The 115,343-nt window shown below is 60.9% G+C and carries 87 protein-coding genes and 6 pseudogenes; 23 read left to right on the top strand and 70 right to left on the bottom strand.

Going from position 1 to position 115,343, the window contains the following annotated elements; all coding sequences use genetic code 11:
- Positions 1 to 853: pseudogene (locus IPK65_00005) on the top strand (homoserine O-succinyltransferase).
- Here the strand turns inward: IPK65_00005 and IPK65_00010 are convergent.
- From IPK65_00010 to aceE, 19 genes and pseudogenes are all read right to left on the bottom strand, one after another.
- The gene (locus tag IPK65_00010; GenBank protein ID MBK8161574.1) at positions 829 to 1,350 is read right to left on the bottom strand and encodes a hypothetical protein; all 522 of its coding nucleotides are present in this window, start codon (positions 1,348 to 1,350) and stop codon (positions 829 to 831) included. The pseudogene IPK65_00005 and the gene IPK65_00010 sit on opposite strands and share 25 nt — an antisense overlap.
- Before the next feature lie 132 nt (positions 1,351 to 1,482).
- Entirely contained in the window at positions 1,483 to 1,632 is a 150-nt protein-coding gene (locus IPK65_00015; protein MBK8161575.1) for a hypothetical protein, read from the bottom strand.
- An 87-nt stretch (positions 1,633 to 1,719) separates the two neighbouring features.
- A pseudogene (locus IPK65_00020) lies at positions 1,720 to 2,309 on the bottom strand (flavin reductase family protein).
- Positions 2,310 to 2,596: 287 nt separating this feature from the next.
- Positions 2,597 to 3,985, bottom strand: a complete 1,389-nt coding sequence (locus tag IPK65_00025; protein MBK8161576.1) for a hypothetical protein — start codon at positions 3,983 to 3,985, stop codon at positions 2,597 to 2,599.
- Between the two features lie 713 nt (positions 3,986 to 4,698).
- Positions 4,699 to 5,082 (bottom strand): hypothetical protein, encoded by a 384-nt coding sequence (locus IPK65_00030; GenBank protein MBK8161577.1) that lies wholly within the window; start codon positions 5,080 to 5,082, stop codon positions 4,699 to 4,701.
- A gap of 8 nt (positions 5,083 to 5,090) precedes the next feature.
- On the bottom strand, positions 5,091 to 5,957 hold the full coding sequence (locus IPK65_00035) for a DUF91 domain-containing protein (GenBank protein MBK8161578.1): 867 nt from the start codon (positions 5,955 to 5,957) through the stop codon (positions 5,091 to 5,093).
- Positions 5,958 to 6,083: 126 nt separating this feature from the next.
- Positions 6,084 to 6,722, bottom strand: coding sequence for a hypothetical protein (locus IPK65_00040; GenBank protein ID MBK8161579.1), 639 nt, complete (start codon positions 6,720 to 6,722; stop codon positions 6,084 to 6,086).
- A gap of 408 nt (positions 6,723 to 7,130) precedes the next feature.
- A complete protein-coding gene (locus IPK65_00045) occupies positions 7,131 to 7,601 on the bottom strand; it encodes a hypothetical protein (protein ID MBK8161580.1) in 471 nt (156 codons plus the stop codon).
- 271 nt (positions 7,602 to 7,872) lie between these two features.
- Positions 7,873 to 10,554, bottom strand: coding sequence for a GNAT family N-acetyltransferase (locus IPK65_00050; GenBank protein ID MBK8161581.1), 2,682 nt, complete (start codon positions 10,552 to 10,554; stop codon positions 7,873 to 7,875).
- 97 nt (positions 10,555 to 10,651) lie between these two features.
- Positions 10,652 to 11,047 (bottom strand): FixH family protein, encoded by a 396-nt coding sequence (locus tag IPK65_00055; protein ID MBK8161582.1) that lies wholly within the window; start codon positions 11,045 to 11,047, stop codon positions 10,652 to 10,654.
- A gap of 7 nt (positions 11,048 to 11,054) precedes the next feature.
- On the bottom strand, positions 11,055 to 11,444 hold the full coding sequence (gloA, locus tag IPK65_00060; GenBank protein MBK8161583.1) for a lactoylglutathione lyase: 390 nt from the start codon (positions 11,442 to 11,444) through the stop codon (positions 11,055 to 11,057).
- Between the two features lie 54 nt (positions 11,445 to 11,498).
- Positions 11,499 to 12,707, bottom strand: a complete 1,209-nt coding sequence (locus IPK65_00065; GenBank protein MBK8161584.1) for an ABC transporter permease — start codon at positions 12,705 to 12,707, stop codon at positions 11,499 to 11,501.
- Positions 12,707 to 13,465: an ABC transporter ATP-binding protein gene (locus IPK65_00070; GenBank protein MBK8161585.1), complete on the bottom strand. Its 759-nt coding sequence runs from the start codon at positions 13,463 to 13,465 to the stop codon at positions 12,707 to 12,709. Before IPK65_00070 ends, IPK65_00065 begins: the two co-directional genes overlap by 1 nt.
- Positions 13,462 to 14,781 carry an efflux RND transporter periplasmic adaptor subunit gene (locus IPK65_00075; protein ID MBK8161586.1) on the bottom strand — a complete coding sequence of 440 codons (1,320 nt, stop codon included), beginning with the start codon at positions 14,779 to 14,781 and terminating at the stop codon, positions 13,462 to 13,464. The genes IPK65_00070 and IPK65_00075 overlap by 4 nt, the downstream gene beginning before the upstream one ends.
- A complete protein-coding gene (locus tag IPK65_00080) occupies positions 14,781 to 16,265 on the bottom strand; it encodes an efflux transporter outer membrane subunit (protein MBK8161587.1) in 1,485 nt (494 codons plus the stop codon). Before IPK65_00080 ends, IPK65_00075 begins: the two co-directional genes overlap by 1 nt.
- A gap of 109 nt (positions 16,266 to 16,374) precedes the next feature.
- On the bottom strand, positions 16,375 to 17,598 hold the full coding sequence (locus tag IPK65_00085; GenBank protein ID MBK8161588.1) for an argininosuccinate synthase: 1,224 nt from the start codon (positions 17,596 to 17,598) through the stop codon (positions 16,375 to 16,377).
- A 279-nt stretch (positions 17,599 to 17,877) separates the two neighbouring features.
- Positions 17,878 to 19,641: a dihydrolipoyl dehydrogenase gene (gene lpdA / locus IPK65_00090; GenBank protein MBK8161589.1), complete on the bottom strand. Its 1,764-nt coding sequence runs from the start codon at positions 19,639 to 19,641 to the stop codon at positions 17,878 to 17,880.
- 5 nt (positions 19,642 to 19,646) lie between these two features.
- The gene (gene aceF / locus IPK65_00095; protein ID MBK8161590.1) at positions 19,647 to 20,963 is read right to left on the bottom strand and encodes a dihydrolipoyllysine-residue acetyltransferase; all 1,317 of its coding nucleotides are present in this window, start codon (positions 20,961 to 20,963) and stop codon (positions 19,647 to 19,649) included.
- Between the two features lie 18 nt (positions 20,964 to 20,981).
- A complete protein-coding gene (gene aceE, locus IPK65_00100) occupies positions 20,982 to 23,645 on the bottom strand; it encodes a pyruvate dehydrogenase (acetyl-transferring), homodimeric type (GenBank protein ID MBK8161591.1) in 2,664 nt (887 codons plus the stop codon).
- A gap of 312 nt (positions 23,646 to 23,957) precedes the next feature.
- On the opposite strand from aceE, the gene IPK65_00105 reads away from it, so the two are divergent.
- From IPK65_00105 to pyrC, 3 genes are all read left to right on the top strand, one after another.
- On the top strand, positions 23,958 to 25,442 hold the full coding sequence (locus tag IPK65_00105; GenBank protein MBK8161592.1) for a leucyl aminopeptidase family protein: 1,485 nt from the start codon (positions 23,958 to 23,960) through the stop codon (positions 25,440 to 25,442).
- Positions 25,443 to 25,706: 264 nt separating this feature from the next.
- Positions 25,707 to 26,708, top strand: coding sequence for a molybdopterin molybdotransferase MoeA (locus tag IPK65_00110; protein MBK8161593.1), 1,002 nt, complete (start codon positions 25,707 to 25,709; stop codon positions 26,706 to 26,708).
- A gap of 123 nt (positions 26,709 to 26,831) precedes the next feature.
- Entirely contained in the window at positions 26,832 to 27,863 is a 1,032-nt protein-coding gene (pyrC, locus tag IPK65_00115; GenBank protein MBK8161594.1) for a dihydroorotase, read from the top strand.
- Between the two features lie 34 nt (positions 27,864 to 27,897).
- On the opposite strand, the pseudogene IPK65_00120 reads toward pyrC, so the two are convergent.
- The 7 genes and pseudogenes from IPK65_00120 to IPK65_00150 form a co-directional block, all read right to left on the bottom strand.
- A pseudogene (locus IPK65_00120) lies at positions 27,898 to 28,961 on the bottom strand (sulfate ABC transporter ATP-binding protein).
- An 18-nt stretch (positions 28,962 to 28,979) separates the two neighbouring features.
- Positions 28,980 to 29,856 (bottom strand): annotated as a pseudogene (gene cysW / locus IPK65_00125) (sulfate ABC transporter permease subunit CysW).
- A gap of 7 nt (positions 29,857 to 29,863) precedes the next feature.
- A pseudogene (gene cysT / locus IPK65_00130) lies at positions 29,864 to 30,695 on the bottom strand (sulfate ABC transporter permease subunit CysT).
- Positions 30,696 to 30,700: 5 nt separating this feature from the next.
- Entirely contained in the window at positions 30,701 to 30,961 is a 261-nt protein-coding gene (locus IPK65_00135) for a TOBE domain-containing protein (GenBank protein ID MBK8161595.1), read from the bottom strand.
- 26 nt (positions 30,962 to 30,987) lie between these two features.
- The gene (locus IPK65_00140) at positions 30,988 to 31,998 is read right to left on the bottom strand and encodes a sulfate ABC transporter substrate-binding protein (protein MBK8161596.1); all 1,011 of its coding nucleotides are present in this window, start codon (positions 31,996 to 31,998) and stop codon (positions 30,988 to 30,990) included.
- A gap of 80 nt (positions 31,999 to 32,078) precedes the next feature.
- A complete protein-coding gene (locus tag IPK65_00145) occupies positions 32,079 to 33,134 on the bottom strand; it encodes a porin (protein ID MBK8161597.1) in 1,056 nt (351 codons plus the stop codon).
- A 146-nt stretch (positions 33,135 to 33,280) separates the two neighbouring features.
- Positions 33,281 to 33,487: a YezD family protein gene (locus IPK65_00150; protein ID MBK8161598.1), complete on the bottom strand. Its 207-nt coding sequence runs from the start codon at positions 33,485 to 33,487 to the stop codon at positions 33,281 to 33,283.
- 305 nt (positions 33,488 to 33,792) lie between these two features.
- Between IPK65_00150 and IPK65_00155 the strand changes: the two genes are divergently transcribed.
- Together IPK65_00155 and rnt are read left to right on the top strand one after the other, a co-directional pair.
- Positions 33,793 to 35,349 (top strand): sigma 54-interacting transcriptional regulator, encoded by a 1,557-nt coding sequence (locus IPK65_00155; protein MBK8161599.1) that lies wholly within the window; start codon positions 33,793 to 33,795, stop codon positions 35,347 to 35,349.
- A 106-nt stretch (positions 35,350 to 35,455) separates the two neighbouring features.
- Positions 35,456 to 36,061: a ribonuclease T gene (gene rnt / locus IPK65_00160; GenBank protein ID MBK8161600.1), complete on the top strand. Its 606-nt coding sequence runs from the start codon at positions 35,456 to 35,458 to the stop codon at positions 36,059 to 36,061.
- A 141-nt stretch (positions 36,062 to 36,202) separates the two neighbouring features.
- Here the strand turns inward: rnt and grxD are convergent, their stop codons facing one another.
- Both grxD and IPK65_00170 read right to left on the bottom strand, forming a co-directional pair.
- Positions 36,203 to 36,514: a Grx4 family monothiol glutaredoxin gene (gene grxD / locus IPK65_00165; protein ID MBK8161601.1), complete on the bottom strand. Its 312-nt coding sequence runs from the start codon at positions 36,512 to 36,514 to the stop codon at positions 36,203 to 36,205.
- A gap of 133 nt (positions 36,515 to 36,647) precedes the next feature.
- Positions 36,648 to 38,246 carry a hydantoinase B/oxoprolinase family protein gene (locus IPK65_00170; GenBank protein ID MBK8161602.1) on the bottom strand — a complete coding sequence of 533 codons (1,599 nt, stop codon included), beginning with the start codon at positions 38,244 to 38,246 and terminating at the stop codon, positions 36,648 to 36,650.
- A gap of 304 nt (positions 38,247 to 38,550) precedes the next feature.
- On the opposite strand from IPK65_00170, the gene sodB reads away from it, so the two are divergent.
- The 6 genes from sodB to IPK65_00200 all read left to right on the top strand — a co-directional run bounded on the left by sodB (position 38,551) and on the right by IPK65_00200 (position 44,425).
- On the top strand, positions 38,551 to 39,129 hold the full coding sequence (gene sodB, locus IPK65_00175; GenBank protein ID MBK8161603.1) for a superoxide dismutase [Fe]: 579 nt from the start codon (positions 38,551 to 38,553) through the stop codon (positions 39,127 to 39,129).
- 93 nt (positions 39,130 to 39,222) lie between these two features.
- Complete coding sequence (locus tag IPK65_00180) at positions 39,223 to 40,464, top strand: HDOD domain-containing protein (protein MBK8161604.1); 1,242 nt, start codon at positions 39,223 to 39,225, stop codon at positions 40,462 to 40,464.
- Positions 40,465 to 40,480: 16 nt separating this feature from the next.
- Entirely contained in the window at positions 40,481 to 41,026 is a 546-nt protein-coding gene (locus tag IPK65_00185) for an NUDIX hydrolase (protein MBK8161605.1), read from the top strand.
- Positions 41,027 to 41,166: 140 nt separating this feature from the next.
- Positions 41,167 to 42,333 (top strand): aspartate aminotransferase family protein, encoded by a 1,167-nt coding sequence (locus IPK65_00190; protein ID MBK8161606.1) that lies wholly within the window; start codon positions 41,167 to 41,169, stop codon positions 42,331 to 42,333.
- 23 nt (positions 42,334 to 42,356) lie between these two features.
- Positions 42,357 to 43,271: an ornithine carbamoyltransferase gene (gene argF, locus IPK65_00195; protein ID MBK8161607.1), complete on the top strand. Its 915-nt coding sequence runs from the start codon at positions 42,357 to 42,359 to the stop codon at positions 43,269 to 43,271.
- Positions 43,272 to 43,372: 101 nt separating this feature from the next.
- The gene (locus IPK65_00200) at positions 43,373 to 44,425 is read left to right on the top strand and encodes an ABC transporter ATP-binding protein (GenBank protein MBK8161608.1); all 1,053 of its coding nucleotides are present in this window, start codon (positions 43,373 to 43,375) and stop codon (positions 44,423 to 44,425) included.
- Between the two features lie 201 nt (positions 44,426 to 44,626).
- On the opposite strand, the gene IPK65_00205 is transcribed toward IPK65_00200, so the two are convergent.
- The 5 genes from IPK65_00205 to IPK65_00225 all read right to left on the bottom strand — a co-directional run bounded on the left by IPK65_00205 (position 44,627) and on the right by IPK65_00225 (position 50,584).
- A complete protein-coding gene (locus tag IPK65_00205; protein MBK8161609.1) occupies positions 44,627 to 45,232 on the bottom strand; it encodes a cytochrome c4 in 606 nt (201 codons plus the stop codon).
- 362 nt (positions 45,233 to 45,594) lie between these two features.
- A complete protein-coding gene (locus IPK65_00210; protein MBK8161610.1) occupies positions 45,595 to 46,494 on the bottom strand; it encodes a hypothetical protein in 900 nt (299 codons plus the stop codon).
- A 60-nt stretch (positions 46,495 to 46,554) separates the two neighbouring features.
- On the bottom strand, positions 46,555 to 49,185 hold the full coding sequence (locus IPK65_00215; GenBank protein ID MBK8161611.1) for an SLBB domain-containing protein: 2,631 nt from the start codon (positions 49,183 to 49,185) through the stop codon (positions 46,555 to 46,557).
- 245 nt (positions 49,186 to 49,430) lie between these two features.
- A complete protein-coding gene (locus IPK65_00220) occupies positions 49,431 to 50,258 on the bottom strand; it encodes a hypothetical protein (protein MBK8161612.1) in 828 nt (275 codons plus the stop codon).
- Between the two features lie 65 nt (positions 50,259 to 50,323).
- A complete protein-coding gene (locus IPK65_00225) occupies positions 50,324 to 50,584 on the bottom strand; it encodes a PqqD family protein (GenBank protein ID MBK8161613.1) in 261 nt (86 codons plus the stop codon).
- Positions 50,585 to 50,810: 226 nt separating this feature from the next.
- Between IPK65_00225 and IPK65_00230 the strand changes: the two genes are divergently transcribed.
- On the top strand, positions 50,811 to 52,064 hold the full coding sequence (locus IPK65_00230; protein ID MBK8161614.1) for a nucleotidyltransferase family protein: 1,254 nt from the start codon (positions 50,811 to 50,813) through the stop codon (positions 52,062 to 52,064).
- Here IPK65_00230 and IPK65_00235 read toward each other — a convergent pair.
- From IPK65_00235 to IPK65_00265, 7 genes are all read right to left on the bottom strand, one after another.
- A complete protein-coding gene (locus tag IPK65_00235) occupies positions 52,061 to 52,633 on the bottom strand; it encodes a hypothetical protein (GenBank protein MBK8161615.1) in 573 nt (190 codons plus the stop codon). The two genes, IPK65_00230 and IPK65_00235, sit on opposite strands and share 4 nt — an antisense overlap.
- Positions 52,634 to 53,909: 1,276 nt before the next feature.
- Positions 53,910 to 54,818: a prephenate dehydrogenase gene (locus IPK65_00240; protein ID MBK8161616.1), complete on the bottom strand. Its 909-nt coding sequence runs from the start codon at positions 54,816 to 54,818 to the stop codon at positions 53,910 to 53,912.
- Positions 54,819 to 54,867: 49 nt separating this feature from the next.
- Positions 54,868 to 55,149, bottom strand: coding sequence for a chorismate mutase (locus IPK65_00245; GenBank protein ID MBK8161617.1), 282 nt, complete (start codon positions 55,147 to 55,149; stop codon positions 54,868 to 54,870).
- Positions 55,150 to 55,323: 174 nt separating this feature from the next.
- A complete protein-coding gene (pabB, locus tag IPK65_00250; protein ID MBK8161618.1) occupies positions 55,324 to 57,474 on the bottom strand; it encodes an aminodeoxychorismate synthase component I in 2,151 nt (716 codons plus the stop codon).
- Positions 57,475 to 57,632: 158 nt separating this feature from the next.
- Positions 57,633 to 59,627, bottom strand: coding sequence for a YjbH domain-containing protein (locus IPK65_00255; GenBank protein MBK8161619.1), 1,995 nt, complete (start codon positions 59,625 to 59,627; stop codon positions 57,633 to 57,635).
- A 338-nt stretch (positions 59,628 to 59,965) separates the two neighbouring features.
- Positions 59,966 to 60,385 carry a hypothetical protein gene (locus IPK65_00260; protein ID MBK8161620.1) on the bottom strand — a complete coding sequence of 140 codons (420 nt, stop codon included), beginning with the start codon at positions 60,383 to 60,385 and terminating at the stop codon, positions 59,966 to 59,968.
- 133 nt (positions 60,386 to 60,518) lie between these two features.
- On the bottom strand, positions 60,519 to 62,588 hold the full coding sequence (locus IPK65_00265; protein MBK8161621.1) for a DnaJ domain-containing protein: 2,070 nt from the start codon (positions 62,586 to 62,588) through the stop codon (positions 60,519 to 60,521).
- 283 nt (positions 62,589 to 62,871) lie between these two features.
- On the opposite strand from IPK65_00265, the gene IPK65_00270 reads away from it, so the two are divergent.
- The 3 genes from IPK65_00270 to IPK65_00280 all read left to right on the top strand — a co-directional run bounded on the left by IPK65_00270 (position 62,872) and on the right by IPK65_00280 (position 67,347).
- Positions 62,872 to 63,348 carry a fibronectin type III domain-containing protein gene (locus tag IPK65_00270; protein ID MBK8161622.1) on the top strand — a complete coding sequence of 159 codons (477 nt, stop codon included), beginning with the start codon at positions 62,872 to 62,874 and terminating at the stop codon, positions 63,346 to 63,348.
- Between the two features lie 400 nt (positions 63,349 to 63,748).
- A complete protein-coding gene (locus tag IPK65_00275) occupies positions 63,749 to 66,115 on the top strand; it encodes a discoidin domain-containing protein (protein MBK8161623.1) in 2,367 nt (788 codons plus the stop codon).
- 2 nt (positions 66,116 to 66,117) lie between these two features.
- Complete coding sequence (locus IPK65_00280; protein ID MBK8161624.1) at positions 66,118 to 67,347, top strand: hypothetical protein; 1,230 nt, start codon at positions 66,118 to 66,120, stop codon at positions 67,345 to 67,347.
- On the opposite strand, the gene IPK65_00285 is transcribed toward IPK65_00280, so the two are convergent.
- The 24 genes and pseudogenes from IPK65_00285 to IPK65_00400 all read right to left on the bottom strand — a co-directional run bounded on the left by IPK65_00285 (position 67,313) and on the right by IPK65_00400 (position 97,766).
- Positions 67,313 to 68,446, bottom strand: coding sequence for a glycosyltransferase family 4 protein (locus IPK65_00285; protein ID MBK8161625.1), 1,134 nt, complete (start codon positions 68,444 to 68,446; stop codon positions 67,313 to 67,315). The genes IPK65_00280 and IPK65_00285 overlap by 35 nt on opposite strands.
- Before the next feature lie 50 nt (positions 68,447 to 68,496).
- Complete coding sequence (locus tag IPK65_00290) at positions 68,497 to 69,723, bottom strand: glycosyltransferase family 4 protein (GenBank protein ID MBK8161626.1); 1,227 nt, start codon at positions 69,721 to 69,723, stop codon at positions 68,497 to 68,499.
- A 35-nt stretch (positions 69,724 to 69,758) separates the two neighbouring features.
- On the bottom strand, positions 69,759 to 70,880 hold the full coding sequence (locus IPK65_00295; protein MBK8161627.1) for a glycosyltransferase family 4 protein: 1,122 nt from the start codon (positions 70,878 to 70,880) through the stop codon (positions 69,759 to 69,761).
- A gap of 34 nt (positions 70,881 to 70,914) precedes the next feature.
- Positions 70,915 to 72,267: a hypothetical protein gene (locus IPK65_00300; protein MBK8161628.1), complete on the bottom strand. Its 1,353-nt coding sequence runs from the start codon at positions 72,265 to 72,267 to the stop codon at positions 70,915 to 70,917.
- Entirely contained in the window at positions 72,264 to 73,436 is a 1,173-nt protein-coding gene (locus IPK65_00305; protein ID MBK8161629.1) for a glycosyltransferase family 4 protein, read from the bottom strand. Before IPK65_00305 ends, IPK65_00300 begins: the two co-directional genes overlap by 4 nt.
- On the bottom strand, positions 73,430 to 74,635 hold the full coding sequence (locus tag IPK65_00310) for a glycosyltransferase family 4 protein (GenBank protein ID MBK8161630.1): 1,206 nt from the start codon (positions 74,633 to 74,635) through the stop codon (positions 73,430 to 73,432). The genes IPK65_00305 and IPK65_00310 overlap by 7 nt, the downstream gene beginning before the upstream one ends.
- A gap of 33 nt (positions 74,636 to 74,668) precedes the next feature.
- The gene (locus IPK65_00315; protein ID MBK8161631.1) at positions 74,669 to 75,469 is read right to left on the bottom strand and encodes a sulfotransferase; all 801 of its coding nucleotides are present in this window, start codon (positions 75,467 to 75,469) and stop codon (positions 74,669 to 74,671) included.
- A gap of 357 nt (positions 75,470 to 75,826) precedes the next feature.
- Positions 75,827 to 76,933 (bottom strand): hypothetical protein, encoded by a 1,107-nt coding sequence (locus tag IPK65_00320; GenBank protein MBK8161632.1) that lies wholly within the window; start codon positions 76,931 to 76,933, stop codon positions 75,827 to 75,829.
- Positions 76,934 to 77,512: 579 nt separating this feature from the next.
- Entirely contained in the window at positions 77,513 to 78,376 is an 864-nt protein-coding gene (locus IPK65_00325) for an alpha-1,2-fucosyltransferase (GenBank protein MBK8161633.1), read from the bottom strand.
- A gap of 500 nt (positions 78,377 to 78,876) precedes the next feature.
- The gene (locus IPK65_00330) at positions 78,877 to 79,938 is read right to left on the bottom strand and encodes a hypothetical protein (protein MBK8161634.1); all 1,062 of its coding nucleotides are present in this window, start codon (positions 79,936 to 79,938) and stop codon (positions 78,877 to 78,879) included.
- A gap of 25 nt (positions 79,939 to 79,963) precedes the next feature.
- On the bottom strand, positions 79,964 to 80,728 hold the full coding sequence (locus IPK65_00335) for a hypothetical protein (protein ID MBK8161635.1): 765 nt from the start codon (positions 80,726 to 80,728) through the stop codon (positions 79,964 to 79,966).
- An 11-nt stretch (positions 80,729 to 80,739) separates the two neighbouring features.
- Positions 80,740 to 81,447 (bottom strand): hypothetical protein, encoded by a 708-nt coding sequence (locus IPK65_00340; GenBank protein ID MBK8161636.1) that lies wholly within the window; start codon positions 81,445 to 81,447, stop codon positions 80,740 to 80,742.
- Between the two features lie 122 nt (positions 81,448 to 81,569).
- Entirely contained in the window at positions 81,570 to 82,247 is a 678-nt protein-coding gene (locus IPK65_00345; protein ID MBK8161637.1) for a hypothetical protein, read from the bottom strand.
- 115 nt (positions 82,248 to 82,362) lie between these two features.
- Positions 82,363 to 83,439 carry a sulfotransferase gene (locus IPK65_00350; GenBank protein ID MBK8161638.1) on the bottom strand — a complete coding sequence of 359 codons (1,077 nt, stop codon included), beginning with the start codon at positions 83,437 to 83,439 and terminating at the stop codon, positions 82,363 to 82,365.
- A 369-nt stretch (positions 83,440 to 83,808) separates the two neighbouring features.
- Positions 83,809 to 85,536 (bottom strand): hypothetical protein, encoded by a 1,728-nt coding sequence (locus tag IPK65_00355; GenBank protein MBK8161639.1) that lies wholly within the window; start codon positions 85,534 to 85,536, stop codon positions 83,809 to 83,811.
- A gap of 158 nt (positions 85,537 to 85,694) precedes the next feature.
- A complete protein-coding gene (locus IPK65_00360) occupies positions 85,695 to 87,158 on the bottom strand; it encodes a hypothetical protein (GenBank protein MBK8161640.1) in 1,464 nt (487 codons plus the stop codon).
- Positions 87,152 to 87,295: a hypothetical protein gene (locus IPK65_00365; protein ID MBK8161641.1), complete on the bottom strand. Its 144-nt coding sequence runs from the start codon at positions 87,293 to 87,295 to the stop codon at positions 87,152 to 87,154. Before IPK65_00365 ends, IPK65_00360 begins: the two co-directional genes overlap by 7 nt.
- Positions 87,296 to 87,319: 24 nt before the next feature.
- Entirely contained in the window at positions 87,320 to 88,921 is a 1,602-nt protein-coding gene (locus IPK65_00370) for a hypothetical protein (GenBank protein ID MBK8161642.1), read from the bottom strand.
- Positions 88,922 to 89,213: 292 nt separating this feature from the next.
- Positions 89,214 to 90,419, bottom strand: coding sequence for a glycosyltransferase family 4 protein (locus IPK65_00375; protein MBK8161643.1), 1,206 nt, complete (start codon positions 90,417 to 90,419; stop codon positions 89,214 to 89,216).
- Complete coding sequence (locus tag IPK65_00380) at positions 90,416 to 91,486, bottom strand: glycosyltransferase family 4 protein (GenBank protein ID MBK8161644.1); 1,071 nt, start codon at positions 91,484 to 91,486, stop codon at positions 90,416 to 90,418. The genes IPK65_00375 and IPK65_00380 overlap by 4 nt, the downstream gene beginning before the upstream one ends.
- 87 nt (positions 91,487 to 91,573) lie before the next feature.
- Positions 91,574 to 95,047, bottom strand: coding sequence for a glycoside hydrolase family 127 protein (locus tag IPK65_00385; protein ID MBK8161645.1), 3,474 nt, complete (start codon positions 95,045 to 95,047; stop codon positions 91,574 to 91,576).
- 37 nt (positions 95,048 to 95,084) lie between these two features.
- Positions 95,085 to 96,259, bottom strand: a pseudogene (gene wecB, locus IPK65_00390) (UDP-N-acetylglucosamine 2-epimerase (non-hydrolyzing)).
- Positions 96,260 to 96,312: 53 nt separating this feature from the next.
- A complete protein-coding gene (locus tag IPK65_00395) occupies positions 96,313 to 97,464 on the bottom strand; it encodes a glycosyltransferase family 4 protein (protein MBK8161646.1) in 1,152 nt (383 codons plus the stop codon).
- A gap of 101 nt (positions 97,465 to 97,565) precedes the next feature.
- Positions 97,566 to 97,766, bottom strand: coding sequence for a hypothetical protein (locus IPK65_00400; GenBank protein ID MBK8161647.1), 201 nt, complete (start codon positions 97,764 to 97,766; stop codon positions 97,566 to 97,568).
- 180 nt (positions 97,767 to 97,946) lie between these two features.
- Between IPK65_00400 and IPK65_00405 the strand changes: the two genes are divergently transcribed.
- Both IPK65_00405 and IPK65_00410 read left to right on the top strand, forming a co-directional pair.
- A complete protein-coding gene (locus IPK65_00405; GenBank protein ID MBK8161648.1) occupies positions 97,947 to 99,647 on the top strand; it encodes a DUF4038 domain-containing protein in 1,701 nt (566 codons plus the stop codon).
- Positions 99,614 to 100,024, top strand: a complete 411-nt coding sequence (locus IPK65_00410) for a hypothetical protein (GenBank protein MBK8161649.1) — start codon at positions 99,614 to 99,616, stop codon at positions 100,022 to 100,024. The genes IPK65_00405 and IPK65_00410 overlap by 34 nt, the downstream gene beginning before the upstream one ends.
- Positions 100,025 to 100,054: 30 nt before the next feature.
- Here the strand turns inward: IPK65_00410 and IPK65_00415 are convergent, their stop codons facing one another.
- From IPK65_00415 to IPK65_00435, 5 genes are all read right to left on the bottom strand, one after another.
- The gene (locus IPK65_00415) at positions 100,055 to 100,903 is read right to left on the bottom strand and encodes a sulfotransferase domain-containing protein (GenBank protein ID MBK8161650.1); all 849 of its coding nucleotides are present in this window, start codon (positions 100,901 to 100,903) and stop codon (positions 100,055 to 100,057) included.
- Positions 100,904 to 101,003: 100 nt separating this feature from the next.
- The gene (locus tag IPK65_00420) at positions 101,004 to 102,188 is read right to left on the bottom strand and encodes a glycosyltransferase family 4 protein (protein ID MBK8161651.1); all 1,185 of its coding nucleotides are present in this window, start codon (positions 102,186 to 102,188) and stop codon (positions 101,004 to 101,006) included.
- Positions 102,189 to 102,466: 278 nt separating this feature from the next.
- Positions 102,467 to 103,807: an ABC transporter ATP-binding protein gene (locus IPK65_00425; GenBank protein MBK8161652.1), complete on the bottom strand. Its 1,341-nt coding sequence runs from the start codon at positions 103,805 to 103,807 to the stop codon at positions 102,467 to 102,469.
- Between the two features lie 145 nt (positions 103,808 to 103,952).
- Positions 103,953 to 104,789, bottom strand: coding sequence for an ABC transporter permease (locus tag IPK65_00430; protein MBK8161653.1), 837 nt, complete (start codon positions 104,787 to 104,789; stop codon positions 103,953 to 103,955).
- 278 nt (positions 104,790 to 105,067) lie between these two features.
- Positions 105,068 to 106,315 (bottom strand): glycosyltransferase family 4 protein, encoded by a 1,248-nt coding sequence (locus tag IPK65_00435; GenBank protein ID MBK8161654.1) that lies wholly within the window; start codon positions 106,313 to 106,315, stop codon positions 105,068 to 105,070.
- Positions 106,316 to 106,677: 362 nt separating this feature from the next.
- Between IPK65_00435 and IPK65_00440 the strand changes: the two genes are divergently transcribed.
- Complete coding sequence (locus IPK65_00440) at positions 106,678 to 107,655, top strand: glycosyltransferase family 2 protein (GenBank protein MBK8161655.1); 978 nt, start codon at positions 106,678 to 106,680, stop codon at positions 107,653 to 107,655.
- 43 nt (positions 107,656 to 107,698) lie between these two features.
- Here IPK65_00440 and IPK65_00445 read toward each other — a convergent pair whose 3' ends face one another.
- Positions 107,699 to 108,640 (bottom strand): NAD-dependent epimerase/dehydratase family protein, encoded by a 942-nt coding sequence (locus IPK65_00445; GenBank protein MBK8161656.1) that lies wholly within the window; start codon positions 108,638 to 108,640, stop codon positions 107,699 to 107,701.
- 395 nt (positions 108,641 to 109,035) lie between these two features.
- On the opposite strand from IPK65_00445, the gene IPK65_00450 reads away from it, so the two are divergent.
- The 4 genes from IPK65_00450 to IPK65_00465 all read left to right on the top strand — a co-directional run bounded on the left by IPK65_00450 (position 109,036) and on the right by IPK65_00465 (position 115,297).
- Positions 109,036 to 109,188: a hypothetical protein gene (locus tag IPK65_00450; GenBank protein MBK8161657.1), complete on the top strand. Its 153-nt coding sequence runs from the start codon at positions 109,036 to 109,038 to the stop codon at positions 109,186 to 109,188.
- A gap of 52 nt (positions 109,189 to 109,240) precedes the next feature.
- The gene (locus IPK65_00455; GenBank protein ID MBK8161658.1) at positions 109,241 to 110,686 is read left to right on the top strand and encodes an SUMF1/EgtB/PvdO family nonheme iron enzyme; all 1,446 of its coding nucleotides are present in this window, start codon (positions 109,241 to 109,243) and stop codon (positions 110,684 to 110,686) included.
- Between the two features lie 104 nt (positions 110,687 to 110,790).
- Entirely contained in the window at positions 110,791 to 114,549 is a 3,759-nt protein-coding gene (locus IPK65_00460) for a tandem-95 repeat protein (protein MBK8161659.1), read from the top strand.
- Positions 114,550 to 114,739: 190 nt separating this feature from the next.
- Entirely contained in the window at positions 114,740 to 115,297 is a 558-nt protein-coding gene (locus tag IPK65_00465) for a hypothetical protein (protein MBK8161660.1), read from the top strand.
- The last annotated feature ends 46 nt before the right edge of the window (positions 115,298 to 115,343 follow it).

Below are 115,343 nucleotides of genomic sequence, written 5' to 3' on the forward strand. Positions count from 1 at the left end.
TGCGGACGGGCTGGACGCGCTCATCATCACCGGCGCTAACGTGACCCAGCCCGACCTCGCCGCCGAGCCGTTCTGGGAGCCGCTCATCGAGGTGATCGACTGGGCCGCCGAGCATGTCACGTCGATCTTATGCTCCTGCCTCGCGACGCACGCCGTGCTGCAGTTCCTGCCACGGCCAGCACTGGCGGCGCTGCCTGGCGAAGCGGGGCGTGTATCCGCACCGCGTGGTGAACGCGCGCCACACGCTGGTCGCCGACGTGAACAGCCTGTTCGACGTGCACCATTCGCGCTTCAACGAGATCGGGCGCGACCAGTTCGAGGCGGCCGGCCTGCAGGCTCTGGTGGAGAGCGACGTCGCCGGCGTACACCTCGCGGTGAGCGATGACCTGTTCCGCTTCGTCTACTTCCAGGGCACCCGGAATACGACACCATCAGCCTGCTCAAGGAATACAAGCGCGAGGTGAAGCTGTACGCCCAGGGCCTGCGCGCGGACTACCCGCCGTTTCCGGATCATTACTTCACCGACAAGTCACAGGCGATCCTCGAGGAATACCAGGACCGCCTCGCCGCCGCGCAGGCCCGCGGCGGGCCGGTGCCGGAATTCCCCGAGGACCACGTCCGCCCGGCGCTGCACAACACCTGGCACGACACCGCCGAGGCGGTCATCGACAACTGGATCGGCAAGGTCTACGAGGTCACCCACCACGCGACCGCAAGCTGCCGTTCAAAGGCCGGCATCGACCCGGCGGACCCGCTGGGGTTGCGCGAAAGCGCTAGACACCGTCAGGATGAAACCCGGCGTTATCCGGGATTCCCCTGCGCTGCCGCTCAAGAAATCAGTCCTGAAGACTGATGATCGTCACCGGGCCGGTTGCGCCGTCCGAAACCCCGCAGCGCCGACCACCTCAGCGATACGAACAGCGCAAACACGAGCGCCTGCGTCGCCGCGAAGGGCGCCTCCTGCTGTGTCGGCGCCAATTGCACGAGCATGGGTGTCCTGGCGAAGAGCTGCACGACCAGCACGAAGACATTGAGATAGAGCGCCGCCACGGCGGTAATGACGTACGTCGCCCGCCAACCGCCCGCCAGTTCTTTCCAGTAGTAGGCCATGAGACTGACGGCCAGGACCGCGAGCGATATTGTCCCCACGACATGCGCCGGCGTGACTGCCGCGGACGGGAAACCGAATCCGCTCACGCTGGTGAGGATCGTGGTCGCGAGGAAGAGTGCGGCCCAGCCCTCCAGCCGCGCTCCGCCCATGAGTCCGCCCACGACGACGAGTCCCGCGATGATACCCAGGACGCTGATGACGACATGGAGCAAGGTGAACATCGGCAGATCGAACAGCATGGCATCCTCCCGTGATGGCCGTGAGCGCAATCCCCGGCGCGAACCTCCCTGTGAAGCAACAGGGAGGAATCCTCCCCTCATCGCCAGTTTATACCGCGCACGCCATGTCCTGGCCGCAGCACATCGGCGATTTCACCTTGCCGTGTCCGCCCGGACATTCCGAGACGGTACCGACTTGCTGTCGGCCGTGGTGATCGTGCCATGCTTGAGTTCCTTGCCGCATTTGCCGCACGTCATGCTGCCGATCGACATCCCGCACTTCTTGCACGTGTACCCCGCCATGATCGCACCTCCCGTTCAGTCGTGGAAAGAACCGCCGCCCGCAGGATGAAACAGGGATACTGTACTGCTTTTCCGCTCCGACCCCAACTATCCCGGCATTGCGCCGGAATAAGGCTGACGGAACGATCTGCCGGACCAGGCGCCCGGCGGAATCTTCGCGCGCATCGCCTTTCTGCGATCCAGCCGGTGCCCGTCGACGATAAAGGTGCCGTCGCCGACGGCATGCGGGGTTCGCTTTCCTTACGGTCAATGTCGAAATACGGCATCATGCCCTCGAGGACGACGATATTGTGTTTCCTGACGATATCGATGACCTTGCATTCGATGTTAGCCAGGCACTCCCGGATCAGCGGCGCCCGGACGTATTTACCCTTCACCGGGGTCAACCCGAACCGCGCGAACTTGTCGGTATCGGCGCCGGAACAGGTCCCCACGCCGACGACCGTATCGATCAGGTCCACCGTCGGGATCGCGATGACGCACTCACGCGTCTTCTTCAGCGCGGCATAGGAGTGATTCCAGGGACCCGTGGTGATGGCGAACAGCGGCGTGAAGTCCATCACCATGGTCCAGGAGATGGTCATGATGTTCGCCTTCTTCCCGTCGCGGGTCGTAATGAAAACGACCGGGCCGGCTTCCATCAGGGTGAAGGCCTTGCCGATCGGAATCTTCTTCATCACCTCACCCTCCCGTTCATCAATGTAGCCCGGATGAAGCGCAGCGAAATCCGGGAAGCTTATAAGCTATCTCGCGAAATTAGGGGCTCCGACCCCTTAATGTTACAGTTTCGGATTGGGCTTCCTTCAGACCCCGCCTCGCGGCGACGCCCTTGCCCTTCTCCTTGCCTTCGGCTCTGCGAATACCTGGCCATAGGACTTGCACCTATGAAGTAACGCGCCATGCCCGGCGCACACGCTCGCGCTCACCCGCGCGGCCGCAGGCCGCGTCGTGGTGAAGCGGATGGTTAGGTAGTGCCATTGTCGGTCTGTTCCTTGGTTTGCTGCGCCGCGGCAGCGCCCGATTCTTCGGATGAACTCTTGGTGACCAATGCAAGTTGTGCATCAAGCCCGGGATAGAGTTTAGATAAGTCACCAAACATAGCGTTGACAAGCAACACTGCGTCCGGAAGCACGCTGTTTTGAGTCCGTTGCATTGGCATAGGAATCCTGTGCAATCGATGCAACGGATTGAAGCAATGCGTCATGCACGAGTTTCGAACAGCACCCCATTGCGAATGGGCAAACGCAGAAGTCCACCCATAGTAAAGATCGTAATGGTCCTTTGTGCCGCAATCGTCTGACATCCTGCGCAGATCCGAATCGCACCAATGTCCGAGCTCTATATCAACGAACTCTTGGAAAAAGTCCTCATTCGAAAGTGTCTCTAATGTCTCGAGTCCTACAAAGGAAGGCGGAACTCCGGACGCTTCGTCGAGCTTTAGTAGAGACAGTTTTGCTTGGCCCGCGCCATATGCTCGATAGCGATTCCACAACTTGTGATCGTCGCTCTTGGCGAGGTAGGCAAGGTTAATGCGTGCCTCTACGAGTGCGCGCAGTAGCAGACGACCGGATATTCCTTGATCGTTGCGAGCGAAGAGCATCTCAGATGCCAGGGCCAAGCCATACGAAACGAGCCCGAACGCGCCGTCATGTCGTGCATCGACCCCCGTCGTTGTGACGGTGGACACCCAATGATCAACCAATGCGTTGTCTGTCGCGACAAGTTTGTCGAAGGTCGCGCGATAGTCGTAGACAGCCTTATTCGTACGGTCTAGGGGTCGCGGAGTGCAATTTGTTCTCGCGAGGCACTCCGACCAGAAGAGACGGCTCCAATCTGTCGCTTGCTCACATGACACAGAGCAGAAGGCAAGTTCAGTCGATCGAATAGTCGGTCGTACCTTTCGCATGTCACCACGGTTCGGATACTCGATGAGCTCAGCTACTGTTTCTCGGCCCTCTGGGCCGAAGTAGATCAATCCCAGAGCCATCTTGAAGATTACTGTGAGCCAACGAACATCGGTGGACTCTTGGGACTGATGATCTAGCGTGAGGAGCACTCCTTGGGCGAGAGTCTGCAAATCCGCGTCCTGCAGTTCGGAGGCGATGTACTTCCTCCAGGTCTCTCTCCGGGGCAATCCTTCAAGAATTAGCAGGGGGCGCAGCGCAGCATATCCGAGAGGATGCTTCGATACCTCCTTCACAATTGTTTCAATGAAAATCTCGGGCATCTTCCCGAGAGCTGAGTGTGCAAGCGACCAATCTTTGATATCGGGAGTCTCGCGATGGGAGAACCCGCTTTCTGCGATCTTGCGAAAGATAGAGATTACCTCAAGCCTTGGAATCACAGCAATCACGAGGCACGCCCAAAGCATCTCTGGCAGGCGATCATTTACCCACGACTGGGGTGACAGAGCCGAGAGTTGATTAAAGGGCGGTACGAGTCGCTTTCCTACGCGCTTATGTTGATCAAGCGAGCTTGTATTCCGACTGCGACGATGCCGAGACTTTCGTTTCTTAGACATTGGACTGGGCAGTGGTGCTTTTGGCACTACCTAACTGCCACAATAAGGCGCGCCGCGGAGCGGCGTCGCAGTGAGCGAAGCGAACGACTTGATTGCGTTGTTAGGCGCTAGTTTATGGCGCATCTCTAGTTTTCCATACTCGGATTCTCGCCAATTTATCTTTATCATCAAACTCCCAGAATGCCGTCACTGAAGTTTCAAGCGGTACACCTTGATATTTGCCCAACTCTCCCCGAATGTACTTACCTGTAGTGTGTTCATTGCTACCTTGTAAACGGGCGTCATACCACCCATTCTGTGACGCGATATGTCTCACATCCAGGAAACTGCTGCCAAGTGGCGTAGTATTCTCTAACCAGCTCCTAACCAGTGGCTCAGGCCGTCGTAACGGATTCAACCATGACAATGCGACAAATGATATTGCGACAGCAATAACTGCTATGCCGAGTTTTCGTACCATGTAGCTTAGCGCCTAACGAATTAACTAACGGGCGCGCCGTCTTTCGGCGCGTCCGTGTTGAGTGAATGGTTGGGCGGCAGCGTCCTCATGGCGCAAACCCTTTCACGCTCCATACAAGAAAGGCGAACGTCCACAGTAGAGGCTGAGCAAATGATATCGGGATTAACGTCATGAGCAGCCACCGCTTGCGCGACTGTTTAAGGAACAACCATGCACCAACAACGCAGAAACCGAAGACGGCATAGCTCAGTCTAGATACACCTTCAATCACGACCATGGATAAGCCGCTGTCATACAGAATTTGTTCAATATTTGGAAGCGCTGATGAGGCCAAAGCCGAAACGATTAGTGCAGGCACAACCCCTCGACCACCGACGCGGTGCTCCCCAAGGCGAGAAAACGCGACGTATGCGATGAAGCCGCCCACTACGGCCGCAATTACAGGAAGAAAAAGGGGATACAGAAACATCTACGGGCTTACTCCCTCTGCCGCCCAACGCCGCTGTTCAGCGGCGAATTTGTTGTGGCGCAGCTTTTGCGCCTTTTGCAAAAGGTGTGACACGGCAAATTCGTCCGTTTGGAACGCCTTGTTAGCGGCTTGCAGTACTCTGCTCCATCGGAGAAGAGAAATCTTACGCTGTACTTCCTTAAAGCGAGGTTGGGAACCACTCTAGCAGCTGCTTTCGCTCGCGAGTCAAAGTCCGAGGCCACTAAAATTCCTCTGACGCCAGCACCATCTTGCTCCGCGATGATGTCCCCCATATAGCTCAATATCTGCGCCACGGCCCGCGGCCCTGCAACTCCGGTTTTCAGTTCAATGACGACGGTGACACCCGATTGATCGCGCGCTGTGATGTCTATGAAGCCTGACTCCACCGACCGCTCCGCCCCATCGTCGATGATGGTCAATCCGGATTCCAATTGGTCAATCCTTGAGCGAAGAGCCGCCTGCATATCTCTCTCGAGACCAATCCTTTGGGTAACTTCCTCGTCTGGCACTACCGCACGTGCAATTGGTGTCGGTTCATCAATGACATCCGCAGGCGCCATTAGGGGGTCGTTTCGGAATAGTCGATATCTTCGTACGGCATCACGGTACGACGCCAAATTCGAATACAGGTCACCGTTGATCGGAATATTCGTGGGATTCGGCCGGCCAACTTGCTTATCGTTTGCCGAGTACTGCAAAGCCGCAATAACACTTTCAAGTCTATCGGTCTCGTAGTGTGTGTCGAGATCACCAAAATATTCTTCGACCCTTCCTGCGCGATGCAGTTGAGCAGTAATTGTCCCTGGTTGATATCTCTGCTGATCGAGCCACTGCTCGTACTGTTCCTTTCTCATGCTGCTTACTCTGGTTTGTGCTCTGGGCCGCTAACGTCGCAATTCACCGGAGGCAAAAAGCATAGCTACGATCGAGCGACGCTTTTTGACGTCCGCGTGAAATTGCCTTGTTAGCTGTTGTTGCTATCATTTAACCAAAAACTCCCCATCAGCTTTTCCAATAACAATCTTTGGTTTTTCTCCATTAAATGGAACTTCAACAACCCAAACTCCTGTAAATATTGGAGTTGACACCTTTGTGAAGTGCCACGAAAGTAATGACTTTACAGAATTGATAATTACAGGAATGTCCTGAAGAATATTATTGATACCTTTATCGTTTCCCCAAGGGTTATCAGCATGTAGAAATTTACCTAATCGATCATAAAACGATGAAAACTGTTTTTTGGTTAGTGCTCCATCCTCTCTTTTATCAAAATGCCATCTCCCTGGGCCTTTGCTAATAGGTGAAGAAACTGGCTTTGGATAAAAGTCCTTATTTATTTTCGAGAGCATCTCTAAAATTTTACCTGCGTGATAGTCCCTCGTGTAATCTGACTGTCGATCTGCTTTAGCACGGTACTCTTTATATTCTTTTTTATTTGGGGCAATTGCAGCATACGCAACGCACTCAAGAGATTTGCGCATTTGCAATATAGCGGACTCAAGAAAATATACGTTTCCTGATTCTTTATGGAATTCCAAAAACACCTCACATGCCCTGAGCCGATCAAGACATTCTTCCACTTTTCCAAGATAAATCTTCTGTAATTGAATTTCACTCATAACTTATACAGCTAACGTTTGAGTTGAGGGGCCGCACGGCAGCGCAGCTGGCGGGCAGACCCAGTGAGCAAAGCGAACGACTCGAACGATTTGTTAGGCCACGGTTGGTTCATGCTGTAAATACCACCAAAGTACCCACAAGGCGACGAGAATAGGAAAAAGTAGTTTTCCATAAAACAATTTTTTCTGTGCAGTGGGCAAGTAACGATCGCTATAGTATGGCCACCAAGGATCCATCCATAACAGTAGGCTGAAGAACTTCCCTTTTTCCTCAGGCTTGGCCTGAGCATATGCAACAAAGCCAAAACGCCGTAAACTACACTGAGAACGCACGCTACTAGTAATGTAATTGTCAAATAAGGCATTGGGTAGTGGCCTAACGTCTGACATAACCGGCGCTGCGCGGCTTCATCGCGCAGCGTCCGTGTTGATGGATGGGTTGGGCATCACATTGGATACCACGCGAAGTGAGCCACGCAGCGGCAAGAAACTAAGGAGGTTGCTCCATGTGCCAATAGTTTTCCAGCAACCGTTACTTGGGGCTTGAAGCTCCGCCTTCACGTAACGCTTGCCACGATAGTGCTCTAGAACACGAAATTGGCCCGATAGGAAGCCAACGACGGCTGCAATGTATTCGTCTACGCGCGATGGCTTTGTGCAAGGGAACCACTCCAGCCAGAAATGGCTGACTGAGAAATGCAGTTCATCGTTGTTTTGAAGCGCGAGCCACACTTCGTGGTTTAGCTCAGGCTGCACGGGCAAGCGAAAGCTCAGTTCGACGGGTGCCTCAGGTTCCTCAATCATTCGGAGGGAAGGAAAACGAGCGGCTATTTCAGCAATAGCTTTACGTGCAATAGCCATCTCGGCGGTCGGATTCATGATGCCCAACAGTTAATTAGACGGAATCGTTGATATTGGTGATAGGCCGATTCCGTATAGCACACCTCACCCATTCCCAACCCCTTGCTCCCCAAGATATCAACTCCATCAAACACAGCGTCGCGATACGTTAGTACATCACACCCGGCTTCCTGATTCGCGTACCCGGTCGCCCGCTGCAAGCCAGATATTTGACGACTACTTTATATAGGTGACCGCCCCATCACAAGGATGACGGACATAACCCGACGCGGGTAATAACTTCGTATTATTACAACGCCAGCGTCACCCGCTTGACGCCGTCGTCGGCGGCCACCCCGCTGATGCGGAACCCCAGCGCCTCCGCCAGCGCGAGCATCTCGGTGTTCTGCGCCAGCACCTCGCCCTCCATGGTGTCGAGGCCGCGCACGCGCGCGATCTCGATCAGGCGCTGCATCAGGCGGTGGCCGATGCCCTTGCGGTGCCAGGCGTCGGCGACGACGATGGCGAATTCGCAGGAGCGGCGGTCGGGGTTGACGACGTAGCGCGCCACGGCGACTTCGCGCTCCTGGTCGCCATGGCTGACGACGGCGATCAGCGCCATCTCGAGGTCGTAATCGATCTGCGTGAAGCGCACCAGCATCTCCGGGGTCAGCTCCTGCAGGCTCTGCATGAAGCGCAGGTATTTTGCCTCGGGTGACAGTCCGCGCACGAACGCCTGCTCGATGCGCGCATCCTCGGGGCGGATCGGCCGCAGCGTGACGTCGGTGCCGTCGGGGAGCTGGTAGGAGAGGGCGAGGTCGGCCGGATAGGGGTGGATCGCCATGTGGGCGTAGGGCCGCGTGGCCGGCGCGGGAAAGGCGACGCGCACGCGCGCATCGAGCGCCAGCACACCGCGGTCGTCGACCATCAGCGGGTTGATGTCGAGCTCGCGCAGTTGCGGCAGCTCGCACACCAGATCCGACACGCGCCGCAGCAGCGTGACCAGCGCGGCGATGTCCGCCGGCTTCATGCCGCGGAAGGCCTGCAGCAGCCCATACACGCGCGCGCCGGCGATCATCTCGCTGGCGATGAAATCGTTGAGCGGCGGCAGCGAGACGACGCGGTCGCGCAGGATCTCCACCATGGTGCCGCCGGCGCCGCAACTGATCGCGGGCCCGAACACGGGATCAGACACCACGCCCACCAGCAGCTCGCGCGCGTTCGGATTGCGGTACATCGGCTCGATGGTCACGCCGCGGATCACCGCCTCGGGCCGCTGCCGCCCGACCGACTCGACCAGGTCCTTGAAGGCGTGACGCACCTCCGCCGCACCGGCGACGTCGAGGCGCACGCCGCCGACGTCGGACTTGTGCGAGATCTCCGGTGAATCGATCTTGAGCGCGACCGGGAAACCGAGGTTCTCCGCCACCACCAGCGCCTCGTCGGCGTCGCGCGCCGCGACGGTGGGCACCACCGGGATGCGGAACGCGCGCAGCAGCGCCTTGGCCTCCAGCGGCGTCAGCACCTCGCGCCCCTGCGCCAGCGCACCCTCCACGATCAGGCGTGCGCCCTCGACGTCCGGCGCCTCATGATAGGAAAGCGGTCCCGGCACCTGCAGCAGCAACTGCTGGTTGCGGTGATAGGCGGCGAGATAGGAGAACGCCTCGACCGCCTCCTCCGGCGTGTCGAAGTGCGGGATCCTGTGGCGCGCGAACAGCGCCCGCGCATCCTCCACCTGGGTGTCGCCCATCCAGCAGGTCAGCACCGGTTTCGCGCTGTCCGCCGCGGCATCGACCACCGCCTGCGCGGCCTCGAGCGGATGCGTCATCGCCTGCGGCGTCAGCATGGCGAGTACGCCGTCGACCCCGGCATCGGCGAGGCAGACTCCGACCGCCTGGCGATAGAGTCCCGGTCCCGCGTCGCCGAGCAGGTCGATCGGGTTGCCGCCCGACCAGCGCGCGCCGAGCGCCGCACCGAGGTCACGCGCGGTCGCCTCGCCCGGCGCCGCCAGCGCGACATCCTTCTCCGCGGCGCGGTCCGCCGCCATGACGCCGGGGCCGCCGCCGTTGGTGACGATCGCCAGCCGGTTGCCATACGCGTGGAACCGTCCGCTGGCGAGGATCTCCGCGGCGGCGAACATCTGCTTGACGGTATAGGCGCGCACCGCGCCGGCGCGGCGCAGGGCCGCGTCGAACACGTCGTCGCCGCCGACCAGCGCGCCGGTGTGCGACAGCGCCGCGTGCGCGCCCTCGCCGTGGCGCCCGGCCTTGATCACCACCACCGGCTTGAGTCGCGCGGCCGCGCGCAGGCCGCTGAGGAAATTGCGCGCGTCGTGCACGCTCTCGATGTAGAGCAGGATGCCGCGGGTGGACGCGTCGAGCGCGAGGAATCCGAGCAGGTCGCCGAAATCTACGTCGACGGCATTGCCGAGCGAGACCACGGCGGAGAAGCCGACCTCGCGCGCCTGCGCCCAGTCGAGGATGGCGGTGCACAGCGCGCCCGACTGCGAGACCAGCGCGAGCTGCCCGGCCGGCACCTGGTTGTTGCTGAAGGTGGCGTTCAGGCCGTGGCGCGGGACCATGATGCCGAGGCAGTTCGGCCCGACCAGGCGCACGCCGTGCGCGCGCGCGGCGTCGCGCACCTGTTCCTCCAGCGAGCGCCCGTCCCCGCCGATCTCGCCGAAACCGGCCGACAGCACCACCGCGGCGCGCACCCCGGCCTCGCCGCACTGGCCAATGATACCGGGCACGGTGGCCGCGGGTGTCGCGATCACCGCCATATCGACCGGCGCGCCGACGGCGCCCAGCGCGGGATAGCAGCGGAGGCCCTGCACGGTCTCGTACTTGGGATTGACCGGATAGAGGCCGCCGGCGTAGCCACCCTGCCGCAGGTTGCGCAGCACGATCTCGCCGACCGCCTCCGCCCGCTCGGTGGCGCCGAACACGGCGACCGACTGCGGATCGAACAGGCGGTCGAGGTAGTGGGGACCCATATAAAAGACGGAGAGGTGTGTGGCGTTAGGTGTGAGGAGTCAAGAATGAATCACGTCCAGACGTTCGCCTAACGCCTCACACCTCACCCCTCACGTTTCACTCCGGCCACTCCAGCGTGTAGTCGAATGCGGCCGTGCGCGCCTGGCCGGCGCAGGTGAACGTCACCTCGATGCGCCAGTCGCCGCCCATGGTGTATTCGGACGAGGCGCCGGTGTAGACTCCGCCGCCTGTGTCTCCCATGGTCACGACGGTATTGTCGCTCGACATCTCCATACCAGGCATGTGTTGCCGGAATGTGACGACGCAACCTTCCGCGGGCTCGCCATCCTGCACCAGGCTGAGCCTGAGTTCACCCGGCGCGCCCACCTGCAGCGGCGCGGGTTTCGTCTGCAGCGCGGCCGTGTAGCCGTCGACCGTCGTCGTCTGCGCGCCGCCCCAGCCGGAACACGCCGTCAGCCATAATGCTCCCGATAATATCCCGGTTCGTCTCATAGCGTCCTCAATGCGGTTTAGCCTGGATCAGTTCGATGCGGTACCCGTCGGGATCCTCGACGAAGGCGATCACGGTGGTGCTGTGTTTCATCGGGCCCGCCTCGCGCACCACCCTGCCTCCGCGGCGCTTGATCTCGGCGCAGGCGGCGTAGGCATCGTCCACCTCGACGGCGATGTGGCCGAAGCCGGTGCCGGGCTCGTAACGCTCGGTGCCCCAGTTGTATGTCAGTTCGATGACAGCCCCGTCGGATTCGGGACCGAAACCGACGAAGGCGAGGGTGAACTTGCCGTCGGGGTACTCCTGCAGGCGCAGCAGGCGCATGCCGAGCACCTCGGTGTAGAACTTGAGCGAGCGGTCGAGATCACCGACGCGGATCATGGTATGGAGAATGCGCATGCGGCCAGTGTACGGGCAAACGCCGCCCGAGAAAAGTGCGGCGCGGGGACGCCGTTACTCGTGGCGCAGCGCCTCGATCGGGTCCAGCCGCGCCGCGCGGCGCGCGGGGAAATAGCCGAACAGCACGCCGATACCGGCCGAGAACAGGAAGGACAGCAGGTTGATGCCGGGCTGGAACAGATACGGCACCTGCATCACCTGGGCCAGCACGAAGGAGGCGGCGGTGGCGAGCAGCACGCCGATCAGTCCGCCCAGCGCGGCGAGCACCACGGCCTCGATCAGGAACTGCAGCAGCACCTCGTATTCGAGCGCGCCGATCGCGAGGCGCAGGCCGATCTCGCGCGTGCGCTCGGTGACGCTCACCAGCATGATATTCATGATGCCGATGCCGCCCACCAGCAGGCTGACCGCGGCGACCGCGCCGAGCAGCGTGGTCATCACCCGGGTGGTGCTCGACATGGTATCGGCGATCTGGCGCGTGTCGAGTACGTTGAAATTGTCGATATCGGCGGCGGACAGTTTCCGGCGCTCGCGCAGCAGCGCGGTGACGGCCGCCTGCACCTGCGCGCTGTCGGCCCCTTCCTCCATCGACACCAGCAGGGTGCGGACATTGAGGTTGCCGGTCACGCGGCGCTGCACGGTGCGCAGCGGCAGCACGACGATGTCGTCCTGATCCATGCCCATGGCGCCCTGCCCCTTCGCTGCCAGCAGGCCGATCACGACGCAGGAGAACTGCTTGACGCGGATGCTCTGCCCCAGCGGGTCGGCGCCGCCGAACAGCTCGCGCCGCACCGTGGCGCCGATGACGCACACCGCCGCGCCGGCGCGCTCCTCCGCCGCGTCGTAGATGCGGCCGCCGGCCAGCTTCCAGTTACTGATGTCGAAGTAATTGGCGCTGGAGCCGCTGGCGCTGGTGGACCAGTTGTTGGCGCCGTAGACCACCGTGACGGTGGACGTCACCTGCGGCGCCACCGCCCGGACGCCGCCGATCTGGGTCGCGATCGCCGTTGCGTCGGCCTCCTTGAACGGCGGCGCGCCGAAACCGCCGCCGCCCGGCCCCAGGCGCTGGCCCGGACGGACCATGAGCAGGTTGCTGCCCAGGCTGGAGATCTGGTCCGACACCGCCTGCGTCGCGCCGCGCCCGAGCGTCACCATGGTGATCACCGCGCTGACGCCGATGACGATGCCGAGGGTGGTGAGGAACGAACGCAGCAGATTGCGGCGGATCGCCCGCAGCGCCAGCAGCAGCGCGTTCCACCACATCAGACGGCCCCCGCACGTTCGCCCGCGGCCGCAGCGGCGGGCTGCGCGCCATCGTGATCGATGCGGCCGTCGACGAAACGCACGATGCGGCGCGCATAGGCGGCCATCTCGGCCTCGTGCGTCACCATCAGCACGGTGATGCCACGCTCCGCGTTGAGCGCGCGCACCAGTTCCATGATTTCGTGGCTGCGCCGGGTGTCGAGATTGCCGGTCGGCTCATCCGCCAGCAGCACCGCGGGCCGGGTGACGATAGCGCGCGCGATCGCGACGCGCTGCTGCTGTCCGCCCGACAACTCGGCCGGGGTGTGGTGCTCCCAGCCCGCCAGCCCCACCGAGGCCAGCGCCTCGCGCGCGGCGGCACGGCGCGCGGCCGCGCCCTCTCCGCGATAGAGCAGCGGCAGCTCGACGTTCTCCTGCGCGGTGGTGCGCGCCAGCAGGTTGAAGCCCTGGAACACGAAGCCGAAGTAGCGTCGGCGCAGGCGTGCGCGCTGGTCGCGCGTGAGGCGCTCGACGTGGGCGCCGCGGAACAGGTAGTCGCCGCCGGTCGGCGAGTCCAGGCAGCCGAGGATGTTCATCATCGTCGACTTTCCCGAGCCGCTCGGCCCCATGATCGCGACGAAGCTCCCGGCCGCGATGTCGAGATCCACCCCGCGCAGGGCCTGGAAGGCGGCGATGCCCTGGCCATACACCTTGGTGACACCGCGCAGCCGGATCAGCGGCGCGGCGGCATCCTGCCCGTTCGCCGGCGCGGCATTCACGATGCCCCCGCCGCCCGCCGCCCGGTGATAACCTCCATGCCGGGCTGCAGTTGCTCACTTCTGACCTCGGTCAGGAAGCCGTTGCTCACGCCGGTCTCCACCGGAACGGCGACAGCCGTGCCGTCGCGCAGCACCCACACCTGCCGCCCCACCACGACCCTGTCGTTGACGGTCCTGCTCTTGACACCGGTACGCGGCGGACGCGGCATCAGGCTCGACACCAGCCCGCCGCCGTCCTGCTGCGGCGCCGAGTCGGTATCCGCGCCGTCCGCCGGCGTGAAGCGCAACGCCGCATTGGGCACCAGCAGTACACCCTGGCGCTCGGTGGCCGTGATCTGCGCCGTCGCCGTCATGCCCGGACGCAGGCTGAGATCGGCGTTGTCCACCGCCAGCACGGTGACGTAGGTCACCACGTTGTCCTGGGTCGTCGAGCCGTAATCGACCCGGGTCACGGCGGCGGGATAATCGCGATTGGGATAGGCGCTCACGGTGAAGGTGGCGCGCTGCCCTTCGCTGACCTGTCCGACGTCGGCCTCGTCGACATTGACCTCGAGTTTCATCTGGGCCAGGTCCTCGGCCAGGGTGAACAGTATCACCGCCTGCAGCGAGGCGGCGACGGCATTGCCGGGATCGACCGAGCGCGCCAGCACCACGCCGTTGATGGGCGAGCGGATGGCCGCCTTGGAGAGGTTCGTATCGGCGGAGCTGAGCGCGGCGCGCGCCTCGGCCACACCGGCGCCGGCACTGGCCTCGTCCGCCAGCGCGCGCTGCAGGGCGGCCTGGGCGGCGGCCAGCTCGGATTGCGAGGGAACCTGGCCGCCGGACAGGCGCGACACCTCTTCCAGACGCGCGAGGTTGTCGCGCGCCTCGCTCGCCGTGGCGGCGGCCTGCCGCACCGTGGCCTCGGCCGCGGTCAGCGCCGCGCGCGCCTGTGTGACCTGATCGTTCAGTTTGGCGGTATCAAGCTCGACCAGGACCTGTCCCTTCTTCACGCGATCGTTCACATCCACCAGCACGCGCGCAACCGTACCGGACAGCTCGCTGCCGATGTCCACCTGATTGGTCGGCTGCAGGATGCCGTTGGCGGTGACCTGCACGGTGAGATCTCCGCGCGTCACGGCTGAAGTCATGTAACCCGGCAGCGCGTCGGCGCGCCGATGTCCCTGCCACAACAGGATGCCGATGATCACCGCGACGATCAGCGCGCCCGCGCTCCAGGGCCCGGGCCGGCGCCACCATGGTCGCGCGTCGCTATCGCCGATCAGTTGGTCGATGTCCCCGCTGGAATCGGGGGTCGTGGAATTCTGCGTCACCATCAGGTACTCCCTTGCGCCGCCACCGGCGGTGCGTCATCGAGATCATCGTCGGCGGCGGCGGGCGTCCAGCCGCCGCCCAGCGCCTTGTACAGGCGGACGTAATCGGCGCCGAGTTCCGCCTCGGTGCCGGCCACGCCGTCCTGCGCGCTGAGCAGCGTGCGCTGCGTCTCGAGCACCGTCTGGAAATCTATCAGTCCGCTCGCGTAGCGGTTGTCGGCCAGCAGCGCGGCATTGCGCGCCGCCTCCGCCGCACGCCGCTGCGCCGCCAGTTGCTCGCGCGCCTTGCGCAGCGCGACCAGCGCATCCTCGACATCCCGCAGCGCGGTCAGCACGACGGCGCGGTAATCCTCCTGCGCCTCGTCGAGCACCGCCTGGCGCACGCGCACCTGGGCGCGGCGGCCGCCGTTGTCGAACACGGGCAGGCTCACGCTCGCGAGCAGCGAACGCAGCACCGCTCCGCCCTCGGACAGGCCCGCGACGGTGAGCGCGCTGAGACCGAGTGAACCGCCGAGCGAGAACGAGGGCAGCCGGTCCGCCGTCGCCTGGTCCACGCGCGCGGCGGCTGCGACCACCTGCGCCTCGGCGGCGCGGACATCGGGGCGCTGGCGCAGGGTCTCGGCCGGGATGACGAGCGCCAGATCCTCCGGCGCCGCGGGCAGCGGAGCCGTCGCCGACAGGGCGGCCGGCGAAGTGCCCGGCGACTGCCCGGCGAGCACGGCGAGGCTGTTCAGGGTCTGGGCGATGCCCGTCTCGAGCACCGGCAGTTGCGCCCGCGTCTGTTCGACGGCGGCGCGCGCCTGCTCCACCTCCAGCGAGGTCACCAGGCCGGCCTGGGCGCGCCACTGCGTCAGGCGCAGTGTCTGCTCCTGGCTGGCGAGGTTTTCACGCGCGATGTCGAGCCGCGCCTGCAGGCCGCGCAATTGCAGGTAGGCCACCGCCACTTCGGCGGCCACCGATACGCGCGTGTCGGCCAGGCTGCCGACGCTGGCCTCGACGTCGGCATCGGCCGCGACCACGCCGGAACGCGTGGCGCCAAAGATGTCGGGCTCCCAGCTCGCGTCGAATCCGGCGCGATACTGGCTGACCGCGCTGTCGCCACCCGACTTGCTGCGCTGCGCCGAGGCGGACGCGGTGACGGCAGGCCCCAGTCCCGCCGCGGTCACATCGCGCTGCGCGCGGGCCTGGCGCAGACGCGCGCGCGCAGCCCGCACGTCTGTGCTGGCCACCAGGGAGCGCGTGACGAGATCAGTCAGCACGGGATCATTGAAGCGCATCCACCATTGCGCGAGCGTGGCGGAGGCCGCATCGGCGGCGGCCGGCACCCCGTCGCTCCAGGCGGCGGGCACAGTGACGCCGTGGTCCGGTGTCAGGCGCGCGGAGGGCGCGGCGGCACATCCCGGCAGGGCGATGATGATCGCCGCGAACCAGCCCGCCCAGGTGGCATGACATATGAGGATGCGAGGGAATGCGAACGGGTGTTTCATCGGATCTGCGCGGATAACCGTCCTGCCTTGTTCAGAAAAACCGTCCCGGTTGCGGCGCGATCCGCGGACGCCCGGCGCGGCCGGGCCGCGCTCGGGCGCCTTCTCACCCTCAGGTGAGCGGGCGTCGCTTGCGCGCCGCGATGCGCATGCGCAGGGCGTTCAGCTTGATGAAGCCGCCCGCGTCCTTCTGGTCATAGGCGCCGGCGTCGTCCTCGAAGGTGGCGATGGTCGCGTCGAACAGCGAGTCGGTCTTTGAATCGCGGCCGGTGACGATGACGTTGCCCTTGTACAGCTTGACGCGCACCCAGCCGTTGACGTGCTGCTGCGTGTGGTCGATCAGCGTCTGCAGCGTGACCCGCTCGGGACTCCACCAGTAACCGTTGTAGATCAGGCTGGCGTAGCGCGGCATCAGGTCGTCCTTCAGATGGGCGACCTCGCGGTCGAGCGTGATCGATTCGATGGCGCGGTGCGCCTTGAGCAGGATGGCGCCGCCCGGGGTTTCGTAGCAGCCGCGCGACTTCATGCCGACGTAGCGGTTTTCCACCAGGTCGAGGCGGCCGATGCCGTGCTTGCCGCCGAGCCGGTTGAGTTCGGCAAGCAGCGCGTGCGCGGGCATGCGCTTGCCGTTGAGCGCGACGAGGTCGCCGCGCTCGAATTCGAGGTCGAGGTATTCGGCGGCATCGGGCGCCGCCTCCGGCGACACCGTCCAGCGCCACATCGACTCCTCGGCCTCGGCGGCCGGATTCTCGAGGTGACGGCCCTCGTAGCTGATGTGCAGCAGGTTGGCGTCCATCGAATAGGGCGAGCCGCCCTGCTTGTGCTTCATATCGACCGGGATGCCGTGCCGCTCGGCGTAGGCCAGCAGCTTCTCGCGCGACAGCAGGTCCCACTCGCGCCACGGCGCGATGATCCTGACGCCGGGCTTGAGCGCATAGGCGCCGAGCTCGAAGCGCACCTGGTCGTTGCCCTTGCCGGTGGCGCCGTGCGAGATCGCGTCCGCGCCGGTGATGTCGGCGATCTCCACCAGCCGCTTGGCGATCAGCGGGCGCGCGATCGAGGTGCCGAGCAGGTATTCGCCTTCATATACGGTGTTGGCGCGGAACATCGGGAACACGAAGTCGCGCACGAATTCCTCACGCAGGTCGTTGATGTAGATCTCGCGCACGCCCATCGCCTCCGCCTTGCGCCGCGCCGGATCGAGTTCCTCGCCCTGGCCGATGTCGGCGGTGAAGGTGACGACCTCGCAGCCGTAGGTGTCCTGCAGCCAGCGCAGGATGACGGAGGTATCGAGTCCGCCGGAATAGGCGAGGACGACTTTCTTTATATCTGCCATTGTCTTATCCGTAAGGAGTAAAGGGTTAGCGGTGAGGTGTAGTTTACCGCAACCCAAAAACATTGGGGACAGCTTTCATGGGCGATCGGGGACAGATTTGAAATCTGTCCCCGGGGCTTCGGTTTCCAGCGAACCTCGGTCATGCCTGCAGGATAGTCGGGCGCGACGCAAGCGTGGGTCAGCGGAAGGTAAAAATGTGTAAATCCGATTAAGAATCTGGGGACAGATTTCAAATCTGTCCCCCGTAGGGGGGCCGCTGCCTGGTTACGCCTTCGCGGCCTATTTGCGCTTCGGTGCGTAGATGTCGGTGCAACTGCCTTCGGCGACCTCGGCGGCGAAACTGAAGGTCTCGGACAGCGTCGGGTGCGGGTGCACCGTCAGCGCAATGTCCGCGATATCCGCCCCCATCTCCAGCGCCAGGACCGCCTCCGCAATCAGCTCGCCGGCGTTCGGGCCGACCATCGCGGCACCGATGATCCGGTGCTGCGCATCGAACAGCACCTTGGTCATGCCCTCGTCGCGCCCCAGCGACAGCGAGCGACCGCTCGCGGCCCACGGGAACACGCCTTTTTCGTAGGCGATGCCCTCGGCCTTGCACTGGTCCTCGGTCTTGCCCATCCACGCGACCTCGGGATCGGTGTACGCCACCGCCGGGATCGTCCGGGCATCGAAGTAGGACTTCAGGCCGGCGATCACCTCGGCCGCGACCTTGCCCTCGTGGGACGCCTTGTGCGCCAGCATCGGCTGGCCGATGACATCGCCGATCGCGAAGATGTGCGGCACATTGGTCCGTTGCTGTTTGTCGGCCGCGATGAACCCGCGTTCGTCGACACGGACGCCGGCCTTGTCGGCTGCAATCAACAAACCGTTCGGGCTGCGGCCGATCGCGACCAGCACCTGATCGAAGGTATCGCTGGCCGGTGCGTCCTTGCCCTCGAAACGGCACACCAGCCCGTCGGCGGCCGGTTCGATCGCAGTGACCCTGGTATTCGTGAAAATGGCCTCGTAGCGCTTCTTGATCCGCCGCTCCAGCGGCCGCACCACATCGCGGTCGGCACCGGGGATCAGACCGGGCGACAACTCGACGATCGTGACCTTGGCGCCCAGCGCGTCAAAGACCGTCGCCATCTCGAGGCCGATGATGCCGCCGCCGACGACCAGCAGCCGGCCCGGCACCTGCCGGATCTCCAGCGCGTCGGTCGAATCCATGACCCGGGGGTCATGCCACGGGATGAACGGCAGCTTCGTGACCCGCGAGCCGACCGCGATGACGCAATACTGAAAACCGATCACGGTCCTGCCGCCGTCGGCAGCCTCGACCTCGATCGTATGCGGCGACGTGAACCTGCCGTAGCCCTGCACGATCCGGACCTTGCGCTGGCGCGCCAGCCCTTTCAGACCGCCGGTCAGCTTGCCGACCACGGCATTTTTGTGGGCGCGCAGCTTGTCGAGGTCGATCTCGGGCGTGTTGAATCCGACGCCGATGTCGTGGAACTCCGCGGCCTCGTTGATCACCTGCGCGGTATGCAGCAGCGCCTTGGACGGGATGCAGCCGACATTCAGGCACACGCCGCCGATGTCCGGATAGCGCTCGATCAGCACCACCTGTTTGCCGAGGTCGGCGGCGCGGAACGCCGCCGTGTAGCCACCCGGTCCGGACCCGAGCACGACGACCTCGGCCTCGATGTCGACCTTGCCGTGGTGGGTTGCGGCGGCCGGCGCCGGTGTCACGACAGGCGCCTGATCCGGCCGGGCCGGCTGCGCCGCCGCCTTGCCCGGCGGTGCGGCCGACGGGGCCGCGGCGGCGGTCTCCAGCGTCAGTATCGAACTGCCTTCCGCGACCTTGTCACCGAGCGCCACCAGCACCTGCCTGACGACGCCGGCCTGCGGCGACGGGATCTCCATCGAGGCCTTGTCGGACTCGACCGAGATCAGCGAATCCTCGGCGCCGACCGTATCGCCGGGCTTGACCAGGATTTCGATCACCTCGACACCGGAAAAGTCGCCGATGTTGGGCACCTTGATTTCGATGACAGTGCTCACGGTGATTACGCCAGGGTCTTCGGGTCGGCCAGCACGCCGCACAGAAAGGTCGTGAACCGCGCGCCGTCCGCACCGTCGATGACCCGGTGGTCATAGGACAGCGCCAGCGGCAACATCAGCCGCGGCACGAATTCCTTGCCGTTCCACACCGGCTGCATCTTCGAGCGCGACACGCCGAGGATCGCCACTTCCGGCGCATTGACGATCGGCGTGAACTTGGTGCCGCCGATGCCGCCGAGACTGGAGATCGTGATGGAGCCGCCCTGCATGTCCGCGGGTTTCAGCTTCTTGTCGCGCGCCCTGGCACTGATCTCGCCGAGTTCGACCGCGAGGTCGACCAGGCTTTTCCGGTCGACGTTCTGCACCACCGGCACGACCAGCCCGTCCGGCGTGTCGACCGCGATCCCGACATTGAAATATTTCTTGAACACCAGGTTCTCACCGCCGGCATCCAGCGACGAATTGAAGCGCGGGTATTCCTGCAGCGCCTTGACGATTGCCTTCATCAGGAACACCAGCGGCGTGATCCGGATGTCCCTGGCCTTGTGCTCGGCCGCCATCGCCTTGCGCAGCGCCTCCATGTCGGTGATATCGGCCTCGTCGAACTGTGTCACGTGCGGGATCGTGACCCAGTTGCGGTGCAGGAACTGGCCGGTCAGTTTGTTGATCTTGGTCAGCGGCCGGGTCTCGACCTCACCCCATTTGGCAAAATCGATCGCGGGCAGCGGCGCGACCTGCAGACCGCCGGCCGCCGGCAGGCCCTGGGTCATGACCTGTTTGACGAAGGCCTTGACGTCGTCCTGGGTGATCCGGCCCTTGCGTCCGGAACCGCCGACCCGGCCGAGATCGACACCGAGCTCGCGGGCGAACTTGCGTACGCCGGGGCTGGCATAGGCCCGGGCGAATCCGGCCTCGTCGAACCGGCCCGGCGTCGCCACCGGCGCTGCCGGTGATGGCGCGGCCCGTACCGGCGCCGCGGCGGGCGCGGCCGGCTTTGTCGTGACGGGCGGTGACGATGGAGCGGGCGCGGCGGCCGGGGCCTCTTTCACTGTCTTGGCCGGGGCCGCCGCGGCGGTGGCGCCACCGGCGCCGGGCTCGAGCAGCAGGATCAGACTGCCTTCCGAGACCTTGTCACCGACCTTGATCTTGAGCTCCTTGACGGTGCCGGTCTCCGGTGACGGGATCTCCATCGATGCCTTGTCGGACTCGACCGAGATCAGCGAATCCTCGGCCTTGACCGTATCACCCGGGGCGACCAGGATCTCGATGACCTCGACATCGGAGAAATCACCGATATTCGGAACCAGAATCTGCTTGCTCATGACCGGATTCCCCTGTGGCTACGCATACAGGGGGTAGCTCTTTTCGGTGTCGATGCGGTACTTCGCGATCGCCTCGCCGACCTTCGCCAGCGGGAACCTGCCCTCATCGGCCAGCGCCTTCAGCGCCGCGATGACGATATGGTGGCTGTTGACCTCGAAATGCTTGCGCAACTGGGCGCGGGTGTCGCTGCGGCCGAAGCCGTCGGTGCCAAGCACCTCGTAACGTCCCGGCACCCAGCGCCGGATCTGTTCGGCATAGTTGCGGATATAGTCGGTCGCCGCGATGAACGGGCCGCCGCGTCCGGCAAGACACTCGCTGACATACGGTGTCCGCGCCGGCGCGGCCGGATGCAGCCGGTTCCAGCGCTCGACCGCCTGCGCCTCGCGGGCCAGCTCGTTGAAACTGGTCGCGCTCCAGACGTCGGCCTGAACGCCCCACTCGGCGGCCAGAAGCTCGGCGGCGGCGATGACCTCGCGCAGGATCGTGCCGGAGCCGAGCAGCTGCACCTGTGCGGCCGCGCCCTTTGCGGCATTGAACAGATACAGTCCCTTGATAATGCCCTGCTCGACCCCGGCCGGCATCGACGGGTGGAAGTAGTTTTCGTTCATCGCCGTGACATAGTAGTAGACGTTCTGCTGCTCGACATACATCCGGCGCAATCCGTCGTGGATGATCACGGCCAGTTCGTAACTGAAGGTCGGGTCGTAGCTGATGCAGTTCGGAATCGTCCCGGCCAGCACCAGACCGTGGCCGTCCTGGTGTTGCAGGCCTTCGCCGGCCAGCGTGGTACGGCCGGCGGTGCCGCCGATCAGGAAACCGCGCGCCTGCATGTCGCCGGCGGCCCATGCCAGGTCTCCGATGCGCTGGAAACCGAACATCGAATAATAGATGTAGAACGGGATCGTGCTGACACCGTGCGAGCTGTAGGCGGTCGCGGCCGCGATCCACGACGACATCGCGCCGGCCTCGTTGATCCCTTCCTCAATGATCTGGCCGCTCTTGTCCTCCTTGTAGAACATGATCTCGTCCTTGTCCTGCGGCGTGTACAGCTGACCGACGGACGAATAGATCCCGAGCTGGCGGAACATGCCCTCCATGCCGAAGGTGCGCGCCTCGTCGGGCACGATCGGCACGATGTACTGGCCGATCTTCTTGTCGCGGCACAGCAGCGTCAGCAAGCGGACATAGGCCATCGTCGTCGACATCTCGCGGTCACCGCTGCCCTCCAGCAACGGCGCGAACACCGACAGGTCCGGGATCTCGAGCGGTGGCGCCAGGGTGCGGCGCACCGGCAGGTAGCCGCCCAGCGCCTGGCGGCGCTGATGCAGATACTGCATCTCCGGGCTGTCCGCCGGCGGCATGAAGTACTTGCCTTCGGCCGCATCCTCGTCGGACAGCGGGATGTTGAAGCGATCGCGGAATGCGATCATGTCCTCGGCATGCAGTTTCTTCTGCGAATGGGTGCGCATCTGGCCTTCGCCGGCCGCCCCCATGCCATAACCCTTGACCGTGTGCGCCAGGATCACGGTCGGCTGGCCGACATGATTGACCGCGGCATGATAGGCCGCGTACACCTTGTGCGGATCGTGGCCGCCGCGGTTCAGCGACCAGATGTCGGCGTCGGTCATCTTCGCGACCATTGCCTTGAGTTCCGGATATTTTCCAAAGAAGTGCTCGCGCACATAGGCGCCGTCCTTGGCCTTGTAGTTCTGGAAATCGCCGTCGACGGCCTCCATCATCCGCTGCTTCAGCAGACCGTCCTTGTCGCGGGCCAGCAGTGCATCCCAGTAGCTGCCCCACAGCACCTTGATCACGTTCCAGCCGGCGCCGCGGAAGATCGCCTCGAGTTCCTGGACGATCTTGCCATTGCCGCGCACCGGGCCGTCGAGCCGCTGCAGATTGCAGTTGACGACCCAGATCAGATTGTCGAGCTTTTCGCGCGACGCCAGCGAGATCGCGCCGAGGCTCTCCGGTTCATCGCATTCGCCGTCGCCGAGGAACGACCACACCTTGCGGCCGTCGGTATCGGCCAGCTTGCGGTCCCGCAGGTATTTCATATAGCGGGCCTGGTAGATCGACATGATCGGCCCCAGTCCCATCGACACGGTCGGAAACTGCCAGAAGTCCGGCATCAGCCACGGATGCGGATACGATGACAGCCCGTTGCCGTCGACCTCCTGGCGAAAATGATCAAGCTGCTCTTCGGTCAGCCGGCCTTCGAGAAACGCGCGGGCATAGGTGCCCGGTGAGGCATGTCCCTGTGAGAAGATCAGGTCGCCGCCGAAACCTGCGCCCGGCGCACGCCAGAAATGGTTGTAACCGACGTCGTACAGGGTCGCCGCCGAGGCAAAGGTTGCGATATGGCCGCCGAGTTCCGCGGCCTTGCGGTTGGCCTTGACGACCATCGCCATTGCATTCCAGCGGATATAGGAGCGGATCCGGTCCTCGAGCGCCGGGTCGCCCGGCATCGGGACCTCAAGCTGGGTCGGGATCGTATTGACGTACGCGGTGTTGGCCGAAAACGGCAGGTGCGTACCGGTACGGCGCGCCATGTCGATCATCTGCTCCAGCAGGTAATGGGCACGCTCGACGCCTTCGTTCGCGATCACGGCATCCAGCGCATCGATCCATTCCTGGGTTTCGATCGCATCGATATCTAGGTATTCTGCTTGCTGAGACATGGTTCCAACCTCGCTATACTCGATCAGCCCGGCACTGCTGAGGTCAATCGTCAGCGGTGGAACGTAAACAGAGTGTTCCGTTTGCACAGGCCGATGCAGGCTGACCCTCGAACCGCTGCGTGGACCCGCAGGTCCGGTCCCGCCACGGCCCGCCAGTCCGCTTGTAGGAAATCGTAGTTGTTTTTGCTACGCTTTTTCTCGCCACCGGATCCGATTCGGCGACCGTGCCAAACCATCAAAATCGGGCAGACATGATCGTGTTTTTCCCCGGTAAGGTCAAGTTGACGCCCGAACTGCCCGGACCTGACAAAAATGAAAGTCACCCTGAAACAACATAATAAAATCCCGGGCGCCGCACCGCTGGCCGCGCTGGAACACCTCGTCGTGCTGCTGCCGGCCTCCCGGCGCCACCGGCCGCCACCGGGGTTCACCGACGCCGGTCTGTTGCTGCAACGACTGCATCAGGCGCAGGGCGACGATGCGACCGGCCCGTTTGCGACCGATCTGCCGAACCGCCGCGCCACGCATGTGGTGCTGGCGCTGGCCGACGACGCGGCCAGTCCGTTCACGCTGCTGACGCTGGCCCGCAAGTTGCTGGCCCCGGTGCTGCAACGCAACCCGCGCCGGATCGGGCTGCTGGTCGCCGGCTTCGCCCCGGAACCGGCACGGCGCGCCGCCGAGGCGCTGGTCGCCGCGGCGCTGGCCGGCCATTTCACACTGCCGACGATCAAGAGCACGCCGGCCAGGGCGCGCCGCCTGAACACGATCGACATCTACGGTGTCGCGGCAGCCCTCGATACCGGACGGCTGACTGCCGAGGCCGCGGGCAATCACCTGGCCCGTTCGCTGACCACACTGCCGCCCAATCTGCTGACGCCCGGTGAATACCGGCGACGGATCGCGTTGCTGGCGCGCCAGCAACGCTGGCAGATGTCGACACTGGACAGCCGGGCATTGCGCCGACTGAAGGCCGGCGCCTTCCTCGCCGTCGCCCAGGGCAGCGCGCGTGACGATGCCTGCATCGTGCACCTGCGCTACACCCCGCCGCGCTCCCGCCGTACGCCGAAGCTGGCCCTGGTCGGCAAGGGCATCTGCTTCGACACCGGCGGGATGAATCTCAAATCAGCCAAACATATGCACGGCATGCACGAGGACATGGCGGGCAGCGCGGTGGCGCTCGGTACGCTGCTTGCCCTGACCCGCCTCAAGGCGCCGTTCCCGATCGACTGCTGGCTGGCGCTGGCGCAGAACCACATCGGCCCGCACGCCTACAAGCAGAACGACGTCGTCACCGCCTGCAACGGCACCACCATCGAGGTCATCCACACCGACGCCGAGGGCCGCATGGTGCTCGCCGACACGCTCGCCCTCGCAAGCCGGGAGAAGCCGCGCCTGATCATCGACTATGCGACGCTCACCGGCGCCTGCGTCTATGCCCTCGGCACCTGCTACAGCGGGGCCTTCACCAACCGCGACGCGCTCATCCCCGAGATCATCGCGGCGGGCCGCGACAGCGGCGAGCGCGTCTGGCCCTTCCCCCTCGACGAGGATTACGACCAGGCGCTGGAGAGCGTCATCGCGGATATCAAGCAATGCACGCTGGAGGGCGAGGCCGACCACATCCTCGCCGCACGCTTCCTGAAGCGCTTCGTCGCCGACCGGCCGTGGCTGCACATCGACCTCTCCGCCGGCAACAGCAAGGGCGGCCTGGCGCACATCCCGACCGACGTCACCGGCTTCGGCGTGCGCTTCACGCTCAATCTGCTGCTGGATCGGAAGATCCTGGAGAGGTCCTAGGAAAAAGACGCGGCGAAGCTGGGGCCACTAATTTGGGGTCAGAGTAAAAACCCAGGGGAGACCGGTATTCACCAGGGGCAATGAATTGTTTTTACTCTGACCCCAAATTCGCAAATTCGCGGCCCCAAATCCGGGATTGCAGACGCGGAAACACGTCGCGGGGGCATGTAACCCCGGATTTCGTAATCTTTCATCTTCGTAAACAGTCCGCGTATACTGCGAGGATTCCCGATCATCCCGATACCAGCACAGAAAGGGCCTACCATGAGCGAGCCATCCCCACTCACCGAGGCGCAGCAGAGGTTCAGCGAGGCCATTCCGTTCCGCAGCCTTGGCAGCGAGGCGTGCCCGCTCGAGCAGGCCTGCGGCCGCGTCCTGGCCGCGGATATCAAGGCCCCCACCGACCTGCCGCCCTATAACCGCGCCATCGTCGAGGGCTTCCTCATTCATACCGCCGACGGCGCCGGAGCCTCCGAGGACAAGCCGGTCTCGTTCAGGATCGTCGGCGCCGTCCTGCCCGGCGACAAACAATGCCCGCCGTTCAAGCCCGGCCAGGCGATACGCATCGCAACGGGCAGCCTGGTGCCCGACGGCCCGTATTCCAGCGTGCGCGCCTGGGAGGCGAAGGAAGACGGTGACAGCTTCACCATCACGCGGCCCTTCCCGCCGCGCTTCTTCATCGAGGAGAAAGGCTGCGACCTGAAACAGGGCGCGGTGGCGCTGCCGGCCGGCGCCCTGCTCGACGCCGCCGCGGTCGGCACCGTCGCCTCGCTCGGGATATCCTCCGTCACCGTCGCGGCACGGCCGAAGGTCACGATCTTCGCCTCGGGCGATGAGGTCATCCCGTACACCCAGACGCCGGCCCCCGGCGCGATCCGCGACAGCAACTCGCTGATGCTGGCGGCGGCGGTGACCGGCGCCGGCGCCGTGCCGGTCATCGGCGGCATCATGCGCGACGACTTCGACAGGTTCGTCGCGTCCATCAAGACCGCGCTCGCCGCCACCGACATGATCCTGGTCTCGGGCGGCACCGCGGTCGGCGGCCGCGACTTTATCTCCGACCTGGTCAAGGCCGTCGGCGAACTGGTCGTGGACGGCGTGCCGATGCGCTCCGGCCGCCCGCTCATCATGGGCCACGCCAGGAGCAAGCCGATCGTCTGCGTCGCCGGTCATCCGCCCGAGGCGCTGCGCGGCTTCCGCCTGTTCGGCGTCGCGGCACTCAACCGTTTGACGGGGTGCACGGCGGAACTGCCTAAGGACGAGTGAGGTGTGAGGAGTCAGGAGTGAGGCGAATAAGACTTTCATCTCTGGATAATTAATATGAGCCACGTTTTTTTACACTTCACGCCTAACGCTTAACGCCTCACCTATCAGTTAGTCACGCGCACCATGAATACACTGACTCTCCTCCGCCCCGACGACTGGCACATCCACCTGCGCGACGGCGCTGCGCTGAAGACGACGGTGGCGCACGCGGCGGCGCAGTTTGCGCGCGCGATCGTCATGCCGAATCTGGCCCCGCCGGTGGTCTCGGCGGATCAGGCGCTGGCCTACCGCGCGCGCATCCTGCAGCACGTGCCGGCCGGGCTGACATTCGACCCGCTGATGACGCTGTACCTCACCGACAGCACCCCGGCGGAGGAGATCCGGCGCGCGAAGGCGGCGGGTGTCGCGGCGCTGAAACTGTATCCGGCCGGCGTGACGACCAACTCGGAATCCGGCGTCACGGCGATCGAGAAAGTCTATCCGGCGCTCGAAGCCATGCAGACCCACGACCTGCCGCTGCTGGTTCACGGCGAGGTGACCGATGCCGAGATCGACATCTTCGACCGCGAGGCGGTGTTCATCGAGCGGGTGCTGGCACCGCTGACACGACGCTTTCCTGCGCTGCGCATCGTCTTCGAGCACATCACCACCCGCACCGCCGTCGACTTCGTCACCACCGCGCCTGCGACGATCGCCGCGACCATCACGGCGCATCACCTGCTGTACAACCGCAATGCCCTGCTCGCCGGCGGCGTGCGTCCGCACTATTACTGCCTGCCGGTGCTGAAGCGCGAGACCGACCGCCAGGCGCTGCTGCGTGCGGCCACCTCAGGCAGCACGAAATTCTTCCTCGGCACCGACAGTGCGCCGCACGAGCGGTCGCGCAAGGAGACCGCCTGCGGGTGTGCCGGCTCGTACACGGCGCACGCGGCGATCGAGCTGTACGCCGAGGCCTTCGAACAGGCCGGCGCGCTCGACAGGCTGGAAGGATTCGCCAGCCGCTTCGGCCCCGATTTCTACCGCCTGCCGCGCAACACCGGTCGCATCACCCTGATTCGGCAGGCGTGGGATGCGCCGGAGAGTTATCCGCTGGCCGACGGCACGCTGGTGCCACTGCGGGCGGGCAGCAAGATTGAATGGCGGATTCGCCCCTGAAGGGGACGGATTTGAAATCCGTCCCCGACCCAGATTAAGTTCCCACAAACACCCGCAGGTTGCGCGGCTTGATATACACCCGCGCACCGAGCGTAAGCGGCGCCTGCAGATAACGCTCGCGCGTCAGCTCCACCTCGACCAGGCCGTCCTCCCCCCTTCGCGCTCAAGCTCAATGCGCACCATCGGTCCGATGGTGAAGATACTGCTCACCAGGGCCGCGCCAATTGACCCCTCCGCAGCCGGAGACAGTTCTATCTCGTGCGGGCGCAGATGCACAACCGCGGTGGAACCGGGCGTGAAGGTTGCACCCTCCGGCGCCGGCGCCTTCAGGTCGCCGATGTGCGCCCACCCGTTGTGGACGCGGCCGTGGAACAGGTTCACGCCGCCGAGGAAGCGCGATACGAAGGCCGTTTCCGGCTGTTCATACACCTCGTCCGGCGTTCCGACCTGTTCGATCCGCCCCTTGTTCATCACCACGACCCGGCTCGACACCTCCATTGCCTCCTCCTGATCGTGGGTCACGAAGACACTGGTGACGTGGATCTCGTCGTGCAGGCGGCGCAGCCAGCGGCGCAGCTCCTTGCGCACGTTGGCGTCAAGCGCCCCGAACGGCTCGTCGAGCAGCAGCACCTTGGGCTCGACCGCCAGCGCGCGCGCAAGCGCAATGCGCTGGCGCTGCCCGCCGGAGAGCTGGTTCGGGTAGCGGTCGGCGACGAATCCGAGCTGCACCAGCTTCAGCAATTCATTGACCCGTTCCCGGATCGCCTCCTTGTCCGGGCGCTCGGCCTTTGGACGCACCGACAGGCCAAAGGCGACGTTGTCGAATACGGTCATGTGATGGAACAGCGCGTAATGCTGGAACACGAAACCGACGCCGCGTTCGCGCACGTGGCGCCGGGTGGTGTCCTCGCCGTTGAAGCGGATGCTGCCGCTGTCCGGCTGCTCCAGCCCGGCGATGATACGCAGCAGGCTGGTCTTGCCGCAGCCGCTTGGCCCGAGCAATGCCACCAGCTCGCCGGTCGGGATGGTAAGGTTCACGTCCTGCAAGGCATGGAAGCTGCCGAAGTACTTGTTGACGTTTTCGATGATGATGCTCATGGTCAGGTCTCCTGTCTGTCAGGTGGACGGTACGGCCACCGGCGCAGCAAGCTGCACCGTTTCACGCTGCGCCTGGCCGCGCCACTCGACGAAGCTCTTGGCGGCCAGTGTCACCAGCGCCAGCAGCGCCAGCAGCGAGGCGCACGGCGAAGGCGGCGACGAAGTTGTACTCGTTGTAGAGGATCTCGACGTGCAGCGGCAGGGTGTTGGTCTCGCCGCGGATGTGGCCGCTCACCACCGACACCGCGCCGAACTCGCCCATCGCGCGCGCGTTGCACAGGATCACGCCGTACAGCAGCGCCCACTTGATGTTGGGCAGCGTGACGCGCCAGAAGGTCTGCCAGCCGCTCGCGCCCAGCGTCAGCGCCGCCTCCTCCTCCGCCGTGCCCTGTTCCTCCATCACCGGGATCAGCTCGCGCGCCACGAACGGGAAGGTGACGAAGATCGTCGCCAGCACGATGCCGGGCACCGCAAAGATGATCTTGATGTCGTGCTCGAACAGCCACTGGCCGAACCAGCCCTGTGCGCCGAAGATCAGCACGTATACCAGGCCCGCGATCACCGGCGACACCGAGAACGGCAGGTCAATCAGTGTGATCAGCACACTCTTGCCGCGGAACTCGAACTTCGCGATCGCCCAGGCGGCGGTCACGCCGAACACGAGGTTGAGCGGCACGGCGATGAAGGCCGCGATGAGCGTGAGCTTGATCGCGGCCAGCGCCACCGGCTCCTGCAAGGCGGTCAGGTAGGCCGGAAATCCCTGCCGCAGCGCCTCGGTCAGGACCGCCGCGAGTGGCAGCACGAGGAACAGGCCGAGGAAAGCCAGGCTGACGCCGATCAGCAGGCGGCGGAACCAGACGGGTTCGTTCAGTGTCGGTGATGTGGTCGGGTTCATGGAATCCTCACTGGTGCCTGCGACGGCCCCACCACTGGAGCAGGTTGATGATCAGCAGCAGCAGGAACGAGATCACCAGCATCACCACGGCGATGGCGGTGGCGCCGGCGTAGTCGTACTGCTCCAGCTTGGTGATGATCAGCAGCGGCGTGATCTCGGACAACATCGGCATGTTGCCGGCGATGAAAATGACCGAGCCGTATTCGCCCAGCGCGCGCGAAGGCGAGCGCGAAGCCCGTCAGCAGCGCGGGCCACAGGCTCGGCAGCAGCACGCGGAAGAATGTCTGCCGGCGCGAGGCGCCCAGGCTCGCCGCCGCCTCCTCCAGTTCCGGCTTCAATTCCTGCAGCACAGGCTGCACCGTGCGCACCACGAACGGCAGGCCGATGAAGATGAGCGCGACCAGCACGCCGGTGGGCGTGAAGGCCACCTTGATGCCCAGCGGCTCCAGATATTGTCCGAGCCAGCCGTTCGGCGCGTACAGAGCGGTGAGCGAGATGCCGGCCACCGCCGTCGGCAGCGCGAACGGCAGATCGACAAGCGCATCGATCAGCCGCCGGCCGGGGAAGCGGTAACGCACCAGCACCCATGCGACGAGCAGGCCGAAAACCAGGTTGACGAGCGCGGCAAGGAAGGACGCGCCGAAGCTCAGTCGGTAGGAGGCCATCACCCGCGGCGCGGTCACCGTCGCCCAGAAACTCTCCCAGCCGAGCTGGGTGGACTTGAGGAAGGTGGCCGAGAGCGGGATCAGGATGATCAGGCTCAGGTACAGCAGGGTGAACCCGATGGTGATGCCAAAGCCCGGAATCACGCTGGGCCGGCGCAGGATGAATGCGGTCATGGCGCTCAACCCCTCTTCAGTCCGGCAGACGGCGCATCAGCCGCGACCGGCTGGAACTTCGCGAGCAACACCTCGGTCGCCTTGAACACCGCCATGGCCTCATGGCCTTCGCGCAGTCCCAGCTCCTCCAGCGAGCTGGAAGTCACCACCGACGAGATCGTGCCGGCCGGCGTCTCGAGCTGGACCTCGGACACCACGGGGCCGCGGATGATGCGTACGACGCGGCCGCGGAACTGGTTGCGTGAATTGAGGGCGATGATGGCCATGGCGTATTCTCCGGATACTGTATGACTTAATTCGACGGCACGTAGATTCGGTCGAAGACCCCGCCGTCGCTGAAGTGCGCCTTCTGCGCCTTCTGCCAGCCGCCGAACACCTCGTCGATGGTGATCAGTTTCACCTGGGGGAATCGCTTGATATCCTCGGGGTCGGCGTGCTCCGGCTTAATGGGGCGGTAATAATGCTTGGCCGCGATGCGCTGTCCTTCCGGAGAGTACAGGTACTCCAGATAAGCCTGGGCGACCTCCGTGGTGCCGTGCTTCTTCGCCACGCTGTCCACCAGCGTCACCGGGGGCTCGGCCAGAATGCTCAGCGACGGCAGTACGATCTCGAACTTGTCGGGACCCAGTTCGTTCAGGGCCAGAAACGTTTCGTTTTCCCAGGACAGGAACACGTCGCCGATACCGCGCTGAACGAAGGTATTCGTCGAACCCCGCGCGCCGGAATCCAGCACCGGCACATTCCTGAAGAGCTTGGTGACAAAGTCCGTGGCGGCCTGTTCGGAACCGTACTTATCCAGGGCGTAGGCCCACGCGGCGAGGTAGTTCCAGCGCGCGCCGCCCGAGGTCTTCGGGTTCGGCGTGATCACGCCTACGCCGGGTTTTACCAGATCGTCCCAGTCCTTAATGCTCTTGGGATTGCCCTTGCGCACCAGGAACACGATGGTGGACGTATAGGGCGCGCTGTTATTGGGGAGACGCGTCTGCCAGTCCCTGGGGAACCAGCCTGTCTTCTCGCTGATCTGGTCGATGTCGTAGGCCAGCGCCAGCGTCACCACGTCCGCCTCCAGGCCGTCGATCACGGCGCGCGCCTGCTTGCCCGCGCCTCCGTGCGACTGGTTGATGATGACGTTGTCGCCGGTCTTTTCTTTCCAGTATTTGCTGAACTCCTTGTTGAAGTCCTGATACAGCTCCCGGGTCGGGTCATAGGACACATTGAGCAGCTTGATGTCCTTGGCCGGTGCACCGGCGGCGACACCCGCGAACAACGCGAGCCCAGCAATGAGTTTAATAGCGCGCTTCATGATTCATACTCCTCAGTTGAGCGGGGACGGATTTGAAATCCGTCCCCTGCAGTTTTCGTGTAAAGGGTTGCAATCGGTACCTAGAACTTGATGATGGTGCCGAGCGAGATCGCCTTGGCCGAATCACCGTTGGCGGCCACGGCCAGGTTGTCGCTGCGACCTTCGCTGTATGGGGTGACCGACCGGCCGTCGTCGTTGTCGCTGCCGGCATAGGCGGCGTACAGAGTGATGCCCTTCTGCAGCGCGTATTCCGTGCCGATCGCCACCAGGCTCGTATCCCGCTCGTCGGCGTCCGCCGACAACTGATAGGCCTGGCCCTTGAAGACCCAGGCGCCGCTCTTGTAGCGCACGCCGAGGCCGAACACGTCTTCGTCCTGGCTGCCGTCGGTGGCCGCCCCGGAGATCGACTGCCACAGACCGTTGAAACGCCAGGCGTCAAGATCGTAATAGGCGCCCAGGCGCACGATGTTCGGGTCATCCTGCCCGGCCGCGGGGACGATGCCGGCCGACTCGTAACCGACACCGACGAAGAGCGGACCCTGCGCGTAGTTCACGCCGAGACTCAGCAGGTCGTTGTCGTTAGTGCCGGTGACCGCCGTGTCCGTGTTGGTGGAATACTGCAGCGTGCCCTTGAAACCGGACTTTTCCGGCGAGGTGTAATCGATACTGTTGTTGGGCCGCTCGTCGAAGCGGTTCGGGGCGGACCCGGCGCGGGTCACGTTGCGCGCATCGCCGGCCTGGTCGCCGAACAGGTCGACCTGACGGCCGATGACCTTTACCGGCGTATCAAAGCGGCCGATACGCGCGGTACCGAAATTGCCTTGCAGCCCGACGAAGGTGTTGCGGCTGGCCAGTATGCTGTTGCGATTGTTATTGCTCGACTCGGAAGTATCGGCACGCACTTCAGACTCGATCTGGTAGATACCGGCGACGTCGCCGCCGACCTGGATATCGCCCTTGAAACCGATGCGGCTCGAGTTGCTGGAGATGTTGAGCGCGCTGTCGGTGCCGTTGTCGAGACTGTCCAGCGATACGTTGAGCTGGCCGTAGATGGACGCCGCGGCCAGCGCGTCCTGCGCCGCGACACCGCCCGCCAGTCCGACCGCCAGCGCCAGGATGTGATTTCTGCCTTTCATGTCTGTTCCCTCGCTTGAATAGTGATGCGAACCTCCGGTGGACCGGTCAGCGCGTCTGGATTGTTGGTGAATGACGTTCAAAAAATGGACCTCCGGTCGTCCGGTCGGCGAACAGGGAGAGTGCTAGGGTTTACAGAGCTGGCGACTCATTTGCCGTGGCTGCCGTGACTGCGCAGGTCCGCGGTCGCGGGATGTACCCGCAATTTTTCCTTGCGATCGATCTGCACCACGCGGCCGTCGTGAATCACGAACTCCACGGAACCAAAACGCAGCGTGCGCAGGCTCTCGCGCAGCACGGCGATGATCTCTTCCGCCGGCTCATTGCCCAGGTTCGATGAATTCATGATTCGCATCCCGACTCAAACGTGTTGCACCCAATCCCGATTAACTGCACCCAACGGGTCCTTCCACGCGTCCCGTGCTGGGGTCTTTACCAGCACCGCTGAGCGATATCCCTTACCCGGGATTGCTTCCTGCCGTATCGCTGCGGTCTGACCTGACATTTCAGCTTTCGTGCCAAGGCCGGAAAATTTACTTATCTATATGTTTTTATGGATAAAGTTTATTCGGATCGGCTTTTATGAGGATTACGCAATCTGTTTTATTAAACGGTTTTCTGTTAATAATGCAGTAATTCCGTGAAATAGCCTGAGTAGAAATGGATAAATTCGAGCACCTGCTGCTGGACATATGGCGAGAGGTCGGACGCCATATGGAACTGATCGACGCGATGGACAACATAACCGCCCTGCTGGCCCCCGCCTTGCCGCTCAGCGCCCTGGAGATTCTCCATCTCGATCCGCGGCGTGACGACATCGAGACCATCGCCGTCAGCCGGCACGATGGCAGGCCGCCCGCGCACGGTCGCCGTGTTGGCATGACAACGGCACGCTACGAGGGTCTGCTGGATTGGATGCGCCAGGAACGCATGGCGGCGCTGTCCGCCGCCGCGGACTGGCCGCCCGCCCTGACACCGTTGCAGGATTTCTACTCCGGGAATGACGTGCTGATAGGAGTGCTGAAGGACCGCGCGTCCCGACCTGAAGGTCTGGTGGTGATCCTGGCCGAACCCGGCCAGATCAAGCTGCGCCACCACCGCCTGCTGGAAGGCCTGCTCGAACCGCTGACCGTGGCGCTGGAAAACGACAACCGGTTGCGCGAACTGGGCCAGCTCCGCGCCAGCGCGGAGGCGGACAAGCAATCATTGCTGACGCGGCTCGGCCGCGAGAAGGTGAGCGGCGACACCATCGTCGGCGCCGACATGGGGCTGCGACCGGTACTGGAGCGCGTCGATCAGGTCGCCCGCTCCGACACCTCGGTGCTGCTGCTCGGCGAGACCGGGTCCGGCAAGGAGGTGGTCGCGCGCGCGATCCACGATCGCTCGCTGCGCGCGCAGGGGCCGTTCATCCGCGTCAACTGCGGCGCGATCGCGCCCGAACTGATCGATTCCGAACTGTTCGGTCACGAGAAGGGCAGCTTCACCGGCGCTCTGGCGCAGCGCAAGGGCTGGTTCGAGCGCGCAGACGGCGGCACCCTGTTCCTGGACGAGATCGGCGAACTCCCCGCCTCGGTGCAGGTGCGCCTGCTGCGCGTGCTGCAGGACGGCAGCCTGTATCGCGTCGGCGGCGAGCAGCCGCTCCAGGTCGACATCCGCGTCATCGCCGCGACCCACCGCGACCTCGCCGCCATGGTGCAGCAGGGCGGCTTCCGCGAGGACCTGTGGTACCGCATCGCGATCTTCCCGATCCTGATCCCGCCCGTGCGCGAACGGCTGGAGGACATCCCCGAGCTGGCGCGCCACTTTGCGCGCCGTGCGGCGGTGAAGCTCGGCCTGCATCTGCAGCTTCCGACCGCCGCCGACATCGAGCAGTTGCGCAGTTACACCTGGCCCGGCAACGTGCGCGAGATGGCGGCGGTGATCGAACGCGCGGCGATCCTGGGCCAGGGGGAACGGCTGGCAATCGGCACAGCACTCGGTCTCGCCCCCGTGCCGGGAAGGACGCCGGATGTATCGCGCCAGGACGCCAGACCTGTGTTCTCCACCCTCGAACAGACGATGGCGGACCACATCCGCATTGCCCTCAAACGCACCCTCGGCCGCGTCGAAGGACCGCAGGGCGCGGCACGTCTGCTCGGGATCAATCCGCACACACTGCGCTCGCGCATGCGCAAGCTCGACATTGATCCGGCACCGTTCCGGCAGCTCCCGGATTGATATTTTTCCGCCCTGGCGGACGATAGCGCTTTACTCATCACCCGCCGATGATTACCCTGCCATAAGCCTTCGACAGGATCACACCGCCGTGTCAGTTCCGATAACCATGCGCATCGCCGGCCGCTTCCGCGGCTTTCTCCCCGTGGTCGTGGACGTCGAAACGGGCGGGATCAATCCCGCCACCGATGCCCTGCTGGAGATCGCGGTCGTGCTGCTCGGTTACGACGAGAGTCAGCGCCTGGCGCCGCTCTCGACGCACAGCCACCACGTGCAGCCGTTCCCCGGGGCCGTGCTCAACCCGGAGGCCCTCGCGTTCAACGGCATCGATCCCTATCATCCCTTCCGCGCGGCCATCGACGAGAAGGAGGCCCTGCAGGCGCTGTTCCGCGTGGTGCGCCAGGCGGTACGCGACAGCGGCTGCACCCGCGCGATCCTCGTCGGACACAACCCGATCCTCGACCTTGGTTTTCTCAACGCCGCAGTGGAGCGCACCGGGATCAAGCGCAACCCGTTCCATCCGTTCAGCAGCTTCGACACCGCCTCGCTGGCCGGACTCGCCTTTGGCCAGACCGTGCTGGCGCGCGCCGTGCAATGCGCGGGATTTACCTGGGACCAGAGCCAGGCGCACTCGGCGATCTACGACGCCGAACGCACGGCGGACCTGTTTTGCGCGATCGTGAATGAATGGGATAACGTGAGGCGTGAGGCGTGAGGCGTGAGGCGTGAGGCGTGAGGCGTGAGGCGTGAGGCGTGAGGCGACAAGAGCATGAACGCTTCAGTTCTCTGTCAAGTACTTTGTTATTGATGTTTTGTCTTACACCTAACTCCTCACCCCTCACGCATCACCGATTCCTTACGCCGCTTTATCCACCAGCTGCTGCAATTCGCCGCTCTGGTAGAGCTCCATCATGATGTCGCAGCCGCCGATCAGTTCACCCTTGATGAAGAGCTGGGGAAACGTGGGCCAGTTGGCGTAGCGGGGGAGGTTCTGGCGGACCTCCGGGTCCTGCAGGACGTCCACAGACTGGAACTGGGCGCCGCAGCTGCGCAGCGCCTGCACGGCGCGCTGTGAAAATCCGCATTGGGGGAAATCGGGGGAACCCTTCATGTAAAGCACGATCGGGTTGCCTTCGACCTGCTGCCTGATCCTTTCCATCACATCCATAACCACCCTCACCTCGTTTAGCCCGCGTCCGCCGGGATCGGCGGATCCTCGCATGTCATTATGATAGAGAGAATACCCGACTGTTTCAATCAGGTATTCTTGCGCTGTATGGGGTCCGGTATGGGGACAGATCTTAAATCTGTCCCCGAAACACCCCATCAACGCTGTGTGTCCCCGTCCCCGCCTCGGCCTCGCCCCAGCCGCCACCGCCCGCGGATTCCACCCGGACCCTGTCCCCGGTGACGGCCTCGAAACATACCTTGGGCGGCAGGGGCTGATCATTATGCCGGTTCTCCCCGCAAGCCCCGGCCGAGCCTCCCGCGAGCCCCCACGGCGCATGGGTGCGGCGCTCCGTGATCAGGGTGACCGTGGCGGGCGCGAGCAGCTCGTACTCGCGCACCAGGCCGTCGCCGCCGCGCCTCCGGCCGGCCCCGCCCGAACCGGTGCGAATCTCGTAGCGGCGGATGCGCAGGGGGTAGTGCAGTTCCAGGCTTTCGATCGGGGTATTCAAGGTGTTCGTCATATGCGTCTGCACGCCGCTCAGCCCTCCGCCGGCGGGTCCGGCGCCCATGCCGCCGCCCAGGGTTTCATAGTAATCCCAGGCGAGCCCGCCCGACTGCCCGCCCATCGCGATATTGTTCATGCTGCCGTGGCTGGCCGCCGGGATGCGGCCCGGCAGGGCCTGCGCCAGTGCGCCGAGCACCACGTCGACGACGCGCGTGCTGGTCTCGACGTTGCCGGCCGCGACGGCAGCGGGGCGACGTGCGTTCAGCAGCGTGCCCTCCGGCGCCGTCAGGCGCAACGGCCGGAAACTCCCCGCACAGTCCGGGACCTCCGGCGGCATCAGGCAGCGGAAGGCGTAGTACACGGCGGCAGCCGTCACTGCGAGCGGGCAGTTGACGTTGCCGGCGACCTGCGGCGCGGTGCCGGTGAAATCGGCCTCAATGTCCGATCCGGAGATGCGCAGCGTCAGGACCAGCGGGATATCGCGCGTACCCTGCCCGTCGTCGTCGAGGACATCGCGAAACCGGTATTCACCGTCAGGGATGGCTGCCAGCCCGGCACGTGCGAGCCGTTCCGCATAGTCGTTGAGCTGTCGCAGCGACTCGCGGTATTCCCCGAGCCCCAGTCCCGACACCAGGGTCTCGAGGCGCGCCAGGCCACAGCGGTTGGCGCTGATCTGGGCGGCATAATCGCCGCGGTTCTGCAGGGAGTTTCGCGTCTCACCCGCGATCCGTTCCATGACGGCGGCGTCGATCTGTCCGTCACGCAGGATAAAGGTCGGCGGGAGCACCATGCCCTCCTCCTCCAGCCGGCGCGAGATCGGCATCGAGCCCGGCGTCACCGCGCCGATGTCGGCGTGGTGCGCGCGGTTGGCCACGAATCCCGCGAGTCGCGCCTGCCCTTCATTTCCTGCAAACACGGGCGCGATCAGCGTCACATCGGGCAGGTGCGTGCCGCCCAGGAACGGGTCGTTCAGGATGACCATATCGCCCGGCCGCCATTCCAGCCGGCCGACGATGTCGCGCATGGCAAAGGCCATGCTGCCCAGATGTACCGGTATATGCGCCGCCTGGGCGCACAGCTCGCCCGCGGCATCGAATACGGCGCAGGAGAAATCGAGGCGGTCCTTGATATTGGGGGACAGCGCCGTGCGCCTCAGCACCGCGCCCATCTCCTCACAGACGGCGGCCATACGGCTGGCAAACAAGCTGAGTTCAATAGAGTTCATATTGGGGACAGATTTATTTTTTGCATGCTCCTGTAAATACTAGGTGTTTTCAATAAATAAATCTGTCCCCGTTTCCTTGAACTGGCCTTCCGGCTGCTCTACACTTTTCCGGGCGTACCACCAAACCTTTCCCGCCAGTCTGTTTCGATGTGAATCACTTGCCCGGCGGAAAGCGGGCGCAGCGGCGACAGCCGGTCCGGCACACCGATACCGCCGGACTTCTTGCTGTCTGACTGAACATTCCACGGGGCGGCCCTGCACGACAACAACCAGGGGTCGCCTTTAATGTCATGAGGAGCGAAAGATGGTACACGAACTGCCCAAACTGCCCTATGCGATGAATGCCCTGCAACCGCACATCTCCGCGGAAACGCTCGAATACCACTACGGCAAACATCACCAGACCTATGTCACCAACCTCAATAACCTGATCAAGGGCACCGAATTCGAGGCCCTCTCGCTGGAAGACATAATCAGGAAATCCTCGGGCGGCCTGTTCAACAACGCGGCGCAGGTGTGGAACCACACCTTCTACTGGAACTGCCTCGGACCGAACGGCAGCGGCAAACCCGCCGGCGCGCTGGCCAAGGCCATCGATACGGCATTCGGTTCGTTCGACGAATTCAAGGCCAAGTTCAGCCAGACCGCGATCACGACCTTCGGCTCCGGCTGGGCGTGGCTGGTGAAGAATGCGGACGGCTCGCTCGCCATCAGCAGCACCTCAAATGCGGGCACGCCGATGACCGAAGGCAAAAAGGCACTGTTGACCTGCGACGTCTGGGAGCACGCCTATTACATCGATTACCGCAACGCACGCCCCAAGTATGTGGAGAAATTCTGGGAAATCGTCAACTGGGATTTTGTCTCCCGGAATCTCGCTTAAGGTCGTTGGGCCGCATCGCATACAGCCCGGCCTGCAAGCTGCACGCAGGCCGGGCTGGGCGAGCGAAGCCCGGTATGACATGACGGTTCATCCGTGACTGACACGCAACTCCCTCCCCCCACCGCCGCCGACCTGCGCCACTTCGCGCCATTCGAAGCCCTGCAGGACGAACAGCTGATCCTGCTCACGGGGATGACCTGTCTCGTACAGCACAAGGAGGGTGCAGGCATCCTCGCCTTCGACGACACCAGCGCGCAGCAGTACTTCCTGCTCTCCGGCTCGGTCGAACTCGAGGCGCGCGACGGCATGCGCCAGGTCATCGAGAGCGGCAGTGATAAGGCGCGCGCCGCGCTGGCGGCCGCGCGACCCTCCGCCTTCAGCGTGATCGCGCTGTCACCGGTCCGGCTGCTGGCGGTCGAAACGGGCGTGCTGGCGAAACTGGGCCAGGCCGCCGAGACTGGCGATGGGAATGATTCCGAGCGCGCGATCGCGCTGCGGGCAAATCCCGTCTACCAGGCCATCCGCGCCGAACTGGACGCCGACCGGCTGGTCGTTCCCAGCCTGCCTGAGATCGCGCTGCGGATCAAAAGGGCGGTGGAGAGCGAGACCGCGAACATCAGCAAGATCGCCCGGATCGTGAGCGCGGATCCGGCCATCACCGCCAAGCTGATCAAGGCCGCGAATGGACCGCTCTACCGCGGCAACGTGAAGATCGACAACTGCCAGTCCGCCATCGTGCGCCTCGGCATGAACACCACCAAGCAACTCGTCATCAGCTTCACCCTGCGCGAACTCTTCCGGCTGAACAATCCCGAACTGAAGCGTCGCATGCTCGATACGTGGCGCCACAGCACCGAGGTGGGCGCCATCAGCATGGTGCTGGCGAAGCTCACCGGGCATCTGGAACCGGAGCAGGCGCTGCTCGCCGGGCTGTTGCACGACATCGGCGTGGTGCCGATCCTGTGCCATGTGCAGGGCGACGGCGCACTTCCCGTCGACGCCGCCGCGCTGGACCAGGCGATCGCCGAGCTGCGCGGCGAAGTCGGCGCGATGATCCTGCGGCGCTGGGGTTTTCACGAACCGCTGGCGCAGGCCGCGCTGATGGCGGACGAATGGAACTACGACTCGGGCGCCAGGGCCGATTACGCAGACCTCGTGATCCTCGCCCAGCTGCACAGCTACATGAAGGCCGGCAAGGGCGCGGACTACCCGCAGATGGAACAGGTGCCCGCCTTCGCCAAGCTCGCTCCGGATTCGCTCACCCCTCAGGCCAGCCTCAAGGTCATCGACCAGGCCAAGGGCGAGGTCGCCGAAGTGATCCGGCTGCTGACCTGAGCGGGACCGCTCTTCCATGGATCAGTCCGCTGTCCTCCACCTGCTCGACGCGCACATACCGTACGACTCCGCCGAGCGCGGCTTCCTCGAGCGGATCCTCCGCTTCGTGCGGGAAACCCCCGGCTTCCACCGGCGCGACACGATGCAGGGACATCTCACCGCATCGGCCTGGATCGTCGATGCGGAACGGCGGCGCGCGCTGCTGCTGCATCACGGCAAACTGGCGCGCTGGCTGCAGCCGGGCGGCCATGTCGAGGACGACGCCACGCTGCTCGACTCGGCGCTGCGCGAGGCGCGCGAGGAGACCGGCCTGCGCTGCCGCGCGGTGGATGCCGCGATCTTCGACCTCGACATCCATCCCATCCCGGCGCGTGCGCAGGAACCGACCCACCTGCACTATGACGTGCGCTTCCTGCTCGAGGCCGATCCGGGCGCGCAGCCCGAAGTCTCCCCCGAGTCGAACGCCGTGCGCTGGTTCGGGCTGGACGAGATCGACGCACTGGGCGGCGGGCCGTCGATCGCGCGCATGGTGGCAAAGACACATCGCTTGACCCAGCCCTGACCCGATCCGGCCGCGCGGTTTGCGCGCGGTGAAAAATCAGTATAATTGGCGGTTTGTTCTCGCGTTTCGGGCCGCGGCCGCGAAACGGGCGATTCTTTGATGAACGAACCAGACATGGGCGGATCCAGGTGGATCATCTGATGAGTACCTACTCCCGTCTCCCGGTCACCTTCGAACGCGGCGAAGGCGCCTGGTTGTGGGACACCCGGGGCAACAAGTATCTCGACGCACTGAGCGGCATCGCCGTGTGCGGGCTGGGCCACGCGCACCCCGCGGTGAGCGCGGCGCTGTGCGCGCAGGCGAAACGCCTGATCCATACCTCCAACCTGTACGGCGTCGCGCTGCAGGAACAGCTCGCGGACGAACTGACCGGGGTGGCCGGCATGGACCGGGTGTTCTTCTGCAACTCCGGCGCGGAATCCGTCGAGGCCGCCATCAAGCTCGCGCGACTCTACGGCCACCAGCGCCATATCGCCCAGCCCGCCATCATCGTCGCGGAAAAGAGCTTCCACGGCCGCACGCTCGCCACGCTCTCCGCCACCGGGAATCGCAAGGTGCAGGCCGGTTTCGAGCCGCTGGTGCAGGGATTCGTCCGCGTCCCCTATAACGACGTCGAGGCGCTGCATGCGGTCGCGCGCAATTCGCCGCAGGTGGTCGCCGTCCTGGTCGAACCCATCCAGGGCGAGGGCGGCATCATCGTCCCGGACGACCACTACCTGAAGCAGGTGCGCGAATTGTGCGACCGGCACGGCTGGCTCATGATGCTCGACGAGATCCAGACCGGCATGGGACGCACGGGGCGCTGGTTCGCCTATCAGCATCATGATCTGTATCCGGACGTCATCGCGGTCGCAAAAGGCCTGGCCAACGGCGTCCCGATCGGCGCCTGCCTGGCGCGCGGGGCCGCGGCCGGGGTCTACCAGCCGGGCAACCACGGCTCCACCTTCGGCGGCAACCCGCTCGCCTGCAGCGCGGCGCTCGCCGTGCTCGCCACCATCAAGGCCGGGAAACTGACCGAACGCGCGGCCGTGCTCGGTCAGCGCATGCTCGCCGGGCTGAAAGCCGCCCTCGCCGGATGCGGGCTCGTCGCGGAGATCCGCGGACGCGGCCTGATGATCGGCATCGAGCTCACGCGGCCGTCGGCCCATCTGCCCGCGATCGGACTGGAACGCGGCATACTGTTCAGCATTCAGTCGGAGAAGGTGATCCGCCTGCTGCCGCCGCTGATCATCAGCGACGCCGAGGCGGACGAGATTGTCACCCGCATCGGCGCGCTCGTCAGGGAAGAGGCGGCGCGCGCCGCCTGAATTCCGCTACCAGACGACACCCCATGGCCACGCCCAGGCATTTCCTCACGCTGCTCGACCTCGATACCGCGCAATTGCTGCGCCTGATCCGGCGCGCCGACGAGCTGAAGGCGATGCAGCACCGCGGCGAGATCTACGAGCCGCTGAAGAACCGTGTGCTCGGCATGGTGTTCGAGAAATCCTCGACGCGCACCCGCGTCTCGTTCGAGACCGCGATGATCCAGTTCGGCGGCGGCGCCATCTTCCTCTCCCCGCGCGACACCCAGCTCGGGCGCGGCGAACCGGTGGAAGATACGGCCCGCGTGCTGTCGCGCATGGTGGATGCCATCATGCTGCGCACCTACACCCACGAGATGCAGGAGCGCTTCGCCGCGCAGTCGCGCGTCCCGGTCATCAACGGACTGTCCGACCTGCATCACCCCTGCCAGCTGCTGGCGGACATGCAGACATATTTCGAGCTGCGCGGCGACATCCGCGGCAGGACCGTGGCGTGGATCGGGGACGGCAACAATATGTGCAACTCCTACATCCACGCCGCGCGCCGCCTCGGTTTCCAGTTGCGCGTGGCCTGCCCGCCGGATTACGCCCCCGCCATCGTGAACGACCCGGACAACGCCGCGGCGGTCCAGATCGGCAGCGATCCCATGGCGGCGGCGGACGGCGCCGACCTTGTGGTCACGGACGTGTGGGCCAGCATGGGGCAGGAAGACGAGGCCGGACACCGCCAGCAGGCGTTCCAGGCGTTCCAGGTGAACGGCGCCGTCATGCAGCGCGCGCGGCCGGATGCGCTGTTCATGCACTGCCTGCCGGCGCACCGCGGCGAGGAGGTCAGCGCCGAGGTGATGGACGGACCTTGCAGCGTGGTCTGGGAAGAGGCGGAGAACCGCCTCCATGCACAGAAGGCGCTGCTCGAGCTGCTGCTCGTAAAGACGGACTGACCTCCGTCGGTGTGTCCTCCGGGTGCGCGGGCGCGCGCCGAGACAAAACCCCGTCCCCCCTTGTTATACTGCGTGCTCCATCTCCGAAACCCGACAGCAAAGTGTTGAAGCCGCGGCAACTGGAAATCAGGGACATCGAGTGCCGGTATGACGGCCATCCCGTCGTCGACGGCCTCACCCTCGGCATCGATGAGGGTGGAATCGCCTGCCTGCTCGGACCGAGCGGCTGCGGCAAGACGACCGCGCTGCGCGCCATCGCCGGATTCGAGCCGGTCTGGCGGGGCGAGATCGCGCTGAAGGGAGCCGTCGTATCGCGCCCGGGCTTTCAGCTGGCGCCTGAGCGACGGCGGCTCGGCATGGTGTTCCAGGACTACGCCCTGTTTCCCCACCTGAACGTCCACGACAACGTGGTATTCGGCCTGCGCGGCCTCGACAAGGCACAACGGCACAGGATCGCCGGCGAACTGCTCGAGGTCATCGGCCTGTCCGGCATCGAACGGCGCTACCCGCACGAGCTGTCGGGCGGTCAGCAGCAGCGCGTCGCGCTGGCGCGCGCACTGGCCGTCAATCCCGATCTCATCCTGCTGGACGAACCGTTCTCCAACCTCGACGTCGAGCTGCGCGAGCGGCTTGGCAAGGAGATCGGGGATCTGCTCAGATCCCGCCGCATCACCACCCTGATGGTGACGCATGACCAGCAGGAGGCGTTCGCACTGGGCGACTGGATCGGCATCATGAAAGACGGCCGCCTCATCCAGTGGGATACCCCGTTCAACCTGTATCACCAGCCGGCGAACCGCTTCGTTGCGGGATTCATCGGCAGCGGAGTCTTCGTCAAGGGCACCCTGACGGCATCGAATGCCGTCCAGACCGCCTTCGGCACGCTGCGCGGCCTGCATGCCTACCCCTGGCCCGCCGGTACGGCGGTCGATGTCCTGCTGCGCCCGGACGACATCGTCCCGGACCCCGCCGGCGAGTTGCAGGCCGAGGTGGTGCAGAAGGTTTTCAAGGGGGCCGAGATCCTCTACACCTTGAGGCTCGCAACGGGCATCGACGTGCTGTCGCTGTTTCCGAGCCACCGCGATCATGCGCTCGGCGAACAGGTGCGTCTGCGGGTGTGCGCCGAACACGTGGTCGCGTTCGCCGCCGAGTGATCGCTGGACGTATGAATCCGGTCTGAGAGATTACGCACGGGCACGCACCACGTGCCCGCGCTGCATGGCAGCCCGGATGAAGCGCAGCGGAATCCGGGAATCAATCGGAACATCCCCGGAATCCGGCGCCATGCGCCTTCATCCGGGCTGCAAGCTCTGCCGGGCCGGCGTGATGTCGCCGGCCCGGGAATAATTCCAATCTCAGGGCAACTGTGCGGACAGATACTCCGACACCGCCTTGACCTCGTCGTCGGACAGCTTCTTGGCGATGTCGGCCATCATGCTGCCGGGATCGTTCTTGCGGGTGCCCGCTCGAAAGTCGTTCAGCTGCTTGATGATGTAATCGCGGTGCTGGCCGCCGATGCGCGGGAATTGCGTGATATTGGCCGCCTTGCCCTTGCCGCGCTCGCCATGACAATTGACGCAGCCGTAGACGCCGGACTTCATATTGCCTTCGTTGAACAACTTCTCACCCTTCTTGGCCAGATCGGCGTTGACCGGGACCAGGGGGTCCTTCGCCATCTTCTTGCTGGCGAAGTACGCCGCGATGTCCTTGGCGTCTTCCACGCTGGCCACCGTCGCCGCCATGCCGGCCATGATGTCGTTATTGGCGCGCACGCCGTTCTGGAAATCCTTGACCTGCTTTACGATGTACCCTGCATACTGGCCCGCCAGACGCGGAAAATCGGCGGCCGGACTGTTGCCGTCCCCGCCGTGACAGCCCGCGCACAGGGCAGACTTCGCTTCACCCGCGGCGGCATCACCGCCCTCGAACGCGGCGAAAGCACTCCCCGCGCCCAGCGACATTACCGCACCCGCCAACACCCCACCGAACACCACGCGCATCTTGGCCATGAAATCCAATCCCATAGTTGTACCCGCCTAATTTTTATAGATTATTGGACCGGTATCCTCTGTCGGGACACTTCTGGCATAGCCCTTGACGAGAATAGGACCCTCCGAGAGCCTCCAAGGATAACACAATCATTTCCCATGAAAAAACGTTGCCGGGCCAAAGGTGATTCTCCCGCATGGGCGACATGCGGGCTCGCCCCGCAGCGGGCCATATTGATAGTCAAATATTTAAAAGTCAGCAAGTTGCGACGACACGGCGGCACACACTGACAGCGATGCGCCCCGAATCAGGCAGCGGCAGTGACAGGGTCCGTTCAGCCGCGGGAGGCCCCGGCGAACCTCGCCCGGACGAGGACGACGACCGCCGAAACGATCAGGCCGAACACGAGCCCGAGGATGATGATCGGTACACGCCTGGGCGAGGAGTACTCCTGCGGGGGGACGGCGGGATCGATCACCCTGAAGGCATACTCGTCGAGCGATTTCGCCACCATGATCTTCCTGATCTTCGACTCGATGAGCTGGTAGATCGCCTGCTGCATCTCGACGAGGCTCGTCTCGGCCAGCTGCTCCTTCAGGTAGGAGATACTCGTCTCCGCCTCGCGGATCGCCTCTGCACGCCGTTCCGCGTTGATGCGCTGCACCAGTCGGTTGGCCCACAGCGCCGCGGAGTCAGGATCCCGCCATTCGATTGCCAGCGTCACCAGACCCGTCTTGACGTCCTTGTTCACGAACCGCACATTGCGGTCGAACAGCCGGTAGGCATCCCACGCCGTGGGCGGCTCTTCACCCTCCTTCCACCCCTTGCGCGCGGCATCCCAGCGATCGGCGTACAGGACGGGCATGAGTTTCTCTTCCCTGATGAAGGCATCGGTAAAGACGCGCGAAGTGAGCGTGGCCAGCGCCTCGGCCGAATCGCCGCCGCTGCCGCCGCCCAGGCCGATACCGGCAAAACCCTCCAGCGCGCCGAACTGCAGGATGGGACTGGCCGACTTGTCGGAGCTTTCGACGGGGGCGAGCAGGGTCTCGGCCCGATACACAGGGGCCATCAGGAACGCGACAGCCACCGCAGCGGCGATGCACACCGACGTGATGGCGCCGATCACCGCACGGCCGGCGGCGAGGGCGCGCCAGATATCGGCGAGGTCGATCTCCTCGTCATCGTTGCGGTAGAGGCCGGGCGGCGGAAAGCGTTGGGAGGTTTTGTCGTCCATCAAGCCGCGTCCAGAGTATGTCGCCGCGCGCCGGAGCCTGCGACCAGGGCGGACCGGGGATCAGAATACGCCGACGACGTCCAGGCTGGCCGCGGTGAGTGCGAGCTGGTACAGGATCTGACTGACGCTCGTGATCAGCTTGAGCCTGCTGAGACGCTCAAGCTTCATGGGCACCACGACCGTGTCGCCCGGTCCCATGACGATGCGTCCGTCGAACCAGCCGCCGTCGGGACTCACCGATCCATCGGCATGGACCACATAGATCGCCTTCTTGTTTCCGCTTTCGGTGACGTTGCCACTGAGGCGGATATAGTCGTCGCGATCGAGCTTCGGATTATAAAGGTGCGACGTCGGGTTGTATACTTCGCCGATCACGGTCACTTCTTCGGGCTTCTGCGGGATATACAGCCGGTCGCCCGTGTTGACGACGATGTCGTAGCCATCATCGCGCAACAACTGCTCCAGATCGATCACCATGCGGCCCGTCGCCTGCGCGGCGTGGATCTGCCTGAGCAGAAGCTCGCCTTCGACGGTGGATTTCTCGTCCTCCTCCGGCACGACCTTCGCCAGTTCGTGCTCGAGCCTGACCGCAAGCTGGTCGATGGATTCCTGTTCACGCAGGCGCACAGATTCGCGCAGGAACACCGCGGCGCGGGGATAGGCCTCCGGCGTCAATCCGCCCGCGCGGCGGATGAGCTCGGACAGCCGGTCTCCGCGCGCCACCGGGTAGTTGCCCGGAAAGCGCACCTCGCCCTTGAGCTCGATCATCCCCGCCTCGTCCCAGCTCGGAATGCGCCGTACGACCACCTGGTCGTAGGCGGCCAGGGCCATGTCCTCCGAGACGGCGCCGTCCAGCACCGCGGCGAGATCGATGTCATGGCGCGACATTTCGCGGCGCTCGCCCTCGACGACGCTGTGACGGGTCAACTCCAGCGCGAGCGTATAGGCGCGATCCGTCAGCCCGCCCGCCGCGCGCAGCAGATCGCTCACCTTCATCCCCGGGGTAAGGGGATACTGTCCCGGGTGATGCACCGTGCCGTCGATCTTGACGATGTGCAGCGGTCTTCCCGGCGAAGATTGTCCCTCGGTCATCACCAGCAGCGGCCGGATCGCCGCGCTGCGGTCCTCGTCAAGCGCGAAGACGCGGATCTCGTCCTCCGACTGCAGCTCGGGGTCGTCCGCCGGATCCGCACCCTGCAGCGCCGCCGCGAGATCGGCGTCGATGAACCGGATGTCGCGGCTGGCCGGATCCCGGCGCACGATGAGCTGATACTGCGCGTCCGCCCTGGGCTGCAGTTCCGCCATTGACGGCAGGAGATCCGTCAGGCGCATGCCGGGGAACCATTGATATTCGCCCGGCCGGTTGACGTGCCCCGTCAGGGACACGGCGTGCGCGACCCGGTCCAGGACGGAGACAATCCTGACCACGTCCCCGTCCTGCAGCGCGGTCAGCCTTCCTGCCGGCTGCATCAGATCGATGTCGAGCAGCACCCTCCGGTGATCGGAGCCGATACGCTCGATCCGGGCCTTTCTCGGATACGCCTCCGGCAGGAGTCCTCCTGCCAGATCGATCAGGTCCCCCACGGTCTTCTCATCCTTCAGCTCATAGATGGCGGGGCGGCGTACCTGGCCGGCGATCCCGGCCTGCCTCCCGGCCGGCGCCACGAAAATCACGTCGCCCGGCAGCAGCCGGGCGTCGCCGCTCGTATCGCCGCGCAGCAGCAGATCGTAGAGATCGAGCCTGGAGACGAGCCTGCCGTTCCGTTTGAGCTGGATGTCGCGCAGGCTGCCGATCGGCTTGACGCCGCCGCTCACGAACAGGGCGTTGGTGAGCGTGGACATCCCGCTCACCAGGTACGATCCGGGGGTCTCCGCGTCGCCCAGCACGAAGACGCGGATGGAACGGATGCGGCCCAGCGTCACGGAGGCTGTCACGCCGCTGAGCTGGCGCTGCACGCGACCCTGTACCTCGTCCTGCATCCTGGAAAAGCTGAGCCCCGCGACCGACAGCGGGCCGATGCCGGGAAACAGCAGCGCGCCGTCGCGGGTGACAGTCAATTCATGCAGGCTGTTATCCTTGCCGAAGAGCTGGACGATCACGCTGTCGCCCGGACCGATGACATAATCGGCGGGCACCGGGATATTGCCGGCGGGGGCGAAGGTGCTGGGGGCGCTGCGGAACAGATCCAGACCGAACTGTCTCAGCTCGGGTTCGACCGGCAGCAATTGCAGGGAAACCACACGCCCCGCGAGCGCGGGCTCGACCGACAGGCGCTCGACCGCTTCCCGCTCGCTCAACCCCGCGAGCACGATGCGCCCTGCGTCCGGCAGCACGATCGCCCCCGCATGATCCAGCAGGTAGAGTCGCTTCTCCGTGGCAGGCAGTCGATCGGGTGCGGCCGGCGGCGTTTGCAGGCCCAGCAGGAGCGTATCGCCGGCGCGAAGGCGCAAGGCGCCGGTATCGGCGCGCTCGCCGGGCGCGGGCGGCACACTTTCGGTCTGTAACGGCGCGGGCATCTCCACCGCCGCCGCAGGCTCGGGTTGCGCCCCGAGGGCGCGCACCGCCGCCTGGCGCTGCTCCGGGGACATAAGCTGGAACTGCTGCTTCAGCTGCTCCGCACCGGGAAAGCCTTCGGCGGCCTGCCCCAGCGCTGCGCACAGACTCAGAACGGCAATCACAAGTATGCGCATGCAAGACCGTCGATCGATCATTTCACCCTCACTACATCCCTTGCGGCTCGCCCGCGCCCCGGCACCAGGCGATCCGCGGCGCGAACAGGGGGTCCAAGCGGTTAATCACCGCGAAACAATAGCAGATCCGCCTGTTTAAGGCCCAGCATCCGCCACACGGCGCATTCCACCGCGAAGCTTCGAAGCAGGAAGCTCTGCAAAACGGGTTTCAGGTCATTCCCGCGCGTACGGGGATGAGGAATTACTCAGGCCTGCCCTTGATTCCGCAGCGTGGATTTTATCAGGTCGCAGGTCTTCTGCAGGTCGCTGGTGACGAGTTCCAGGCAGCGGCTGTGACCCGCCACCTTGACCGCCGCATCCAGTCCGTAGCGGTCGTGGGCCAGCAGGTTCAGCGCGTTGCTGTAGATCCTCGCGCCAGCCTCGCCCCTGGAGATCGGACTCACCCGCGGCGTGCCGATCTCCGGGTCGTAACGCAGGAAGAAGATCGCCTCGAGCGGCGCCGGTTCCCGGCACAACTCGCCCGGAAACGACTCCACCGGGACATGCAGCGTGTATGAAGTCTGCAGGGTCGCCGCGGGCAGGCCGAAGGGCTCGGGCGGAGCCGACTTCAGGCACAGCGCGTGGGGATACGGATGCACCCGCAGGGTTTCAGTATGGATCGGGGCGAGCTCGTCGCTCAGATAACGGAAGCCGTTGTTGATCAGCGCCCAGGTGGTGGTCGACTTGCCGCTGCCCGAGGGGGCCACCAGGATCAGTACGCGCCCGCCGTACTCGAGCGCCGCCGCGTGCATGAAGAGCAGATCCTGGCGCCGCTTCTGCACCTCCATGGTCATGTGCTTCTCGAAGAAGTAGAGCAGCTCGTATTCGTCCTCCGCCGCCTCGGCTGGCTGGCCGCTGAAGCGGAGTTCGAAGCGCGGGGCATCCAGGGGATGGATGGTGTACTCGAGATCCGGCTCGACGTCCGAGTCGGTGACAAAGGCGCTGTAACCCTTCAGCAGCAGCCCATAAGAATAAGGGTCCGCGCAGCGGACCCTTATCTCAACCCCCAGGATGTGAAACCGGAGTGTGTTCAAATGTCAGAAACAGATGCGCAGAGTGCGTTCCGCACGCAGTATCGGAAAACCCGTACCCAATTCGCTCACGCCGCCTCTAGCAGGCCCATGTCACACAATTGTTCGGTCACCTGTTTCACGTCGGCCATGGCAGTATCTGACCCGATCTCATAATGCGCGGCATATTTCTCCGCCAACTGATCCGCCGTGATACCGCCCTCGCACAACTCCCAGATGAAACTCGCGGAAGAATTGAGTTGATGTATCTGGTTGCTCTCCAGATCCAGGATCAGAATCTCATCATCAACCGCTTGAACCGTCAGGCTCTCACGCTGCTTGTACCGCATCAAACAGCCACTTCCTTCCCCGCTACATGATGGTCACGATACTAGCTTAAGTTCTTGAACCTTAGCAATATATGTATAATCACCCGTGTTCCTGATGATTTAGCCACGTCGAAGCCTGCCGAAATGTATCCGGGTTCCCTGCACGGGAAGTCGTTGTGCAGTCAGCGCGCCGGAAACGCCACGATTCAAGATTAAGATATTACATATCATCAGGTTATACACAGGCATGGCGATGCACACTCCGCCCGCTCCATTTACCGCATCCGACCGGGATACCCCCCGCCTGTCCCTTCCACCGGAAGAGGCATTGCTGCTGATCTGCGCCCGGCGTGAGCTGACGGAACCCTTGTTGAAGGAGGCGCATGCCCTGACGCAGGACGTTGACTGGGATCGCGTGGTCGAACTCTCCCTGGCTCATCGGGTCGCGCCGATAGTTTTCGCATCAATGAAGCGCCATCTGTCCGCTGTAATCCCGGATAGATGTCTGGTTCGCCTCAAACAGCACGTCATCGCCAGCACGCACGGCAATCTGGCGCTGCTGAGCGAGTTGCTGCGCACCGCCCGTGAGCTGACCGCCGGCAAAATTCGCTTTGCCGTTTTCAAGGGACTGGTCATCAATCAATCGGTATATCAGGATCTGGCAATCAGGCAGTGCGGAGACATCGACATCCTGGTCGATCAGGACAATTTCACGCGGGCCAGGTCGCTGCTGATCTCCGCAGGCTTGGAGCCGACGCTGACCGCCGCGGAAGAGTTGCAATGCCAGCAGTCTGGCCTGTGGCACGATCAACGCCGCGTCACGATTGACCTGCATTGGGGGATATCACCTCGCGAACTGGGGATCCGGGCAGACAGGATGCTGAAGAGCCTGACGACAATCTCGATCAGCGGGCAGTCGTTGCCGAGCTTCAATCCGGTGGATCAACTGATAATCCTGTGCGTCAATGCTACCAAGGAGTACTGGAACCAGCTGTTGTATCCCTACTGCGATATCCATGAGCATCTCCGCAGCCAATCCATGCCGGACTGGGAGGCCGTGTTCCGGCGCGCGCGGGAATTGAGATGCGAACGCATGGTCAGGACCGCTTTGCTGATTACGGCAAGGTTGTACGAGATGGCGCCGATCTTCCCGCCCGCCATGCATCACGGAGATTCGCAGGCCGAACGTGCGTCAAAGGAGCTGCTACATCAGATGTTCGATCAGAACCCGGGTGACAGCAGGCCGATCAGTCACACCCGTCATCTGTATGTCTTCCAGTCGACCGATGACTATTTCACCGCGCTGATGGACACTCTGCAGCAGAGACTGGCTTACCGCCTGATCCAACTGCCGCTTCGACGGCACATACCGGAGGCGCTGGGAGTGGATGACACCCGGCTGCCGCCCGGGCTTTCGTTTCTGCGTCCCGTCGTCAGGGTGGGCCGCATCCTCGGATTGATCCTGCGCAGGGCGTACGGGAGGCTGGTCAAGCGCGCCTAGGGATCGATGCTCCGGGATGATGATGTCCGGGCATCCGCCTTCATGCGGCGATCCATCGCAACGATCAGACTGGCACGCAGGGCAAGCAGGTTGACATCCAGATCCCTGGGTCTGGACACTCTGTTCCTGAACATGCGCATGCGCTCCGGCACCAGTTGTTTGATGTATTTCGGCACGATGCTGCGGCGCGGGACGGGCCGCCCCGGAGAGGTGGCGATCTTCTGCAGCACCACATCGATCAGATCCTTCGACAGCAGCTCCCTTGCCTCCGCCGAGTCCAGCGACGCGCGCAGATAATGCACTACCGCCGGCGACGCGAGGATGCCTGATGCTGGCTCGATTGCGTTGTGCTCGGCGAAGCCGATGGGCGGGCTCAGGCCGGCAATGATCTCCCGGTACATCGAGCGGCCATCCCGCAGGTGATCCGGGAGGGCAACGATCGCATCGAGCACGCGGCGGGACAGCAGCGGACTCATCACCTCGACATAGGAGCTCTTGATCTCGTTGAGGGCCGCCCAGATCACCGGGCAGCGGTATTCGTAGGTCAGGCGATCGCGCCAGGTCGACAATGACTCGCCTGCCCGCCGGTGCAGGTACTCCGGCCAGTACTGCTCCGTGGGGAAATTGCCGCAGAATCGCGCAAGATTCGCGTAATCCTTCAGGAAAACGGTGCCGTTGATGCGGCGGACATCTCCTCGGAATACGCCCGATACGGACTGAATACGACATCCCCCGGATCACGCCGGCGATACCGGCGGAAAACAACCTGCTCCAGATCTGACATCCATCCATGTAGGCGGATACGGTATCCGTGCGCCCCTCGCCCGCCGTCAACAGGCGTTCGAACACCGTCCCGATGCTTTCTGCTGCGATATCCGTGGCGTAATATTCATGGGCGATTCCGAAATGATCGGCCAGCGTCTGCGCCACCACCGCATCGCTCTTCGGTTCATCGCGCGCGGATGCCAGGCCCCAGGTGATGCTGTGCAACCCCGCCCTGCGCTCCAGCATCAGCAGGATGCAGCGGCTGTCGAAGCCGCCGGATAGCATGAGATGCCAGGTGGTGTAATCGATGCGCAGCCTGCCGAACACGTCGCGCAGCGCCTGGATGAATGCCTCCCGGTGAACGCGGTCAGGCTCCTTGCGAGGCGCGAATTCGACATGCCCCCCGGACTCCTGCACAGTCCAGGCCTCGCGATCCAGCACTACGGAGGTGTTTCCCGCCACGCACCTGATCCGGCGGTCCCAGGACAGCCCCGGTCCGATATTTCCGGCCGAGAGCATCCAGGCGTGTGCGTCGGGATTCGGCTGGTAGCTGCCCAGTACAGTCACGATGGCGCGCTGGGAGGTCGACGCCACGAACAGATCATCCGTCTGCACATACCAGAGGGTGCGCGAGGCGCAGGCATCGCTGACCAGCTCAACGCGACGGTCATCCGAACGGAACAGCGCATACGATCCGTCCGGTCGCGGTGCCAGCGTCCGCCCCCACTCACCGCCAGTGTCGACGAGAAAACCCAGGCAGACGCTGGAATTCTGCACGAGCACTGCGCTGTTCGGGTTGAACACCCCGATATCGAGCCCTGGCTCATGCATGACGAGCGGCGGGTGCGGTTCGATATTGTCCGGAATCAGCGCGCGCGACAGGCGATGGAACAGCGCGGGGTCCATGTGCCTGGCGCGATCCCGGTGACAGACCAGGAGCAATTTAGCCATGGCTCACCCGACGGCACACCGTGCAAGGGGTATGTCCAATACGCGATACCGCGGGTCTGCGTACCGGAAACCCGATCTGATTCTCCGGCATCCCGACAGCGCCCCTGGCGGCTTTACCGGCGACCGCGATCATTTGTCACCACAGCGGAACATACGCGTGCTGTACTCGTTGAGCTCTGCCAGTCGCTCCTTTCCCAGCATGGCCTGCAGATCGGCCAGCAGGCGCCGGAACCGGTCCTGGTCACCGCCCTCGATCGCCGCCGTCAGCTCGCGCAGCCCTTCCGCGAGCGACTGCCTGGCGTCCGCTGCAAAGGTGTTGTGCGTCTGGATGTCCCAGTACACCTCCGGGCTGGCGCTCAGGATGCGCGCCAGCAGGGACAGGAGCGCCCGATGGGGCGGCGTCATGACCGGCAGCATGGCCTCTACGTCGTAATCAAGCCGGCGCATCGCCAGGCCGAAGGCAAGGATCGCGGCATGGGTCGCAGTCTGGAGAGCGGCTGCGCAGCGGTCGTGCTGCTCCGCGCTCAACATGTGCAGGGTGGCGCCCCATTGCTGCATCAGCCGGAGGAAACGGTCCGCATGTACACCGCGGCTCGCCTCGACCACCGCAACGCTCTGGTTCACGAAATCCAGCGATGGGGCAAACATCGGATTGATGCTGAGCTGCTCGATGGTTCGCGGCATCCGGCCGGCCATGGCAGTCGCCAGCGGCAGCTTCACTGACAGCGTGTCGGCGAAGAGCGCCCCCTGCTTCATCAGGCTGACAATGGCCTGCCAGGTCTCGAGCAGGACACCCTCGGGCAGAGCCGCAACGACCCAGTCCGCACCGGAGAGTACACGCTTCGCCTCTTCTGACAATGTGCGCACGTCGGAGACGATGCAAGCGACATTGCGCAGCCGCGACGACGGCGCGGGCGCGACATCGATCGACGTGGTCGCTATCCCGCCACCGGCGAATTTCGCGCAGAAAAGCGATCCCAGGGCGCCATTGCCGCCCAGAACTACGGCGCTGATCGCAGGGAGATGCGGCTTGTTCATGGAGGTCACGGAGGAGGCTGTGAATATATGACTGGATAGGCGGCGCGAGCTAGTCGCGGGCGTCGATGATGCGATCCTCGATCCGGCAAGCTTCATCGATGATCAGGGAATACAGCTCACGGACAAAGACAGGGTCTACGCCATGGCGTTCCGCCAGCGCGGCGCAGCGCTGCTTGACCTGCTCCACCCGGCCGCTTTGCATCATCGGGATTTCGCTCGCCTTCTTCAGACGGGCGACATCGCGGCATACGGAGTAACGCCGTCCAAGCAACTCGATGATCTGCTCATCGATCGCATCAATTGATTCTCGATATGGGGTCAGCTGTTCCATCACATGCATCCTGTCATCTGTCCTGGCACGGCCGGAGTGTTTTGTAATTTCACTGGAGACGGGATCCCGTAACTCCAATGATCCGACACGATCTGCGCTGACAGTTCAGCCAGGCGGTTGATCGGCCACCCGCCAGGCGCGCCTATTATTCCACAGCCGCCGCGAGGCGCATGCTCAAAGCGCCGCCTGACTCGGCTCGCCATCCAGCGCCGATACCGCCAGCGCATGGACCAGCGCCCTTGATTTCAATAACATTTCCTCGAGCTCTTCCTGCGGATCGGACAGGTCGATGATGGCGCCGCCGACGCCCACGGTGACATCTTCCGGGGTCACGACGATGGTGCGGATCACGATGCTGAGATCAGCGCTGCCATTGAGGCCGAAAAATCCGATGGATCCCGAGTAGATGCCGCGCGGCCCTCCCTCGAGCCTGTCGATGATTTCCATGCTGCGCTTCTTCGGGGCCCCGGTCATTGATCCACCGGGAAATGCGGCCTGTACGCACTGTACCGAGGAAATGCCGCGGCGCAGCCTGCCATGGACCGTGCTCACAAGCTGGTGCACCGTCGCGTAGCTCTCCACGGAGAAAATATTCGATACATATACGCTGCCGACGTCGGATACCGTCCCGAGATCGTTGCGCAGGAGATCAACGATCATCAGGTTCTCGGAACGGTCCTTCCCGTTCTCGCGCAGGTCCTGGTAGATGCGTTCATCCTCCTCAGGCGTCTTGCCGCGCGGACGCGTACCCTTGATCGGCTTGGACTCGACCGTGCCATTGGGGCCGATGGTCAGGAAGCGTTCCGGCGAGGAACTCAGGACAGCCACGCCCGGAAAATTCAGATAGGTCGCATACGGAGCCGGGTTGCTCTCACGCAGCGCGCGGTAGGTGTTCATAGGGTCGATTGTCACGTGCTGCGTGATCATGTTGGTCAGACAGATCTCGTAGGATTCGCCGTGCTTGATCTCCTGCTGGCATTCCCGGATGCGCTGCAGATACTTTTCCGGCGAATGCCGCGCGGTCTGCATGACCATCCGCGGCACCGGCGCCCGCCTCCACGGCCTCACCGCCGGCAGCTTCTGCAGCTTTGCTTGCATGTCGTTCAGCCATTGCCGGGCGCGGTCCGCGTGATCCTCATCGTCAAGACAGACCAGGTAGGCGATGTTCTCTTCGTGATCGAAGGCGATGATGCGGTCGGCGAATACGAAGGCGGCATCCGGCGTTGACGCCCGGTGCGCCGCGGTCGCGCCGCAATCGGCCTTCAGCTCGTAGCCGAGATAGCCGGCGTAGCCCAGGTTGAAATCGAACGGCAGTCCCTCCACCACTGCGTGCCGCTCGTGCAGCATACGATCCAGATAGGTGAAGATGCTCTCGTTGAAGACCTCATCCTGGCCACGGCGAGTCACCGTCACCTTGCGCTCCGGCAGGCTGTAGCTGACGTATTCCGCATGCGGCCCGCTGGCGTCGCCCATGTAGGAGAAGCGGGAGAAGCCGCGCACCAGTGCGCTGTCGAGCCAGAAATTGGGCGTGGAGTTTGCGAAGAAGTTCATGAACACCTGTTCGGCGTTCAGATGCATGGGCACGCGGCGATGAAATATCCTGAATGGCCGGCCGTTGATCTCACCCTGGCCCAGGCTGACCGGATCACGGTCGGCGCTGTTCCCGTGCGGCACGATGTCGAAGCTGTCCGGGCATCGTTTCGCCGTCCCGGTATCGGTAACACGCCGGCGCGGCGGATTCTGCTTGAGGAACTCGGCCGTGAGCGCGCGGAAATTCTCCAGGATCTGGTGGCCGTACTCGGAACAGATCGATTCGGGATGGAACTGCACGCCCCAGATCCGGCGCGTCTTGTGGCGCAGGCCCATCAGCATGCCGTCCTCCGTCCAGGCGAGCTTATCCAGTTCGTCTGAGAGTTCGGCGACGTGCAGCGAGTGATAGCGGATGGCGGTGAAGGGAGACGGGATGCCCTTGAAGATGTCCTGGCCGGTGTGATGGATCAGGCTCGGGCGGCCGTGCATGACGCGGGCGGCATAATCCACCTTGCCGCCGTACAGATGGCCGATGCCCTGGTGGCCCAGGCACACTCCCAGCACCGGAACGGGGCACTCGCGTATCGCCTCGGCGCAAATGCCGAAATCCTGCGGCCGTTCCGGCCGGCCAGGTCCGGGGGAAATCACAATGTTGTCGAAATCGAGCTGGCGGATCTCCGACCACGGCGCGGTATCGTTCCTGACCACGACCGGCGGCACGCGGTTCACCTCGGCGATCAACTGGTAGAGATTGAAGGTGAACGAATCGTAGTTGTCGATCAGCAAGGTCTTCATACGCGCGACTGTCCCCGTCTTCCGTCTCACTGACGGATCCTGAAGTAAAAACAAAGGTATTACTGACTTCCCCATCTGTGTTATCGACAGACGGATACCGTGCTTTAATCCGGGGAAATACCAACTGCGAAGGTCGGAGCGGTCTTCGTCGGGAGGCCTTATTGCAGGGGCAAGGGGCCGCCGTCGATCGTACGGATACCCGGCTCCATCAGGCGATACAGATCGTCCGGCGGCACCACCATCTGGCCCACGTCACGCATCCAGGGGGACAGCGAGAGCCGGGCCGTTTCCCGGGTATCCATAGTCAGCATGGAGCTGAACGGGATGACGAAGTACACGCCCTTGTCGCGGTAGGGATCGTCCGGGCTGCCCGGGCCGGTCATATCGTGGCCGTTGGTAATGCTGTACCAGGCCCCGATCTCGACCCCGGAGCGGAAGCGGCGATTCAGCTCGTAGCGGATCCCGTCGTCACGGGCGAGGAACTGGCCGGCCCGCACCGTCGCCGTCAGGCCGTACCACGGCAGGCGGTAATGACCGGAAACCAGGGCGGTCAGTACCGAGTAGTCGCGGAGGGCGAGATTATCGCCCGGCTCGCGTTGCCGCAGCCCGTCCACCATCAGATCCAGCGCCCAGCGGCCGTCGCGCGACGGATACAGCAGTTGTCCGCCCGCGCCCGCGAACATCTCTTCGTAATACCCCGCGGACAGGCGCGCGCTCATCCGCCCCGGGAGATCCAGGTACCTGTTGACCAACAGCGAATCGAGCCGCAGGCGGCCGCCCTGTTTGTACTCGGCGACGTCCGAGCGCACATGCGGGAGCAGGCTGTCGGACTCCGCGGAAACATCGCTCACATCCTCGTACAACTGGAGCCGGCCGGAGGGGGAGAAGAACAAACCGTGCCCGAGGTGTCTGCGGTAGCTGAGCAGCGAAAACACATCATAATGAAACGCCCGGCCCGGATCCGTGCGGGTGATATTGAACAGAAATCGCAGGTTGAACGGGTTTAGCTGGAATTCGTCCTGATCGTAGCGCCCGCCGCCGTCACCAATGAGATTGATGGCCTGCACAGGGGCCGCATCCTCCCCGCCCGGGGCGGACTCCACCCCCGTGGAGGCGTCAGGCCGGACGGCGTGCGGCGCCTCTTCGATCGCCGCTTCGGCATAGATCACATCGACACCGGACTCCACCTGGTCCCACGACACGGTCCCGGCGAAATACTCCCGCAGCCGAGGAATATCGCGAAATACATAGGTGACCACAGGGAGGTCGTTCCCGGTATAGGTGACCGTCACCGATTCGAGATCCTGCGGACCGGCCTGCACCAGGATGCGCGCCGCGCGGCTGATGATGCGCCGTACCGAGGAGATGCGGGGATGGCTGAGGCTGGCGCTGAGCGTCTTGCCGTGCAGCGTTACATGCAGATTCCGGAACCCTTCGCGCCGCAGCGCATCCTCGATTGCGCCGCTGTAGCGCGCATCGACACGCCAGTCCGTGAGCGGCGCCAGCGGCAGACTCACCCGGACAGGCGGCGGCTCGTCGATCTTGGGGATGAACTCCCGCTCCATCAGCGGCACCGTCACATGGATATTGGCGCCGACCTCACCATCCTGCCAGGAGAGCTGCGTGCCCAGCCAGCCATAGCGGTATTCCAGCGCATAGGTAGCCCCACCCGCACGCTCCGCCGCACCCGACGAAGCAGCCTCATGGTCGCGGCGGTAGTCGTTGGCGTCATACTCGACGACGAGGCCCAGGCTCCTGGCCCAGGCAGGCCGATAACGCAGGCCACCGAAGCCGCCGTCGAGGCGGTCGCTGCCGTAACCCAGCGTGAGGTCGAGTGCGCCGATGCGTTTGCTGAGGGTGACGAACTCCGCCGAGAACAGGCGTGTACCATGAAAATCCTGCGCGCCCACCGCCAGTTGCGGGAGATGCCCGGTCTCCGGAAACAGGACCAGCTTGGCATCGAAGGCCTTGTCGCGGAAATTGCCGACGTTGTCCCCCGCCTCGAAGACGGAGATATTGTCGATCGTGGTATAGCGCGCTGACAGTTCCAGCCTCGGCAGCACCGTCACGCTGCTCCACAGCGTCGAATACGGATCGAAATTACTGAAGCCGAGCCGAAACGACCCGTCCCGATCCAGGCGCGCGTCGGGCATGTTGATCAATCCGGTCTGACCCAGCACCGCAGGCTCGGCACGCCCCTCCCCGGGGAAGACAAGTGCGAGCGCGATGACCAAAATTGGGGACAGATTTATTTTTCTAGAGCGAGAACATGGGGACAGATAGTTAATTCTGTCCCCTTCGAGACCTGGGATCCGGGGACAGGTTGTTAAATCAGTCCCCTCGGCAGAGAAACCACGGCCTGGAGAGGGGCACGGAGACGGGCTTGTGGACAGAAAATAAATCTGTCCCCCTTTGCATGCGGTGGGAACAGCCGAGGATGGATTGATTCGCGGGGAACCGGGGGACGAATAAATAAATCTGTCCCCAATTATCAGTGGGAAGGCGTGCTGGAGCTACCCCCTCCGCCTCCGCCGGCCACGGCGCCCAACAGGGCAGCGATACCGGCCCCGATCAGGACCTGTTTCGTCGTCACGGTGCGGGTCGCGCCCTCTGCACCGGCGTCGGCGTCCTCCACCGGGATCTGCGCCTGCTGCACTTCGGGTGCGGGCTCCGGCGCTACCACGGCGGCAGGAGGCTCGACGACGGGAGGTGCGGGGACTTCCGGCGGCGGGACCGGAGCCGCATCCTGCGCCGGTTTCACGATACCGATGGCCGCGGCCAGTTGAAGCGGGGCAGGACTCCCGCCCGCAGTGTCAGCCGTCCCCGGCATCAGGTCCTGCCCGTACACGGCAAGCGGACAGGCCAGCATCAGGCACAGGCCCAGATTCAGGCTGGATCTTGGCAGAATCATGATATCCCTCTCCCACGGCAAACCCGCGCCCAATCGTCATTGGCGGCAGGCGGACTACTGGAAATTTCGTCCCTCATCATACCGGCTCGCCCGCGCTCCCGCCACAGGGAGAGGTACCATGCCGCCCGGGACATCAATTATAGGTATGCATCATTTCGGTAATGAGGATGCCGTCCGGTCCGCGCCGCACATGGAACAGGACCTTGCCCTGTACCGTCGTCACGCTCTGGTCACTCTTGAGTTTCACGTCGACCTGGAAATCCCCCTCACCTTTCAGTCCGTCACCGCGCTTGTCCTGTTCCCAGCGGAGGCGGCTGATGGTGAACTTGCGCGTCTCGCTGATCTGAAACAGCTCGCGATAATCCGCGGCAATACCGGACTTGCTGCTCTGGTCATTTGTCCGTGCATCCTCGGAGAAAAGGCCCACCAGCGTGTCGAGTTCGCCCGCTTCGTAGGCCCGGGAGAACGTCTCCGCGAGGCGATCAAGCTCCTGAATCGTGATGGCCTCGCCATTGCGCGACGCCTGCACCGGGGCGACACTCGCAATCAGTGCAGGCTTATCCATCTGCCCACCATCAACCCTGGGGACGGCAGGCGCGGACGGAGCTATCGTCGCCTGGGCAGGAATCTTCGCGGCGGCGTCATCGCGCGGCACGGTCACCACACCGGCATTTGCGACAGCGCCCACCTTCGCCGCGGGTTTGTCCTCGAGCAGTGTCTGGCGCAGCGATTCAAGTTTCCTGGACGGTGCGGCGCGCTCCGTGACCGCCGGAGATTCGACCGGCGGCTTGGCGCTCGCTGCCACGGCCGGCTCTGAACGGACCACAGACCCGCCAGCCGCAGGCCGCGCCGGGGAACTCTGCGCGGACCTGTTCTCGCCGCCGGCTCCCTGTCCTCCCGGCGGGATCACCGCCGGCTGGCGCGCCTCAGCACGCGATGCGGCCGTATTCGGCGCAGACCTGTTTACCGGCTCATTACCCGCGGAACCGGTCTCGCGCCGGGCATCAGACGATGTAGCTCGTGATACCGCGGGCTTCTTGTCTTCGCCGGCATCGGCCGCCGACGGATCGGGGATGGCAGCGAAGGGACTGAACACCTCACTCGAAGCCGCCTGCTCCGCCGTATCGCGCACGACGTTGCCGTTGACCGGCGCAGGGATGGAACCCGCATCCGCGTCGCCCGATGCCGCCTCCATTTCCTCCCCGGGTATCGATGCCGGGCCGGAACCGGAGTCCTCCCCGAGTCTATTCGGCAGGACGATGGCATAGACGCCCAGTACCATGATCACCGCCACCAGGATCGCAAACGTGGAACGGTCCATGGACAGGATGCGCTTGCTATCCGCCCCGGCCGGCTCCGGCGGGGTAACCGGGATGCCCTTTGGAAATTTTCCCGCTGCACCGGCGACCGGCTCGCTGATCAAGCTCCAGGATATCGGTGCAGGGTTGGATGAAACCTGCGCCAACTCAGGCTCGGGCGTCCCTCCCGTCTCGGACAAGCCATTGGCGCGATCGATGCGATTCGCGATGAACGAACTCCGGCTGGATCCCTGCGGCGCCGCAGGCTCCGCCGACGCCGTTCGCTCCCTCGCACCGGTCGCCGAACTTTGCTGAACCTGCCTCTGAAGCTCCTTTATCTCATCTTCCGAGGGCATGGGCCGGACGGAAGGGCCAGGGTTCAGGTATGACACGTTCCCTGGCGCCTTCCCCGCTTCGGAAGGGACATCCATGCGATCCCTCGGTACAGCCGGAGCTCCCTTGACCCCGCTCCGCTGGATCAGGTGCTGATCGTAAGCCCGCCGCCGCTCCGGATCGCGCAACACGCTGTAGGCGCGGCTGATCTCGGTGGCAAAAATAGGGTTCCACTCCCCCGATCGGTCGGCCTGGTCAAGGGCGTAGATGTGCAATAACTGATTGTAATGCTTCCGTATCTCGTCAGGCCTGGCGCCGTAGTTCAATCCCAGGATCCGGTAACAGTCCGCGCCCGGGGCAAAGAATACGCGCTCAATCATGAACTGGATCGCCTCCCGCAGATCAGCGGCGAGGGCCATCGGCTCCTCGGAGCCGGGATCCTTATTCTCGGTTAAGGCGTCAAGGAGATAGCTGACATCCGGCGGCAAGGGACTTGACGGGTCGAGCAGGTCCCGGTGCTCAGCGGGAGATTGAAAGAAATCCCGGGCGAGATTGAAAATGTTCCGTCCCATAATGCCTTACATTCCCTGCTGACCGTTCAGACAACGCGCTGGACGGCGGATATTTCCATATGTAGTATGTTGCACGTTTGTTAAATGCTATATGTTGCGTTAATTCATATCGGCCGAGGTGACGCTATTCTACACGGATTCGCCATACACCATGCCAACGTACCGGAATCCCGTCCCGGGTTCCTCAATTAAAAGACCCATTGTGACGATGACATGGTACAGAGGCATTCGACCGTATCCGCCAATCATTTAACATTTTAATTCGACAGGACACAAACAGGACATGGATTTGCATCACTGGGTATCACCGCGGCTTCGCATCCTCATCATCGTCATCCTGGGAACACTGCTCAGCGCCTGCTTCGACTGGCACGACAATAGCTCGGCCGGCGCCGGTACCGACACCCTCACGGGGGTGGATACCTCCAACGACGGTACAGGGTTGCCATCGGAAGAGCCTGATGATGAAGACACCACCCCGCCCGAGGATACGGCGAGCGCGGAACCGGAACCTGTCATCATCGCGCTGAGCTGGCAACCGATCCAGGGCAATATCGACGGGTACATCGTCCACACCGGCCCGACCCCCGAGACCGCGAGCGCGGTCATCACGGTCACGCCGAACCCCGGCGTGGAATACGACACCATGTCCGACCTCGGCCTGAAGCCCGGCGATCAATCCTGTTTCCGCATCAAGGCCTACAACGCCGAGGGGCAGTCAGGCTTCTCGGACGCTGTCTGCTACCTGGTCAACGCCTGATCCAGGCACGCTCCGCGCAGTAGCTGTTCGGGGACAGATTTCAAATCTGTCCCCTATCCACCGCCGCTACGCAAATGGGGACAGATTTATAAATCTGTCCCCTTACTTCAATTCAACTGTCCCCAAACCACGACACCCCTCTCGAAGCGGAATAACGCAACGCATTCCATCTCCGCAGCCTTGAGTTCCGCCACGCACGTCGCCCTTACTCCGTGCACCCCCTGACACCGCGACCATGCGTCGCACCCTGCGTAGCAGATCGCATTATTCACGGTTAATCCCGGTTTATGTGACTGCGGTCACCGCCACTGAATGATGCGCCGCACGGAATAAACAATCGCTGGCGGGCATCATTGCCCAACGTCAATTCATCCTACCAGCAGTAAGGATCAAATCACCGATGGCTGACATCACCTGGTTCAGACGCACATTACGCGTCCACGCAGTTATTGTGTTCTCTGTATTGATCGCCGCGTGTGGCGGCGGAGAAGACGAAGCCTCCTCGGGCGGCACTGGCGAGGTCGGAGTCGTAATAGGCTCCAACACGCCACCTCCGCCAGCGGATTCCGATAACAATACGGGCGGGCAATCCACCGTGGTGGGCGTCATAAACGAGACGCCGATCACGATTACCGGCACGGTGATCGATGGCCCGGTAACCGACGCAATCATCACCATCCGGGATGCCAATGACGCCTTCGTGGCAACCACGCGCAGCGACTCCCGCGCGCACTATCGCGCGGACATACCCGCGAATTCGATCTTTCCGCTGACCTTGACCGCGACCGGCGGCACGAACATCGTCAACAACGCACCGCCGAGCTTCACCCTCATCAGTGCAATCACGAGCCCGGACATCAGCACGGCAAACCTCAATCCGTACTCCACGCTGATCGTCAACACAGCCAGGAGAAAATCGGGAGGTCTGACGCCGGCAAATCTCGCCTCCGCAAGCGAAAGCATCCTCACCATATTCAACGCAGGCCTGAATACCGATCTCATGCCCAATCCGATCACGACACCTGTCACAGACATCAACGCCGCCAGCGTCATCAAGTCGAGCGAAGCTATCGCCGAGACAATCCGACGGAACCAAAGGGTATTAGAAGGCGTCATAGTTGATGCCAGCGCGGACACAATCATCAACTCTCTGAGCGCTGACATGACAGACGGAACACTCGACGGGGTCGGCGTTGCTGGCTCTGACCCAAGGGTTTCCTCTGTTTCTTCAATTACTTTTGGCCAAGTATTAATCGAATCTATCAGCAATGGGCTCGAAATCAATGATGAACTCGCGTCAGATTCACTGTCTAACGCTGTTAGTGTCACATTCCCGACATCTGTACAAGATATAGAGGAGTTGCCGATAACCATGGGCGCACTCAGTAATATCCGCACCGCAGTCGCCGCTGCCGCCTTGGTCGCACCCAGCATCGCCATGGCAGATCTGGAGTCCGCAACCAACGGGCTGAACGCAGGAAGCCTGCCCTCCGAAGCAGTGACGGTACTGCCGGCAGAGTCAGGTACGATAATGAATGAGGCTCTCAACCAGATAAACGGTTCTGATGGAAATGTTATGAACCTGATTAACGCATTGATCGGAACAGCCTACGCGGCGGATGCGCCGGCCGAAGGCCTGGTCTTGCTCAATATCACTGCAGTCGATGCCTCCAGTCACGACGCCGACCGCGAGCGCATACCCGAAAACGCGATCGACGGAAACCTGGATTCCAAATGGACCGCGCTCAGCATGCCGCAGTGGTTCACCGCGGACCTCGGCGCCACCCAGTCCGTCAGTCATCTGCGCATGAAGATAAACGTGAACAATAATGGGGCCAACGCGAGCTATGCCATAGATGTCTCCAGGGACAACACGAGCTGGACCAATGTACTGACCAACGTCAAACCCGTTGCGGTATCCGGCTGGGTCAGCGCCGAACTGCCCGCGGTGACGGCGCGCTATGTGCGCATCCGTCTGAATTCGAGCAATGCCAGCGACTACACCAATCTCTACGAACTCGAACTGTATGGGCAGGTGCTGCCCGCGAACATCGCCTCGGTCAGCGCCTCGGACTATGACGCGGAACGTGCGCGCGCGCCCAGTCTCGCCACCGACGGCAATCTGACCTCGAAATGGACTGCGCTCAGCCTGCCGCAATGGCTGATGGTCGATCTTGGTACCGTTCAGTCCATCAGTGGCATCAACATGAAAGTCTATATTGCGGACGCTGGGCGGAACGCCAATTACTCCGTCGATGTGTCATCCGACAGATCGACATGGGCCACGGTAATTGCCAACTCATCCATTGACACAACCACGGGATGGGCGCAAGCCAGCTTCATACCGGTTTCGGGCAGATATGTCCGGCTTCGCCTGGATTCCACCAACACATCGGACTATGTCAACCTGAGCGAGATCATGGTGTACGCCCAGGCCGCACAGAACCCTGCCTCGTCGCCCACAGATGAGGACATTAGCAACGTCCTACTGACCCTGACCTGGCAGCCGAACGTGGGAAGCGTCCAGGGCTACAAGGTTTTCTTCGGCCCCACCCCCGAATCTGTCAGCACTGAGATCTCGGATATAACGAACACGTTGTCGACCAGTTTCAATCCGGCAATCCCTGCAATCGCATACGACTCCTGGTATACGCTGAGACTGCTCCCAGGAGATAATGTGTGCTTCAGGGTGCGCGCTTACAATGCGGACGGCCTGTCGAACTGGTCGCTGCCTATCTGCGGAACGATAACGGAGGCGGCGGGCTGATCATGCAAACGAATTCACCATTCATCATGGGATGCGCCATTTCCATAGGCACCCCTTCTTATAAAACCCTGGAACAGATAATGAAAACATTTTCTCTGCCATTCGCGATGCTAATAGCCGCGCTTCTTTCCGCCGCCGCCATGGCCGCACCGCCCTCCGCACCCACGGGATTGTGCCTGCAATCTCTGGACGGCACGCAATGCACAACGACCGACACGACAACCCCGCCGCCACCGAGCACATCGACTGTCGTAATGCCAAAGAGCGTCAAGAATCCCGAAAACTTTCATCCGGGCTATTATGTCTACTTGGGCAAGAGCAACGGCACGCCGTTAACGGCGGGCATGATCTCAGACATTTCTAGCAACCCGGATTTTGTCGGAATCAAGCGTTCTTATAATTTGAGATCATTGGAACCAACAAAGGGGACTTTTGATTTCTCCGTAATTGAAAAAGATCTGGCGGTTGTACAATCGCGAGGGAAACGACTGTGGGTGACCATCACCTACAACGAATACAACAGCAATCTTGGCCCTAACATCCCGACCTATATGTTCTCCGATTCTTCATATGGATGCGGCTCCACATATTATGGAGCCTACCAAGGAAATGAAGGGAGCTGGCGCCCCTGCTTATGGAACCAGAATCTTCAGGGAAGGCTCGCCGCTGTGTATGCTGCGCTTGGCGCAAGATTCAACAAAGAACCGTATTTTGAAGGGACTAATTTAGGAGAAACCGCGATAAATACTGCGGGAGCAGTAGCATCGCCTGGGTACTCAGCAAAGGGCGTTGAAGAGGGATTTAAAGTTGTCGCCTTGGCAGCAAAGCGCGCCTTTCCTGACAAGACCGTGCTTCAAATGATTAATTTTGGAGTTTTTGACTTGGTGAAGTTCACCAGCTGGATGGTCGAGAATGAGATTGGCATTGGAAGCCCAGACACAAAACTTTCTAATGGCTCTCTTACCAGCACTATTTACCCACAGTACCTTGCCTATCATGAGGATGTTCCAACTGGGCCCGACGTTCAATGGGGAAACTACGAAGAATACAACTCCATCATAGGACGCATAAACACAGCAAGTGAACTCCTGTCAGGCGCCGTTAAACTGACAAACCCGTGGTATTTATTCTGGCAGACTCGCGATCCCTATTTCTCTGATGACGTGGTACCTGCTATTCGGGCCTACGGAAGCCTCCCTACTGCGAAGGAGTTCTACGACTCGAAAGACTAGAGCCAAGGGCAGCCTGATAGACCTCCAAGGTTAGGCGTGAAATGCGAGGCCAGTCATAGCCGTTTTCAACCAACTTGCGATGCCTCTGACGTTCTGCTTCAGAAGAAGCTACACACCGCCTTAGCATGGATGCCAAGGCGGCGATATCTCCCAAATCGAAATAATTCTCCGGCGGGAGCCCCACCTCCAAGTTGGCCGGGATGTCGCTCGCTATAACCGGCATTCCATAGCTTAATGCCTCCAGCATGGCTATCGGCAATCCTTCATGCGAAGAGGGCAATACAAACATACCCGCGTGCGCATATAGCTCGCGCAGGGCGTCCCCCGACTGGAATCCAGTCAGAACCACGTTGCCATCCTGTGCGGCTTCTTGCTTCACTAACGCCGAATATCTATCCGGATGGTCCGCATCTCCGACCAGAACAAGTTTCCAGCCGGCAATGTCAGCCAGATGGAACGCCCTGATTAGATCCAGATGTCTTTTCTCAGGCACAAAGCGGCTGACCAAGAGTACATAACGGCGCTTGTCCAGCCCGAACGATCGAATGGCTTGATCGGTGAGCGGTATTATGGGGAGATCTATCCCGTTCGGGATCACGTTGGCGTCGGTTCCATATTTCTGCGCGACCAAGTTCCTGATGACTTTCGATATGACAATCCGACGATGCGAATACCGCATGCTCCACGCCTCGCCGCGGCGCAGCAGCCAGCGAGCGAAGGAACTCCATTTCTCCCGGTCATAGTCTGGGCCGTGGTGAGTAACCACGACCTTCAGGCCTAGCAATCTCGCCAATGGCGTGACGATACCAGGGCCAATGGCATGAATATGCAGAATATCGGGACGTTTGGCCGCGGCATATATAACCCCCAGCAGGGAATGAACCAGGGCCTCGATGCCGCTCGATCCCGGTGCCCATAATCTCCGGAAATCAACGCCGCGCCATGATTTTCGCTCTGCCGGCAGGTAACGCGAGCGGGCAATCACCTCAACGTCACACCCCAGCTCGACCAGCAGGGGATATAAATGCTCGGCATGCTTTTCAACGCCGCCCTGAACATCGGGGAATCCCCGCAGCCCAAGTACCATCACTTTGACCATATGCCCACCGGTAAATATCGTCGCCGAATCTTATCCCAAGCTGTGCAGACTCAACATCGAACGCCAAGGCTCGAATACAATTCAAGTATCTTGCCTTTATAGTTATCGGAGGAAAAGTCCGATTCAACCCAGGCGCGTCCGGCCCGACCCATCTCGATCAGCCTGTGATCCGGGGAGTCGGCCATCGAGCGCAATGCATTTGCCAGAGATTCTACAGATCCGGAGTCGAAAACCAATCCGGTGCTGTCCGGCCTGATCAGCTCAGGTATACCACCGATTGCCGCGCCAAGTACCGGCCTGCCAAGCGCATACGCCTCCAGAACCGACATAGGCGAATTCTCGTACCACTCCGAAGGCAGCACGACGCAGCGGGAAGAACGAACGAAATCGTGCAATGCCTTCCCCTTTATATAACCATGGAAGCGCACATCCGCACTGAGGTCGCGGGCCAGTCTTTTCAGATGATCCTCATCCGGACCCGTGCCCGCGATATTGAGGGAGACGCCGGCTTGCGCCACGGCCCTGATCAGCGTGACGAGCCCCTTTTCCCTGCTCAGACGCCCGAAATAGGCGAACGCTCCAGATAACCCGGATTCAGGCGCATAGCTCGAGGCCTGAATGAAATTCGGGATATAAACGAACTTCTCTCGCGGCCAGCCCCATTCGACCATCTTGTCCAGATAGAACCTGCTCGGCACGATGAACTTGTCGACATATTTCGAATAAGTGGCAAGCACCTTATGCAACATGGCCTCCATGAAAACTACCATGCTCAGCGAGAAAGAGCCCTTGATACAACGATGCAGCAGTACATTAAATTCACGCCCGCCCTTGCACCTTTCGCAGATTCCGTCATGAGACAGCATATTGTACGCAGGGCAGGACAGCTTGAGATCATGCAGCGTCATAACCACCGGGATATCGTGTTTTTTGACGGCGCTGAATATGGAGGGAGAAATGTGGTGATAGATATTATGCGCATGACAGATATCGGCGTGAGAGACTTTCAATAAACTATCTATGTTCGCGCGCGATTCCTGCGAATAGATTACCTTGGGCACACGCCTGAGCTTGTCGAGCAAAGAATAGCTGGAACCGTATTCGATCTCTTCGACAAAGTATTCGCTCCATGGAGTGTCAAGATTATCAGGGTGTCGCATGGCGAAGGGAACCACCGTCCACCCGCCATCCTCGAGCAACCTGTTGTGCGCAAGGAAAACGGTTTCGGCGCCGCCGCGCGGATAATAATAATTGTTAATGGATAACAGAGTGGCCAAGAGAAATCGTCACACCATATAGAAACGGTTGGGCTCTAGGCGCGGATGAACGGCGTAATATATCGCTTCAGCGAGGAAGAAACGGCTTCCAAGGTGAATTTCTCGCGATATATGTCATAACCGCGCCGACCCATACGCTCACATTTTGCCGGATCTGATATCAACCCGATTAACAGCCTCGCTAAACCATTGACATCATCGATCCCCACAAGATACCCGTTATCTCCGTCAATGATAAACTCAGGAAGAGCGCCGATGTTTGTACCCAGGACCGGCAACGAGTAACTCATGGCCTCGAGAAATACTATCCCGAAGGGCTCACGTCGGGTTGGCAGACAAAACACAGCGGATTTTTCATAATACTCGCACAACTTCTCAGACTTGACCGGCCCGACTATCTCAACATTCGGAAGAACAATGTCAGGCGAGCACCCTACTATGGTCAGCGTAGCATCAGGCTCCACCTTCACTACCTGTTCAAAGGCCTTGACTAAAAGTGGGCCGCCCTTTCTTTCCCACTCTAGACCAACAAATAATATGTTCTTACTCGCATATTTATTCAGGCTAGATTCTCTTTCTCCTTCTTCAACGAATGGCGCGTAATAAATGCAATGCACTTTTTTCACATCACAACTATAGTCTTGAACAACTGACTCCCTGACTATCATTGAACGCGTGAATACGATGTCGGCATCGCCATAGATATCTCTCTCTAAATTTATCCATGATTTTGATAAAAGATCACTTTTCTCGTCATATTCAGGATAGTTCTTATTTGCCAATACTGTATGGTCCGTATAAACAAAATGCGGTATACCAGCTAATTTCCCATTGAACAGCGAGCAATCTTGAATAGAAAACAAATACCCAGACTTTGATCTTGTGTTTAATAGCCTATGAAGATGATGATATAAATATGGCGTCCCGAAGAACCGGTTATAAAATGCGCTCTTACTTTGAAATATCTCCCTTACTCCATAATTAGCTACCATATGAAATAAATTAATCAGTGCAATATGTATGTTGCGCTTCAATAGTGGCTTAACATCAATAACGTCTAATTCATACTCAGGGAATGTATGCTTTAATATTCTGATTATCTGATCAACTATCGTGTGCCGGGATCTAATTTTTATAAATGCATACTTTTTTTTCATGCCACGACCCTCATGTCCTATAAGCATTGAAATTCTAATTTCGTGAACCTTGAGAGTCATAATTTACAGATTGATCGATACTCTTGGCTGCGACATATCCAGAGTAATAAAAGAACAGATATCCAAGAACATCAAATGTCAGAAAGTTTTTATAGGGAATCGAAAGAGCGATAATCACCGCTATTGACGCCCATCCCACCGAAAAATTTCCTATAAACTCTTTCCCACCAGAAAGCGATTTTGCATCATGGAATATCATGTAAAAAAATAGGAAAAAGATCAGAACTCCGATCAACCCTATCTCCCAAAGGAAGATGCTCAAAGCCGTATAGGAGGAATCAAGGCTGCCTAACTGAGAATACTTGCCCGAGAAGCTGGAAATAAAAGAATCCGAGGCGTTCCCAATACCCAGCCCAACAAGAAGCTTTACGGGATCCTCGGAGAGCACCCGAATGGGAAGAATGATATTGTCAATTCTGCGTATCTTGTCCTCGTCTCTATCAACCGTCGGCAAGGCCCCTATAATCACTTGGTTCTGATCAAGTACACGCTTGGCATCGATCTCCTGTGAATCACCACTATAAAGATAGAATTTAACCCCGGTCTCCGGATCCAGAAAGAAATCCAGCAGGCCTCTCTCCCTATCTGCGCTGAAAAACAGGCTATACACCAGAAAAAACGTTCCAAGCATGGCACAGAATGAGGCGCCCGCGCCTATTATTCTGATTTTTGCGTCCCGGCTGATACCGGACAGCGCCATTACCACTAAAAAAGCGGCTGGAAAAAAAATTAGGATGCTCTTGGTCTCATTCAAAGTAGTAGGTATAAACAACAGGAAGACCAGGCTCAGAAATCTTCCCGTCGACAATTTGCTCCTGAAATAATATCCAAGCAGGATTGCGATCAAACATACAAGATAAATGGACATGACAGACCCCACACCCAACGTTCCGGCAACGAGATCGGCATGCTTTCCCTCAACGAATTTCTGATAAATGACAAATGGGAATTGTGACAATCCGAGAAATAACAGCAGATGGAACTGCGAGGCGATTTCTTTGTCTTTGAAATCGTACACCGCAGGAACCAGAAACAACGGGGCATATTTCAGATAGTTTCTCAGACCAGACAGAAAAGTTCCCGGCTGCTCGCCGTTCAGAATAGCTCCGAGCATTATGTGCAGGCAAAAAAGAGAGAACAGAACGATGTAACCGCGTTTTATGGATATTTTCTTGAAATGCGCCGCGCGCAGGAGTGCGGCAATCAATAACGCACCAGAGATAACCTCAGGCAGCAGGCTCACGATCCTAGGCAGAATCCCCAAGGTCTTTGACAGAAAAGGGATGGTAAATATCGAAACAATCAGGACGTGTACCGCTGTATTCATGGGTTATCCAGCAGCGAGATCAGACGCCGAACATTCTTCTCGGAATAATGCTCGAAAGCATAGGACTGGGCCTGCGATCCGGCCCTTGCCATTACTTCCGCGTTTCCCAACAAATACGAGACCTGCCTTCTCAGCTTCTCATAATGATCGTCGGCACAAAACCCGAGCGCGCCATCACTCAGCAGATTGTCTGGATTGACCTTCAGACTGATCACGGGCACCCGTCGCATCCAGGCTTGGATAAAAGTGTTCGAGAACCCTTCATATTGACTGGTATTCACCAGGAGCTGCGCTGCAGCCAGAAGTCGATTAACCTCCTGCTGGGACTGGACTCCAAGATAAGCCAGGTTTTCCGTTGAGGAAATCTGTTTATCCAGCTCCTGCTGCCATTGCCCTCCGGCAGGCGCGCCAATCATGATGAATCTGGCATCTGTATCCACGAGATCTCTGGCCAAACGAATGAACACCTCAGGCTGCTTCAATTTCTTGAAGTTCGCGACCCACAGAACCGTATTTTGACTGTTTTTCTCCATGGCTTCGGTCGGCAACGGATGAAAATTTCTTATCACCTCCGCCGATTCGATATCATAATTCTCTTCCAACAACGCGGCCTGCGCCTCTGTCTGAACTATAATCTTCGTGGAATTTCTTATCCCATACTCAAGAATTTTTCTTTCGACATAACGATCTGGCAACAATTCCCGAAGATTCGACTTGGCGACCCTCTGCAGACTCTTGTCGCTCGTCACCCTCCATACCATTTTACAGCCCGACCGCTTGGCGTAATAAGCGGCCACACCGGTATAGGCGCAGCCAACCTGCTGATAAATCACATCTGGCTTGATTTCTTTAAGGATACGGAGAAGTTTCAGGGCGTCGGGAAAATACCCGTAACGATGGTACCAGCGAGGATCCGATATCTTCACAATGTTATACCCTACCGGCGTGAAATCCCGTTTCACGCGCCTCGCCAGGTAATAGATGTCGAATCTATCGAGAGGAATCAGATTCTCAATAAGGATTTTCGCCTGGTATTGCGACCCGCCCATTAATGCTTCCCAGTGGGCCGGGACAATGATGCAGATTCTGCGTTTTGATGACATTTTATCAGCGGCCCCGAGGAAATCGGCAGGCAATCTAGAGAGATTCGTAATACTCGTTTTCAACAATATCCGCCATCCGGGAATTTGTCCGGCACCTTTCTACGTACTCTCGCCTTTTGGCCCATTTCTCTTGCCAGCGATGGATTATCCAGAATCCTGATTATCGCGGCCGAAAATTCAGCCTCGGACCATGGTGAACAGTATCCTGCGCCGCTTTCATTGATTACCAGGCTTTGCTCCGGATGGTCGTTGCCAACAACCGCCTTACCCATCGCCATATATTCAATAAGCTTAGTCGGCGACGTGGAGTTCAATATGGGAATGGGATAATACGGTGAAAGACATACATCCGCCTCGGCGACATGGGAAAGTGCAGCCTCAATCGGCAATTGCCCAGTCATGACGACTGCATGCCGGACGTTCAAACGGTCAATTTCGGACTGAAGCAGTTGCTCGTCTCTCGGCTGCTCCCCTTTTCCGACCAGATAAAGCTTGGCGCCAGGATATTTCTTTATGACTTCCGCGATAACCCTGATCAGGAAATCCAACCTTCTGACACTTATAAGAGTGCCAAGATATACGATTTTCTTGCTCTCACTGAGCATTGCTTCCGCATTATCATCGCTTGGCGGTTTACATGCGATCTGGTCGAGATTCAAGGAACCTGGGATCGGGGTCAATTTATGCGCCGGCACCCCCTCTGAAATTATGTCCCTCTTCATCTGCTCACTTTGTACAAAGGCATGATCGGCAAAACGCAATATTACTTTGTACAAACAAAAATGGTACAAGATCCCTTTCATATATGTTACCCAGCGATATCTGGCATAGGACATTCTTGCCGAATACAGCGAGGCCTCGGCATGCGGATAAGCCAGCCAGTAAAAGTATTTTACCCCCCTCAGCCTGGCAATCATTAATGCCAATATGGCGGCAAGATATTTATCCTTGACCTGAACAAGATCATAGCTCCCCGGCTTTATCAGCCAGAACATGCGTAAATCATTCGCGATATCAAGTAGGTGCTTACGCAAGCGATGCCATTTGGATCCGCCGTCGTCCGTCGCACCTATGTAAGCCGTTCCATTACCGAATTCTTCATGATGGAATCTCTGGCAGGATTTCTCCGCTTGAATTATCCAGTCCACTTTATGCCCACGCCGAACCAGTTCTTCACTGAAGATCGCCTTGGCGGCGGGCCTGCATGGCGGGTATTTATCCGAGGTGATAAATAAAATGCGAAGCTTTCGATCAGGACGCGTCATGGATTATGCACATCAATCTGAATCGGATCATTTCTATACGATCAAGTCGGCCGAGAGATGTCTTCTGGCATCCAGGTAGAAGGGGGTGCAGAGCGATTCAATTATTCCCGCCTCCTTGCCTGAGAATTTATCAGCCTTGGACAGGCTCTTCGCATGCAGCCTGGAGAGATATTCTTCGCGATAATTCAGACCCGTAAAATTGTACAGCTTCGGCAGGATATGGGCCTTGTTCTTTATGAGATCATCATAGTCGATGATAATGACGCGACCCTGATCGATTTCGTCTTTCAGCGCGGCCGTCTGGGATATTTTCGCATTGTATGAAAGACAGGCCTTTCGCAGGCGGGACACGGCCAGCGAACCCAGCTTTTCGTATTTCCATCTTTCGCCCGCCGCGAGGAATTCGTGGCCGCAATGACGAAATAATCTGTTCAAGGCCCCGATTTTCCAATTATGGAGCATGGAATAGATCACGGAATAGGGATTTCTCAACACCCAGATCAGTTTGTAGTCCGCGTGCTCGAAATATTCCGGGTAACTGTTGTTCAAATAAGTAGTCTGGAAACAGAACCGTCCTTCCGATGGGTACGATTCCCAACCGGACAGTATCAAGGCCGCATCCAGTTCATCGTCACTGCCAAACTGGAAATTGACCATCCCCTCGCTTGCAGTAAGCAATCTTGACAAGGCCGTGGTTCCGGAGCGCTGGCATCCCGCCACCAGGATACAATTCTCAAACCTGTCCAGTTCGCCCAGCAGTTTGCGCCCGCTGAATCTGACCTTGCGATCAAACTGGGACCAGGATTTGACCGGGGAATATTGAGAACTACGCATTGAGGAACCTAAGAAACGAAAATTTGGACCGGGGAAAAAACAGAGCGGAATTATAAATCAAATGAATGCCTCTCCCTGGCAAACACCCTTTCCAGCCGAGTGAAGTACTCCGAATTCTCTTCATTTCTGTCTTGGCACTTGCCCCTTATACGAAGTGGCTGTGCGACAGGATATTGCTAACCCAGCACGAATGATGCAAATTATATACCAGACTCCCGCGTGAATTGATAGCGAATTCAAACAAATCAGACGCGAATCAAACAATTGGGAACGCTGGCGACAAGCAGATTTACCGCCAACAAGCAGGGATAGGGAAGACGTTAACGAATCATTTAACGGACAGTGGTTGGGTGGCTTTTATTCATCAACCGCAGCCAGCGCCACCCCGCTCTCTTCTTTGGCCAGAATAGTAGACAATCCTGCGGGGGATTTTGCCGCAATCAACGGGCTGACAGCGTCCGTCACCGAAAAGCTTCTGTTCAATAACTTCTCAATCAGCGTCTCTGATCTGACGTTATCTTGATAGTATTTCCAGTTGCTCTCTTTCATCCATCTGATCTTGCCCGGAGTGCTCAGCAAATCCTCGCAGGCAGTCAGGCAGTCATCGATAGAACTAAACGACTTTATATTAACATCCTCCCGCAGGGGCTGGGGAATCCCGAAAACCAGCGGCTCGGTGACGATGCAGCGCGCCGCAGCCAATGCCTCACCGAGCTTCCACGGATTGGATTGCCCGACGCCCAGCGTATTGATCGCAATGTCGGAACTCTTGAGCAGATGGGTAAACTGACGGCGCGATACTTTTGAAATCAACAGATCCTTGGGGCAGAATCTTTCCGTCATCTGGTTTCTGACGATGCCGCCATAAAAATTAGCACCGAACTCCTTTTTCAGCGCTTTGACCAGATCAATCCGCTGCCTTGAGAAATCGGTCAGCCCCTTGGACGAAATAAACAACCGCGTTATGAAAAATATCCCATGACTGGTCGGACTATCGGGCCTGGCGATAAAATCGGATTCGTGAAGAGACAGGTTGTTTTTCCTTACATAGAATAAAAACCTGAGCTGATGCTGCATGCTAATTTTATGCTTTCTGGACCGGGCACCGCCGAGCAGCCTGAGCCTCATTAGATGATGGTAGGTGAACAGCTGCAAAATTGGCACAGACGAACTGCCACAATTGTAATTAATACCGTATGGGATCACCTTCCCCTGGTGGCGCTTGTCCAGCTTCTCAAGTTCGGACCCGAGAAACCCCCTCTTTACAATTACATCATAGTCATCGAGCGCCTGAGAAACGGCAAAGTTCCTGTTGTCATTCAAATCAATCAGTATTTTTATGTTATTGTTGCGCGCGCAATCATGCACCGTCAGGGCCAGTGATGTCCCATCGACCAACCGCGTGTCGTCGAATCGGGTTGATATGGAAATTCTGGCTTTTCCTCTTTGTTGCAGATCAAACAACCCTGCATACACCTGGGAAAACCAAGGGCAAGAGTATGGGGAAAACCGTGATGTCGTACACCTTGCCTCTCTGGCGCAGAATCGCCCGCGCATTGACGCCAACCTAACCGAAATAACGGATTTTTTATCCCGCCTCCACGCCATATAATTATCTAAAGCGACACGCAAATAAAGTCCTTTCACTCCCAGCTTAATGGATCCCCCTACCCAATCTGATCACAGCCAGGCTGGATGCAGAAGGCTTGCCAATGAAATCAACCGTTTACCAAGCCATGAGGCATTGGAAATCGAGCTGGAGACCGATGATCAATATTCTTCACAAACATTGATAGCGGCCCTTCCATCACTGCCTACGCTAGGCAAAATCGGTTTACTCGGGGCTAGATTTGGCGCGGCTCGTCGCTATACCGGAAATCCACCGAATCGGATTGCCATCGAATGAAGGCGACATTCCCTCTCGAGGGAAAATTGACCAAACGAAGATGCGAACTATCCGGGCTGATGGAGGGTTTGTGACTTCCAATATTCCATGGCTGCCGGCGTCAGTAGCTAGCAAACAAGCCGCAACGCGTCACCCGCTCAAGAGGTAACTCTTTTCCGTACTTCTCTCTTCGCCGCGGCAAAGAGATACTTCCATGTCGGCATCGCGATCGACTTGCAATGTAGATAGACATATCTGGATTCGTCGTCAACCTTTAAATCCGTCTCCGGATGAAATGAACTCCATACTCCGAGCAATGGGATGGGCGCATAAATCTGGCGCGCCTGCGACAGGAAGCTTGCCCACCAACTGAATGTGCTTTGACTCTGTATAATTTTATTGAACGACATCATGAAGAAAAAATCCTGCAGCGGATCGACATGATGGATGATGGGACTATATTTTTTAAATTTATTCAGGCAGGGATCCGCGGGTTTGTCGGTACATATAAAAACCTTTCTTCCTCCCGCCCTTTCAAGGGCTTCTTCATAATAAGAGATCGGTAATTTACGCCCCAGGTACTCTCCGGCATCCCCCAGTCGAACATGCATCACAACGTCATCTGGGTGAATACTGTACTGAATGGGCATATCAACCCTTAGCCAGTCGCGCCTGATCGTATCCTTGCAGGCCTTGTAATATTCATAGCGCTCAAAATACCCGCGTATTTCGATCTTTCTCTTGCTCGCATCACTTAACAGATCCTGCACATGCAGATTTTTGTTTTTCCAGCTCAGCGTTTGGTTGTAAACGCCGCTGTAATATTGAGGATAGTCGTGAGCGATCGTTTTAACAGGATATCCCGATGAATAATCATGCCCTTCAACGGGCGCATTCGTGCCCGGAAACCCCGGGATAGGATTCGCCTTGAGGCCATAACCTAAGCCTTCCGCCAGAATCCGCGCGAAGCAATACTGAAAAAGCTTATTTCCGAGGCGCCCTAGATATTTCACCTCCACCATTTTTATTCCCTCCGTCCCTAACCGAGGAAAATTTGCGCAGAGCAGCTAATTCAATCGAATTACCGCGCTGAATGATGGGGTATCCATTCCGCAATTGCAACTTTCAGGCATAACCGCCTGCATATGCGCATGCTATTAAGGCGTAGCCGACAATCCTCTTAAATATCCTTTTCTGCTTTTCGCTCCAGTCAAGATAAATGCTGGAGTGGCATCTCTTGAATTATATGTCACACTTTTCCAGACTTCTCAATGATATATCTCTGGGCCCTCCAGCATGTCATAGCAATGACTGATACGCTTGCCATTTTCGTGCAGTTCGAGATTGGCGATACGGTTGTAAGTCCGCTTTACCTAGTCCCGCTTGCTTAACCATGCCGAAGGGTGCTAGGTAATCTCAAGGGAGATCTCCCCACTCACCGTGAGATCGAACAGACCCGCATAGATTTGACTGGTGTACAGGCCGCGTGAAAAGGACATGCGATTACTTTCATCATGTTATTTCAGAGCCCTGTTATTGGAAACATGTGTCGAGCGGCCGGGTTATCGGGATGCGCCACTTCCATACCGGCCAACCCGGGAATAGCGTACAGCTTACGAATACTGGTGATCTGTTCCTCTATCGGCACTCCATCGCTGAAAATCGTACCGCATAATTTTCCGTTATCCAGATGTATAAATGGATTATCTTTCAAGAAAACTGCTGCGCCCTCCGACCTGGCGGGTATCTGCAGCCAGAACCCGCCAGGCCTGGCTTGCGTCAGGCATAATCCCCATTTTTTCTTGTATTGAAGAACGCCATCCTTGAGAAAGGATCTGCAGGCGCCCGAATGGTAACTGTTGTAACCCAGCCCACTCAGATATTGAATCTTGTAGTAGTACAGCGCCCCCAGGACACCGTCTTTGACATGCTTATAGTCCCCATCCTTAACCCCCAGCGACCAGGCACGAACCCGCCCTTCTTCAAACAGGAGATTTTCACCTGCTACGTACTCATCACCCTGCTTGATGAGCAGCAATTTTGTGATAGAGGCCTTTTTCATCATGGCGTCGTACGACATCAATGCCGCGCGGTTTCCGTGCGCCTTGAGGATGTAGGGTCGGTACATAGTATGGTAGAAAAGGTCAAACTTATCTGTTTCTTTCGATATTTCGTAATGGTAATTCTGTTTTTTGGTCTTGCGAAGGTCGCTCTTGATATTTTCGCTATGTGGTAGCAACGCATTGAAGCGAGAGAACTCAATCATCCCGTCGATCCAGCATGGGATATAAAAATCTTGTCGCCCCGCATGCCGGGCATAATAATTCTCATCGGTCTCGATAACGATAATGTCAACGGCAGGAACAGATCGGGCAAGTCGTCCAATACTTTGTATCCAAACCTTGCCCAGCTTCTCCACCCTGCAGTTATCGCCATGGGCGATGTGCGCGATGTAGTTCAAATTCAACAGGTGGCCGGCATAGAGGATTCTGGGACCGACATGGCTCTCCATGCCATCAAGAAGCCACGCATGCAGCCTGTACCTGCGTATCCTTTCCCTCAGTCGATTGATCGGATTTTTCATAGTAAATACGAGGCAGATTTCAACCCTAGCTCCGGTTGCCGCTTCGATTGAGCTTCCGCAAGAACATCCTTACCTTGATTATCGCGAATGCAAGCATATTCCGCTCGTTGAAATGCCACCGCGGCAGTTCGTAGGCGTTTATGTACTCACGCACCGCAACCGCCGGAATCCGCTGCATCAGCGTCAGGTCATAGGCCTCCCTGAGCGCCAGCCCGAGTCCCGGCATACCCAACCGCTCCGCCAGATCGATACAGAGACCACCGAAGGCGTCGATCCGGTTTCGATAGGAATATCTGGGACGGTATTGCACAGCAAGATCGAGATAGTCCTCGAGCTCGTTCGCGAGCCGTATCAACAGGACTGACTTGACCACAGGATTGTACGATGGCAGTTGTTCGAGGTGTGTCGCGATGATTTCACGTTTCCCCCATCCAAGTCGGTGATATTCCGAGACGATCTCCTCGACCTCGATGCCTACCGCGGCAGAAAGTTGCGCGCGGTCCCCGGGCCTGAAGGCGCGCCTGCGGCTGTTATGAAAGCAATCCAGCATGTAGGCGGAGTGCAGCATGGCCGCGAGCGACGGCTGCAGGCCGCCTCCATGCGCGAGCACGATACTGGAAGTCCTGACCAGATGGTTGATGAAGGGGCAGCCCTGGCTGCGGTAGAGCCCGTCGGCCATATGTTCCGCCAGATCATAGGTGACGCGCATCCTGGCGATCGCGTCATTACCGAGTTGCATCTCCATGGCCTGGCGGACCAGTTGCGGGAAAGTGAGCGCGTAGACGTTCAACAGGGGATCATTTAATGGAATGAACGTTTCAACTTCCTCAGTATGCGGGCGAGCAGGCTCTCCCGAGTTACCATGTAACCCATACTGAAGCGGTTGGTCTCGGAGTAGACCGTGTGCCACAGCGGTCTTTCCCGGCTGATCTTGAAGATGCGGATGTTCCACGGCCTGTCGTTCAGGGTGACGATCTGTCCGGTGCCGGGATCACGGTAGCGGAAAAACGACCGCCCCTCCTGCTCGGCATGGTTGACGTAGATGCGCCAGCCTGGAACCTTGCTGTTCGTGTGCCAGCCCATGTAGGAGCCCGGCGGGTACCACAGATGGCCGCTGCTGGTTATCGACAGTTTGCCGTTGTTCCGGAACAGCGCCCTGACCAGTTTGGCGATTTCACGGTCCACGTGGGCGCGGCTCCGCTCGATGGCGGGATCGCGCACGGCGTCCTGGATGTTTTTCGCGGAGAAGGTGATGACATTCGAGATGCTGCGATCACTGGCGATGCCGTGGATGTCGCCGCCCTGGGCGAGGATTTCGTTCAGCCGCCCTTCAGATACCTCATGCGTGGAGGTGGGATGCGGCTGGAATACCGCCAGCGCCTCCTTCGCATGCGCCTTCTGCACCTCTATGCAGTCAAGGATCACCCGGCGCAGCTCCGCATCCACCAGGCCCGGATCGAGGTCGTAGACGCCGTACGAGTCGAAATCGATCTTGTTGGTGGGCAGCATGTATTGCTTAATCTCCGGGCAAGCGGGGACAGATTTAATATCTGCCCCCTACTCCAACGCGGGGACGGAGGATTTGGGGACGGATTTGAAATCCGTCCCCACAATATTGTAGAGAGATTCTATCAGACACAGGCGGACACCCTGAAATTGTCGATCCAGGCATCCAGCCACTGTTTCTCATCTGCCTTGCCGTAATAGGTCCGGCTCCAGCCCAGTACCCGGTATCCGTACACCATGCACATCGGCTCATATCCCAGCCGGAGATGAATCTTGAGCGAGGCAGTGCTGTACGGCATCACCAGGGTATAGACCTCGCGGATGCACTGCCCGGCCAGCGTGGTGACCAGAAGCTGCTTCGCCGTCGATCCCAGCCCGCCCCCTCGGCGCGCCTTGTAGGTATAAAAGTCGTAGGTGAAGGCCTGTTCCTTGCTCAACGGAAAGAATTCGACGCCGCGGTCGAATCCGCACAGCACACAGCATAGGGAGAAGGCGACCCAGTTGTAGCTTACGATCTCTTTCCCATCGCTCAGACAGTAACACCGGTCACCCCTTTCCAGTCGCTTCGCATACACTCCGCGCATAAGCGCCTCGGGATGGTTCGTGATGAAATCGAGATCCTCCCGGGTGGCGGACCTGAACTCATATCCCGCGGGAATGGCGGGCATTTCCGGCGCATCGACCGTCTTTCTGAACAGGATGGAATTGTGATGATACTTTGCTGTCACGGGCGCATATCGAACGATCCGGTTCATTAGCCGGAAACGCAGGGGCCGGGTGGGATATTGAATCTTGTCCGCCATGTCGCCCCTCCTGCGCATCCCGGCCAGAATCGTATGCCGCCTTCAGCCAAACTGGGCATCTGAGGTCCGCGATCCTGTACAGGGAAAGCGGAGCTCGATGAATACCGGGCTCACTTCACCAATCGAGGCTTGCGCAGTAACCGGTATCCATCAGGGTCTGCCCGGCAATCCTCTTGAAGGCCCGCTTGCGGCTGTCCGGCCAGTCCTTCCAGCGCCCGACGGGGTTGAAGTTCTTCGGCTTGTCGACCGGCTTCCAGGCCGTCTGCGTGCCGTCCTTGCTCACATCGGAAGATGACCCCCTGACCGGCAGCTCCTTTATTTTATCCCCGGGGTATGTCCCGTAATCGAGCCCGTAAATCTCGCAGGTGCTCTTCGCAAAGCCATCCGGGCTCTTCACAACGTCCTCATATTTGACGGAGAGATACGTATGGCTGTTACGGGAATATCGGTTCTCGAAGGCGAGCATCATGCGCGCGCTTTTGTCCCACAGGGCGCAAACCTCGTCAAACCGCCTGTCCGGCCAGGAGTTGACCGTTGAATTCACCACATCCCTTCCGTCACGCATGAGCAACAAGGGATTCTCATAGGGAAACACCGCGTAAAAATTCTGCAGGTACTGCACGTCCGGCACCTTCAGCAACATCCGTTTTCCTTCCGGGATGAAGGAATACAGATAGGCTATAAGCGCCGCCCCGAACAACGGGAGAAAATCATGGTCACCTACCTTGCCCTTGTTCTGTTTGTAGGCCGCGAAGAAATGTCTCTGCATGTGCTGGACATCGCCCGTGAGCTCGAGAAAAGGGATTTCCCAGATATCGTTCGGGTAGGCGTGCAGCGCAGGGTGCAGCCGGAGGACTTCGCCTGTGTATACGGTCCCCGACCGTGGCATTACTCCGTGGATGATGATCGCGGGCGGTCGATTCTCGCCCCTGATAGCCTTCGCAACGCGCAGGGCATGGTCACTGATCTTCGGCAGCGGAATGTCCAGGTCAAAGCCGTGATCGTCCCGGACCGATCGCCCCGATAGCCTTCCAATCATGCTTTTTATTCTTCTGATGCTTCGCATCCGCGCTATCCCGGCCACTTCCAATCGTGAATCTTCCGCGGGCAGCCAGATGGACTGGGCAACGGCACCGGCGGGCATTTTACAGTGACCATCAAGGAAGATCTGATTAATCAGAACCTGTGTCAAAGTTAAATAATCATGTTCCTCTGAATCACCACACTGTCATTCCCGCGAAGGCGGGAATCCAGGGACTTCACACCTCAACAGCCTAAAGTGACTGGATCCCCGCCTACGCGGGGATGACATCTACCTTGTCCACCATTAGCGATTTGAGATAGGTTCCTGTCATACCCGCCCCGGCCAGGTTGAGGACAGGCTCCTGCTCGCCGCCATTTCCTTGATTGCATGGATTCCCGCTTTCGCGGGAATGACATTCACAGAATGAATCCGAACTCCCTCATGGACAATTTTAGGAGTGCGAGTGAGCAACATCAAGCTCGCTGGCCAGAGCGATTGCTCATGCAGGAATAAGATTATCCCTGGCACTGCTGCCTCTCATGAAACACGGGTGGCGCACCGGCGGCCATTCAGCATATTTGCATCCTCACACAGCATGTCATGCATGTTTGACACGATATAGGAACGGAATGCAAACCGGCAAGGGTCCATCGCGGGCGGGCGGGTATCGCTCAATCCCATCCTCCGCCTCACCGAGCGCAGCAATCTCGCAGGCAGCGCCCGATCGTTCCGCGGCGTTGGCTGCGTTCCAGAGTCCATGAAGGCGAGCGCATAACGCGACAGGGCGGCGATCCGATCCGCACGGCGCGCCGATTCACCCAGGCTTTCACGTATCCTTGCGGTGATGACGGGGTTGCCTATGATATTGCCGTGCGCCTCGATGGCCGGCCGCTTTGCATACCTAAGTTTCGGCCCGACCCGGTTGACGACTGCCTTGAACAGCGATTTTTCCGTACGCAGCTCGTCGGGCAGCTTCCTCACTGCCTCGACGATTCTGCGCGACAGCAGCGGATGTATGACCTCGACATAGGCCAGTTTGAGATCGCTCAATGCGGTGAACACTGCCGGCATCTCGAACAGCACATTCACGCGGTCGCGCCACGCCTCGCGGGTCTCGGTCGACCCGCGTCTGAGGAATTCCGGCCGTGCTTGCGGCGCGGATAACGCACCAAGCACACCTGCATCCAGGTTCGGGAAGTCGCCGAGCACGGTGAAGCTCATGTTGCGATAGACATCGAGATCGCTGTGCACTACCCGGCAACCGAAGGCCTCGTCACCGCGGAGAATCCCCCGGCAACCCGATTCATGCAGCCGCTGCCAGATGGCAAGTCCGTCCATGTATCCCGCGATATGATCCGTGCGCCCCTCGCCCGTCGTCAAAAAGCGCGCGAGGATCCGCTCCGCGGACTCGTCCGACCGGTCGATTTCCATGTACTCATGCGCGAGCCCGAAGTGCCTCGCCAGCTCGCGCGCCACCCACGCGTCGCTCTGCCTGTCCTTGAGCGCCGACTTCAGGCCCCAGGTCACCGCCTTCAGCCCCGTCTGCTCCTTCAGCATCAGCAGGATCGCCCGGCTGTCGTATCCCCCGGACAGCGGCAGCACCCAGTGCTTCAGGTCCAGGTCGAGACCCGCGAAGGTCGCCTCCAGCGCCTCACCCAGCCGCCGCTCGTGCTCCGCACGCGGCAGGTCCTCGGGGGCGAACACCACCGGCCGCTGTTCGACCGCGACCTTCCATGCGCGCCGGTCCAGCCGCAGCCGGGCGTCCGGCCCCAGGCACCGGATGCGACGGTCCCACGACAGCCCCGGGCCCAGCGTCCCCGAGGACAGCATCCACGGGTATACCGCCTCGTTCGGTTCATAGCTCCCAAGCAGACAGACGATCGCGCGCTGCGAGGTCGAGGCGATGAACACCTCGTCGGTCTGCACGTACCAGATCATGCGGGAACCCACGATGTCGCTCACCAGCTCGAGCGTCTCACCCTCCCCGCGGAACAGCGCGTAGCTCCCGTCCGGCACCTCCGCCCCGGGACGCCACCAGTCCGCGCGGCGGTCGAGCAGTGCACCCAGGCAGACGCTCCGGCCTTCGACGGGCAGCGACTCCACCGGATTGAAGATCCCGATCAGCACCCCGTCCCCCGCGATGATCCGGGGCGGCCGTGGCCGCAGATTGTCCGGTGTCAGCCGTTCGAATACCGCAGCTAGATCCCGTTCACCGTACGGAACACCCTGGCCAGCACGTGCGCAGATGTAGATCAGCTTGGACATGGCGTCATGACGGTTGCCTGTCGTTCAGGTTTGCTTCAGTCCATTCGCATCCTGGATTAAGAGGGTATTCATCCTGCTGATGATGTAGACGCGGAAGGCCAGCCTATGGGTATCGGCATTTGGTGGCGCGGATTTACCCGGTCTTCCCATCAGGCGTTTCACAAGGGAGATCGCCCGCGCGGGCGCAATCTTTTCAATGCCTTCGCTCGCGTAATGAGGGATACAGATGGTGCGGAAGCGGATACGGAGCCCGCCAGGTTCCGATGGATATATTCCAGCACTCGCGTCCCGCACAGAGCCTGGGCGTTGTTCGTCCGGATGTAATCGGTGATGTGGCCGATCACCTGCTGATGCCTGAGGATGCCTGCAGGCGCCTCGATGGCTGCACGGCGGGCAAAGGGTATCGAGGGGAGTGCCCGTTCCACGATGTTTGTGTGCAGGCCCTTGTCGGCGCGGAGCTGGTCCGGCACCTGCCGTATCCGCTCGACGATCAGCCTCGACAGCAGGGGATTGGTGATTTCGACATACGGGCATTTCAGATCATTCAGCGCCGCCATGACAGCCGGATGGCGGAAACCCTGATACAGCCGGTCGCTCCACTGCTGCCGCGTCTCGCCCGCTTGCTGCGTTAATTCCGCAGGGAGTGCCTGCGGGAAGATATCGGCGATACCCGAATTGCGGAGATTGGCGAAGTCCGACAGGCAGGAGAGCCCGACATCCAGACGGATGGCGGTATCCGTGGTCTTCGCTGTCCGCCCAAAAGGCTGGTCGCCCCGGATCACGCCGTCCACGCCCGACTCGCAAAGATGTTTCCAGATCTCGAAGCCGTCCATATAACCCGAGATGTGGTCCACCCGGCCCTCGCCTGCCACCAAATAACGCTGGAAAAGCCGTTCCACCGGCTCGTCCGACAGGTCCGTCTGATGGTACTCGTGCGCGAGCCCGAAATGACGCGCCAGCTCGCGCGCCACCCACGCGTCGCTCTGCCTGTCCTTGAGCGCCGACTTCAGGCCCCAGGTCACCGCCTTCAGCCCCGTCCGCTCCTTCAGCATAAGCAGGATCGCCCGGCTGTCGTATCCCCCGGACAGCGGCAGCACCCAGCGCTTCAGGTCCAGATCGAGACCCGCGAAGGTCGCCTTCAGCGCCTCACCCAGCCGCCGCTCGTGCTCCGCCTGCGGCAGGTCCTCAGGGGCGAATACCACCGGCCGCTGTTCGACCGCGACCTTCCATGCGCGCCGGTCCAGCCGCAGCCGGGTGTCCGGACCCAGGCACCGGATGCGACGGTCCCACGACAGCCCCGGGCCCAGCGTCCCCGAGGACAGCATCCACGGGTATACCGCCTCGTTCGGTTCATAGCTCCCGAGCAGGCAGACGATCGCCCGCTGCGAGGTCGAGGCGATGAACACCTCGTCGGTCTGCACGTACCAGATCGTGCGGGAACCCACGATGTCGCTCACCAGCTCGAGCGTATCACCCTCCCCGCGGAACAGCGCGTAGCTCCCGTCCGGCACCTCCGCCCCGGGACGCCACCAGTCCGCGCGGCGGTCGAGCAGTGCACCCAGGCAGACGCTCCGGCCTTCGACGGGCAGCGACTCCACCGGATTGAAGATCCCGATCAGCACCCCGTCCCCGCGATGATCCGGGGCGGCCGTGGCCGCAGATTGTCCGGTGTCAGCCGTTCGAATACCGCAGCAAGATCCCGTTCACCGTACGGAACACCCTGGCCAGCACGTGCGCAGATGTAGATCAGCTTGGACATGGCGTCATGACGGTTGCCTGTCGTTCAGGTTTGCTTCAGTCCATTCGCATCCTGGATTAAGAGGGTATTCATCCTGCTGATGATGTAGACGCGGAAGGCCAGCCTATGGGTATCGGCATTCAGCGGCGCGGATTTACCCGGTCTTCCCATCAGGCGTTTCACAAGGGAGATCGCCCGCGCGGGCGCAATCTTTTTCAATAATGCCTTCGCTCGCGTAATGAGGGATACAGATGGTGCGGAAGCGGATACGGAGCCCGCCAGGTTCCGATGGATATATTCCAGCACTCGCGTCCCGCACAGAGCCTGGGCGTTGTTCGTCCGGATGTAATCGGTGATGTGGCCGATCACCTGCTGATGCCTGAGGATGCCTGCAGGCGCCTCGATGGCTGCACGGCGGGCAAAGGGTATCGAGGGGAGTGCCCGTTCCACGATGTTTGTGTGCAGGCCCTTGTCGGCGCGGAGCTGGTCCGGCACCTGCCGTATCCGCTCGACGATCAGCCTCGACAGCAGGGGATTGGTGATTTCGACATACGGGCATTTCAGATCATTCAGCGCCGCCATGACAGCCGGATGGCGGAAACCCTGATACAGCCGGTCGCTCCACTGCTGCCGCGTCTCGCCCGCTTGCTGCGTTAATTCCGCAGGGAGTGCCTGCGGGAAGATATCGGCGATACCCGAATTGCGGAGATTGGCGAAGTCCGACAGGCAGGAGAGCCCGACATCCAGACGGATGGCGGTATCCGTGGTCTTCGCTGGCCGCCCAAAAGGCTGGTCGCCCCGGATCACGCCGTCCACGCCCGACTCGCAAAGATGTTTCCAGATCTCGAAGCCGTCCATATAACCCGAGATGTGGTCCACCCGGCCCTCGCCTGCCACCAAATAACGCTGGAAAAGCCGTTCCACCGGCTCGTCCGACAGGTCCGTCTGATGGTACTCGTGCGCCAGGCCGAAGTGCCGCGCCAGCTCGCGCGCCACCCACGCGTCGCTCTGCCTGTCCTTGAGCGCCGACTTCAGGCCCCAGGTCACCGCCTTCAGCCCCGTCCGCTCCTTCAGCATCAGCAGGATCGCCCGGCTGTCATACCCCCCGGACAGCGGCAGGACCCAGCGCTTCAGGTCCAGATCGAGACCCGCGAAGGTCGCCTTCAGCGCCTCACCCAGCCGCCGCTCGTGCTCCGCCTGCGGCAGGTCCTCAGGGGCGAATACCACCGGCCGCTGTTCGACCGCGACCTTCCATGCGCCCCGGTCCAGCCGCAGCCGGGCGTCCGGCCCCAGGCACCGGATGCGCCGGTCCCACGACAGCCCCGGGCCCAGCGTCCCCGAGGACAGCATCCACGGGTACACCGCCTCGTTCGGCTCATAGCTCCCGAGCAGGCAGACGATCGCCCGCTGCGAGGTCGAGGCGATGAACACCTCGTCGGTCTGCACGTACCAGATCGTGCGGGAACCCACGATGTCGCTCACCAGCTCGAGCGCATCCCCCTCCCCGCGGAACAGCGCGTAGCTCCCGTCCGGCACCTCCGCCCCGGGACGCCACCAGTCCGCGCGGCGGTCGAGCAGCGCACCCAGGCAGACGCTCCGGCCTTCGACGGGCAGCGACTCCACCGGATTGAAGATCCCGATCAGCACCCCCGTCCCCCGCGATGATCCGGGGCGGCCGTGGCCGCAGATTGTCCGGTGTCAGCCGTTCGAATACCGCAGCTAGATCCCGTTCACCGTACGGAACACCCTGGCCAGCACGTGCGCAGATGTAGATCAGCTTGGACATGGTGGCTCGCAGTCGCAGCTACTGACTGGATGGGACAGGATCATGGACGTTCTCCCGGGATGCGTTATTGGCATAGAGAAAACGCAGTCATTCGTATTCAGGTTCCATCCGCATTGCCGGCAGCATGGGTCCGGCCGGCTGACCGGCGCACGCCTAGCGCCGGCGTGCGAGCTCGATCGCCTCCTGGTAGACCTCCAGATAGCGCTGCGCCACCTGGACCCAGGCATAGCGCGACGCGGTCTCGCGCGCGTGCGCGCGCATGCGCGCGTGGACCGCGGGCTGCTCCAGCACCCGCACGATACCCTCCGCGAGTGCGGACTCGTCCGCCGGCTTGACCAGGTAGCCATTCTCTCCGTCGGCCACCACGTCGGTATTGCCGGAAATGGCCGTCGCCACCACGGGGAGGCCGGCGGCCATGGCCTCCAGCACCGCGAGTGACAGGCCCTCGGCGTTGTTTTGGATGCCCGCCGATACATAAAGTTCGCCGGCGCCGAGCAGTTCCGCCAGATAGTCCGGCGTGGCGGCACCCCCCGCCGCGGCGCTGTCCCGATTCAGGATGCGCATGGAGGGGCTGATGCCGCCGGTCAGCACGACCTTTCCTTCCAGCCCCAGATCCCGGATCAGGGGCGTGAGTGCCTCGGTCTTGTTGCCGACCACGACCAGCCGCGCGCGCGGCTCCCGGGCCAGGATCGCCGGCATGGCCCGCACCAGGTAATCCTGTCCCTTGCGCGGATTGTACCGGCCGATCGTGACGATCAGCCGCGCCTCGGGTTCGACGCCCAGCCACTTTCTTATGTCGATAGAGCCCGGCCGCTGATACCGCTCGATGTCGACGCCGTTGGGAATCAGCCTGATCCGGTCCGGCGCGGCGCCGGCATCGATCAAGGCCAGTTCGATATTTTTGCTGATGGCCGTGACCAGGTCAGCGTTCGCCACCGCGTGCCCGATCTTCCGGTTCAGGACCGGATCGAGCCGCAGGCCATGGCCGAGCTCAGGGATAGACTGGATATCCTGTCCGTGCGGCGTGATGACCAGCGGGTAGCGCCTCAGCCTCCTAAGACGCACCGTGCGGTAACCCGTCGGCCAGGTATTGTGCGCGTGGATGACGTCGGCACCCCACAGCGCCGTGTCGAGCGCGAGCTGGCTCACGGCGACCTGATCGGACATGAACCCGCGCAGCGTGGGCCATCGATGCACCGGATAGCGAAAACGCAGATGGCGGTTTTTCCAATAGCCGGACGGACCGAGCACCCTCACGTCGTGGCCCAGACGAAGCAAGGCATCGGCGAGATAATGAATGACGAACTCCCGCCCGCCCAGCACGGGAAGGAAGCTGTTTACATATAGAACGATATTCACCTGGTCTCCTGCCCGGAATCCGTTTGCAGTCCGGCCGCACGGTAGACCTCGAGGGTCTGCCGCGCGACGTTCTCCCAACTCAAGTCAATGGCGCGGTTACGGCTGGCCTGCGCCATGCGCGCCCTTCTCGCGCCGTCGCGCTTCAGCGCGACGATGGCGTCCGCCAGGGCGGTCGCATCCGCCATCGGTGTGAGCACCGCACAGCCGTCGTTGACGTAATCCCGCACCCCGGGCAGGTCGGTGCTGATGATCGGCAGTCCGCAGGCCATGGCCTCCAGCAGGCTGTTGTTGGCCGTGGCGTCCAGCAGCGGAAGCACCAGCAGATCGGCATCCTGATACGCCCGGAGCAGTTGCGCGTCATCGAGGCCGCTCCTGACCTCGACTTTGTCCAGCGCCGCCAGGGCCGCGTGGTTCGCCGGCCGCGTGACCGCGACCAGGCGCACATCCGGTTCGACGGCAAGCAGGCGCGCCGCCTGCGCCAGGGTTGGTATGTCACGCAGGTGCGAGCCGACGAAGAGGCAGCTAAACGGACGCGGCGTGACTGCGCCGCGCGCAGCGGGCGTAAAATAATCCACGTCGATGCCGTGCGGAACGAAGAAGACCCGCTCGCGCCCGAGAATCCCGGCGAAGAACTCCAACTGCATGGTGGACACCACGATGGCCGCATCGAGCCGTTCAATATGGCGCCGGTCGGTTACGACCTGGCTGAATTTCGCCGGCGGCGTGTGGTACGTGCAGACGATGCGGTTCCTCGCGGCAAGCGCCTTCATCAGGCCGAGGTAGCGGTACGAATTTTCGCCATAGAGAAAATGAAACACCTTTCCGCTGCCGCGCAGCCACTCGCGGGCGGCGCCGATCTCGCCGATGAGGCTGGGACGATGATACCAGCGCGAGCCCGAACGCCTTGTGACGGGCCGAAGCACCCGCGCAGCGGCGCGTTGCGCCAGGTTCCAGCGCGCAGGTGGACGGATCAGGCGGCAGTCGAGATATTCCTGCAGGCGGTCGTATCCCGAGGCGAGCGCATGTCCGCCCTGGCGCTGCGAAACCAACACGATTTTCGGATCCACGGAGGAGTTGCTAGTTCGGGAAGCTTGCCGGTTTGCCGCGTCCTGTTCGGCTGTCGCCATGCATTGAGACTCGCATAGGCGGGCGCGCTATGCAAGCAGGCGGGCGATCAGTTCCGGAGATATATGGGGCCGGATCCTTTTCCAGTGTTTGTGGTAGAAGTCCACGACCAGCTCGCGGGCATGGCGGGCCCCGTCCGCGGACAAGGTGCTGCAATTCGCGGCCACGCCCTCCAGCAGCATTGGCAGTTCCAGCAGTTGCGTGTACTGATAGGCCTGGTCCGGATTCGCCTCGAGATAGTCCGCCGCCTCGTCCAGCATCCCGGACAGGTCCGCCGTGCCGACGCGCGGGTGCGACCTGAGCAGTTCGAGATAGAGACGGTCCGACGCCGGACGCGAAGCACCCCCCTCCAGACGCTCCAGCATGGACATGAACGCACTGTCCTCCTCGATGAGCAGCCGGTTGATCCGGTCGACATAGATGCCCGGCTCGATGCCGGCGCTCTTCAGCCAGTTGATCGTGAAAGACAGGATGAAGGGGAATTCCTCCAGGTCACCGCGGTCGAACTGCAGGAATACGTTGCGGGCGCCGCTGTTCTCCCTCTGCCGCCTGCGCTTCCACAGCCAGCGTCCGACAGCGATGTTCTTCGCCATCTTGAAGCAGGCGAACACCTCGGCGATTTCGTCTTCCAGCGCCCCCAGCCCCGATCTCTGAAGGTTCTTCTTCAAGGCTGCGAAGGAGTGCGGATTGTCCTGGATCTGCATCAGGGCGACGAGGATATCCCGCAGGTCGGCGTTGTCCATGCTCCCGGAACGCAGGAATTCGACCGCCGAGTTCACGTTGTCGCTGAGAAGGTCGACCAGGGACTCGTCGGAACTCGGGACCTGGCCGTGCAGCCCCATGATCTCGTAGATGATGCGCGAATCCAGGAAACGGCGGTCGAGCTTGGAGACCTCGCGGAACTTCCTGATGATTTCCCCTTCCTTGCGTTCCCCTTCCTCCGTCAGACAACCTCCGATGGCATGATAGAGGCAGAGCCGGTTGAGGAGGTCGGCGGCGACGCTGGAAAGCACGATCGACCCGCCGATCAGGGATTTCGCCAGCGCCCCGACATCGACCAGGTGCTGGACCAGCCTGGCGTCCGCGCCTTCCTTTCTGACCAGCACCTCGAAATCCTTCCGGTCGAGGTACGGGAAGGTTTCGTTGATGATGTGCAGCCCGTCCTTGCTGCGGCTGATGGACAGTTTTTCCTTGATGTTATAGGCGAACACCAGTCCGAAATCCGAGCTTGCGTGCGTATCCGGGCTCTTCTCCACGAACATGGTCGGATCGGCCATCAGGGCCTTGGGTCCGCCGGAGATGAACGGTTCGTAACGGCGCGATCCGGAGAACAGGCGATACAGATTCGGCAGGTGCTCCACCTCGGTGAGCGGCATCACGACGGCCGTGTTGGTGGTCGCGTTGTCGATCACCAGGTGGTCCTTCAGTCCGTATATCTCGATGGGCAATTCATCGGAAATCACGAGATTGTCGCCGCAGGACAGGAGTCGCACCTTCTCCGGGGTCCCGAGGCAGATATTGCCGTTGCCGCGGTCGAAGCGTTCGTGCCCCTGGTAGAACCGCTTCACGCTGATACCGGGCACGCCGAAGTCTTCGAACCGGATGGCGGGATCCATCAGGGCGGTGGCGAGCCGGACCTGACCCGGCTGATCCCAGGCGCCGGCGCGCGACAGCAGGTGTTCCGCCAGATTTCCCGAGTCTGGCTTGCCCGGCACCAGTTCCCGGTAATATTCCTCGCGGAAGATCACCGCGCCGGATTCCCAGGCAAGGCGTCCGGGCGCGGTCCGGATGGTCTCGAAATGCCCGCTGCCAGGCTTTTCTATGAAGCGGGGCACCTCGTAGGTACGGTAAGAGGCGACCTGGCTGGTATACAGGTGATGTCCGAAGCGGACGTCCACGGGCGCGTCCTTGTCGGCGGGCTTCCCGATGCTCACCAGGCAGTTGTGTTCCCGGGCCGTGATAAGCGCGGCCCTGACTGCATCCTGGAAGCGCTCGTGCGGGGCGATCAGGTTGTCGCCCATGGAGATGATGACCAGGCGGTTGCCGCGGTCGCCCTCAAGCGGCAGGCCATCGAGCGCGAGACCGACCGCCGGAATGGTGCCCTTGGGTTCCTTCTCGATCACGCAGTTGCCCGGCGGCACGCCTTCCTGTCCGGCCTGCTCGTAAACCTGTCCGAGGGCGTTCGCGCTGCACAGGATGAATATGCGCTCCGGCATGATGAAGAAATCGTGGGTGAAGCGCCTGATGGTTTCCTGCAGGAGCGAGCGGTCGCCGAGCAGGGAATAGGAGACGGGCTTCGGCCGGTTTTCGCAGGAAATGGGCCACACCCTGGACCCGATTCCTCCTGCCAGTATCGCCACGTAGGCGTCCTGCAGCAGCGTCGCCGTGTAATACTTGATCAGTCCGCGCATGCAGAACATGTTGGTCCAGTAGCTGTGCGTGTCGGCCTCGATCTTGCCCTTGAACTCACGCTCATAGAAGCCGTACTGGAAATAGCCGTCGCCGTTCTTCTTCATCGACAGCACTTTCGCCGCGAGCTGGTCGAGCAGAGGCAGTTTGTCCGCATCGATGCGCCCCATCTGGATCAGGTCGGCGCCGAGCGCGAGCACCTGCGCCAGCGCATCCGTGCGGAAACGCGCCCGCGGCGCGTCGGAGGCGGAATCGATCACCTGTGCGATCTCGCCGTCGTGGCAGTGACCGAGCGCCCACTCGGTGGCACGGCGCGCCGCTTCGATGAATTCCTCTTCCCCCGACATGCGCCCCACGTGCAGCAGCCCTTCGGTGGCGTAACAGTGCGGATGCAGTTCGGTGCGGCCGCTGGAGGTCTCGAAATTTCCCTTGGGCGACTGGAACTCGATCACCTTGCGGCAGATCGCACGCGCGCCACGCGCATACTTCTCCTGCCCGGTGATGGCATACAGATCGATCAGGGACTCGCCCGCCTTGGAGTGGAAGGCGCCGAAACAGCGCGACCATTTGTTGCGGTCCGCGGGCACCGGCCTGCCCGCGGCCGCGTCATAGATCGCGACCACTTCGCCTTCAGGGGATACGGTGCATTCGAGCAGGTAGTCGCCCATCCGGACGGCGGAATGGAGCAGCGCCTCGTCCCCGGTGTAGCGATACAGCGCCACCATGCCGCGCAGGCAGATGGCGACGTCGAAGGTGAATATCCTGCGCCCGGCGAACGACTTGTCGGCCAGGGCGGGATCCGCGTCGCGCTCGAAATAATAGCGCGTGAGCACGCCGCCCGTCGGATCCTGCGCGTGCCTCATGATCCAGTCGGCGCTCTTCCTTGCCTTGTCTACATAGTGCGGATTTCCCGTCAGCGAGAACAGGGTCAGATCGTCCAGCAGCGCGTAACCGGTGACCTCGGTAAAGAGGAACTTGGGCGTGCCGTCTTCGCGCCCGGGCTCAAAGACGGCGCCGGTTGCCGCGTCGAAGAAAATGGAGAGATTCTTTTCGTAATCCCTCAGGACGTCGTCATAAAAGCTCTTGATGATCATGATGCAAGATTACCCTGTTACTTGTTTTTGTATGACATTAGGCCCGTGTGCGTCCGGGAGCACGGGTGGATGATTCCACCGGAATCCCGCCGAGCCCGTGCACCTGCGCGATCCGTTCCACGATGCGAGAGCTCGCCTTGCCGTCCCCGTAGGGATTGTGAGCGATGCTCATGCCCTTGTAGGCGGCCGCATCGTCCAGCAACATCACCGTATCGCGGATGATGGCCTGCTCATCCGTGCCGACCAGTCGTACCGTGCCCGCGCGCACCGCCTCCGGACGCTCCGTGGTGTCGCGCATCACGAGTACCGGCTTGCCGAGTGACGGCGCCTCTTCCTGTATGCCGCCGGAGTCGGTCAGGATCAGGTGCGAGCGCGACATCAGATAGACGAAGGGAAGATAGTCCACGGGCCTGATCAGATGCACGTTGGCGATCCCGCCGAGCAGCCGGTTGACCGGTTCCTGCACATTCGGATTGAGATGCACGGGGTATACGATCTGGACGTCAGACCGCCGTGCCACTGTCGCCAGCGCGCGGCAGATGCGCTCGAAGCCGTCGCCGAAACTCTCGCGGCGGTGGCCGGTTACCAGGATCAGGCGCTTGCCGCCGTCGAGGAACGGGAATTGCGCGGCCATCTCCTGCGCCAGGGCGGCATTATCCTTCAGCCGGCCGGCCACTTCCAGCAGCGCGTCGATAACCGTGTTGCCGGTGACGGATACCGTCGCCTCGCCGACACCCTCCCGCAACAGATTGTCCCGCGCCCATGGCGTGGGCGCGAAATGAAGGTCGGCGATGGCGCCCGTCAGCTTGCGGTTGATCTCCTCCGGCCAGGGGAATAGATGTTATGCGTGCGCAACCCGGCCTCTACGTGTCCCACCGGCACCTTCTGATAGTATGCGGCGAGCGTCGCGGCCATGGTTGTCGTGGTATCGCCGTGCACCAGGATGCGATCCGGCCTGAAATCGGCGATCACCTTGCGCATCCCCTCCAGCACCGCGCAGGTGACGCCGGTGAGGTCCTGCCCCTTTTTCATGATGTCCAGGTCGTAGGCGGCGGCGATACCGAACAGGGCCAGGACCGAGTCGAGCATCTCGCGGTGTTGCGCCGTGATGCAGACCGCGGAATCGATGCGCGCGTCCGCCGCCAGCGCCTTGACCACCGGCGCCATCTTGATCGCCTCGGGGCGGGTACCGAATACTGTCAACAATTTCATACGCCCATTTCCCGATAGCCGATCCGTGTGTGAACCGCCTGCGGCCGCAAGCCTCAGACCAGGATCTCCGCGAGCTGCCTCATGATAGTGAGATTGCGCCCGGCCGCATACTCGTATGCCTGCCGGGCGATGCGATGGGAGTATTCCTTATCGAGCAGCAAACGGACGATCTGTCCGGCGAACTCCTCCGCGTTATCCCCGACCAGGAAGGCGGTATTTACACCGTCCTCCAGCCCTTCGACGCCCACCGGGGCCGTTACCAGGGGCCTGGCATGACCGATGGCCTCCAGATTCTTGATGCTCAGTCCGGTATTGAACAGGACCGGATTAATCACCACAGAGGCCGCCTGGTAGACCGGAGCGAGATCGTCGACACGCCCCAGCTTGACCACCCCCGGGTGATCTGCGACAGCCTTGCAGACCGAGCCGGCGAGGACGAGCTTTACCCCGGGCACGCGCGCCTGGACCGCCGGGAATGACTGCGCGATGAATTGATTGATGCCGTCGGTATTGATCGGGTTGTCGGAGGCGACGAAGAGCAGGCCCTGCTCCGCGCTGTGCGGCTCCGCCGGCTCGCTGAGCGTCACCATATGGCCGACCGTGATCACCCGCCTTGCGGTCAGCCCGGCGAAGAAATCGCGCTCCTTGTCCGTGATCGCGACCACGATGTCCGCGCGGTTCAACCCCCTGGCCTCCTCGTCGCGCGTGGTTGAGAACCACTGCGGCACCTGCCCGTTCGCGAGGTATGTCTTGTAGCGGTCGGTGAATACGTCGTGGGTATCGACGATCTTCAATACCTGGTCGCCGAAGAGGCGCAGGACTTTCGAGTAGAACACATACTCGACGATCGCGACGTCAAAGCCGACCTTGTCGTGCAGGGCGGCGATATGGGAATCGATCGCGGGGTCGTACCAGTCGTCAATGGCGTAGTTATAGCGCGCGGCGGGACTGATGACCCCGCAGATCCGTTTCCTCCAGCGGGTGATCACGCTGCGCGGCCGGCGGTAGGGGATGGGGACGTACCTGTCGCCCCAGATCTGCTTCATCAACGCCTCGTCGCCGCGCTCGCTCCGGATCAGGCAGAAATAGACGTCGTGACCGAGCTGCCTGAGCCCTGTCAGCAGGGCGTCGATCCGCGTCCTGTTGCCCGCCGTGGGCGGATGGGTTGGCGTGGGTGAAATCAGCAGGATTTTCTTCTTGCTCATGATTCGCTTTTAGGACTAACACTGAATCTTTATACGCTTGGTGTATTTCCGTATGCACATCATATGCCATCAGAGCGACAGACCCATGAAGGCAGATCTCGCTAATCCCTTGCTTTTATTACCTTCGCAGGCGCGCCCGCGGCGATCACACCCTCCGGGATATCACCTGTCACGATGGATCCCGCGCCGATGATGGCGCCCCGGCCGATGCGTGCACCGTCCAGGACGATGACCCCGTAACCCAGCCAGGCATCGTCTCCCACCACGATACCCCCCTTGGTCACCAGGGGTTGATCGCGCACGGGAATACCTGACTTCATCCCGTGGTTATAGGGGTAAAATGCGCAATTGGGTGCGATTTCCACGCGCGCACCAATTTGAATCAAGCCCAGATACGCCGAAAACTGGCAGCCCGGTTGTACATGGCTATGTTCGCCCAGTGTTATCGACCCTCCGTGCCCCGTCTGGAGGACGCACCGCCGATGCAGATGCACACCGTCCCCCAGCGTCACAGCGCCCCCATGCCTGTCCTGGAATATGAGGACGTCCTCGTCAATGAAACAATGCCGCCCTCGCTTGAAACGGGGATGATGTATGACGGAACCGGGCGATCGGAAACCGTTCGGATGCAGTTTGGCCAGGGGGACGCGGCCATAATAGGGCGGATAACACAACGCAGCCAGCCTGGACGCTGTCCTGTCAAGGATGCCAATGCCCGTAAGCCCCATCCAGAAGCTGGCCCAGTATTTGTGAAATTTTTTAAGATTCATGGTGCTGCGTGCCCGCCCGAGCTTTTAGCGGAGTACGGTCCAAGGGCTGAACAGGTGGATGAATCCCGGCAGGTGAACGATAGTGGCTGCGTTATTATATCAAGCAACGGGTTCCATCCTTTGGATCATCAACCTGGCTTGCAGAATGTGTTTACTCCAAGATTCCCAAATCCCAAGACGTCTCCTGCAGCAGGATTCAACCAGTCACATGCCGTCGTTCGGTGGACCTGCCCCCAATGGCTCAGGTGCGCGAATTATACAACATTAACCCTGTTGATATTGTTCGCGTTGTTGCTGAAAAGCCCGGCCATCCATGCAGCCGGGGCGGAAGAGTCAAGCATCCCGCCTCTCGCGGTTAGTGAAGATGGCAGGTATTTGGTCAGCTCAACCGACGGAACCCCCCTCTTCTGGCTGGCTGACACCGCCTGGGGCATGGTCAACCTGACACCGGCCGATGTCGATGATTACCTGCAGGATCGAGCATCAAGGCGGTTCAATGTCATTCAGGGACCCATCATTCTCAGAAGACCTATCGGTAGCCCTGTGCTGTCACCCAACTATGCCGGGGATGTGCCCCTGCTGAATGCTGCGGACGGGGTGGTGCTGAATGAGCATTACATGCAGCATGTCGATTACATTGTCGAGCAGGCCAGGGTTCATGGACTCTACATAGCACTTGCTGTGGTATGGGGCGGGGATGTGGGGCAGATCTTCTCGGTCGATGATACGGAGCCAGCGCGGGCGCTCGGCAGCCAACTCGGCCGGCGTTACAAGGACAAGACCAATGTCATCTGGATTGTCTGCGGGGAATATCAGAAGATCGCCTTGAAGGTCGAGAAGAGGAAGCGGCTAAAACCGACCTACAAGCAGCTCGCGCTGATCAACGCTCTTGCCGAGGGCATCGAGAGTGGTCATGGCGGGGCCAACCTGATGACGATACATCCGGACGGGAGTCGCTCTTCCTCGGAATATTTCCATGACGCGGAGTGGCTGGATTTCAACATGATTCAGACCTTCTCGATCAATCCATCCACGGCGGATATCATCGAAGCCGACTGGAAGCGCAGCCCGGCCAAGCCCGTCGTCAATGCGGAACCCGCTTATGAGGGCCGGGACATGCACAACAACAATGATCCTGTAACCCCCTGGAAGGTTCGTTACGAAGCCTATCAATCGGTATTTCAGGGGGCGATGGGGCACACGTACGGCCACTCGGAGATATGGCAGCCATCGAATGGCTGGAGGAATGCATTGGACAGCGAAGGTTCCCGCTCCATGGGTCATCTCCGCGCACTTATGGAATCACGTCCGGCAATCGGGCGCGAACCGTATCAAACCTTGGTTGAGCACCGCGGCGGCAAGACGGATCGATTCAAAAAATGTTCCGCAGTATCATGGAATCAACCGGCATGATGGAGCCTGAACGAGAACAGGTCGTGGCCGGTGCAAACCCGGGTGAATATAATCTCATGCGCATGCTCCGGGCCATGAGGGGCGCGGATGGACATTATGCATTCATTTACTTTCCTGGTTCCGATCTGTCCGCTGACATCAATGTCGGCGAAATGAGCGGCAGTACTATCACCGCCTGGTGGTACAACCCCAGGGACGGCCACACCTATACAGATCAAGGTGACCGCCAGAGCACGGCCAAGCCCTTTATGACTATATCGAGCAGAACGACAACCTGGTTATTCGATCCGCCCGGTGATGGAGGCGAGCAAGACTGGGTTCTCGTGCTGGATGATGACTCTATGAAGTACCCTCCCCCGGGGCTGGCATACCGCTGATCGACCCCGGCATGAGAACTGTGTGCGTGGTCATCTCAGAATAACTTCATTACATTTGCAAATTACTTTCTGGCGGGTACTAATTAGGTCCTTGCCGTGTAAAGATTTAAAGTAAACCTTATGCTTTTCATTGAACTCCGTCTTCCATTGCTGCAATTTTCCAGAGCGCAGGTGTGACTTGTTGTCGACCTCGCCGGCCTTGCGCTGCGCACGGCGCTCGAAGCTGAATTGGCGGGCGACCTCTACCGCCCTCTCGATGGCGGCGTCCTTGAACCCATAGTGATGGAATAATTGTCGCAGCACGTCTTCTTCGTTCTGCATGATGGTTTCGTACTTGAACTCGAAAAAATCGGGGTTGGAATAATCCCAGTCGAAGATCTCCCGCAGATCCGCGGTCGACGCCCTCCGCATCTCGGCCAGCATCCCGTCTTCCTTCGACAAGGACTGCAAATATTGCTGATACGACAGATGCTTTATATCCTTCACAGGCAACAAGGACCAGAGCCGTTCCATATCCGCCGGGAGATCCCGGATGGGTGTCACGGCCCACTCCTCATTGGTCCACAGATGATAATAGTACCCGGATACGACCAGATCCCTCGGATCGCGGATGATATGCGCACCGCGGTATTTCGGCAGCGCGGCCAGATCGACCTGGGAATGATACTGGAAGAAGATGGACCTGGGTTCACGGATTCGCGCCTGGTCGTCGCGGACGAAGGGCAGTCCGAATTCACCGCCGATCGCCGTCAGGATATTCTTGAACCATGAGGTCCCGACCTTGTGGTGGCAACAGAAAATCAGCAGGTGCCCATGCCTGTCCTGAAAGGGATTCCGGCGGAGGAATCGTATTTTTCGTATCAGAGGATTGAATATCATTGGAAGGTTACGTGTGTCATCCGGCCCGGCATGATGCCGGCGATGGACTATTTTTCACCAATCTGCGGCAAACCGCCCGGCCAGGCCCCGAACAGCATAATCATGCTTCATCCAGGGCCGTTTGCATCGCCTGATTGCCCGCGCTGACCCAGGATATATACGCGGCATTCGCTGCCAATCCTGTCCGGCTGCGGATCTCGGGGTCGCGCAGCAGGCGCAGGTTCTCCACATAATCCCGCGTCGATCGGCACACGAAATACGCGCCCGCCACCGGCATCACGCCGCGAAAAGTCTGTGGCTCACCGATTACGGGCAGCCCGGCGGCCAATGCCTCGATCATCTTGATCTTGCATCCCCATCCGATGTTGATGGGCAGGCAGGCAATATCCATGTCCTGCATGAAACCCGTCAGATCCTCGACATAGTCGTGAATGATGATCGCCTTTGAATCTGGATTACCATACATTTTGCGAGCACCCCTTCCAACGATATTGAACCGGAAGACACCTGGCATCGCAGCCTCGACCGCGGGGATGATTTCTGTCAGGAGTTTCCTCGCGCCGACCGTGGTCTGCTCGTTTCCTATTACGTGTATACCGACAAAGACGACATCGAGCACCGGCTTGTCCGCCTTGACGGGGATCAGATCGGACTCGACGAAGGGCAGGACCCAGCTCTTGCCGGCAGCTCCGCCGCCGTAGAGCATGGACATATAGCGATGATCTTTATAGGAAATGAAGAAGACGTGATCAGCGATGCGGTGCATCTTCCGCTCCTTTCTGAATCGACTCGATGCATCCGTGCCGAGCTTCCTGATCCAGGATATCGCCTTGCGTGGCGCCCGGTAACCGCGCCACTCGCGCCAGGGACGGCCGGCCAGGTTGCGCTCGATCATGTGCGGCACTTCAAAGTTGTGTGAGCGGAACCACACCTTGGCGCCATGCAGATCAAGCGCGGATACGAGCGAGGAAAAATGGGCATACTCGCCCAGCACAATGCGCGGCCGATATTGATCGACGAGCGCCTGCAATTCCGCCACCGTTTCCCGACGCTCCACGCGCGACCACTCATCGGCCCGGCGGTTGACAAAATGGTAGCCGATCTCGAGCGGGATCTCCGATGGCGGCAGGGTCAGCGCGGATTCCTTGGACCAGCCGCACTCCACGAAGACCACGCGCCAGCCTTCGGCATGAAAGAATTCGATGCGGCCCCAAATGTCGCGCTTTGAGCCCCAATCGACGGGGTATGCCGGGTCCGGGCTCAAAATAAGTACGGTGTTTTGCACTATGGAAGTTCGCTCGAATGTGATATGGAATCGCTGATACTTATAGAATCACTTTCCGGCCAAATAACTCGTCCCACCATAAGAGGGCGTACCCTGCGGTGTCAATCTATTGTTTCAGAGATTCGATCGAACGCGTGCAGACTAACGCCAAGCGCTTCTCACTGGCTACTATGCCACTTCAGCCATGTCAGAATTGCACGCGGGAATTGTAACTGCGCGAATATTTATGCCGCAGCTATACTTCAGGATGCTATATATGAGACCCGTTTACGGCCGATTTACTCTTTAACATCCGCCTGCGTATTCCAGGTGAACGCCGGCCTTACCGGCGCCCGCAAGACTCCTCTAAAATCGCCTCGCGCGGAATCACCCTCCAGACTGTCTATTACCTGAAAGCCGACCGCATCGCGCTCCCGTACTTGCACAATGTTTTTCGGCTCGAGGGTATGGATGTAGACGTTCACCATATACATTCCCTCGCCCAGGAAGTTGCCCGAGATCCATCCAGTACTGATGTACCTCCCGACGGGTCTCTGGCGCCCTCTCCATGCTTTGTCCTGATCCATTGCTTCACAAGCGGTATTGCCCTGCTCATCAATCAACGAGAAACTCATCGCCAATGTGTACCCGGGCTGGATGACCTCGTACTCTACTTCGACTCCTATGGGATATCGTATGTCGAACGCCTCGGATATCTTGTCCTGTTCATCGCGCAATCGTACCGCTCTCAAACGTACGATATCCCCTCGCGGCGCTATTTGATCATCACTCCATTCCCGGTTAGCTATATTATCCGCATCCCCCTTGAGATAGCTGCGCACAACCTCATGTGGGGTTCCGTCTAGCCGCACGCCCCCTTGATCCAACATTATTACACGGCTGCACATGCGGGTAACCGACGGCATGCTGTGAGAAACAAAAAGCACGGTTCGCCCCTGCCTTCCCACTTCCTGCATTTTTCCCATGCATTTCTTTTGAAACTCCGAGTCTCCAACCGCCAGCACCTCATCGATGATCAGAATTTCCGGCTCAAGATGCGCGGCGACGGCGAAGGCAAGACGAACACGCATGCCGCTTGAGTAACGCTTCACGGGGGTATCAAGAAATTTTTCCACGCCAGAGAACTCGACTATTTCATCAAATTTACTATCGACCTCATGCTTACGCATCCCCAATATAGTGCCATTGAGATATACGTTATCCCGCCCGGTAAGCTCCGGATGGAAACCGGTCCCAACCTCCAGCAGACTGGACACTCTTCCCTGTATGGTAGCCGTCCCCTTGGTCGGCGGCGTGATCCGCGACAGAATTTTAAGCAGGGTCGATTTGCCAGCACCGTTCCTCCCGATGATTCCAACCAGCTCTCCCTGTTCTACCTTGAACGACACATCTTTCAAGGCCCACAGGATGTCGCTCGAATCCGTCTGGTTATTGCCCTTATCGCCCGACAAGACATCATCGAAGTTATACAGCGAACGGTATTTCTTATAGTTCGTTATTGGATTACGGATGAATCTGGATACCGCAGTCACAAGATTGTCTGCTTCCAGATCCCGCACGCCGATGCGATAGATTTTGCTGAGCCCATCAACTCTTATAGCGGGCAAACTGTCGCTCATACTCAAACACCATCCTTATTGACTAAAATGTACCGACGTATTGGTGCACGATTCACACTATGCACCCGGGTTGACTTGGAGCTTAATATTGAAGCCAGCATTAAAATGCCCGCAGCCACCTGCCCTGATACTAGTTACGGATTTCTTACACCACGTCTACGAATACCTTCTCCATGCGGCGGAAATAAAAAGCGCCGCTGATGAGCAGTAAGACTGCGGTAATCATACCCGGCACGATATATTGCCAATTCATCCCCGTCCCCAGGAACATGGATCGAAATCCTTCGATTACCCCAACGATCGGGTTAAGCGAATAGATGATGCGGTATTTATCCGGGATGGTTGACGCCGAGTAAACAATTGGAGCTGTGTACATCAACAGCTGGATGACATAGTTCAAGGCAAATTTCACATCACGGTAGCGGATAGCGAGCGCAGACAGCCACAGACCCGCCCCGGCAGGCACACTGATCATCATCAGGACAAATAACGGCAGATATAAAATATCCCATGTAGGCGCAACCTTGTAATAAGCCAGAATGGCGACCAGCAGGAGTATCGAGATTATAAAATTACCCAATGACGAAAGTACCGTGGTAAGCGGAAATATCAGGCGGGGAAAATATATTTTCCCGAGCATTGATTGATTGCTAACCAGACTCTGGCTTGACTGTGTCAACGCAGTTGACATGTAAGTCCATGGGATGATCGCCAAGGCTGAAAATAGCGTATACGGGACGCCGTCGGACGGGATCTTGGCCACCTTGCCGAATATGATCGTGAAAATAACGATGTTCATTAGCGGTTGGATGATACCCCAACCCACCCCCAGGATAGTCTGGGCATACATGACCTTGAGGTTGCGAACTATCAGGAAATAAAACAGGTCGCGGTAGGCAATCAGTTCTTTGAAATCGATCATCTGCCAGCCGGCCGGCGGCTTGATGGTAAGAACCGGTATATCGCCTTTATGGATGCTCATTTCCTGTAAACCCCCAACGATAATTGTCTAGTCCACAACATTGCACTGTCTGAACGAAACTTACATCAACTATAAAACAATCAATATATTGCAAGCCGCACCCTGAATATTGCAGCTTCTCCCCTGGGCAACGGATGAGCTGCATCGCACTACATTTGCCTGCCGTCACATCGGTGATCCTTGAGAATAGCGGCAGAATAGCCCTCAACCATAGAAAAACAAGCAAGAAAACAACACGTCACAATTCAACCAGACCGGGAATTCTCCTGGGCCCGGCGTTAGCACACATTGTGTTCCAGTCTACGCGCCGCCGCCCCCAGTACGAACTGTTCCATCTTGTTGGCGTAATCCTGGATGGCGAAATTGCTCTCCATCTGCCGTCGCGCCGTCAGCACCAGACGCCGACGCAGGTCATCGTCTCTGATCATGCGCTCCAGCTTGTCCGCCAGATCGACCGGCTGTTCCGCCTCGAACACCAGGGCATTGCCTTCATGCACGAAGAGTTCGGCCATCCCGCCCTGGGTGGTGCCGACCACGGGCAGGCCGGAAGCCATCGCCTCCAGCGCCGTCGCACCGAATCCCTCATAGCCGCCGCCGGCGCTCGGAAACACGAAAATATCATGCTCGCGGTACAAGACGGACAGATCCTTGTGCGGCAACTTGCCGCGGAAAACGACCTCGGCCGGCCCCGACTCGGCCTGCTCGACCAGTGTTCTCTTGTACTCCCCCACGCCCTCGCCGACGATACTCACGACCAGATGACCTGCGCCGTACCTCCCCGCCAGGCGATGCGCCGCCTCGACCAGGGTATGGACGCCTTTGTAACTGTGCACCTGGCCGACAAACAGCAGCCGGATCGGCTGATGCAGGCTGCCGGGATTCTCCCGCATGGGGAATTGCTCGATCGGGATGCCGCGATAGATCACCTGCGAATTCTCGATGGGCAGGCCCTGCTCGACCAGCCGGCGCTTGATGTCGAGACTGACACAATGGGTGTGCGAGAAATCCAGCCCGACCCAGGTCGTACCCCGCCACAGCCAGCGGTCCTGGATATAACGGAGCAGTTTCTTTCTTCTCAGGCTGAATGGGGCCGGCTTGTACTGATTGATGTTCGGGTCGCCGAACGTCCACGCCAGCGGGATTCGCAGATCCTGCGCCGCGCGCACCGGTCCCAGGCTCAGGTGAGACTGGCTCCAGGCGAAGACCAGATCGGGCTGCTCGCGCCGAAGAACCTCCTGCGCGATCCGGTAGTTCTTTACGGTGGTCTTCCAGCGGTCGCTGCGCACCAGCAACCATGGATAGGTCTCCTTGGTCACGGGATTGGTAAATTGCCGGTAGAGGTCGAATATCCGGTGGACCGCGATCTCTCCCGACTCCACGACGGGCTGGTCAACTCCGTTGACGCTGGTCAGCACCACAACTTCGTGCCCCCGCGCCGCCAGAGCGCGCGACACCTGTTCGCAACGGATCTCGAAGCCGCCGACATAATGGGGTGGAAACAGATTGGTGATAACGGCGATCTTCATCGGTCATGCAGCTCTGTCAGTACGGATGCTGGCGGTGGATGCACCAATAAAACACCGCCGGCCAGCGCTAAAACGTGCCATTCTACACTGTCTCGTCAATCATTTCCGCTTCATTGGCAAAAATCGGACGGATTCTGCAGCTAGCGATCGCATCGACCCAGGCTGCGCGCCGCACCCCGATTCCGCCTCCACGCTTCAGATAGTCGTGGCATTGCCGAGATCATTAATACGCGGTAGAGTCCAGCTAAATTTAAGAAACACCCCGGCAAACACGCAAGGCCCCTGCGCGGAATCCACCGCGCGGCCAATACCTGCAGCCCATTGTGCAGCATACTGAGATAAACCCGGAACATACTCCATCGATGAGCGACAACTTCCCACTGGTGAGCGTCATCACGCCGGTGTACAACGGCGTGCGTTACCTGAGTGAATGCATCGAAAGCGTGCTGAATCAGACGTATCAGAATTGGGAATATACGCTTGTCGACAACTGCAGTACGGACGGCACCGCGGAACTCATCAAACGATATGCCGCACGTGATGCGCGCATCAGGGTTGTCACGAATGAACGTACGGTCGATGTAATCCAGAATCACAACATCGCCTTCCAACACGTATCGGCCAAGGCGGGGTACTGCAAACTGCTGCAGGCCGACGACTGGATGTTCCCCGAATGCCTCGACCTCATGGTCAATGCGGGTGAGGCCGCGCCCTCGTCTGGCATAGTCGGCTCGTATTGCCTGGCGGGGACGAAGGTGCGATGCGTCGGCCTGCCCTACCCTACACCAGTCGTTTCTGGACGCGAGCTCGGCAGGATGACCCTGCTCGGGATGCTGTATCTCTTCTGGTCGCCTTCCTGCCTGCTGATCAGGGCGGACCTCGTCCGCGGACGGCAGCCGTTCTACCGCTCCGGCTATCTGCATGCGGACGTTGAGGCACTGTACGATGTCCTGCAGGTATGTGATTTCGCCTTCGTGCACCAGGTGCTGACCTACATCAGGACGCACGAGGGCTCGATGACCGCGCAGGACGCGAAACGCGCCAATACGCAGCGCCTGAGCCGCCTGCGTCTCCTGCATGATTTCGGTCCGGTCTATCTGGACAGCGGCGAGTTCACTCACAGGCTGGAGGCACTGACAGGCGAGTATTACGAAAACCTGGCCCTGTGCGTCTTTGAACGCAAGGCGCCCGAGTTCTGGCGACATCAGAAGGCGGAACTGCAAAAACTTGGGTACCCTTTAAGTCATCTGAGGCTGGTGCGCGAGACGGCATCCGCGCTGCTGACCAATCCGCGCGAGATCGCGCGCAGGCTGAGAAACGCCGCCTCCGCATCCAGGTGAGCGCAGCCGGGAGCGGCGGGTATACGGGCGCCCACACAGCGACTCACCGGTTGATCCTGCCGGCATCGAGTTCGCCGCGATACCAGTCCACCGTCCGCTCAAGACCTTGCCGCAAGTCTACGGCGGGCCGCCACCCCAGCACCCGCCCCGTATTCACGATGTCCGCCTGCTTGACCCTTTCCATGGGACGGTCCGGTAGCGCACCGAATTCGGGCGCAACGCCGCCTCCGATGATCTCACACAGCATCTCGACCACCCGGCGCGTGGTGACCAGCTCCCCGGAACCGAGATTGAACGTGCCGCCGTCAATGCCGGGTTGCAACCCCATCGCCAGCAGCCCGGCAGCGACATCCTCCGCATAAATCCAGTCAACCGGGCGCAGCCCGCTGGATAGCTTGGGCGATTCGCCCCGCAACAGGGCAAGCGTCACATAGGGGATGAGCTTGCGCAGATCCTGCTGACATGGCCCGTACACCATAAAGAGCCGGGCAATCGCTACCGGTGTCTGGTACAGGGCATGGAACATGCGGGCGTATCCGCTGGCGGACCATTTGGCCGCGGCGTAGGGTGATGTGGGCACGGCAACAGCCGAATCCGCTTCGTCCGGCTCTTCCAGCGAACCCGCCATCACCAGACGCTTGCACCGATGCTCCGTCGCCGCGACCAGGATATTGACCGAGCTCAACAGGTTTGCCTGGAGGGTCGGCAGGACAAGCTTGATCTCCCGGCTGCCGGTGACCTCGCTCGCGAGATGAAAAACGATGTCCGGCCGGATTTCGGCAAACAGGCGGTTCACCGTTTCCGGGTCGGCCAGATCACCCTGCCGCCATGTGACACCCCCTGCGGGCTCATTGCGTGCGCGGCGCGAAACCGCATGAACCGCCGCACCCAAGTGACCCAATCGGTCGCACAGCCATGAGCCGATGAAACCGCTCCCGCCCGTGACCAGCACCGTCAACCCGGAATATCCGGATGCATTCATCATCCCCATCGCACACCATGATGATCAACCGCTTGATCGGCAAAGGATAAGCCCATACTGGCTTTACACGCGGAACAAGCTGTGAGAGAATGTAACCATTTTAAAATCATGTGGTTATAACTAATATCTCAACAAAGATCAATACAGGACCACCACCAAGGCCAACAGGATTCTGCCGGCTTGAGCCTTTTCTACTTTGATCCTATTTACTTTGATATCACTTCCTCCCTAAATTGACCACTGTAAACAGTGATGAACATGTATTCACAAAGATACGGCCGGCCGCAGCCCATCGATTATCGAAGTTCGACGAACCGGCCGAATTTTTGCATGACAGCCCTGCTTGACGGGTGAAGCGCTCACAAGGACGAACGACGGACACGAGAGAGGTGCCACAGATGCGACTGATCAAACTGAATGCCCTGCTGCTGTTTTGCTCACTGGTACTCGTGGGCTGCGGCAGCAGCGGCGGGGGCGGCGGAGACGACGAGACCCCGACCGGAAGCAGCAACTGGGATGAAATGAAATGGGACCAGGACAACTGGTCCTGAACGATGACCGCTTCCATCCGATTATTTCGAGAACATTGAGAGGACAAGCCCGATGAACAGAACTTATTCCCTGATAGCCGCGTTCGTGACCTTGGCGGTGATCACCACGTCCCCGTTGGCGGGCGAGCTGAATACCGACACGGACAACACCCTGAACGTCTTCGTCTCCGGGACGGCCGCGGTCGCCGCCGACGTAAACGAAAACTTCGCAGAGGTGGCGGACGCCGTCAACGACAACAACGCGCGCATAGACGCCAACACGGCGGCCATCACGACCAACACGACTGCCATCACCGGCCTGCAGACCAACAAGCTCAACAGCGCGGATCTGGGCGCGGCGCTCGATACGGCGACGACGACCTCGGGCAATACCGTCGACGGCAACGCGGCGGACATCCTGATCAATTCGACCGCGATCGGCATCCACACCACCGCCATCAGCACCAATGCGGCGAACATCGCCGATAATGCCGCCGACATCACGGCCAACACGGCCGCCATCATCGTCAACACGGCGGATATCGCCACCAACGCCGCGAACATTACCGCGAACACGAATGCGATCGCCGGCAAGCTCAGCACCGGCGCGCTCGGCACCGCGCTCGATACCACGACCACCACGCTGGGTAACTCCATCGACGGAAACGCCACCGCGATCACCGCCAACACCGCGGCCATCGCTGACAACGCCACCGACATCTCGACCAACGCCGACGCCATCCTGGATCTGCAGCAGCATGCCAACCGGACGGGCATCGCCTGCGCCGGAAACGACGCCAGCGACATCATGGTTCGCGTGGGCCCGCTGTGCGTCGACGCCTATGAGGCCAGCGTATGGGACACCTCCCAGGGCGGGGGCACGCAATCCGGCGTCGGGTCCGACAACTATCTCTGCGATGACAACGGCAACGACTGCAGCGCCAGCGCGGCGAATCCCATCTATGCCCGCAGCGAGGTGAACAGAACTCCGTCGTCCTATATCACCTGGTTCCAGGCCCTGCAGGCCTGCGCCAACGCCGGCAAGCGCCTGCTGACCAATGCCGAATGGCAGATGGCCGCAGCAGGCACGCTGGACGCGAACTGCACCGGCGGCGCGGGATTGACCGGCGATCGCGCCTCCTGCGTTTCGAACTGGGGCGTCTACGACATGGCCGGCAACGTGGACGAGTGGGTCGCCGACTGGATGCAGGGCGCGCGAACGACGACGCACAGCAACGTCGCCATAAGCGCCGACACCTCCACCGTAACTTCTACCACCACGGTTGTCGTGCCTACGTATGCATCCGGCAATCTGGGGGCGGGCTACGGCAGCGATGCCGTGGCCGGTGTGCAACAATCCACATTCTTCGACCAAAGCGCTGGCGGTGGTGCAGGCACGTTCGCAGCATCGAATTTCCCGGCTGCGATCTATCGCGGTGCGAGCGGCATCTTCACGTTCAACGCCGCGTTCTCGCCGTCGTCTTACGACAACTCCACGGGCTTCCGTTGCGCCCGTTGAGATACGTCTGACTTGTCACACACGGTTGGGCCCTCCCGGGCCCAACCGTTTTTAGAATGAACGAGAACCCTTCCCGGCCCACGATGTATAGCTCTCGGCGCATTATGTCTGTCCGTTTCCCGGCGCTGATGATCACCCTGCTCGCGCTGACCGCCTGCGGCGGCGGTTCCTCGGGCGGCGGCTCGGGCGATACGTCTCCCCAGGCCGGGTCCAGCACCTTTATCACGCAGGAGAACACCCCGGGCACCGGCCTTTTCAACGCCACCGTCGCCGCCGGGCGCACGCCCACATACACCATCGTCCAGAACGGCACGCGCGGCACGGCCGTGGTGTCCGACCAGGCCGCCGGCGAGTTCACCTACACACCAAACGTCGACGTCACCGGCAGCGACGCCTTCACCTACAAGGTCAACGACGGCGTCGAGGATTCGAACGTCGCGGTGGTATCCGTCGTCATCGTCAAATCTGCGCCTATCGCCGTGGACGATGCCGTCACAATGGACGAAGACACGCCGGTGACCGTCGACGTCCTGGCCAATGACTCCGGCAACGGCCACCCTCTCGACACATCGAGCGTGACACTGGTGCTGCCGCCCGCACGCGGCAACGCCACCGTCAATCCCGGCGGCAACATCACGTATGCGCCTGCGGCCAACGCGAACGGGACGGATTCCTTTACATATACAGTCAAGAACGACGCCGGCGGCACTTCTAACGCGGCGCGGGTCACGCTCACGATCACGCCGGCCAATGACCCTCCGGTCGTCGCGGATGACAACTTTGCCGTTCTGGAGGACAGCACGACCAGCCTGGCGGTCCTGACCAACAACGGCAACGGAGTGGACGCGGATCCCGACGGCGACGCGCTCACCATCAGCGCCGTCGGTGTGCCCGATAATGGAGGTAACGTTGGTATTAATGGCGCGCAGACGGCGCTGATCTATGCCCCGGCCGCCGATTTCTTCGGCACGGAGACATTCACCTATACCGTCAGCGACGGCCACGGCGGTTTCGACACCGCCACCGTCGCCGTTATCGTCGCCCCGGTGAACGACGACCCGGCAGCTCGGGACGACGCCTTCAGCGTGGCGGAGGACAGCACCACCACGCTCTCCGTACTCGCCGACAACGGTAATGGTGCGGACCTCGACATCGATGGAGGAGCGCTCACCATCGTAGGCGTCAGCCTGACCAGCCAGGGCGGAAGTCTCAGCCTGAACGCCGGGAATACCGCGCTGATTTATACTCCGACCGCCGATTTCTTCGGTATCGAGACCTTTACCTATACAGTCAGCGACGGCCAGGGCGGGACCGATTCCGCCATAGCCACAGTGACAGTCACACCCGTCAACGACCCCCCTGTAGCCAGGGACGATGACCTGATCGTGGCCGAAGACAGCACCACGCTGCTGGCACTGCTGGCCGACAACGGCAACGGCCCCGATACGGATGTCGACGGCGGCACGCTTGTGATCACGGACGTCGGCATCACCAGCCAGGGCGGCGACGCGGTGATCAACGGCGCCGGCGATGCCGTGATGTACAGCCCCGCGGCCGACTTCTTCGGCACCGAAACCTTCACCTACACCGTCAGCGACGGCCAGGGAGGGACGGACACCGCGCTGGTTACGATGACGGTTACCGCGATCAATGATGCCCCGATCGGCCGGGACGACGTCTTTACCGTCGCCTTCAACAGCAGCAACAACACCCTGGCCGTGCTTGCGGACAACGGCAGCGGCGCGGACACGGACGCGGACAACGACGAGATTGCCGTCGTTTCCGCCGGCACACCGGATCATGGCGGCTCTGTCTCGCCCAATCCCGCGCAGGACGCCCTGATCTACACGCCTCCGGCCGGATTCATCGGCAACGAATCCTTCACCTATACCATCAGCGATGGAAACGGCGGCGTGGATACCGCCGCGGTGACCGTAAATTCTGCCTTCACCGACAACTTCAGCAGCGGCACGGCCAACTGGACGTTCGTCAGCGACAGCGGATCGTCATCCTCGTGGACGACCGTGAGCGGCGCGCTGCGCCAGCTGAACAGGGTTGAGAGCGTCAACGCATTCGATCAGAGCTTCCACAAGGGGACATACGCCTATTACACCGCCGGCACGTCCCTGACGAATTACCGGTTCAGCGCGGACGCGCTGTACCTGGGCGCCGGGTTGCAGGACGACATCGGCGTCATGTTCCGCTATCAGAACAGCAACAATTACTATCGCCTGTCCATGAACACGCGTTACGGTTTCACGCGGCTCGAAAAGAAGGTCGCCGGAATATTCACTCCCCTGGCGGTGAATGCCCGCGGCTACGATGACGGCCAGGTGCTCAACTTCACCATCGAAGTCCAGGGCGCACTCATCCGGATCTGGATCAACGGCGATCCCGCCTTCGCCCTGCAGGATGCGAGCCTTGGCTCCGGCTCCGTCGCGCTATACACCCAGGACACGGCGTCCTTCGATAATGTGCGGATCGAGGGGATCCCGGCAGATCCGTCCGTCGTACTCGCAACGCCCGTTGCCCAGACGGTCGAAACGTCAAGCTCCCTGTCGGTCTCCGCCATCGCCGGCAACGTACCGGCAGGCGGCGGGGTGGAATTCCTGCTTGATGGAACAGACTCCGTCCTGGACACCAGCTTCCCGTATCAGGCCGCCTTCACCGGCGTCCCGCCGGGTGACCATACCGTCGAAGCTGTATTGCGCGATGCATCTAACGTCGAGCTTGCGCGGGATACCAACGCACTCGTGGGCGCACAGGGACGTTACTTCCTCGCCTTCGGCGACAGCATCATGAACGGGGAGGATGACAATTACGCCGCGGACAACCAGAACGGGCGCATCCTGGGTTCGCAGGGTATCGCGGCCAATCTTGCCGGCCTGCTCGAATCCTCACTCGCCGATCCCGTGATCGTTTACAACGAAGGGATCGGAGGGGATGAGTCGGCCGATGCGGCGTTCACCCGCGTCGATTCGATCATCGAGCGTCATCCTGGCGCCCAGGATGCACTGGTCATGTTAGGTACGAATGATTCCCTGGCCAGCATCCCCAGCGGCAGCGGCTGCTCCGGCGGCGCGTGTAGCGGGACCTTCAAGGGCAATATGCAATCTCTCGCCAACACCCTCGCGGCGGCGGGCAGCACCGTGTACATCGCGACCCCGCCGCCGGTATTCGGGGTATCCACACCGTTTGCGAACCCGGCGGCCCACGCCACCAACACCCGTATCCAGCAATACCGTACCGTGATCACCACCGAACTCAGCAACACCGAGGATGGGCCGGATTTCTACGATTATTTCCTGGGCGCTGGCGACAACCGATTCAGCCTGTTCTCCGATATCTGGCATCCCAACGCCCTGGGCCACGTCGTCATGGCGCATCTCTGGCACAACGCGATCAATCCGGGGGATCCTGTCTCACTGCCATTCATCCTGAACGACCTGGCGCCGTCCACGATTTCACCCTATTTGAAACAGAACCTGATCGAGGTCGGAGACGAGTACTACATCGACAGAAGCTATACGCTGAACGGCATCCCCGCGGGACTCGCCGATGGCATCTGGGTGATGACGGCCAACGGCGATTCCGGCAACACCTCGGCGAGTTACCTCACGTTCAACCTTGATCGGGCAGCGACGGTCTACATCGCCTACGATGCCGGCGCCACAACAACACCTGACTGGATGAGTGCCTTCACGGACACCGGGCTGATATTGGGCACAACGGACCCCTTCTCACCTGCCCTTGAAATATACAGCCGCACCTACGCCGCCGGCCCTGTTTCCCTCGGCGGCAACCTGGCCAGCGGCGCCAGTGGATCGAACTCAAACTACCTGGTAATCGTCAAGCCCAATTAAACACCGGCGCGTCATTTCTCTGTCACGGCGATGGTGTTAAACTAGCAGGCCTTGTCGGGGTTGAGGATCGCCAGCAACCAGCACCAGCCAGTTCACTCGCAGACGATTATCAAAATAATAATAATAAAAAGAACAAATAATTCAATGAGTTGTACATATAAATCGGTACGCGCTATATTGCCGAAAGCTCATGAGAGAGACACCCTATACACCGCTCACGTCCGACCAGGGAAGCAGGCCGGTTCGCCGCCTGTCCCCGCAATACCAGCGGATGATGGCAGGCTTTACCGGACTGGCATGCCTCCTTGTTCTCCTTTTTAGCTATACAAATCAATCACTCGCAGCAACTCTCAACGGCACGAACAACACCTCGCCGGCGAGCGTAAACCTGAGCACCGAGGGCAGCGCGGACTGGGCGCACTGGGCCCTGACCAACGCCGCGAGCTTCAATCACAAGTCCGGCATCACCCAGCAGATCAGCAACTACACCCGTATCGGCCCGGTCAATCCCGGCCGCTTCGTCTCCGCCAACCAATTCACTCCACCTGACCGGCGGCACACCCACCGCCACTGCGACCAACACCGGCGCCGGCCTCTTCACCGGCAGCAACAACGGCTTCAGCGTCACCGTCCCGGCCAGTACCACCGCCAAGACCCTGCGCCTCTACCTCGGCGGCTGGAAGGCGCGCGGCCAGCTCCAGGCGACCCTGAGCGACGGCAGCGCCGCGCCCTACGTCACCACCATTGATAATCCGTCCGGATCGATCAACCGGGTCGTCACCCTCGACTTCAGT

Source organism: Gammaproteobacteria bacterium, from assembly GCA_016712635.1.
Classification (GTDB): domain Bacteria; phylum Pseudomonadota; class Gammaproteobacteria; order SZUA-140; family SZUA-140; genus JADJWH01.

What these genes read in the sequence shown, in the direction of transcription:
- IPK65_00035 (MBK8161578.1), bottom strand. Translation starts at nt 5,957, where the DNA reads ATGAGAAAGGAACAGTACGAGCAGTGGCTCGATCAGCAGAGATATCAA.
- IPK65_00275 (MBK8161623.1), top strand. Translation starts at nt 63,749, where the DNA reads ATGGCTGACATCACCTGGTTCAGACGCACATTACGCGTCCACGCAGTT.
- IPK65_00205 (MBK8161609.1), bottom strand. Translation starts at nt 45,232, where the DNA reads ATGTCGCTGGGCGCGGGGAGTGCTTTCGCCGCGTTCGAGGGCGGTGAT.
- IPK65_00315 (MBK8161631.1), bottom strand. Translation starts at nt 75,469, where the DNA reads ATGCGTAGTTCTCAATATTCCCCGGTCAAATCCTGGTCCCAGTTTGAT.
- IPK65_00045 (MBK8161580.1), bottom strand. Translation starts at nt 7,601, where the DNA reads ATGAATCCGACCGCCGAGATGGCTATTGCACGTAAAGCTATTGCTGAA.
- IPK65_00460 (MBK8161659.1), top strand. Translation starts at nt 110,791, where the DNA reads ATGTCTGTCCGTTTCCCGGCGCTGATGATCACCCTGCTCGCGCTGACC.
- IPK65_00450 (MBK8161657.1), top strand. Translation starts at nt 109,036, where the DNA reads ATGCGACTGATCAAACTGAATGCCCTGCTGCTGTTTTGCTCACTGGTA.
- IPK65_00365 (MBK8161641.1), bottom strand. Translation starts at nt 87,295, where the DNA reads ATGTCCAAGCTGATCTACATCTGCGCACGTGCTGGCCAGGGTGTTCCG.
- IPK65_00385 (MBK8161645.1), bottom strand. Translation starts at nt 95,047, where the DNA reads ATGATCATCAAGAGCTTTTATGACGACGTCCTGAGGGATTACGAAAAG.
- IPK65_00430 (MBK8161653.1), bottom strand. Translation starts at nt 104,789, where the DNA reads ATGAGCATCCATAAAGGCGATATACCGGTTCTTACCATCAAGCCGCCG.
- aceF (MBK8161590.1), bottom strand. Translation starts at nt 20,963, where the DNA reads ATGAGCAAGCAGATTCTGGTTCCGAATATCGGTGATTTCTCCGATGTC.
- IPK65_00310 (MBK8161630.1), bottom strand. Translation starts at nt 74,635, where the DNA reads ATGACGCGTCCTGATCGAAAGCTTCGCATTTTATTTATCACCTCGGAT.
- IPK65_00325 (MBK8161633.1), bottom strand. Translation starts at nt 78,376, where the DNA reads ATGGTGGAGGTGAAATATCTAGGGCGCCTCGGAAATAAGCTTTTTCAG.
- IPK65_00440 (MBK8161655.1), top strand. Translation starts at nt 106,678, where the DNA reads ATGAGCGACAACTTCCCACTGGTGAGCGTCATCACGCCGGTGTACAAC.
- IPK65_00215 (MBK8161611.1), bottom strand. Translation starts at nt 49,185, where the DNA reads ATGCGCATACTTGTGATTGCCGTTCTGAGTCTGTGCGCAGCGCTGGGG.
- IPK65_00240 (MBK8161616.1), bottom strand. Translation starts at nt 54,818, where the DNA reads ATGAACAAGCCGCATCTCCCTGCGATCAGCGCCGTAGTTCTGGGCGGC.
- IPK65_00295 (MBK8161627.1), bottom strand. Translation starts at nt 70,880, where the DNA reads ATGAAAAAAAAGTATGCATTTATAAAAATTAGATCCCGGCACACGATA.
- IPK65_00260 (MBK8161620.1), bottom strand. Translation starts at nt 60,385, where the DNA reads ATGATTCTGCCAAGATCCAGCCTGAATCTGGGCCTGTGCCTGATGCTG.
- IPK65_00105 (MBK8161592.1), top strand. Translation starts at nt 23,958, where the DNA reads ATGAAAGTCACCCTGAAACAACATAATAAAATCCCGGGCGCCGCACCG.
- IPK65_00435 (MBK8161654.1), bottom strand. Translation starts at nt 106,315, where the DNA reads ATGAAGATCGCCGTTATCACCAATCTGTTTCCACCCCATTATGTCGGC.
- IPK65_00340 (MBK8161636.1), bottom strand. Translation starts at nt 81,447, where the DNA reads ATGCTGCCCACCAACAAGATCGATTTCGACTCGTACGGCGTCTACGAC.
- IPK65_00395 (MBK8161646.1), bottom strand. Translation starts at nt 97,464, where the DNA reads ATGAGCAAGAAGAAAATCCTGCTGATTTCACCCACGCCAACCCATCCG.
- grxD (MBK8161601.1), bottom strand. Translation starts at nt 36,514, where the DNA reads ATGGATGTGATGGAAAGGATCAGGCAGCAGGTCGAAGGCAACCCGATC.
- IPK65_00330 (MBK8161634.1), bottom strand. Translation starts at nt 79,938, where the DNA reads ATGAAAAATCCGATCAATCGACTGAGGGAAAGGATACGCAGGTACAGG.
- IPK65_00300 (MBK8161628.1), bottom strand. Translation starts at nt 72,267, where the DNA reads ATGAATACAGCGGTACACGTCCTGATTGTTTCGATATTTACCATCCCT.
- IPK65_00080 (MBK8161587.1), bottom strand. Translation starts at nt 16,265, where the DNA reads ATGAAACACCCGTTCGCATTCCCTCGCATCCTCATATGTCATGCCACC.
- IPK65_00145 (MBK8161597.1), bottom strand. Translation starts at nt 33,134, where the DNA reads ATGAAAGGCAGAAATCACATCCTGGCGCTGGCGGTCGGACTGGCGGGC.
- IPK65_00255 (MBK8161619.1), bottom strand. Translation starts at nt 59,627, where the DNA reads ATGCCCGACGCGCGCCTGGATCGGGACGGGTCGTTTCGGCTCGGCTTC.
- IPK65_00015 (MBK8161575.1), bottom strand. Translation starts at nt 1,632, where the DNA reads ATGGCGGGGTACACGTGCAAGAAGTGCGGGATGTCGATCGGCAGCATG.
- IPK65_00455 (MBK8161658.1), top strand. Translation starts at nt 109,241, where the DNA reads ATGAACAGAACTTATTCCCTGATAGCCGCGTTCGTGACCTTGGCGGTG.
- IPK65_00170 (MBK8161602.1), bottom strand. Translation starts at nt 38,246, where the DNA reads ATGAACTCTATTGAACTCAGCTTGTTTGCCAGCCGTATGGCCGCCGTC.
- IPK65_00280 (MBK8161624.1), top strand. Translation starts at nt 66,118, where the DNA reads ATGCAAACGAATTCACCATTCATCATGGGATGCGCCATTTCCATAGGC.
- IPK65_00405 (MBK8161648.1), top strand. Translation starts at nt 97,947, where the DNA reads ATGCAGATGCACACCGTCCCCCAGCGTCACAGCGCCCCCATGCCTGTC.
- IPK65_00445 (MBK8161656.1), bottom strand. Translation starts at nt 108,640, where the DNA reads ATGATGAATGCATCCGGATATTCCGGGTTGACGGTGCTGGTCACGGGC.
- IPK65_00425 (MBK8161652.1), bottom strand. Translation starts at nt 103,807, where the DNA reads ATGAGCGACAGTTTGCCCGCTATAAGAGTTGATGGGCTCAGCAAAATC.
- IPK65_00465 (MBK8161660.1), top strand. Translation starts at nt 114,740, where the DNA reads ATGAGAGAGACACCCTATACACCGCTCACGTCCGACCAGGGAAGCAGG.
- aceE (MBK8161591.1), bottom strand. Translation starts at nt 23,645, where the DNA reads ATGTCTCAGCAAGCAGAATACCTAGATATCGATGCGATCGAAACCCAG.
- IPK65_00030 (MBK8161577.1), bottom strand. Translation starts at nt 5,082, where the DNA reads ATGTTTCTGTATCCCCTTTTTCTTCCTGTAATTGCGGCCGTAGTGGGC.
- IPK65_00265 (MBK8161621.1), bottom strand. Translation starts at nt 62,588, where the DNA reads ATGGGACGGAACATTTTCAATCTCGCCCGGGATTTCTTTCAATCTCCC.
- IPK65_00410 (MBK8161649.1), top strand. Translation starts at nt 99,614, where the DNA reads ATGTTCCGCAGTATCATGGAATCAACCGGCATGATGGAGCCTGAACGA.
- IPK65_00155 (MBK8161599.1), top strand. Translation starts at nt 33,793, where the DNA reads ATGGATAAATTCGAGCACCTGCTGCTGGACATATGGCGAGAGGTCGGA.
- IPK65_00190 (MBK8161606.1), top strand. Translation starts at nt 41,167, where the DNA reads ATGAGTACCTACTCCCGTCTCCCGGTCACCTTCGAACGCGGCGAAGGC.
- IPK65_00110 (MBK8161593.1), top strand. Translation starts at nt 25,707, where the DNA reads ATGAGCGAGCCATCCCCACTCACCGAGGCGCAGCAGAGGTTCAGCGAG.
- pabB (MBK8161618.1), bottom strand. Translation starts at nt 57,474, where the DNA reads ATGAAGACCTTGCTGATCGACAACTACGATTCGTTCACCTTCAATCTC.
- IPK65_00150 (MBK8161598.1), bottom strand. Translation starts at nt 33,487, where the DNA reads ATGCGAATCATGAATTCATCGAACCTGGGCAATGAGCCGGCGGAAGAG.
- IPK65_00075 (MBK8161586.1), bottom strand. Translation starts at nt 14,781, where the DNA reads ATGGTGACGCAGAATTCCACGACCCCCGATTCCAGCGGGGACATCGAC.
- IPK65_00085 (MBK8161588.1), bottom strand. Translation starts at nt 17,598, where the DNA reads ATGGCAGATATAAAGAAAGTCGTCCTCGCCTATTCCGGCGGACTCGAT.
- IPK65_00225 (MBK8161613.1), bottom strand. Translation starts at nt 50,584, where the DNA reads ATGCGGTACAAGCAGCGTGAGAGCCTGACGGTTCAAGCGGTTGATGAT.
- IPK65_00055 (MBK8161582.1), bottom strand. Translation starts at nt 11,047, where the DNA reads ATGAGACGAACCGGGATATTATCGGGAGCATTATGGCTGACGGCGTGT.
- IPK65_00270 (MBK8161622.1), top strand. Translation starts at nt 62,872, where the DNA reads ATGGATTTGCATCACTGGGTATCACCGCGGCTTCGCATCCTCATCATC.
- pyrC (MBK8161594.1), top strand. Translation starts at nt 26,832, where the DNA reads ATGAATACACTGACTCTCCTCCGCCCCGACGACTGGCACATCCACCTG.
- IPK65_00040 (MBK8161579.1), bottom strand. Translation starts at nt 6,722, where the DNA reads ATGAGTGAAATTCAATTACAGAAGATTTATCTTGGAAAAGTGGAAGAA.
- IPK65_00230 (MBK8161614.1), top strand. Translation starts at nt 50,811, where the DNA reads ATGGCGATGCACACTCCGCCCGCTCCATTTACCGCATCCGACCGGGAT.
- IPK65_00210 (MBK8161610.1), bottom strand. Translation starts at nt 46,494, where the DNA reads ATGGACGACAAAACCTCCCAACGCTTTCCGCCGCCCGGCCTCTACCGC.
- IPK65_00140 (MBK8161596.1), bottom strand. Translation starts at nt 31,998, where the DNA reads ATGAAGCGCGCTATTAAACTCATTGCTGGGCTCGCGTTGTTCGCGGGT.
- IPK65_00355 (MBK8161639.1), bottom strand. Translation starts at nt 85,536, where the DNA reads ATGTCCAAGCTGATCTACATCTGCGCACGTGCTGGCCAGGGTGTTCCG.
- IPK65_00050 (MBK8161581.1), bottom strand. Translation starts at nt 10,554, where the DNA reads ATGGGTCCCCACTACCTCGACCGCCTGTTCGATCCGCAGTCGGTCGCC.
- IPK65_00010 (MBK8161574.1), bottom strand. Translation starts at nt 1,350, where the DNA reads ATGCTGTTCGATCTGCCGATGTTCACCTTGCTCCATGTCGTCATCAGC.
- rnt (MBK8161600.1), top strand. Translation starts at nt 35,456, where the DNA reads ATGCGCATCGCCGGCCGCTTCCGCGGCTTTCTCCCCGTGGTCGTGGAC.
- argF (MBK8161607.1), top strand. Translation starts at nt 42,357, where the DNA reads ATGGCCACGCCCAGGCATTTCCTCACGCTGCTCGACCTCGATACCGCG.
- IPK65_00065 (MBK8161584.1), bottom strand. Translation starts at nt 12,707, where the DNA reads ATGTGGTGGAACGCGCTGCTGCTGGCGCTGCGGGCGATCCGCCGCAAT.
- IPK65_00135 (MBK8161595.1), bottom strand. Translation starts at nt 30,961, where the DNA reads ATGGCCATCATCGCCCTCAATTCACGCAACCAGTTCCGCGGCCGCGTC.
- IPK65_00245 (MBK8161617.1), bottom strand. Translation starts at nt 55,149, where the DNA reads ATGGAACAGCTGACCCCATATCGAGAATCAATTGATGCGATCGATGAG.
- IPK65_00185 (MBK8161605.1), top strand. Translation starts at nt 40,481, where the DNA reads ATGGATCAGTCCGCTGTCCTCCACCTGCTCGACGCGCACATACCGTAC.
- gloA (MBK8161583.1), bottom strand. Translation starts at nt 11,444, where the DNA reads ATGCGCATTCTCCATACCATGATCCGCGTCGGTGATCTCGACCGCTCG.
- IPK65_00345 (MBK8161637.1), bottom strand. Translation starts at nt 82,247, where the DNA reads ATGGCGGACAAGATTCAATATCCCACCCGGCCCCTGCGTTTCCGGCTA.
- IPK65_00415 (MBK8161650.1), bottom strand. Translation starts at nt 100,903, where the DNA reads ATGATATTCAATCCTCTGATACGAAAAATACGATTCCTCCGCCGGAAT.
- IPK65_00285 (MBK8161625.1), bottom strand. Translation starts at nt 68,446, where the DNA reads ATGGTCAAAGTGATGGTACTTGGGCTGCGGGGATTCCCCGATGTTCAG.
- sodB (MBK8161603.1), top strand. Translation starts at nt 38,551, where the DNA reads ATGGTACACGAACTGCCCAAACTGCCCTATGCGATGAATGCCCTGCAA.